At 58.7% G+C, this 115,343-nt stretch carries 91 protein-coding genes (1 of these 91 running past the window's edge); 46 read left to right on the plus strand and 45 right to left on the minus strand.

All coding sequences use genetic code 11. The features are described from left to right. The 3 genes from EPD60_RS15615 to EPD60_RS15625 all read left to right on the plus strand — a co-directional run. The coding region (locus tag EPD60_RS15615) for a HAMP domain-containing protein (RefSeq protein ID WP_131450461.1) at positions 1 to 5,820 on the plus strand (5,820 nt) is incomplete at its 5' end. A gap of 5 nt (positions 5,821 to 5,825) precedes the next feature. Then, on the plus strand, positions 5,826 to 7,157 hold the full coding sequence (locus EPD60_RS15620; protein ID WP_243647854.1) for a sensor histidine kinase: 1,332 nt from the start codon (positions 5,826 to 5,828) through the stop codon (positions 7,155 to 7,157). Positions 7,158 to 7,332: 175 nt separating this feature from the next. Then, positions 7,333 to 8,406: a hypothetical protein gene (locus EPD60_RS15625; protein ID WP_131450463.1), complete on the plus strand. Its 1,074-nt coding sequence runs from the start codon at positions 7,333 to 7,335 to the stop codon at positions 8,404 to 8,406. A gap of 137 nt (positions 8,407 to 8,543) precedes the next feature. Here the strand turns inward: EPD60_RS15625 and EPD60_RS15630 are convergent, their stop codons facing one another. From EPD60_RS15630 to EPD60_RS15650, 5 genes are all read right to left on the minus strand, one after another. Further along, positions 8,544 to 9,188: a hypothetical protein gene (locus tag EPD60_RS15630; RefSeq protein WP_131450464.1), complete on the minus strand. Its 645-nt coding sequence runs from the start codon at positions 9,186 to 9,188 to the stop codon at positions 8,544 to 8,546. A 42-nt stretch (positions 9,189 to 9,230) separates the two neighbouring features. Then, a complete protein-coding gene (locus EPD60_RS15635) occupies positions 9,231 to 9,512 on the minus strand; it encodes a hypothetical protein (protein ID WP_131450465.1) in 282 nt (93 codons plus the stop codon). Then, positions 9,509 to 9,994, minus strand: coding sequence for a hypothetical protein (locus tag EPD60_RS15640; protein WP_131450466.1), 486 nt, complete (start codon positions 9,992 to 9,994; stop codon positions 9,509 to 9,511). Before EPD60_RS15640 ends, EPD60_RS15635 begins: the two co-directional genes overlap by 4 nt. Next, positions 9,972 to 10,832: an AAA family ATPase gene (locus EPD60_RS15645; protein WP_131450467.1), complete on the minus strand. Its 861-nt coding sequence runs from the start codon at positions 10,830 to 10,832 to the stop codon at positions 9,972 to 9,974. Before EPD60_RS15645 ends, EPD60_RS15640 begins: the two co-directional genes overlap by 23 nt. A gap of 92 nt (positions 10,833 to 10,924) precedes the next feature. Continuing rightward, positions 10,925 to 11,227: a hypothetical protein gene (locus EPD60_RS15650; protein WP_131450468.1), complete on the minus strand. Its 303-nt coding sequence runs from the start codon at positions 11,225 to 11,227 to the stop codon at positions 10,925 to 10,927. A gap of 115 nt (positions 11,228 to 11,342) precedes the next feature. Between EPD60_RS15650 and EPD60_RS15655 the strand changes: the two genes are divergently transcribed. Beyond that, the gene (locus EPD60_RS15655; RefSeq protein WP_131450663.1) at positions 11,343 to 12,068 is read left to right on the plus strand and encodes a S24 family peptidase; all 726 of its coding nucleotides are present in this window, start codon (positions 11,343 to 11,345) and stop codon (positions 12,066 to 12,068) included. A gap of 104 nt (positions 12,069 to 12,172) precedes the next feature. On the opposite strand, the gene EPD60_RS15660 is transcribed toward EPD60_RS15655, so the two are convergent. The 4 genes from EPD60_RS15660 to kdsA form a co-directional block, all read right to left on the minus strand. Continuing rightward, a complete protein-coding gene (locus EPD60_RS15660; protein WP_131450469.1) occupies positions 12,173 to 12,370 on the minus strand; it encodes a hypothetical protein in 198 nt (65 codons plus the stop codon). Positions 12,371 to 12,435: 65 nt separating this feature from the next. Further along, positions 12,436 to 13,722 (minus strand): flavin monoamine oxidase family protein, encoded by a 1,287-nt coding sequence (locus EPD60_RS15665; protein WP_165871576.1) that lies wholly within the window; start codon positions 13,720 to 13,722, stop codon positions 12,436 to 12,438. 217 nt (positions 13,723 to 13,939) lie between these two features. Continuing rightward, positions 13,940 to 14,995, minus strand: coding sequence for a class I fructose-bisphosphate aldolase (locus EPD60_RS15670; RefSeq protein ID WP_131450471.1), 1,056 nt, complete (start codon positions 14,993 to 14,995; stop codon positions 13,940 to 13,942). Positions 14,996 to 15,134: 139 nt separating this feature from the next. Continuing rightward, entirely contained in the window at positions 15,135 to 15,959 is an 825-nt protein-coding gene (gene kdsA, locus EPD60_RS15675) for a 3-deoxy-8-phosphooctulonate synthase (RefSeq protein ID WP_131450472.1), read from the minus strand. A gap of 317 nt (positions 15,960 to 16,276) precedes the next feature. Here kdsA and EPD60_RS15680 point away from each other — a divergent pair, with 317 nt between their 5' ends. The 4 genes from EPD60_RS15680 (at position 16,277) to EPD60_RS15695 (ending at position 20,858) form a co-directional block, all read left to right on the plus strand. After that, the gene (locus EPD60_RS15680) at positions 16,277 to 18,670 is read left to right on the plus strand and encodes an alpha-amylase domain-containing protein (protein WP_131450473.1); all 2,394 of its coding nucleotides are present in this window, start codon (positions 16,277 to 16,279) and stop codon (positions 18,668 to 18,670) included. A gap of 201 nt (positions 18,671 to 18,871) precedes the next feature. Beyond that, complete coding sequence (locus tag EPD60_RS15685; RefSeq protein ID WP_131450664.1) at positions 18,872 to 19,816, plus strand: L-threonine 3-dehydrogenase; 945 nt, start codon at positions 18,872 to 18,874, stop codon at positions 19,814 to 19,816. 32 nt (positions 19,817 to 19,848) lie between these two features. Beyond that, positions 19,849 to 20,364, plus strand: a complete 516-nt coding sequence (locus tag EPD60_RS15690) for a hypothetical protein (RefSeq protein ID WP_131450474.1) — start codon at positions 19,849 to 19,851, stop codon at positions 20,362 to 20,364. 41 nt (positions 20,365 to 20,405) lie between these two features. Beyond that, positions 20,406 to 20,858 carry a hypothetical protein gene (locus EPD60_RS15695; protein WP_131450475.1) on the plus strand — a complete coding sequence of 151 codons (453 nt, stop codon included), beginning with the start codon at positions 20,406 to 20,408 and terminating at the stop codon, positions 20,856 to 20,858. On the opposite strand, the gene EPD60_RS15700 is transcribed toward EPD60_RS15695, so the two are convergent. From EPD60_RS15700 to EPD60_RS15730, 7 genes are all read right to left on the minus strand, one after another. Then, the gene (locus EPD60_RS15700; RefSeq protein ID WP_131450476.1) at positions 20,848 to 21,486 is read right to left on the minus strand and encodes a response regulator; all 639 of its coding nucleotides are present in this window, start codon (positions 21,484 to 21,486) and stop codon (positions 20,848 to 20,850) included. The two genes, EPD60_RS15695 and EPD60_RS15700, sit on opposite strands and share 11 nt — an antisense overlap. 23 nt (positions 21,487 to 21,509) lie before the next feature. Beyond that, complete coding sequence (locus EPD60_RS15705; RefSeq protein ID WP_131450477.1) at positions 21,510 to 23,312, minus strand: tetratricopeptide repeat-containing sensor histidine kinase; 1,803 nt, start codon at positions 23,310 to 23,312, stop codon at positions 21,510 to 21,512. A 249-nt stretch (positions 23,313 to 23,561) separates the two neighbouring features. Next, positions 23,562 to 24,278, minus strand: coding sequence for a 4-hydroxy-tetrahydrodipicolinate reductase (dapB, locus tag EPD60_RS15710; protein WP_131450478.1), 717 nt, complete (start codon positions 24,276 to 24,278; stop codon positions 23,562 to 23,564). A gap of 26 nt (positions 24,279 to 24,304) precedes the next feature. Then, a complete protein-coding gene (locus EPD60_RS15715) occupies positions 24,305 to 24,934 on the minus strand; it encodes a DUF5683 domain-containing protein (protein WP_131450479.1) in 630 nt (209 codons plus the stop codon). Further along, complete coding sequence (locus EPD60_RS15720) at positions 24,927 to 25,847, minus strand: ParB/RepB/Spo0J family partition protein (RefSeq protein WP_131450480.1); 921 nt, start codon at positions 25,845 to 25,847, stop codon at positions 24,927 to 24,929. The genes EPD60_RS15715 and EPD60_RS15720 overlap by 8 nt, the downstream gene beginning before the upstream one ends. A gap of 186 nt (positions 25,848 to 26,033) precedes the next feature. Beyond that, entirely contained in the window at positions 26,034 to 26,840 is an 807-nt protein-coding gene (locus tag EPD60_RS15725) for a ParA family protein (protein ID WP_131450481.1), read from the minus strand. A gap of 86 nt (positions 26,841 to 26,926) precedes the next feature. Further along, positions 26,927 to 27,607 (minus strand): metal-dependent hydrolase, encoded by a 681-nt coding sequence (locus tag EPD60_RS15730; RefSeq protein WP_131450482.1) that lies wholly within the window; start codon positions 27,605 to 27,607, stop codon positions 26,927 to 26,929. Between the two features lie 290 nt (positions 27,608 to 27,897). On the opposite strand from EPD60_RS15730, the gene EPD60_RS15735 reads away from it, so the two are divergent. After that, complete coding sequence (locus EPD60_RS15735) at positions 27,898 to 29,436, plus strand: PAS domain-containing sensor histidine kinase (RefSeq protein ID WP_131450483.1); 1,539 nt, start codon at positions 27,898 to 27,900, stop codon at positions 29,434 to 29,436. A 58-nt stretch (positions 29,437 to 29,494) separates the two neighbouring features. Then, entirely contained in the window at positions 29,495 to 30,742 is a 1,248-nt protein-coding gene (locus tag EPD60_RS15740) for a metallophosphoesterase (protein WP_131450484.1), read from the plus strand. A 142-nt stretch (positions 30,743 to 30,884) separates the two neighbouring features. Here the strand turns inward: EPD60_RS15740 and EPD60_RS15745 are convergent, their stop codons facing one another. Then, positions 30,885 to 32,096: an IS256 family transposase gene (locus EPD60_RS15745; protein ID WP_131450485.1), complete on the minus strand. Its 1,212-nt coding sequence runs from the start codon at positions 32,094 to 32,096 to the stop codon at positions 30,885 to 30,887. A gap of 265 nt (positions 32,097 to 32,361) precedes the next feature. On the opposite strand from EPD60_RS15745, the gene EPD60_RS15750 reads away from it, so the two are divergent. The 5 genes from EPD60_RS15750 to porQ all read left to right on the plus strand — a co-directional run bounded on the left by EPD60_RS15750 (position 32,362) and on the right by porQ (position 38,323). Continuing rightward, a complete protein-coding gene (locus EPD60_RS15750) occupies positions 32,362 to 33,363 on the plus strand; it encodes a hypothetical protein (RefSeq protein WP_131450486.1) in 1,002 nt (333 codons plus the stop codon). A 212-nt stretch (positions 33,364 to 33,575) separates the two neighbouring features. Continuing rightward, positions 33,576 to 34,163 (plus strand): porin family protein, encoded by a 588-nt coding sequence (locus EPD60_RS15755; RefSeq protein ID WP_165871577.1) that lies wholly within the window; start codon positions 33,576 to 33,578, stop codon positions 34,161 to 34,163. A 144-nt stretch (positions 34,164 to 34,307) separates the two neighbouring features. Next, positions 34,308 to 34,667 carry a four helix bundle protein gene (locus tag EPD60_RS15760; protein WP_131450488.1) on the plus strand — a complete coding sequence of 120 codons (360 nt, stop codon included), beginning with the start codon at positions 34,308 to 34,310 and terminating at the stop codon, positions 34,665 to 34,667. 74 nt (positions 34,668 to 34,741) lie between these two features. After that, entirely contained in the window at positions 34,742 to 37,156 is a 2,415-nt protein-coding gene (lon, locus tag EPD60_RS15765; RefSeq protein WP_131450489.1) for an endopeptidase La, read from the plus strand. 126 nt (positions 37,157 to 37,282) lie between these two features. Then, the gene (gene porQ / locus EPD60_RS15770) at positions 37,283 to 38,323 is read left to right on the plus strand and encodes a type IX secretion system protein PorQ (protein ID WP_131450490.1); all 1,041 of its coding nucleotides are present in this window, start codon (positions 37,283 to 37,285) and stop codon (positions 38,321 to 38,323) included. Between the two features lie 9 nt (positions 38,324 to 38,332). On the opposite strand, the gene EPD60_RS15775 is transcribed toward porQ, so the two are convergent. Then, the gene (locus tag EPD60_RS15775; RefSeq protein WP_131450491.1) at positions 38,333 to 39,841 is read right to left on the minus strand and encodes an alkaline phosphatase family protein; all 1,509 of its coding nucleotides are present in this window, start codon (positions 39,839 to 39,841) and stop codon (positions 38,333 to 38,335) included. Continuing rightward, positions 39,838 to 41,436, minus strand: a complete 1,599-nt coding sequence (locus tag EPD60_RS15780) for a hypothetical protein (protein ID WP_131450492.1) — start codon at positions 41,434 to 41,436, stop codon at positions 39,838 to 39,840. The genes EPD60_RS15775 and EPD60_RS15780 overlap by 4 nt, the downstream gene beginning before the upstream one ends. Positions 41,437 to 41,570: 134 nt before the next feature. On the opposite strand from EPD60_RS15780, the gene aepX reads away from it, so the two are divergent. Genes aepX through EPD60_RS15800 form a run of 4 tightly spaced genes read left to right on the plus strand, consistent with a single transcriptional unit; the run spans position 41,571 to position 46,112 of the window. Next, positions 41,571 to 42,872 (plus strand): phosphoenolpyruvate mutase, encoded by a 1,302-nt coding sequence (gene aepX, locus EPD60_RS15785; protein ID WP_131450493.1) that lies wholly within the window; start codon positions 41,571 to 41,573, stop codon positions 42,870 to 42,872. Continuing rightward, on the plus strand, positions 42,869 to 43,975 hold the full coding sequence (gene aepY / locus EPD60_RS15790) for a phosphonopyruvate decarboxylase (RefSeq protein WP_131450494.1): 1,107 nt from the start codon (positions 42,869 to 42,871) through the stop codon (positions 43,973 to 43,975). The genes aepX and aepY overlap by 4 nt, the downstream gene beginning before the upstream one ends. Next, the gene (locus tag EPD60_RS15795; RefSeq protein WP_131450495.1) at positions 43,972 to 45,012 is read left to right on the plus strand and encodes an iron-containing alcohol dehydrogenase; all 1,041 of its coding nucleotides are present in this window, start codon (positions 43,972 to 43,974) and stop codon (positions 45,010 to 45,012) included. Before aepY ends, EPD60_RS15795 begins: the two co-directional genes overlap by 4 nt. Before the next feature lie 5 nt (positions 45,013 to 45,017). After that, entirely contained in the window at positions 45,018 to 46,112 is a 1,095-nt protein-coding gene (locus EPD60_RS15800) for a hypothetical protein (RefSeq protein WP_131450496.1), read from the plus strand. Here EPD60_RS15800 and EPD60_RS17055 read toward each other — a convergent pair. From EPD60_RS17055 to EPD60_RS15815, 4 genes are read right to left on the minus strand one after another with little or no spacing between them, the layout of a single operon-like run. Next, entirely contained in the window at positions 46,088 to 46,258 is a 171-nt protein-coding gene (locus tag EPD60_RS17055) for a hypothetical protein (RefSeq protein WP_165871579.1), read from the minus strand. The two genes, EPD60_RS15800 and EPD60_RS17055, sit on opposite strands and share 25 nt — an antisense overlap. Next, the gene (locus EPD60_RS15805; protein WP_131450497.1) at positions 46,255 to 47,376 is read right to left on the minus strand and encodes a M42 family metallopeptidase; all 1,122 of its coding nucleotides are present in this window, start codon (positions 47,374 to 47,376) and stop codon (positions 46,255 to 46,257) included. The genes EPD60_RS17055 and EPD60_RS15805 overlap by 4 nt, the downstream gene beginning before the upstream one ends. 21 nt (positions 47,377 to 47,397) lie before the next feature. Then, entirely contained in the window at positions 47,398 to 48,243 is an 846-nt protein-coding gene (locus EPD60_RS15810) for a UbiA family prenyltransferase (RefSeq protein WP_131450498.1), read from the minus strand. A 3-nt stretch (positions 48,244 to 48,246) separates the two neighbouring features. Next, positions 48,247 to 48,735, minus strand: coding sequence for a hypothetical protein (locus EPD60_RS15815; protein ID WP_131450499.1), 489 nt, complete (start codon positions 48,733 to 48,735; stop codon positions 48,247 to 48,249). A gap of 46 nt (positions 48,736 to 48,781) precedes the next feature. Here EPD60_RS15815 and EPD60_RS15820 point away from each other — a divergent pair, with 46 nt between their 5' ends. After that, positions 48,782 to 49,768, plus strand: coding sequence for a class I adenylate-forming enzyme family protein (locus tag EPD60_RS15820; protein WP_243647855.1), 987 nt, complete (start codon positions 48,782 to 48,784; stop codon positions 49,766 to 49,768). 232 nt (positions 49,769 to 50,000) lie between these two features. On the opposite strand, the gene EPD60_RS15825 is transcribed toward EPD60_RS15820, so the two are convergent. The 7 genes from EPD60_RS15825 to EPD60_RS15855 all read right to left on the minus strand — a co-directional run bounded on the left by EPD60_RS15825 (position 50,001) and on the right by EPD60_RS15855 (position 53,728). After that, the gene (locus EPD60_RS15825) at positions 50,001 to 50,267 is read right to left on the minus strand and encodes a KGG domain-containing protein (RefSeq protein WP_131450500.1); all 267 of its coding nucleotides are present in this window, start codon (positions 50,265 to 50,267) and stop codon (positions 50,001 to 50,003) included. A gap of 267 nt (positions 50,268 to 50,534) precedes the next feature. After that, positions 50,535 to 50,786 carry a hypothetical protein gene (locus tag EPD60_RS15830; protein ID WP_131450501.1) on the minus strand — a complete coding sequence of 84 codons (252 nt, stop codon included), beginning with the start codon at positions 50,784 to 50,786 and terminating at the stop codon, positions 50,535 to 50,537. A gap of 10 nt (positions 50,787 to 50,796) precedes the next feature. Next, on the minus strand, positions 50,797 to 51,255 hold the full coding sequence (locus EPD60_RS15835) for a response regulator (RefSeq protein WP_131450502.1): 459 nt from the start codon (positions 51,253 to 51,255) through the stop codon (positions 50,797 to 50,799). A 118-nt stretch (positions 51,256 to 51,373) separates the two neighbouring features. Further along, positions 51,374 to 51,874, minus strand: coding sequence for a hypothetical protein (locus tag EPD60_RS15840; RefSeq protein ID WP_131450503.1), 501 nt, complete (start codon positions 51,872 to 51,874; stop codon positions 51,374 to 51,376). A gap of 159 nt (positions 51,875 to 52,033) precedes the next feature. After that, a complete protein-coding gene (locus EPD60_RS15845; protein ID WP_131450504.1) occupies positions 52,034 to 52,405 on the minus strand; it encodes a hypothetical protein in 372 nt (123 codons plus the stop codon). Positions 52,406 to 52,465: 60 nt separating this feature from the next. Continuing rightward, positions 52,466 to 52,852: an HPF/RaiA family ribosome-associated protein gene (locus EPD60_RS15850; protein WP_131450505.1), complete on the minus strand. Its 387-nt coding sequence runs from the start codon at positions 52,850 to 52,852 to the stop codon at positions 52,466 to 52,468. Positions 52,853 to 52,978: 126 nt separating this feature from the next. Next, entirely contained in the window at positions 52,979 to 53,728 is a 750-nt protein-coding gene (locus EPD60_RS15855; RefSeq protein WP_131450506.1) for a class I SAM-dependent methyltransferase, read from the minus strand. 154 nt (positions 53,729 to 53,882) lie between these two features. Between EPD60_RS15855 and glmM the strand changes: the two genes are divergently transcribed. Together glmM and EPD60_RS15865 are read left to right on the plus strand one after the other, a co-directional pair. Further along, complete coding sequence (gene glmM / locus EPD60_RS15860) at positions 53,883 to 55,280, plus strand: phosphoglucosamine mutase (protein WP_131450507.1); 1,398 nt, start codon at positions 53,883 to 53,885, stop codon at positions 55,278 to 55,280. A gap of 173 nt (positions 55,281 to 55,453) precedes the next feature. Then, positions 55,454 to 56,632 (plus strand): cysteine desulfurase family protein, encoded by a 1,179-nt coding sequence (locus EPD60_RS15865; protein WP_243647856.1) that lies wholly within the window; start codon positions 55,454 to 55,456, stop codon positions 56,630 to 56,632. A gap of 125 nt (positions 56,633 to 56,757) precedes the next feature. Here EPD60_RS15865 and EPD60_RS15870 read toward each other — a convergent pair whose 3' ends face one another. After that, entirely contained in the window at positions 56,758 to 56,979 is a 222-nt protein-coding gene (locus EPD60_RS15870) for a PspC domain-containing protein (RefSeq protein ID WP_131450508.1), read from the minus strand. Between the two features lie 150 nt (positions 56,980 to 57,129). On the opposite strand from EPD60_RS15870, the gene EPD60_RS15875 reads away from it, so the two are divergent. Together EPD60_RS15875 and EPD60_RS15880 are read left to right on the plus strand one after the other, a co-directional pair. Next, entirely contained in the window at positions 57,130 to 59,397 is a 2,268-nt protein-coding gene (locus tag EPD60_RS15875) for an aconitate hydratase (protein ID WP_131450509.1), read from the plus strand. A 253-nt stretch (positions 59,398 to 59,650) separates the two neighbouring features. Beyond that, complete coding sequence (locus EPD60_RS15880) at positions 59,651 to 61,021, plus strand: SprB repeat-containing protein (protein ID WP_131450510.1); 1,371 nt, start codon at positions 59,651 to 59,653, stop codon at positions 61,019 to 61,021. A 113-nt stretch (positions 61,022 to 61,134) separates the two neighbouring features. On the opposite strand, the gene EPD60_RS15885 is transcribed toward EPD60_RS15880, so the two are convergent. The 3 genes from EPD60_RS15885 to EPD60_RS15895 all read right to left on the minus strand — a co-directional run bounded on the left by EPD60_RS15885 (position 61,135) and on the right by EPD60_RS15895 (position 66,986). Further along, positions 61,135 to 61,692: a UbiX family flavin prenyltransferase gene (locus EPD60_RS15885; protein ID WP_131450511.1), complete on the minus strand. Its 558-nt coding sequence runs from the start codon at positions 61,690 to 61,692 to the stop codon at positions 61,135 to 61,137. Then, positions 61,689 to 62,123, minus strand: a complete 435-nt coding sequence (locus EPD60_RS15890; RefSeq protein WP_131450512.1) for a response regulator — start codon at positions 62,121 to 62,123, stop codon at positions 61,689 to 61,691. Before EPD60_RS15890 ends, EPD60_RS15885 begins: the two co-directional genes overlap by 4 nt. Before the next feature lie 90 nt (positions 62,124 to 62,213). After that, the gene (locus tag EPD60_RS15895; protein WP_131450513.1) at positions 62,214 to 66,986 is read right to left on the minus strand and encodes a translocation/assembly module TamB domain-containing protein; all 4,773 of its coding nucleotides are present in this window, start codon (positions 66,984 to 66,986) and stop codon (positions 62,214 to 62,216) included. Positions 66,987 to 67,495: 509 nt separating this feature from the next. Between EPD60_RS15895 and EPD60_RS15900 the strand changes: the two genes are divergently transcribed. Next, entirely contained in the window at positions 67,496 to 68,539 is a 1,044-nt protein-coding gene (locus EPD60_RS15900; RefSeq protein ID WP_131450514.1) for an isoaspartyl peptidase/L-asparaginase family protein, read from the plus strand. Positions 68,540 to 68,775: 236 nt separating this feature from the next. Here EPD60_RS15900 and EPD60_RS15905 read toward each other — a convergent pair whose 3' ends face one another. Both EPD60_RS15905 and ggt read right to left on the minus strand, forming a co-directional pair. Continuing rightward, complete coding sequence (locus EPD60_RS15905; protein ID WP_131450515.1) at positions 68,776 to 69,426, minus strand: porin family protein; 651 nt, start codon at positions 69,424 to 69,426, stop codon at positions 68,776 to 68,778. A 101-nt stretch (positions 69,427 to 69,527) separates the two neighbouring features. Continuing rightward, complete coding sequence (gene ggt, locus EPD60_RS15910) at positions 69,528 to 71,228, minus strand: gamma-glutamyltransferase (protein WP_131450516.1); 1,701 nt, start codon at positions 71,226 to 71,228, stop codon at positions 69,528 to 69,530. A 61-nt stretch (positions 71,229 to 71,289) separates the two neighbouring features. On the opposite strand from ggt, the gene EPD60_RS15915 reads away from it, so the two are divergent. Continuing rightward, positions 71,290 to 73,983, plus strand: a complete 2,694-nt coding sequence (locus EPD60_RS15915; protein WP_131450517.1) for a M14 family metallopeptidase — start codon at positions 71,290 to 71,292, stop codon at positions 73,981 to 73,983. On the opposite strand, the gene EPD60_RS15920 is transcribed toward EPD60_RS15915, so the two are convergent. Then, positions 73,968 to 74,258 carry a hypothetical protein gene (locus EPD60_RS15920; RefSeq protein WP_131450518.1) on the minus strand — a complete coding sequence of 97 codons (291 nt, stop codon included), beginning with the start codon at positions 74,256 to 74,258 and terminating at the stop codon, positions 73,968 to 73,970. The two genes, EPD60_RS15915 and EPD60_RS15920, sit on opposite strands and share 16 nt — an antisense overlap. Positions 74,259 to 74,410: 152 nt before the next feature. On the opposite strand from EPD60_RS15920, the gene EPD60_RS15925 reads away from it, so the two are divergent. The 4 genes from EPD60_RS15925 (at position 74,411) to EPD60_RS15935 (ending at position 81,748) form a co-directional block, all read left to right on the plus strand. Further along, positions 74,411 to 76,912, plus strand: coding sequence for a M14 metallopeptidase family protein (locus tag EPD60_RS15925; protein ID WP_131450519.1), 2,502 nt, complete (start codon positions 74,411 to 74,413; stop codon positions 76,910 to 76,912). Positions 76,913 to 77,109: 197 nt separating this feature from the next. Further along, positions 77,110 to 79,632, plus strand: coding sequence for a PIG-L family deacetylase (locus EPD60_RS15930; RefSeq protein WP_131450520.1), 2,523 nt, complete (start codon positions 77,110 to 77,112; stop codon positions 79,630 to 79,632). Beyond that, positions 79,632 to 79,787 carry a hypothetical protein gene (locus tag EPD60_RS17060; RefSeq protein WP_165871580.1) on the plus strand — a complete coding sequence of 52 codons (156 nt, stop codon included), beginning with the start codon at positions 79,632 to 79,634 and terminating at the stop codon, positions 79,785 to 79,787. Before EPD60_RS15930 ends, EPD60_RS17060 begins: the two co-directional genes overlap by 1 nt. A gap of 221 nt (positions 79,788 to 80,008) precedes the next feature. Continuing rightward, the gene (locus EPD60_RS15935; protein ID WP_131450521.1) at positions 80,009 to 81,748 is read left to right on the plus strand and encodes a sodium:solute symporter family protein; all 1,740 of its coding nucleotides are present in this window, start codon (positions 80,009 to 80,011) and stop codon (positions 81,746 to 81,748) included. A gap of 74 nt (positions 81,749 to 81,822) precedes the next feature. Here EPD60_RS15935 and EPD60_RS15940 read toward each other — a convergent pair whose 3' ends face one another. Next, positions 81,823 to 82,656 carry a DUF2911 domain-containing protein gene (locus tag EPD60_RS15940; protein WP_131450522.1) on the minus strand — a complete coding sequence of 278 codons (834 nt, stop codon included), beginning with the start codon at positions 82,654 to 82,656 and terminating at the stop codon, positions 81,823 to 81,825. 128 nt (positions 82,657 to 82,784) lie between these two features. Further along, entirely contained in the window at positions 82,785 to 83,720 is a 936-nt protein-coding gene (gene xerD / locus EPD60_RS15945; RefSeq protein WP_243647857.1) for a site-specific tyrosine recombinase XerD, read from the minus strand. 98 nt (positions 83,721 to 83,818) lie between these two features. Here xerD and EPD60_RS15950 point away from each other — a divergent pair, with 98 nt between their 5' ends. After that, positions 83,819 to 84,319 carry a YkgJ family cysteine cluster protein gene (locus tag EPD60_RS15950; protein WP_131450523.1) on the plus strand — a complete coding sequence of 167 codons (501 nt, stop codon included), beginning with the start codon at positions 83,819 to 83,821 and terminating at the stop codon, positions 84,317 to 84,319. Positions 84,320 to 84,456: 137 nt separating this feature from the next. On the opposite strand, the gene EPD60_RS15955 is transcribed toward EPD60_RS15950, so the two are convergent. Then, on the minus strand, positions 84,457 to 84,813 hold the full coding sequence (locus EPD60_RS15955; protein ID WP_165871581.1) for a YraN family protein: 357 nt from the start codon (positions 84,811 to 84,813) through the stop codon (positions 84,457 to 84,459). Positions 84,814 to 84,834: 21 nt separating this feature from the next. On the opposite strand from EPD60_RS15955, the gene manA reads away from it, so the two are divergent. Together manA and EPD60_RS15965 are read left to right on the plus strand one after the other, a co-directional pair. Continuing rightward, a complete protein-coding gene (manA, locus tag EPD60_RS15960; RefSeq protein WP_165871582.1) occupies positions 84,835 to 86,058 on the plus strand; it encodes a mannose-6-phosphate isomerase, class I in 1,224 nt (407 codons plus the stop codon). Positions 86,059 to 86,114: 56 nt separating this feature from the next. After that, positions 86,115 to 86,672 carry a DUF6580 family putative transport protein gene (locus EPD60_RS15965; RefSeq protein WP_131450526.1) on the plus strand — a complete coding sequence of 186 codons (558 nt, stop codon included), beginning with the start codon at positions 86,115 to 86,117 and terminating at the stop codon, positions 86,670 to 86,672. 191 nt (positions 86,673 to 86,863) lie between these two features. Here the strand turns inward: EPD60_RS15965 and rnhA are convergent, their stop codons facing one another. Together rnhA and EPD60_RS15975 are read right to left on the minus strand one after the other, a co-directional pair. Next, a complete protein-coding gene (gene rnhA / locus EPD60_RS15970) occupies positions 86,864 to 87,328 on the minus strand; it encodes a ribonuclease HI (RefSeq protein WP_131450527.1) in 465 nt (154 codons plus the stop codon). Between the two features lie 134 nt (positions 87,329 to 87,462). Next, positions 87,463 to 89,082 carry an acyl-CoA carboxylase subunit beta gene (locus EPD60_RS15975; RefSeq protein WP_131450528.1) on the minus strand — a complete coding sequence of 540 codons (1,620 nt, stop codon included), beginning with the start codon at positions 89,080 to 89,082 and terminating at the stop codon, positions 87,463 to 87,465. A gap of 99 nt (positions 89,083 to 89,181) precedes the next feature. On the opposite strand from EPD60_RS15975, the gene EPD60_RS17065 reads away from it, so the two are divergent. From EPD60_RS17065 to EPD60_RS16005, 7 genes are all read left to right on the plus strand, one after another. Further along, complete coding sequence (locus EPD60_RS17065) at positions 89,182 to 89,757, plus strand: biliverdin-producing heme oxygenase (protein WP_165871583.1); 576 nt, start codon at positions 89,182 to 89,184, stop codon at positions 89,755 to 89,757. After that, on the plus strand, positions 89,736 to 91,271 hold the full coding sequence (locus EPD60_RS15980; RefSeq protein ID WP_165871584.1) for a GAF domain-containing protein: 1,536 nt from the start codon (positions 89,736 to 89,738) through the stop codon (positions 91,269 to 91,271). Before EPD60_RS17065 ends, EPD60_RS15980 begins: the two co-directional genes overlap by 22 nt. Positions 91,272 to 91,301: 30 nt before the next feature. Next, positions 91,302 to 95,849 (plus strand): chemotaxis protein CheB, encoded by a 4,548-nt coding sequence (locus EPD60_RS15985; RefSeq protein WP_131450530.1) that lies wholly within the window; start codon positions 91,302 to 91,304, stop codon positions 95,847 to 95,849. 420 nt (positions 95,850 to 96,269) lie between these two features. Continuing rightward, positions 96,270 to 99,716: a pyruvate carboxylase gene (locus EPD60_RS15990; RefSeq protein WP_131450531.1), complete on the plus strand. Its 3,447-nt coding sequence runs from the start codon at positions 96,270 to 96,272 to the stop codon at positions 99,714 to 99,716. A gap of 170 nt (positions 99,717 to 99,886) precedes the next feature. Next, a complete protein-coding gene (locus EPD60_RS15995; RefSeq protein ID WP_131450532.1) occupies positions 99,887 to 101,011 on the plus strand; it encodes an alkaline phosphatase family protein in 1,125 nt (374 codons plus the stop codon). A gap of 350 nt (positions 101,012 to 101,361) precedes the next feature. Continuing rightward, positions 101,362 to 101,595 (plus strand): hypothetical protein, encoded by a 234-nt coding sequence (locus EPD60_RS16000; protein ID WP_131450533.1) that lies wholly within the window; start codon positions 101,362 to 101,364, stop codon positions 101,593 to 101,595. 39 nt (positions 101,596 to 101,634) lie between these two features. After that, a complete protein-coding gene (locus EPD60_RS16005; protein ID WP_131450534.1) occupies positions 101,635 to 102,564 on the plus strand; it encodes an isoaspartyl peptidase/L-asparaginase family protein in 930 nt (309 codons plus the stop codon). Positions 102,565 to 102,691: 127 nt separating this feature from the next. On the opposite strand, the gene cphA is transcribed toward EPD60_RS16005, so the two are convergent. Next, positions 102,692 to 105,316: a cyanophycin synthetase gene (gene cphA / locus EPD60_RS16010; protein WP_131450535.1), complete on the minus strand. Its 2,625-nt coding sequence runs from the start codon at positions 105,314 to 105,316 to the stop codon at positions 102,692 to 102,694. 154 nt (positions 105,317 to 105,470) lie between these two features. On the opposite strand from cphA, the gene EPD60_RS16015 reads away from it, so the two are divergent. After that, positions 105,471 to 106,334 (plus strand): cyanophycinase, encoded by an 864-nt coding sequence (locus EPD60_RS16015; protein WP_165871585.1) that lies wholly within the window; start codon positions 105,471 to 105,473, stop codon positions 106,332 to 106,334. 88 nt (positions 106,335 to 106,422) lie between these two features. Then, the gene (locus EPD60_RS16020; protein ID WP_131450537.1) at positions 106,423 to 106,614 is read left to right on the plus strand and encodes a DUF3606 domain-containing protein; all 192 of its coding nucleotides are present in this window, start codon (positions 106,423 to 106,425) and stop codon (positions 106,612 to 106,614) included. 169 nt (positions 106,615 to 106,783) lie between these two features. On the opposite strand, the gene EPD60_RS16025 is transcribed toward EPD60_RS16020, so the two are convergent. After that, positions 106,784 to 108,472 carry a GAF domain-containing hybrid sensor histidine kinase/response regulator gene (locus tag EPD60_RS16025; protein WP_131450538.1) on the minus strand — a complete coding sequence of 563 codons (1,689 nt, stop codon included), beginning with the start codon at positions 108,470 to 108,472 and terminating at the stop codon, positions 106,784 to 106,786. Positions 108,473 to 108,585: 113 nt separating this feature from the next. Further along, a complete protein-coding gene (locus tag EPD60_RS16030) occupies positions 108,586 to 109,959 on the minus strand; it encodes an ammonium transporter (protein ID WP_131450539.1) in 1,374 nt (457 codons plus the stop codon). Positions 109,960 to 110,107: 148 nt separating this feature from the next. Between EPD60_RS16030 and EPD60_RS16035 the strand changes: the two genes are divergently transcribed. From EPD60_RS16035 to EPD60_RS16050, 4 genes are all read left to right on the plus strand, one after another. Continuing rightward, positions 110,108 to 111,781 carry a hypothetical protein gene (locus EPD60_RS16035; RefSeq protein ID WP_131450540.1) on the plus strand — a complete coding sequence of 558 codons (1,674 nt, stop codon included), beginning with the start codon at positions 110,108 to 110,110 and terminating at the stop codon, positions 111,779 to 111,781. A 474-nt stretch (positions 111,782 to 112,255) separates the two neighbouring features. Further along, positions 112,256 to 113,536: an MFS transporter gene (locus EPD60_RS16040; RefSeq protein ID WP_131450541.1), complete on the plus strand. Its 1,281-nt coding sequence runs from the start codon at positions 112,256 to 112,258 to the stop codon at positions 113,534 to 113,536. Between the two features lie 228 nt (positions 113,537 to 113,764). Continuing rightward, positions 113,765 to 113,944, plus strand: a complete 180-nt coding sequence (locus EPD60_RS16045) for a hypothetical protein (protein ID WP_131450542.1) — start codon at positions 113,765 to 113,767, stop codon at positions 113,942 to 113,944. 230 nt (positions 113,945 to 114,174) lie between these two features. Beyond that, a protein-coding gene (locus EPD60_RS16050; protein WP_165871586.1) for a hypothetical protein crosses the window boundary here: on the plus strand, positions 114,175 to 115,343 show its 5' portion. 613 nt of this gene lie beyond the right edge of the window; only the first 1,169 of its 1,782 coding nucleotides appear in the window; it begins with the start codon at positions 114,175 to 114,177; the stop codon falls past the right edge of the window.

Below are 115,343 nucleotides of genomic sequence, written 5' to 3' on the forward strand. Positions count from 1 at the left end.
ACCCGTGTGGCCCTTGAAGTGGGTACCGAAGGTAAGCTCGGTGGCCAGGCCAAGGTACAGGGAGTAGGAGGTACCTGGAAGGACCTCACCGACTCGGTAAATCAGATGGCCTCCAACCTGACCGCCCAGGTACGAAATATCGCCGAAGTAACAACGGCCGTGGCAAACGGTGACCTTTCCAAGAAGATCACCGTAAACGTGGCCGGCGAGATCCTCGAGCTGAAAAAAACCATCAACACGATGGTGGACCAGCTCAACTCCTTTGCATCGGAAGTAACGCGTGTGGCGCTTGAAGTAGGTACCGAGGGTAAACTCGGTGGCCAGGCGAAAGTGCAGGGCGTTGGTGGTACCTGGAAAGACTTGACGGATTCGGTGAACCAGATGGCATCGAACCTGACGGCCCAGGTGCGTAACATCGCCGAGGTAACGACGGCGGTAGCGAAAGGTGACCTGTCCCGTAAGATTACGGTGGACGTAAAAGGGGAGATCCTGGAGCTGAAGAATACGATCAACACGATGGTGGACCAGCTGAACTCGTTCGGTTCCGAAGTATTCCGCGTTGCGCGGGAAGTAGGTTCCGAAGGTAAGCTGGGCGGCCAGGCAGACGTACCGGGTGTGGAGGGCCTGTGGAAGGACCTTACCGACTCGGTAAATAAAATGGCCTCGAACCTGACGGCGCAGGTACGTAACATCGCGGAAGTAACAACCGCGGTGGCAAACGGTGACCTGTCGCGCAAGATCGAGGTGGACGTAAAAGGCGAGATCCTCGAGCTGAAGAACACCATTAATACGATGGTGGACCAGCTGAACTCCTTCTCGGCGGAAGTAAGCCGGGTGGCCCGTGAGGTGGGTTCCGAAGGTAAGCTCGGTGGCCAGGCAACGGTGAAAGGCGTTGGTGGTGTGTGGAAAGACCTTACCGACAACGTAAACCTCCTTGCCGGTAACCTGACCGTACAGCTCCGCGACGTATCCAAGGTGGCAACCGCCATCGCCAACGGTGACCTTACCCAGAAGATCACCGTGGACGTAAAAGGAGAGATCCTCCAGATCAAGGATGTAATTAACCGAATGGTGGACCAGCTGAACTCCTTCGCCTCCGAGGTGACCCGTGTGGCCCTTGAAGTGGGTACCGAAGGTAAGCTCGGTGGCCAGGCCAAGGTACAGGGAGTAGGAGGTACCTGGAAGGACCTCACCGACTCGGTAAATCAGATGGCCTCCAACCTGACCGCCCAGGTACGAAATATCGCCGAAGTAACAACGGCCGTGGCAAACGGTGACCTTTCCAAGAAGATCACCGTAAACGTGGCCGGCGAGATCCTCGAGCTGAAAAAAACCATCAACACGATGGTGGACCAGCTCAACTCCTTTGCATCGGAAGTAACGCGTGTGGCGCTTGAAGTAGGTACCGAGGGTAAACTCGGTGGCCAGGCGAAAGTGCAGGGCGTTGGTGGTACCTGGAAAGACTTGACGGATTCGGTGAACCAGATGGCATCGAACCTGACGGCCCAGGTGCGTAACATCGCCGAGGTAACGACGGCGGTAGCGAAAGGTGACCTGTCCCGTAAGATTACGGTGGACGTAAAAGGGGAGATCCTGGAGCTGAAGAATACGATCAACACGATGGTGGACCAGCTGAACTCGTTCGGTTCCGAAGTATTCCGCGTTGCGCGGGAAGTAGGTTCCGAAGGTAAGCTGGGCGGCCAGGCAGACGTACCGGGTGTGGAGGGCCTGTGGAAGGACCTTACCGACTCGGTAAATAAAATGGCCTCGAACCTGACGGCGCAGGTACGTAACATCGCGGAAGTAACAACCGCGGTGGCAAACGGTGACCTGTCGCGCAAGATCGAGGTGGACGTAAAAGGCGAGATCCTCGAGCTGAAGAACACCATTAATACGATGGTGGAACAGCTCCGCGCCTTCGCATCGGAAGTAACCCGTGTGGCCCGTGAGGTAGGTACGGAAGGTAAGCTCGGTGGCCAGGCGCACGTGCCCGGGGTCGCCGGTACCTGGAAGGACCTGACCGACTCCGTAAACCAGATGGCCTCCAACCTGACCGCCCAGGTGCGGAACATCGCCGAGGTGGCCATCGCGGTGGCAAACGGGGACATGTCCAAAAAGATTACGGTAGACGTGCGCGGCGAGATCCTCCAGCTGAAGGAAACGCTGAACACGATGGTGGACCAGCTCCGCGCCTTCGCCTCCGAGGTGACGCGTGTGGCTCGTGAGGTAGGTACCGACGGTAAGCTCGGTGGTCAGGCCTTCGTGCCCGGGGTCGCCGGTACGTGGAAGGACCTTACCGACTCCGTAAACCAGATGACGGGTAACCTGACCCTGCAGGTACGTAACATCGCCGAGGTAACGAAAGCGGTGGCCTCGGGTGACCTTTCCAAGAAAGTAACCATCGACGTAAAAGGTGAGATCCTTGACCTGAAGAACACCATCAACACGATGGTGGACCAGCTGAACTCCTTCGCCTTCGAGGTGACCCGTGTGGCGCGTGAAGTAGGTACGGAAGGTAAGCTGGGTGGACAGGCCGAGGTACAGGGCGTGGCCGGTACCTGGAAGGACCTGACCGACTCGGTGAACATGATGGCCTCCAACCTGACCAACCAGGTGCGCGGTATCGCCAAGGTGGTAACCGCGGTGGCCACCGGTAACCTGAAACAAAAACTCTCGATCGTATCGCGTGGTGAGGTGGCCCAGCTGACCGACACCATCAACGAGATGATTGATACGCTCGCCCTCTTCGCCGACCAGGTAACCACGGTTGCCCGTGAGGTGGGTGTTGAAGGACGACTTGGCGGCCAGGCCGTAGTGCCCGGCGCCTCCGGTATCTGGAAGAACCTGACCGAGAACGTAAACCAGCTCGCGGAAAACCTCACCATCCAGGTGCGCGCCATCTCCGAGGTGGCCCTCTCGGTAACGAAAGGTGACCTGACCCGACTTATCCGCGTGGAAGCGAAGGGTGAGCTCGAGGAACTGAAGGATACCATCAACCAGATGATCGCCAACCTGCGGGAAACCACGCTCCGTAACCAGGAGCAGGACTGGCTGAAATCCAACCTCGCCAAGTTCACGCAGATGCTGCAGGGTCAGAAAGACCTCGCCACGGTAACCCGCCGGATCCTTTCCGAGCTTGCCCAGGTAGTAAACGCCCAGCAGGGTATGTTCTACATCCTGGAGCAGGACGACGAGGAGCGCGCGAAGAAGCTGAAGCTGTTCTCGGCCTATGCCTATAATGAAGAAGTGGCAATACAGAAGGAATTCGCCCTCGGCCAGGGCCTCGTAGGCCAGTGCGCCGTGGAAAAAGAGCGGATCCTCCTGACCAACGTACCGAAATCGTACTTCAAGATCGGCACCGGCCTCGGCCAGGCCGTTCCGAAAAACGTAATCGTTCTTCCCGTACTGTTCGAAACCGAAGTAAAAGCCGTTATCGAGCTCGGTTCCTTTGAGCCCTTCTCCGTAACCCACCTCGACTTCCTTGGCCAGCTCACCGAGTCGATCGGTATCGTACTGAACACGATCGAGGCCAACTCCCGTACGGAGTCGCTGCTCGAGCAGTCGCAAAGCCTCGCCGACGAGCTGCGCCGTACCAACGAAGAGCTCCAGGACAAGGCACACCTGCTGGTAAAGCAGAAGGAAGAAGTGGAAGCGAAAAACAAGGAAGTGGAAGACGCCCGCAAGTCGCTCGAAGAAAAAGCCGAGCAGCTCCAGCTCACTTCCAAGTACAAGTCCGAGTTCCTTGCCAACATGTCGCACGAGCTGCGTACGCCGCTTAACTCGCTGCTCATCCTCGCCCAGCAGCTGTATGAGAACCACGAAGGCAACCTGTCGGAAAAGCAGGTGCGCTACGCGAAGACCATCCACAGCTGCGGTGATGACCTGATCCAGCTCATCAACGACATCCTTGACCTTTCGAAGATCGAATCGGGTTATATCTCCACAGACTTCGTCAACGTGCGCTTCAACGAGATCACTTCCTTCGTGGAAACGACCTTCAAGCACGTATCGGAGAACAAGAACCTCAAGTTCCTCATCGAAATGGACAAGCGTCTGCCCGACGTACTCGAAACGGACGTGCAGCGCCTCAACCAGATCCTCAAGAACCTGCTTTCGAACGCCTTCAAGTTTACCGAGAAAGGCGGCGTAACGCTGAAGATCTTCGAGCCGGCCCGCAAGTCCTGGCGCTCGCAGGTGCCCAGCCTCGACAATGCCCGCCGCGTGGTGGCCTTCGAGATCCGCGATACGGGTATCGGTATTTCGAAAGACAAGCAGAACATCATCTTCGAAGCCTTCCAGCAGGCCGAAGGTTCCACTTCGCGTAAGTATGGCGGTACCGGTCTCGGTCTCTCCATCTCCCGCGGCCTGGCCGACCTGCTCGGCGGCGTGATCGAACTCGAATCCGAACCCGGTATCGGCTCCACCTTCACGCTGTTCCTGCCGATCGACTACAACCCCGATCACGTGAAGAAGGAGAAGCCTTCCTCGCTGACGATCTCGGAATACGAAGTGTCGCATGACGACGAAGACGGAACGACGATCCAGTCCGTGCCGACGGTGAAGTTGCCGGAGACGCGTGACCTGGAAGTGTTCAACGAGATTATCAACGAAACAGGCGACGACCGCAACATGATCGCCACCGACGACAAGGTGGTGATGGTGGTGGAAGACGACCTCCGCTTTGCCAAGATCATGGTGGATAAAGCCCATGAGATGGGACTGAAAGCCGTGGTGGCCACTTCCTTCGGCGACGTGTTCGACCTGGCCAACAAGTTCAAGCCGATCGCCGTTACCCTCGACGTGAAGCTCCCCGACGCAAGCGGCTGGCGAATCCTCGACCTGTTCAAGAACGATATTAATTTCCGTCATATCCCCGTGCACCTCATTTCGGGCGAGGAAAACCGGCTGCTGGCCATGCAGCGCGGCGCCCGCTCCTTCAGCCTGAAGCCGCTGAAGAACGAGTCGCTGCATGTGCTCTTTGAAGACATCGTGCGCTATAAGGACTACCGTCCGAAGCACGTGCTGGTGGTGGAAGACAACGAGATCGACTACTCCGGTATCGTGAAGATGCTGCAGCATGAAGATCATGTAGCGATCCACCTGGCCGACTCCGGTCGCAGCGCCCTGGAAATGATCAAGGAGAATGAATACGATTGCATTATCGTGGATTATATGCTCCCCGATATCGGCGGCCTCGAATTTGTACAGGAAATCAACAACGTGAAGAAGCTTGCGCTGACACCGGTGATCGTGTACTCGGCCAAAGACTTCTCGCCCAAGGAGAAGACCCAGCTGAAGCAGTTCGCCAACCGCATCCTGCTCAAGGACGTACAGTCGCTGGAGCTGCTGCTGGAAGAAGTGGTGCTGCACCTGCACATCGATCATAAGGACCTGCTGCCCGAAAAGCGCCGGATCATCGAGAACCTGCGTAGCCGCGAGGATGTGCTGGCGAACAAGACCGTGCTTGTTGTGGACGACGACGTGCGAAACCTCTTCGCCCTGACCACGGCCTTCGAGCGCTACAATATCAACGTCATCACGGCGGAAAGCGGCCAGGAAGCGATCAACATCCTGGGCGACAACAACGCCATCGACATGGTACTCATGGATATCATGATGCCCGAGATGGATGGCTACGAAACGACACAAAAGATCCGCCGCGAGCACAAGAACAGCAACCTCCCGATCATCGCAGTAACGGCGAAGGCCATGAAGGGTGACCGTGAGAAGTGTATCGAGGCCGGCGCATCCGATTATATTACCAAGCCGGTGAAAATCGACCAGTTGCTGTCGCTGATGCGCGTGTGGCTGTACAAATGAGCCAAATGGAAGTATTGAAAGAAAACGTTCCGACGAAATCCGTCGTCAAGATCCTGGTGGTGGACGATCGGGAGGATAACCTCCTCTCGATCGAAACCATCCTGGAGCGTGATGGCTATCAGATCCGCAAGGCGCAGTCCGGACGACAGGCGCTGAAGATCCTGCTTACCGAGCAGGACTTCACCCTTATCCTCATGGACGTGCAGATGCCGGATATGAACGGCTTCGAGACGGCCTCGCTCATTTACGAGCGGGAAAAGCTCAAGAATATCCCGATTATCTTCATCACCGCCCACAACAAGGATGAGGAGTACATGTTCAAGGGGTATAAGATGGGGGCCGTGGACTTTATCTACAAGCCCATCAACCCCGAGCTGATGCGTTTCAAGGTGAGCGTTTTTGCCGATCTCTACCGCAAAACCCAGGAGCTGATGCGCCAGGAGCAAAGCCTGCTGGCGGCAAAGGCCAACCTGGAACGTGAGGTGGAGGAGCGCAAGATGAACGAGGAGAAGATCCGCCTGCTCAATTTCCAGCTCACCCAGAACAACGACGAGCTCAAAATCATCAACGAGGAGCTTGACCGCTTCGCATATGTGGCGTCGCACGACCTGCAGGAGCCTTTGCGGAAGATCATGGTTTTCTCGGATGTGGTATCCACCAAGCTCGCCGGCAAGGTGGAGCCGGATGTCCAGAATTCGCTTGACAAGATCGTGCGCGCGTCCGACCGGATGCAGAAGCTCATCAACGACCTGCTGAAGTTCTCCAGGCATGCGAGCAGCCACGAAGACTTTACCATGCTCAGCCTTAAGGATGTGGTGCAGGAAGTGATGGGCGACCTGGAATCGGATATCCAGCAGAAAGGAGCGGTTGTGGAGATCAGCGACATGCCCCTGCTCGAATGTATCCCCAGCCAGGTGCGCCAGCTCTTCCAGAATCTCCTGGGCAATGCGCTCAAGTTTTCGCGTAGCGATGTGGCGCCGCATATCCGCGTTTACAGCGAACCGGTATTTATGGAGGAAAGCAACAACGGGGCGATCCGACAGCATCGTATCTACGTGCAGGACAACGGCATCGGCTTCGATTCGAAATATGCCGAAGACATTTTCGTGGTCTTCAAGCGGCTCCATAGCTACCACGAGTTTGAGGGATCGGGCATCGGTCTTTCGATCTGCAAGAAGATCATCGAGCGCCATAAGGGGAATATCCGCGCCGTTGGCGAGCTCAATCAGGGAGCTACTTTCATCATCACGCTCCCCGAATCGCAGGATCACCGCAATTTCATATTGCCCGATCTGCGGCTGGAGCAGGTGACGCAGGCCAGTGGCACCCATGGATAACCGCTTTTTTGTGGAATTTTTAACCAGCAGCCCTCCCCGGAGGGCTGCTGGTATTTTTATTGTATCTGGTAAGCCTGAAAAACACCCTTAACCGTTCTGTAGCCCTGTGCGGATGCAGATGCACCACTCTTGCTAACCTGTGTACCTCCCAGGCTATGGTTCAAAACCAGATGCCATGACCAAATTTTACGCGCTTGCGCTGACGCTCCTGCTAACCGGCGTTGCGAAGGCTCAACAGTCTTTCGACCTTAATGACCTGCTCGATTTCACGGGCTACAGTATCTCCAAATTCGACGGACATATTGCCAAGAAGTCCTGGCTCCGCGATTACGAGTCGCCGCGGGAAACAAGGACCAATTACAACTATATCCAGGTTAAAAAGAAGCGGAAGAGCGAGGATACGGAGGTCATCCACCGGCTTTCCTTTATCGAGCGCCCCGGTGCACCGGTGATCGAGTACCAGACGAGCTCGCTGGAAGAGTTTGACAACCTCCGCCACGACCTGAAGAAGCAGGGATTCATCACCTACACTCCTTCAAACGACCTGTCAGTCCCCGTGCTCTACCAGCACGAAAACACCGTCGTGGGCACCAGCCTGGAGATCCAGGACTCCACCACGTTTTATACGGTACGTGTGGAAAAACAGGTTCTGCCGCGCCTGCGGGAGATCCAGTATGCCGAAGACCTGCTGGCGCTGAAGTCGCACGAATACCTGCTGGCTACCTTCGGACCCCAAAACGTATCGCGCGATGTCTTCCATTATACAGAATCGGATACGAATCACTGCTCGGTGCTCTTCCCCAATACGCCGCGGGAAGTGATCTTTATCTGGGAGGATGAAGCCAACTACCGCGACATATCCTTCCTCATCATTGGCGGCAACATGCTCACCAACGGAACGGCACGCAATGCCAACATGATCACCTCGAACGAATGGCAGTCGAAGCAGGGAGTGTATGCCGGCATGAAGCTCGAGGAGTTGCAGGCGCTCAACCAGGGAAAGGTCAGCTTCCACGGCTTTGGCAGCGAGAAGCCCGGCATGCTCACCAAGACCAGCGGCGGCAAGCTTGATTTCGACCATCTGGGTATCGTGCTGAGCTGTCTCAACTGCGCTAACAGCAACACCGCGGCCGAACGGCAGAGTGTGGTGGATTCGGAATCGGCGATGCAGGAAGATAGAAAGGTATATGTGTCGTCCATCATCATCATACCCGAGAAAGAGAAGAAGCAGGTGACGGCGTCGCGCTAGGGAGAACGGGAGAACAAGAGAACGGGACGAGGAAAAATAAAAATGGGGAGACCTGCAGGCAGGCTCCCCCTTTTTGTTCACACAGGGTCACTCGTCACATTCACTCTTCCTCTTTTTCACTGGTTCTCTCGTTTTCATCAGCCGCTCATTTTCTTATTCATATCCACCACCAGCGCCTGGTTGAACAGGTCGCCGAGCAGCGTGGGCTGCGGGGCGGTACGCTCGATGGGACCGAGCTGCTTGTATTCGGCCTCGCGTTTTTCTTTCAGCTTCATATAGGCTTCATGGCGCTCCTGGCGGTAGCGATCGAGCTGTATCAGCAGCAGGTTCATATTCACCAGTGTTTTGATGGGCCCATAGTAGCCCGCGCGGGCGCGCTGCAGAAAAAGGATGATGTCTTCGATGCCCAGGAAGTCTTCGTGGGCAGTGAGCATCAGCTCACAGGCGGCTACGCTCACCCGTGTTTCGGTGGGACGCTTGTACGCTGCCAGGTTCATCTGTCCCACGAATTCCTTCAGGATCATGAGCAGCAACTTGTGCATCGTTTTCTTGCCATAGCGCTCCATCAGGCCCGGGATGCGGTCTTCGAACGGAAGCGAGAGCACCTTGTCCCACAACACATCATGGCCCTGCTGGTATTGCTGCACAACCAGATTGGCGATGAGCGTATATTCCACCGTGCTGGTAAAAAGCCGCGAGGGCTGGCGCTTCGGCTTGTCCGCCTTCGCCCCGGCTTCGGCAGCGGGCGGCGGCGTATTCTTATAATTGATCTTGCGTATCATGTCTTGTTCTCCTTTGTTTACTGCGGCCGGACCCGGAAGGGATCAGCCTGCTTTTTTGTAATCGCGGCGCATCATGCGCAGGCGCTGGTACAGGCTACCCGCCAGCAGGTGCGCATTGGCATCGCTCAGGCTGAACGGGTACCACTGCTCGCCGGCGTCCATCACGTACAGAACGCCCTCGGGGCTCACACACACCGCCCATGCCGCGAACGGAAAGGAGTGGGGCGTGAGCTTCACCTGGACCGCGGTGTCGAAGTACAGGTACTCATGGCCGGCCAGGTCTTTCACGATGTCGATGCATTCCTGTAAGATTGTTGGTGTCATCTTGCTGCCAGGGTTATTCGATAGGTTGATTTAGAGCTTTTAAAAGCGCCTTCGATCACCTCACCGGTCTCATGGTCTACGCCGATGCGGCCGGGCGCGATGGCGCGGAGGCGTTCTTCGAGGGCTTTCTTATGATCGTTCAGGAGCTTTACCTGCGCGTCCAGCAGGCGCCAGTCGGCGTTGGTGCTGTAGTCGTAGGTCACGCCGGCCTCACAGGCTTCGATCTTCGCGCCCGAGGCCATCACGAGGCGCCCGTGGTGCTTCGCCAGCTCGTCGCGGAGAAACTGGATATAGCGCTCGTCCTTGCGGATCGTTTTCACAAATTCCTCCATGGCGGCCAGCGCCTCCGCGACCTGGAACACGTGCCCTTCTTCGAGCACGCGTTCCACGGACTGGTCGGCGAGGTCGCGTACCTGCCGCTTGGTGAGGCCTTCTCGTATGGCGGGTAAAGCCCAGTTGTTATGCGGCACTGAGTTTTCCATTGATGGTATTTCTACGGTTAGCGATCAGCTGCTGGAGCAGCGGGTTGCCGTCCACTTCAGCCTTGTTTTTGGAGTACAGCTCCACGAGTTCTTTCTGGCTGCCGCAGGCTTCCACCTTGCCGTACCAGTCGGAACCCGGCTTTACGGTGTTGAAGGCTTCTTCGCCCTGCTCGCACCACTGTGCGATCAGCTCGCCGGTCTTTTCATCCGGCATAAAGGAAGGCTTGCCCATGAACAGGCCCGTACGGTCTTTGGAGGCCGTCGCCATGTGGCGGGTGTCGAGTTCGAGGTTGATGGTCAGCTCATACTCGAAGCCTTCGCGGGTTACCTCACGGAGCCCGGCTTTTTCCACCTTCACCTTGCCGTTGTTATCCTTGATCATCTCGTAGTCCTGCTTGCGGCGTACCGTGGTGATGACGTGGCAGGGGCTGTGCAGGATGGCTTCCAGGAAGGCCTGGTGACGCGGGGTTACCTTCGCCCAGTCCTGGTATTTGCCGCCGAGGCTTTCCACGATCTCGAGACAGCCGCCTTTGCCTTCCCATTCCTGGGAGATGGAGTCGATGATGATCACTTCCATGCCGGCCTTCTCACAGGCACGGATGGCGTCGATATACCGCTCCGGTGAAAAGGGCGCGGTGAGGGGCAGCACGTTGAAGTCGCCCATATGCGCATAGAGGTCGGCCGAGCCGTTCTCGGTGTCGATGATGGCTACTTTGGAGAGGTCGCCCACGAGGCCCTTGGCTACCAGGATGGCGCTATAGGTTTTACCGCCGCCGGAAACGGCGGAGAGGCCGAGGCGGATCTTTGCTTGCTTTCTTGTTGCTTTTCTTAGTTGCATTTTATGTCGTGTTTATCGTACTCGGGAGGGAATGTGTCGATCTCTGATGTCCGATGTCCGATATAAATCGGAGATCGGACATCGTAAATTTTTTACGCTGCTTTGGCCTGTCTGTTTTCCAGGAGGTTGGCGAAGTAGCGGATGGCGGCTTCTTCGAGGTCTTCGATCTGGCCGGTTACTTCCAGCACGGGCCGGATGTCGGTGCCGTTCCACTTCACAAAGTCGATGTCGACGCTGTAGCGGTCGAACACATCGATGGGAGAGGCCTCGGGGTTGAAGTAGCCGGTACCCTCGATCACCAGGTCGCCCACGTGCTCGGTCACGATCTTGAGGTCGCGAACCACCTTATGCTTCAGGGGATAGTGAAAAACGAACTCTTTCTCAATGCGCTTCATCGTCTCTTGCTTTTGTGAATAAATGTTCTAAATTTGTGAAGCATAAAGTTACGAGTTTTCACATTATGCACAAGTTTTTCACATTTATCTTCACATTTGCTTAACGCGCGTTTTTATGACACCCAACATCAAGGAAATCAGGCAGTTATACAATCTTACCCAGGAAGAATTCGCCCAGGCACTTGGCATTACGCGGGAGCTGGTGAACAAGATGGAGAAAGGAAAGTGCGCTGTTTCCAAAGCCACCCGGATTCTGATCCAGAACTTCCAGGAGGCCCAAAAACGTGAAGAATATTCACAGGCAACTGTTAGCGATGTGCAAATTTTCGGCAGCGCCCGCCCGCGCGCCCAGCAGCCTTACTTCCTGGAGCGGCAGTCGCGCCAGGGCAGCCACCGCCCCACGGAGGTGCCCCTTGTAGGTATCAAGGCCCAGGCAGGCTACGTGCGCGGCTTCGAGCAGACCGACTACCTCGACGGGCTGGAGAAATATTCCCTGCCCCCGGGGGTGAATCCCACCGGCGCCGTGTGGAGCTATTTCGAGGTGGATGGCGACTCCATGGAGCCCGTATTCTTTGCCGGCGACCTGATCCTGGCTTCAATGCTCCCCCAGGAAGACTGGGACGATGTGAAGAATTTCGGCGTATACGTGCTTCTTACCTCCGAGCGCCTCATGGTGAAGCGCGTCTACCGCAAGAGTGCAACCGAATGGGTACTTATCTCGGATAACGAAGAAGCCTACCCGCAGGTGCCGCTGGCCGTGTCTGAACTGAAGCAGGTGTGGACCTTCCGCCGCCATATCCGGGCACGCCTGCCGCAAAAGGAATTCAAGATTACCGCGTGAACCGTGAGCCGTGAACCCGCAATGCGCAAAAAGACGAAAGGATGCCCAAGGCATCCTTTCGTCGTAATCAGGCGTCAGCCGCTCACGGCTCACGGCTCACGAACTCACTTACGCGAATCATTCCGGTGATGATTCTTAGGCCGGTTGTTGCGCACATCTTTCGCGTTGTGCGTCACGTCGTCGCCCTTCGTATCCTGCTCTTCCTTGGAGCGGCTGTCGATATCGTCGCGGATGTCGGGACGCGGGCGGTGACCGGCGAACTGCTTGCTTTGCATATTATTTTGCTGCCTTGATCCTTTCATAATATTCTGTTTAATAGATATATGTTCCGCAAAACCGTACCAAAAGCGGCAGGTCAGTTCCGGATCTACTCTTGTGGCGGCAAGCGGTCGAGGATGCGGTCAGCGGCGCGTTTGCCGGTATGGAGGGCCGCCTCTACGGTACCGATGAGCGGGCCGTCGTAAAGCCCTTCGCCGGCGAAATAAAGCGTACCGGCCACGGGAGCTTCCGCGGCTTCCTGCAAGCGGCTTCCCGAAACCACTTCAAACGAATAGCCACCCTGCGCGAAGGGGTCCTTCAGCCAGTTGTGGAAATAGTGTCCCCGCAGCAGCCCGCGAAGTGCGTCCTCCGCAATGCCGAAAAGGGTACTGAGTGAGCGCAGCGCCACGGATAATAATTCGGCTTCGTCCCGGCCCGCCATGGCTTCGGCCGGCGGTCCACCTTTCCAGCCCACCAGCACGTTGCCCTGTTCAGGGGCGCCTGTCCACCAGGTAGGTATGTTCTCCTCACTGAAAAGAAAGCCAAGCCCGGAAGCCGGGTTACGGCAAAGGGCCACGTCTTCCCAGAAACGCTCGCTAAAGGCCAGCACGATCTTGACCACGGAACCGTAACCCAGTTGCTGCACTGCGTTATGCTTTTCCCGCAATGCAGGATTAAAGGATACCGCCCCGGAACGCCACACCCCAACGGGAAGGGTGAACACCAGCCTGCTACCGGTGAAGGAGCCGTTATTGGTCAACACGGTCACTTTACCGGGTGCCCATTCAATCGTTGCGGCCCTTTCGTTCAAGCAGATTTGTACGCCGGCGTCGCGGCATTCGCGGGCGAGGTGTTCCAGCAAGGGGCCATAGCCGGTGAAGGGACGTTCATCGTCTTCATGGTCGGACGCCATTAGCTCCCTGCGGAAGGCCAGGGTACTTGCCCGGGCGAGATCGGCGGCATAGTAGCCCTCGGCATAGCGCCGCACCTGCGTTCGCGTTTTTTCCCATTCGGGGCCGTCGATGTAGCGTTCAAAGAATTGCTCCAGCGGGAGGTCCTCTGCCGCATCGGAAAGACGCTCCTGCAACTCCTCCTCGCGGTCGATAAAAGACCAGGCGGCTTCGAGACGGCCGTTGCGGTGCTGGTAGAACTTTCCGGCCGATGGCGCGCTGCCGTTGCCGGAGCGCCGCAGCAACTCTTTGGTAAGCTTTCCTTCGCCGTGGATGAATTCGGCCCCGAGCTCGCGCGCGCCGCCATCCTGCAGGGTCAGCACCCGGCCGCCCACGCGGTCGCGCGCTTCGATGATCGCTACCCGCCTGCCGGCAAGCGCCAGCTCGCGCGCCGCCATCAGGCCCGCCGCGCCGGCGCCGAGCACAAGGACATCATAATTTTCCATGGGGGAATGGGGCTGCATTTTTTGTTCCAAGGGAAATAGGGAGGGTTGATTACATGATCACAGAATACATGAATACATGAGTACATGAGGTGGGGTGGAGGTGGTCGTTCACACCCCCTCTTAAATCATGTATTCATGTACTCTGTAATCATTTGCTCTTCCCTCAAAAAAAAAAGACCCTTCAACAGAAGGGTCTTTGTTAAAACTATTAAGAAGCTTACGCGATGGTGATGCTTTCGTCGAGGTATACGTCCTGGATCGCCTGGAGCATTTTCACGCCGTCTTCGAAGGGGCGCTGGAAGGCTTTGCGGCCGAGGATAAGACCCATGCCACCCGCGCGCTTGTTGATAACGGCGGTGGTGATCGCTTCCACGAGGTCGCTTTCACCCTTGCTTTCGCCACCCGAGTTGATGAGACCCACGCGACCATTGTAGCAGTTGAGCACCTGGTAGCGGGTCAGGTCGATCGGGTGATCGGTGGTGAGCTTTTCGTAAACCAGCTTGTGCGTCTTGCCGTGCTTGGTAGCGAGGTAGCCGCCGTTGTTGGTGGGAAGCTTTTGCTTGATGATGTCGGCCTGCAGCGTCACACCGAGGTGGTTGGCCTGGCCGGTGAGGTCGGCGGAAGTGTGGTAATCCACGCCGTCAACCTTGAAGGCGTTGTTGCGGGTATAGCACCACAGGATGGTGGCCATGCCCAGCTCGTGTGCGTATTCGAAGGCTTCTGCAACCTCTTTCAGCTGGCGGGCGCTTTCGGCAGAACCCCAGTAGATGGTAGCACCAACGGCAACGGCACCCATGTTCCAGGCGCTCTTGATGCTGCCGAACATGGTCTGGTCGTAGCGGTTGGGATGGCTCAGGAACTCGTTGTGGTTGATCTTGACCACGAAGGGGATCTTGTGCGCGTATTTGCGGGCCATGATGCCCAGCACGCCGAAGGTGGAGGCCACGGCATTGCAGCCGCCCTCGATGGCGAGGCGGATGATATTTTCGGGGTCGAAGTAGATCGGGTTGGGCGCGAAGGCGGAGCCGGCGCTGTGCTCGATGCCCTGGTCTACCGGGAAGATGGAGCAAAAGCCCGTATCGGAAAGGCGGCCGGTGCCGAGGAGTTGCTGCAGGGAGCGCAGCACCTGCGGGGTGCGGTTGGAGTTCACCCAGATGTCGTCCACATGCGTGGGCGAGGGGAGGTGCAGGGTGGATTTATCGATGGTAGTGCAGGTGTGGTTGAGCAGGTATTCGGCCTGGTCGCCCAGCAGTTCAACGATTTTTGACGCCATAGTGGGGAGTTTGAAGTGCGGCAAATATAGGCGAGAAAGGTAAACGGGTTAATTGGTCGATTCGTTAATTGGGAATCAGGACTCCGCCGGTCATCGAAGCGCTCTAAATCATTTGATGAACGGCCGATCTGCTTGAAACCTAAGCCACCGCTTTCCGGATCCGCACCAATTGCTCCAGGAGGCTTTCCAGGCGCTCCAGCTGCAGCATGTTAGCGCCATCCGAAAGCGCCTTCCCGGGGTTGGGATGCGTTTCGATAAAAAGCCCGTCGGCGCCCGCGGCGATGGCGGCCTTGGCGATGGTTCCGATCAGTTGCGGGTTGCCGCCCGTAACGCCGCCGGTCTGGTTGGGCTGCTGCAGGGCATGGGTGCAGTCCATCACCACCGGTGCGCCGGCTTCCTGCATCCAGGGAATATTGCGGTAATCCACTACCAGGTCCTGGTAGCCAAAGGTGGTGCCGCGCTCGGTCAGGATCACCTGCTCATTTCCGGTGCTGCGGATCTTGTCGGCGGCGAATTTCATCGAAGGACCGTTCAGAAACTGTCCCTTCTTTACGTTCACGATGCGGCCCGTGCGGCCAGCGGCAAGCAGGAGCTCCGTCTGCCGGCACAGGAAAGCCGGGATCTGGAGCACGTCCACGAATTTGGCGGCTTCCTCGGCCTCGCGCTCCGAGTGAATATCGGTGGTGGTGGGCAGCCCGAAGCGCATGCCGGCCTTTTGGAGGATCTCCAGCCCGAACATGTCGCCGTGACCGGTGAACGAAGCAGCGCTCGTGCGGTTGGCTTTGCGGTAAGAAGCTTTCAGGATAAGGGGAATGCCAAGGCGCCTGCACACCGCCTTCAGGTGGGCGCTGATCTCGAACACGTTTTCTTCCGTCTCCACCACGCAGGGGCCGGCAATGAGGAAAAACGTCCTGGGATCGTATTGCTGGCCTGTGAAGAGGCGCTCTAAGTAGGAAGGGATCATGCGGCAAAGGTAATGGGGTGACGAGTTAATGGGGAATGCGGTAGTACGGTAATGCGGTAACGGGGTAATAGGAGAATCGAAATTCGGACCACGGGTGCAATTCCCAAGTTTCTGTGCATCCGCGACGCTCACGAGCCCGCCCCGGTGTGATTAGCTTTTGATAGCGGACGCTCTAAGGAAAAGTCCTGATCATCGTAAAAATTAGTTGGACGTGACCGTTAGCGATGTGTACCTTTTACATGATAATCATTGTGTACTCTGTACATTTTTGTAGGAGCTACGCAATGGTACCCATTTAACCGAAAACCGCTTGCTACATGACAAATTTCCTCCGGGCGAGGCTCCTCGCCCTGTGCCTTTCCGGCATCCTGCTTTCTGTTTCCGCCCATGCGCAAAATCCCTGGAACGGGAAGGTCGTCTTCCAGGGTTACTGGTGGGATTACTGGAACAACAATTACCCCAACGGCTGGTCGAACTACCTTACCGACCTGGCGCCCCGCCTGCGCGACCTCGGGATCGATGCCGTCTGGATCCCGCCTTCCGTCAAGAATGCCAGCACCTCGTCGAACGGCTACTCGCCCTTCGATCATTACGACCTGGGTGACAAGTACCAGAAGGGCTCGCTGAAGACGCGGCTCGGGTCGAAAGACGAGTTGCTGCGCCTTGTGGGCGTGATGCACGCCAATGGCATCGACGTCATCCAGGACGTGGTGTTCAACCACATGGACAATGCCGGCTCGGCCAACGGCTCGGGCGGCTCCGACCCGGCGGCTAATAACGGTGACGGCAATACGTACAAGAACTTCCGCTATGTTAGCTACACCAGGCCCGCCACCGACGAAACGGCTACCAACTACCTGGCCCGCAACGGCCGCTGGCCGAAGAACTGGCCCAACTTCCACGCCACCACAAGTCACAATTGCCTTTCGGGCGATATCTGCTCGCCGTTCTTCGGCCCCGACATCTGCTATGTCGCCGGCGCCTATGGACAAAGCTCCAACGCCACGTTCAACCCCACGCAGGGTTCCGACTGGATGCGCAGCGGCGCCCGCAACTGGTTTGTGTGGATGAAAAAACAAACGGGCGTGGATGGCTTCCGGCTGGATGCGGTGAAGCACTTCGAAACCTGGGCCACGCAGGACTTTCTCTACAACGTGAAGTACAATGCGGGCTGGGCCAACGGCGGCGCCAATATGTTTGCCGTGGGCGAATATGTGGGCAGCGCCTCCGAGCAGGATGCCTGGATAAGCGGCGTGAAAACATCCAACGGCGGCAGTGAAGACCTCGTGGGCACCTTCGACTTCAGCCTGCGGCAGGCGGTGAAAAATATGGTAAGCGCCGGCGGCTCCTATGACCTGGGATCCCTGCCCGCGGCACAGCAGTCGAACCGCTACCGCACCGTACCCTTTGTCAACAACCACGACACCTTCCGGCCCACGAAAGACGCCAACGGTAATTATACGGGATGGGATGGCGCCAACGAGCTCGGCGGCGGTCATATCGATCCCTTCGATCCGCGCCTGGCCGTGGCTTACGCCGTGACCTTCGCGGTGGACGGCTCGCCGCAGGTTTTTTTCGAAGACCTGTTCAACCTAGGCAACACCGCGAAGCGCTACACCCACCTGCCCTCATCGGCAACTGATCTGCCGGAGCGCAGCGATATCGCCAATATCATCTGGTGCCACCAGAAGCTCAATTTCAAGAAAGGCGCTTACAAGGTGCGCTGGCAGGCAGCCGACCTGCTGCTTATAGAGCGCGGCTACAATGCCGGCCCGGAGGCTTCCTACGCCATCATCGGCGTCAACGACAACTGGAACACCTGGCAGAGTGCCAATATCCAGACCGATTTCGGACCGAACCGCCAGCTGCACGATTACAGCGGCGCCAACGCCAACGATATCTGGACCGACGCCAGCGGCCGCGTCACCATCTGGGTGCCGCCCTGCGACGGCTCCAATACACGCCGCGGCTATTGCATCTGGGGTCCGGCAGGCATTACCGGCGGCTTTGCGCCGGCGCAGCGTTCCACTACCCAGGAGTGGGAGATGGACAATGACCTTGGCGATAGCCATGCTTCCTCGCTCGGGCAGGGCGGCGCGCTGCCGGCTTCTTCCACCGCGCTGCGCTATGCCGGCAAGGTCTTCGACGAGGCCGGGAAATCCATCACCGTGAACGTGTTTCCGAACAACAGCACCTACAGCCTTACCGTTGGTATTTATAACAACAGCGACGCGCTGCTGACGTCCACCAGCGGCACCGGAACGCTTACACTGAGCTATACGCCGACCGCTACCGGTTTCTATAAGATCAAGGTGCGCAACACCAGCACCACCAACCCCGCGCAGAAGTTCTGGGTTAAGGCTGCCTACACAGCGCCCCGCACCATCAGTACCGCCTCCTACCCGGCTCGGATGAACACGTCAGAAGTGCCCGCTGAAATAAAGAAGGCGAACGGTGCGTCCGGACTCACCGTCAGCAATGCGCCGGGGGCCGACAGGGCCCGGGTGCGCTTCCGCGTGCCGGCGGGTCGCTACGTGGTTGCCCTGTACACGGTGGATGGCCGCCTGCTCCGCCAGCTGCCCGAACGCGCTTACACCGCCGGCTGGCAGTCCGCGGACCTTCCTACCGAAGGCCTTAGCAGCGGCACCTACCTCGTCAGCCTCACCGGCGACGGCGAACGGCAGATCATCAAGCTCGCATTAACCAAGTAAACAAAACCCGGCGAAAGCCGGGTTTTGTTCATCTCAGATCTCAGATCTCAGATCTCGGATCTCAGATCTGCTGAAATGCTCCCCTGGGTAAAAAGCAAAATTCTATTCGCCACCATCTTTACCGCATCACCCCATCACCGCATTACCGCATTACCACATTACCGCATTACCGCATTACCCCATTATCTTCGCGGCTGCCATATGAAACAAGAAAAAATCCTCGTGATCGGGGCCTCGGGCCAGATCGGTGTTGAACTCACACTCGCCCTCCGCCAGCGCTACGGCGCGCAAAACGTGATTGCTTCCGACCTGCGCGAGCAGAACCCGCTGCTCGAAGGCACCGGCCCCTACGTGGCCCTCGACGTGATGAACAAGGAGATGCTGCACGTGCAGGTGATCCGGCAGAACGTGACGCAGATCTACCTGCTGGCCGCGATCCTGTCGGCGACGGGGGAGAAGAATCCCGGCCTGGCCTGGCACCTCAACATGCAGGGCCTGCTCAACGTGCTCGACATCGCCCGCGAGGAGAAGCTCACCAAGGTCTACTGGCCGTCTTCCATCGCCGTATTCGGTCCCACATCGCCCAGGAAGAATTGCCCGCAGCAAACCATCATCGAGCCCACTACGGTGTACGGCATTTCGAAGTACGCCGGTGAGTTCTGGTGTAACTACTACCACATGAAATACGGCGTGGATGTGCGCTCGCTGCGCTACCCGGGCCTCATCTCGTATAAGTCGGCGCCCGGGGGCGGCACCACCGACTATGCCGTGGAGATCTACCACGAAGCCCTGAGCGACGCCCGGTATGAATGCTTCCTGCAGGAAGATACCTACCTGCCCATGATGTATATGCCCGATGCCATCCGGGCCACCATCGAGCTGATGGAAGCACCGGTGGAGCAGATCAAAACACGCACCTCGTACAACCTTTCCGGCATGAGCTTCTCACCGAAAGAGATCGCCGCCGAGATCAAAAAGCATATCCCGGAATTCCGCATCACCTACGAGCCCGACTACCGGCAGGCCATCGCCGACTCCTGGCCGCAAAGCATCGATGACTCGGTGGCCCGTCGCGACTGGGGCTGGAAGGAAGAATACGACCTGGCGCGGATGACCACCGACATGCTTGCCAACCTGAAGAAGTAAGCGATCTGGGCCGGCTGTCGTATTTTTAGTTTATGGCCAACTTTCTCAGCCGTCCGTCTTTTGTGCTTTCCGATGATACCCGCCTGCACCGGGGTGCCGGATACGCCTTCGGCGCCGTTGGCATCCTCATGGCCTTCTGGAAGTTTGAGGTCTGGATTCTCTGGGGCGGACTGATGGCGGCCGGCGCCACGGCCCTGTGGCGCGCAAAGCGGGCCCGCGTGCTGGTGGAGATCGGGCCCAACGGCATCTGGGCCGGCAAGGAATACATTACCGATTGGGCGGGCTTTGTGCGCGCACGTATTACAACGGAGACGGTGCGCCAGCGCAAAGGGAACACCATGGTCTACCTGATACTGGAGGTCGACCATTTTCACGAAGGCGGAGGTGTTTTCCGGCGGCGCCTCAACATCAGCGATGCCCCGCGCTTCAACGAGCCGCAGCTGATGGAAGCGATCGCTCATTTCCAGGGTTCCGCTGTCATTAAGGTGGTTCCTGGTCGCGGCCGCGAAATCTGGCTCGACGACGGCGATACGCATTACGATGTGTAAGTTCCTTTTTCAGAAAGAAAACATTCAGCGATATTTAGCAGATGCCGAGCACGACAACAAACGAATTTTCTTCCGGGGCCCTGGTGGTTCGCGAGTCGAAGCGATTTAACTACGTCATCGGCGCGGCGATAATTGTTTTCGGGGTGGTGATGGCCCTGATCGGGGCGGCTGGTCCCATCGTTGCGGGCATCATCCTGCTGGCCGGCATCGGCACTATCATCAAAGGGTGGCGCAGCCCGGTGATCCTGGCCATCGGGCCGGGCGGCATTCAGCATGGTGGTAATCTGGTTACGGGCTGGGACCGCTTTGTTCGCGCGCAGGTGCGGACCGAAGAATTCCGGTCCACGCGCGGAATCGACCAGGTACGCCAGGTGCTGCTGGTGCAGCATTACGACGAACAGGGAAATCTTTACCAACGCAAGATCGAGCTGCCGGAGATGCGCGACCACGACGATTCCGCGATCATTGCCGCCATCCGGGCCTTTAGCGGATAACCCCGTGCTCATACGCATACTTGATCAGCCCCAGCACACTGCTGGTGCCGGTCTTGCGCAGGATATTCTTGCGGTGCGTTTCTACAGTGCGTTCAGAAATGAACAGGGTTTCTGCGATCAGCTTGTTGCCATATTCTTTTTCAATGAGCCGGATTATTTCCACCTCGCGGTCGGTCAGGTGCGCCTGCCTGTTTTCGCGGTGGCGTCCGGATGCGCGCTCCAGTTCCGTCAGCACCTCCTCCGAAAACCAGATCCCGCCACGGGCGATCTTTTCGAGTGCGCGCACCAGTTCTTCCTTGCTGGTGTTTTTCAGCATGTAACCAGAGATGCCCGCTTCTTCGATCATTTCTTGCACCAGTGCGCCATCACCGTTCATCGATAAGGCGAGAATCCTGATCGCGGGAAAGTGTCGCCGCACTTCGCGGGCCAGCACATTGCCCGGGATGCGGGGCATCATAACGTCGGTAAGCAGGATGTCGACCGGCTCGGATTGCAGGCGCTGCAGCACCTCTGCCGGGTTGTTGGTGGCGAAGGCAAAATGAAACTGCGGCTCATCCCCCAACAGCGACAGGAGGCCGTCGATCACGATCTGGTGGTCGTCGACAATAGCAAGAGAAATCTTTCTCATAAGCAATGCAAAAAAATGAAACACTAAATCCTTTCCTGTAGCGGAACCGTAAAGGCCACCAGCGTGCCGCGCCCGGGACGCGAATCGAAATCCACGCTTCCTTTCAGGTAGCCGATGCGGGTGCGGATATTGCGCAGTCCGAGCCCCTGGGCCGCCTCCTGCGGGTCGAAGCCGCTGCCGTTGTCTTCAATAGTTGCCGTCAGCTCGTTGCCCTCGCGGATGAGGGATATGTCGAGGCGGCTGGCACCGGAATGCCGGATCACGTTGTTGACACATTCCTGCACCACGCGGTAGAGCACTGTTTGTACGTTGTCTTCGAGCCGGTCGTCGAGCCCCTCGGTGTACAAATGCACCTGCAGGGCTTTTATGTCGATCTTGTCAATGAACGCGCGCAGCGCCGCGGCAAGGCTGCTCCTGAGCAGGGCATTCGGCATCATGTTATGACTTACGGCCCGCACTTCGCGACAGCTTTCGTCAACAAGCGTGATGACGTTGTCGAAGGTTTTCCGGTTGTCGGCATCACCGAGCGGCAGGCGGCTGCCGAGGGACGAGAGGTTCATCCGCGCGGCGCTCATCATCTGGCCTACGCCGTCGTGCAGCTCTTTTGCGATCCGCTGCCGCTCCGATTCTTCGGCCTCGATGATGGCGCGGGTGGCGGCTTCCTGTTGCTGGATCAGCAGTTGCTGCAGTGCGTGGCGGTGCACAAGCCGGCGCCGCCGGTAACCCGAATACGCCAGCGCCGTGCCGAGCACAAGAAGCGCCGCCGACGCGATCAGCAGGAGGTTTTTCCGGTCAAGGGCAAACTGCTGCTCCCGGATCGTTTGTTCTTTCTTCAGTGTTTCGAAGCGCGTGTTGAGCTCTTCGATGCTACGGGCTTTTTCCAGCGAGAAAAGGCTGTCCTGTAGTGCCGATTTCTGGCGATACAGCGCCAGCGCCGCGGCATTGTTGCCGCCGGCTTCGGCAATGCGCGCCAGGAGGTCGAGGTTATTGCGCTGGAGCTCGCGGTAACCCATCGCAGCTGCCAGGCGATTAGACGTATCCGTATAACTACGGGCGCTGCCCAGGTCCTGCGCCGAAAGGTACAGGGAGCCGAGGTCGGAATAGGTGAGGGCGAGGGCGAAGCTGTCTTTCAGCTCCTGGCGCACGCGCAGGGCGCGAAGCAGGAATTGTTCGGCTGCAGCGAATTTTTTCTGCAGGATAAATACGCCTGCGAGATTACTGAGTGCGTAGGAGATGCCGAGCGGGTCGCGCCGTTCCTCGTCGATGCGGAGCGAGGCACTGTAGCGCGCTGCGGCTGCGTCGTAATTGCCCGCATATTCGAATACTACGCCCGACTCGTTTAGGATCATCGAAACGCCGGCCGAATCGCCGGCCTCGCGGAATATCCCGAGGGCCCGCTCGTAGTGCTGCAGTGCCCGCGGCAGGTCGCGGGTTTTGCGGTAAAGCTTTGCAAGCGCATTCAGCGAGTGGCCCAGGTACACGGGCTGGCCCGAATTCTCCAGCAGCTGCACCGACCGGTACAGGTGGCCGGCGGCCACATCGTATTGTCCCTTGAAATAGCTCGCTTCGCCAAGTACCCGCTCTATGCGGCCGGCGGCTGCCGTGTTGCCGAGGCTGCGGGCAAGACGTAGCGCCGGGGCACCGCCTGCCATGGCCGCGTTGAAGTCGCGCGCAGCCAGCGGCTCCAGGTAAGTGATGTATTGTTCCAGCCGTTGTGCCGGGTCGCTGATTGCCGATACCCGGCGGGTAAAGCTGTCGGGGAACTGGGCCCGGCTATGAGTACAGAGAAATACCAGGGCGACCGGTAGGATCGTTCTCAGGTGCATAGACGATGGATTGCCGTCAGGAAATGATCGGGATTCGGAAGACTGCAATCATAGGTTAGACAGGGGAGACGGGCTCAGCCGCCGGACATTACGCGCGTCGGGTCGTTCAATGCTGCGGCCGGTGGCGAGGCAAAGAGATTGGCGGGTAAAAGCAGTAGTTCCATATCAATGCCGTTTAGGATTTTAAGGTACGGATTTTTAAACTCATCAGTACCTAAAACCGGCTGAAGGGCTTTGCAGGTAAAGTATTTAGAAACCGAGAACGTCTTTCATCGTAAAGACGCCTTTGCGGTTGTGCACGAATTCGGCAGCGGTGAGCGCGCCGGCGGCAAAACCCTCGCGGCTGTGGGCGGTATGAATGATCTCGATGTCGTCGATGGGGGAGAAATAGCGCACGTGGTGGGTGCCGGGTGCCGGGTCGGTGCGCTCGCTGCGGATAACGAGGTCCTGCGCGCCGGCAGCCGTTTCCTTTACCCATTGCTGCTTGCGGCCGAGCGCTTCCAGCACCTGCTCGGCAAGCGTAACGGCGGTGCCGCTCGGCGCGTCTTTTTTCGCCGTATGGTGGATCTCTTTGAGCTCCACATCATACTGGGGCTGGGCGGCCATCAGGCGGGCGAGGTGCTTGTTTACTTCGAAGAAAAGGTTCACGCCGATGCTGAAGTTGGAGGCATGCAGAAAGGTGCCTCCCCTTTCCGTACAAATACGGCGGGCTTCTTCAAGCCGCTCGTTCCAGCCGGTGGAGCCGCTCACTACCGGCACGCCCCATTCGAGGCAGTGGCGTACGTTGTCAAAAGCACTTTCCGGACCGGTAAACTCAATGGCGACGTCGGCACGACGCAGGTTGGCTTCGTTGAATTCCTCGCGGTTGTCGCTATGAATGCGGTACAGCACCTCGTGCCCGCGCTCCTGCGCGATCCGGTCGATCAGCTGGCCCATTTTACCGTACCCAATCAGTGCGATTTTCATGAAACGAAGGTAAGGGCGCGTGGGCCTTAATGAAAACTCAGCACCAGGCTCAACCCGTTGGTCTGCGCCAGCTCGCTGTAGCCCGCCTTCATCCGCAGACTCAGGTCGGGACTCACGTCGAAGCTCTTGAGGTGTGCGTCTACCGTGGCGTCCACAACGTTGAGACCCCAGGCCAGCACGATATAGAGAAAAGAAAAGTCGACATCACGGCGAAACTGGTTGCGCAGCGCTTGCACGCCAGCGGCGTTGTTGTACCGCACGTATCCTTGCAGCTTCTCGTGGATTTCCGGGTAGCGCGCCACGTCGTGCGTGGCCAGGATGGTATAGGCTTCGCGCGTACGTTTGTACCAGGTGAGGTTGTAAATGAACATCGCCGTCGGTATTCCGATAGCGGTGTACACGAGCGGCAGCTTCCAGTACTTGCCGTTGTATATCTGACCGAGACCGGGAAGTATGGCCGATCGGATCGCCGCCTTCTTCGGCGTATGATACCGCAGCAGGGAGTCGATCTGCCGGTCGTGGCTCAGGGGCGCGGCGGCCACGGCACTGTCCACGTTTACCGGCTTGTTGTGGGCATCGGAAACGGTTTGCGCGCCGGCGCCTCCCGCAAGCAGCAGGAGGCCGGCCAGCAACACGCTATGGATCTTCTTAGTCAATGGTCACGTTCATGAGGTCCAGCAACTTGTTGAGCTCCTCGAGCGAGTAGTAATCGAAGGTGATCTGCCCCGACCCGTTCTTGGCGTGGCGCATCTTGATGCGCGTGGCGAAGTGGGAGGCGAGCTTGTCCTCGATCTTCTTGAAGGTCGGCGGCAGGCTGGGTGCGTCCGCCTTCTTCGGCTCGTTGCCGTCTTTGTAAAAATTGCGTACCAGGTTTTCCGTCTGGCGCACCGACAGGCCCTTGGCCTTGATCTCCTCGAAAATATAGAGCTGCTTATCGATCGTGTCTACGTTGATCAGCGCGCGGGCATGACCCATGCTGAGCTCGCCGTTGCGCACCGCCACCTGGATATCGGGCGGCAGCTTCAGCAGGCGGATGTAGTTGGTGACGGTGGAGCGGTCCTTGCCCATGCGTTCGGCCACCTGCTCTTGGGTGTAGGTGAGTTCTTCCATCATCCGCTTGTAGGAGAGGGCTACTTCCATGGCGTTGAGGTCTTCGCGCTGCAGGTTTTCCAGCAGGGCGAGCTCGAGCAGCTCCTGGTCGTTGGCCTGGCGGATATAGGCCGGAATGTCTTTGAGCCCGGCCATCTTGGAAGCGCGCCAGCGGCGCTCACCCGAGATGAGGCGGTACTTGCCGCCCGGCAGCTTCGACACGGTGATGGGCTGGATGATGTCGTGCATCCCGATGGAGGTGCTCAGCTCCTGCAGGGCCGTCTCGTCGAAGTCGCGGCGCGGCTGCTTGGGGTTGGGCTCCACCTGGTCTACGGGGATGCGCAGGATGCCGGTCACTTCCTGCACCACGCCCGGCTTTACAGCGCCTGCCGGCGTTTTCAGGTCGGAATCGATGCTCTGGAGAAGGGAACGGATGCCTTTACCGAGCGCATCTTTGTTGCTTTGCTTCGAAGTACTCATACACGGTCACAATAGGGCGACGAAGGTACGGAAAGCAGCGGACGTGGAACGATTGTGAAACTCTTAAAGATCTGTTTATCTCGGAGCTCGGATCTCAGATCGGGCCGGCGCAAGCAAAAAGAAAGGATCGCGTAGCGATCCTTTCTTTAATCTGGAATCTTTTAATCTGGAATCTGAGATCTGAGATCAGACATCCTCCATCGTGCGCTCCTCCTGCGAGATGCGCGTCATATTGTTCTTCTGCAGGATCTCCTTGGCGAGGTTGAGGTAGTTCATCGAGCCCTTGGAGTGGGCATCGTAGAGGATGACGGGTTTGCCGACGGAGGGCGCCTCGGAAAGGCGCGAGTTGCGGTGGATGATGGTGTTGAACACAAGCTCCTCGAAGTGGCGGCGTACTTCACCCACCACCTGGTTGCAGAGGCGGAGGCGGCCGTCGTACATGGTCATGAGGATGCCCTCGATGGCGAGCTCGGGGTTGAGGCGGCTCTGCACGATCTTGATGGTGTTGAGCAGTTTGCCCAGGCCTTCCAGGGCGAAGAACTCGCACTGCACCGGCACGATCACCGAGTCGGCGCCCGTAAGCGCGTTGACAGTGATGAGGCCGAGCGAAGGCGAGCAGTCGATGACGATAAAATCGTAGTCGTCCTTCACCTCGTGCACCAGCTGGCGGAGCACGTTTTCGCGGTTGGGATAATTGATCATTTCGATCTCGGCGCCCACCAGGTCGATGTGCGAGGGGATGAGATCGAGGTTGGGAATTTCGGTTTTGAGGATCACGTCGCGTGCGCCGGCCTGGTTCACCATACAGTCATAAAGGCTGTGGGTGATGTTCTGCAGGTCGAAGCCGACGCCCGTGGTGCTGTTTGCCTGCGGGTCGGCATCGATGAGCAGGGTGCGGTATTCGAGCACGCCGAAGGAGGCCGCCAGGTTGATGGCCGTCGTGGTCTTTCCAACGCCGCCTTTCTGATTCGCTACGCCGATGATTCTAGCCATAAAGTAAATCTTAAGATCTCCGATCTCGGATCTCGGATCTGTTTTTGGGTCAATTATTTTTTGTCTTTCAAATCAGACATCGGAGATCAGAGATCGATAGATTCTCCTACGGCTGGCAGGAGCAGCTCGATGCCGGCTTCGGCAAAGGCCTTGCGGGCGGCTGCCACGTCGATGGCGATGGGCGGGAAGGTGTTGTAGTGAACGCCCACCACGCGGGTGGCGCCGCACATGCGGGCCGCTTCCACGGCGTCTTCGTAGCCCATCGTGAAATGGTCGCCGATGCAGAGCACCGCGAAATCGAGCTTCGCCCAGCGCGGAATGAGCTGCATGTCCATCGTCAGTGCCGTATCGCCGCTGTAGTAGAAGCTGCGCTCCGGCGTCGTAACCACGAAGCCGAGCGGGTTGCCGCCATAGCTGCCGTCGGGCAGGCCCGAAGAGTGGATGGCGTTGACGCATTTCACGGCGCCGAAGTCGAAGCTTTTCCTGCCGCCCTGGTTCATCCCGATGCAGTTTCCGGCACCCTGCTTTTCCATCCAGCCGGCTACTTCCGCCGAGGCAATGACGGTGGCGCCGGTACGCTGCGCGATGGCAGGCGCGTCGGCCACGTGGTCGCCGTGCCCGTGGGAGAGGAGCAGGTAATCGCAGGGCAGGGTTTCGATGTCGATCGCCTTCGCCGCCGGGTTCGGCGTGATAAAGGGGTCGAAAAGGAGGGCCTTGCCGCCGGTTTCCACCGCAAAAGAAGCATGTCCGTAATACGTCAGTCTCATAACCAATCGAATAGGTGCAAAAATACATTTTTGCCGTTAAAGCGTGGGGGGCAGTTGTCCCCATTGCCCGGCCTCAGGGCGGGCGCCGGCCGACCCCCATTTTCCGGGGTTTATGCACCCGGGGCATCCTGCACCCGCCCGGGCCTTCCGGCAAGCCATCCTGGTGCTTCGCCCGGTCATCCCGAAGCATCGGCCGGTCATTTCGGAGCACCGGCTGGTGATCCGGAAGCCCGCGGCCCTCGTTCCTGCTGCCCGCCGCTTCGTATCTTGCCCCCTTTCTCCCTTACCATATGCCCCCTGAAACGACCCCGGGAGCCCTCGCTTCCGATCCCAATATGACCGGCCTGTTCATGCAGGCACCCGCCATGATCATGATCCTGGAAGGACCCGAACTGCGCTGCACCTTCACCAACCCGCTTTTTTCCAGGCTTTACGAAGGCAAGACCCTCCTGGGGCGCACGCCCCGTGAGGTGGCCCCCGAGCTGGAGGGACAGGGCTATTTCGAGATGCTCGACACGGTATACGCCACCGGTGAGCCGGTGTACGGCTACGAATTTCCCGGCGTTGCCGACTGGAACAGCGAGGGCCGCCCGACCACCAAGTACTTCAACATGGTGTATGCGCCCTACCTGGCGGAGGGAAAGACCGCCGGGGTGATGATCTTCGGCTTCGAGGTGACCACCCAGGTGCTGGCGCGGCAGCGCGCCGCCCAGGAAGAGGAGCGCCTTCGCCGCATGCTCAACGCCCTGCCCCAGATGGCCTGGACCGCTTCGCCCGAAGGCCTGATGCAGTATTTCAACCAGCGCTGGTTCTCCTACTCCGGACAGGAGCCGGCCGAAGCGCTCAGCGGCGGCTGGATCAACGTGATCCCCGAGGCAGAGCGGCCGGAGCTCGCCGTCAAATGGGAGCGCTGCCTGCGCGAAGGGACGGTGTTCGAGGCCGAGATGCACTACCGCCGGCACGACGGCGCGCTCCGCTGGCACGCCGCGCGCGCCGAGCCCATCCGGGACCATACCGGCGCCATCCTCTACTGGCTTGGAAGCTCCAGCGACATCCATGACCAGAAGCTCAACGCCGAATTCCTCGAGCGTACCGTGGCCGAGCGCACCCTGGCGCTGCGGCGGTCGAACGAAGAGCTCGAGCAGTTTGCCTATATCGCCTCGCACGACCTGAAGGAGCCCCTCCGGAAGATCCTGGTTTTCACGGAGCGCCTCCTCGAGCCCGAAGACGCAGGCAACCCGACCTACCTGCAGCGGATCCGCCAGGCCGCCACCCGGATGAAGCAGCTGGTGGACGACCTGCTGGAGTTTTCAAGCGTACGGCACGAAGCGCCCGACCTGGAGCCCGTACCGCTCGGCGAAGTGCTGGCGGAAGTTCTTCTGGACGAGGAACTGCGCATCCAGGAGAAAGGCGCCGAAGTTCACGTGGGCAGCCTGCCGCTTGTGCGCGGCATCCGCCACCAGCTGCACCAGCTCTTTGGCAACCTCGTGGCCAATGCGCTCAAATACACCCGCCCGGAGGGAACGCCGCGGGTGACAGTGAGCGTAGAGCCCGCCGGGGAAGCCATCTTCGAGCGCTTTCCCGAGCTGGACCGGGCGCGCAGCTACCACAGCATCCGGGTGGCCGACAACGGTATCGGTTTCGACCCGGAGCAGGCCGAGCGCATCTTTACCCTCTTCCAGCGTCTTCACAGCCGCGACGCCTACACGGGCACCGGCGTCGGGCTCGCACTTTGCCGCAAGGTGGCCCGCGGGCACGGCGGCGAGATCTGGGCGGAGGGAACACCCGGCGAAGGCGCTGTTTTTCATGTGCTGCTGCCCGTAGCCTGATACCCGCCCCGGTTTTCGTGCCTGTTTCTTGCCGTACTTGCAGGGCTAAATGCTTTGAATGCGTAACCCGACCTTCTCGCTCATTCTCATTGGGCTGATGCTGTTGCTCGACTGGTACGTTTTTTCGGTACTCAAGGTGGTGTCGGCCGGGGCCACGCACCGCACCCGCGCCGTGCTCTTTGTAGCCTACTGGGTGTTGGCGGGCCTCGCCCTGGTGGTGCTGCTCTTTCTGCCCGCCATCAACGCATCGGGACTGCCCAAAGGGCTGCGCAATTTTCTTTTCGTCAGCGTGGTGGGACTGTTCTTCGGGCAGCTCATTGCTGCCATCTTTTTTCTCATTGATGATATCCGGCGGCTGCTCCAGTGGGGCGCCGGGCGCCTGTTCTTTTCCAACACCGAAGGCCAGCAGATCCAGGGTGGCGGCATTGCCCGCTCGGTGTTCCTGAGCTGGCTGGGGCTGGCAGCCGGGGGCACGCTGTTCGGGACGCTGATCTGGGGGATGGGCAATAAATACAGCTACCGGGTAAAACGCGTCCGGATCCAGTCGCCCAACCTGCCGGCCGCCTTTCGCGGGCTCAGGGTGGTGCAGCTGTCCGACATTCACAGCGGCTCTTTTACCGACCCCGCTGCCGTGGCGCGCGGCGTGGAGAAAGTGCTCGCCCTGCAGCCCGATCTCATTCTGTTTACCGGCGACCTGGTCAACAATACGTCCGACGAGATGAATCCCTACTGGGCGATCTTTTCGCGGCTCAAAGCACCGATGGGTGTTTACTCGGTGCTGGGCAACCACGATTACGGCGATTATGTCAGCTGGCCTTCTCCGGAGGCCAAGCGGGCCAACCTACAGGCTTTGAAAGACGGGCAGGCCCGCATGGGCTGGCGCCTGCTGATGAACGAGCACGTGCTGCTGGAGCGCGGCGGCGCGCAGATCGCACTCATCGGCATTGAAAACTGGGGCGCCAAGGCCCGCTTTCCGAAATACGGCAGGATGGACAAGGCTTACCCGGGCACCGAGGCCGTTCCTTTCAAGATACTCATGAGCCACGACCCCTCGCACTGGGATGCCGAGGTGCGCCCGAAATTCGGCGACATCGACCTGACGCTTTCGGGGCATACCCACGGGATGCAGTTCGGCGTGGAGCTTCCCGGCTTTCGCTGGAGCCCGGTGCAGTATGTGTACCGGCAGTGGGCGGGGCTTTACGAAGCCGGCCGGCAGCGGCTCTATGTCAACCGCGGCTTCGGATTTCTTGGCTACCCGGGCCGCGTGGGCATCATGCCGGAGATAACACTGCTGGAGCTGGTGTAAGGTTTTGAAAGAGAAGAAGAGTCTTTCACCGCGAAGAAAAGAAGTTGAATAAGCGTTTCGCATAAGGAATACGATTGATAAGGTCCCGCCTGCAGCGGGACTTTTTATTTTGATTGTGGTAGTGCTCAGTTAAGTGTGTCATTTATTTATTCAGCCTGTCTGCGTACTTCAAAGTTAGCTCTGTACGGACGGTTGTCCATCCGAACATGGTGCCTTGCCACCTGGTGTTAGCATTTATGGTGGCCAGGTAGATTTGCTTGACGATAGCATCTTCGGAAGAGAACGCGCCTTTTGTCTTGGTGACTTTGCGCACCATGCGGTGGTAGCTCTCAATGGGATTGGTGGTATAGATGATTTTTCTGATAGCAGGCGAGTAGTTGAAGAACGTGCGGAGCCGCTCCCAATTGGTTCGCCAGCTCTTGAAGATGACGCTGTATTTGCTACCCCACTTCTTCTCGGCTTCCTCCAGGTAGTGCAGGCCCATGGCTGCATTGACGGCCTTATAGATCTGCTTCAGATCGCGCACAAAAGGCTTCAGGTCCTTCCAGTTCATATACTTCATCGAGTTGCGCATCTGGTGCACCAGGCACAGCTGCACTTCGGTCTGGGGGAATAAGTCTTCTATGGCTTCTGCAAACCCCTTCAGGTTATCGATGCAGGCAATCAGGATGTCCTGGACACCCCGGTGTCTCAGGTCGGCGAGCACCGAGCGCCAGAAGGCAGCGCCTTCATTTTCACCGAAGTAAATACCGATCACTTCCTTTTGCCCCTCTGTGGAAACGGCCAGTATGGAGTAGATGGCGCGGGTCTTGACAACGCCGTCCTGGCGGACCTTGAAGTGGATGGCGTCGAGCCACACCACGGGATAAACGCTCTCCAGTACCCGGTTTTGCCACTCTTTGATAGCCGGAATGATCCGGTCGGTAATCGCCGTCAGGGTTCCGTCCGAGATATCAAAGTCATAGATCTCTTTTAGATGCTGCTGGATGTCCGAATAAGATAACCCCATCCCATAGAGGCTTAAAATCTTCTGATCCATGTCCTCGGAGATCACCCGCTGGCGCTTGGCCACTGTCTGCGGCTCGAAGGAGGCGTCGCGGTCGCGGGGCGAAAAAACAGCAAAACCGCCCAAAGAGCTTTGTATGTTTTTTTGTGTGTGGCCATTGCGTCGGTTGCCACCACCCCTTTTACCCGCCTTCAGGTGCGCATCCAACTCGCCTTCCAGCGAAGCTTCAATAACGCGCTTTAAAAGTGGTGTAAAAACACCTTCCGCACCCACTAAAGGCTTGCCTGAACGAAGCTGCTCGCCAGCCTCCCTCACAAAAGCTTCAAAGTCAAATGGTTTCTTCTCCATCGTATATCAATTTAATCATTATTAAACTGACACACTTTATTGAGCATACTCTTGATTGTTGGTCTTTTTTTGAATGAGCTTAAACCAACCCCAGAACCTCAGAACCACAGAACCTTTCCTTAGCGTATCAACTCCTTTTCTTTTTCTCTTTGCGGTGAAAAACTTCTTTCCCTTAATTTTCCTTCCTATCTAACTCACTGTGATTAAACGATTTCCTTTTTCTCACGTCAACAGTTGGGGCGGCGTACCAGCCCCTGCCGCCGCCATGAGAATCGGAATCGTTTGTGTGCTCCTGCTTTTTGCCGGCGGCGCGGTCAACGCGCAACGGAAAGACTCGACCCGCGTCGTTGTGGACTCCACCGCCTATTACGACGAGCTGTTCGGAGATATGGAGTCCTATCTCGACTCCGTACTGGCGCCCCACACCTTCGTGCTTGCCGAACTCGGCATCAGCCAGGCTTATTTCAATTACCAGCAAAGTGGCAATTACGAGCTTGCGGCCCGCAGGCAAACCACCTACACACCGGCATTCGGTTATTTTCACAAAAGCGGCTTCGGCCTCAACCTGTCGGCCACGGTGGTGAACGACGGCGAAAAACTCAATCCCTTTCAGTACCTCGCCACCGGCTCTTACGATTACCTCGGGAGCGACAACTTCGTGACCGGTGCCAGCTTCACCCGCTATTTCACCCGGAAAAATCTTCCCTTTTATACCACGCCGCTGCTCAATGAGCTAGGGGCTTACTTCAGCTGGAAGCGCTGGTGGGTGCGCCCCTCCATGCTGCTAAGCTATGGCTGGGGCAGCCGGTCGGCAGTTGAAGAGCGGGAGGCCTACATCATCTCGCTCCGCCTGCGGCCCGATGGGTTTACCCGCATCCGCACCGACGAGAAGGTGAGCGATTTTTCCGCGGCGCTTTCCCTGCGGCATGATTTCTACTTTCTGAACGCCGGATTAAAAGGCGCGGCCCTGCGCATCACCCCGCAGCTGGTGTTTACCGCCGGCACCCAGAAGTTCGGTTTCAACCAGAACGCCAACACCTACGGCACTACGCGCGCCACCAACCTCAATGAGCTCGTAGCCACCGAAAACCAGTACCTCGACGACCAGCTGTATTTTCAGCCGCTCTCGGCCGCGGCCTCCCTCAAACTCGAATGGACCTGGAAGTGCTTCCTGCTGCAGCCGCAATACGTGACCAATTACTACTTTCCCGCCTCCAGCAACCGTTTTATGGGCATCTTCCGCTTCAACGCGGGGCTCATATTTTAGATTTCAGATTTTTGATTTCGGATTTTCGATTTGAGATTTCTTGTGTTAACGGAGAAGCCTAACCGAAATAACAATGAAATTCAGACTGTCCGAAACGGTTAGAGGGTTCGACTTTTAGTTCTCCTTACCAATTAACCAACCTACCCCTCAGCTTTAACGTGACCTCTGCATTTGATGGCATGAACCTTGATCGCGATGCAAAAACAACTTCCATGAAAGGAAAATGGCTACTCTTGTCCGCGGCGCTGTTTTCGGCGCAGGCGGTCTTCGCCCAGTTTCACTTCGGTGTTAAGGGTGGTGTCAACTTATCAAAGGTCGAAGGGCAATCCTTCAAAGAAGGCTTCAACACCGGCTACCACCTCGGCGGCTTTGCCGAGATCGGGCTCGGCAAGAAGTTCGGCATTCAGCCGGAAGTGCTCTTCAACCAGTACCAGTCGCGCTACGACACCTCCTTCCGCCAGGTCTATTCAAATGCGTTCAGCGACGCCACATCGGGCAATGTGAAACTCAACTACCTCTCCATCCCGATCCTGCTCAACTACAAGCTGGGCTCCGTATTCAGCCTGCAGGCCGGCCCGCAGTTCGGCGTGCTGATCAACAAGGATGAAAACCTGCTGCAGAACGGGAGCAATGCTTTCAAAAGGGGCGACTTCTCGCTCCTGGGCGGCGCGCAAATCGCGCTCAGCAAGCTGCGCTTCTCCGGCCGCTATGCCGTTGGCCTCAACAACATCAACGACATAGGGACCACCAGCAAGTGGAAAAACCAAGCGATACAGCTGTCGGTGGGGTTCACTCTTTAGATCTGGAATCTGGACTATCTGGAATCTGGTAGAAATTTCGAATTGAGAATGTTTGAATTCACCCAAACCGGGTGAATTTTCCTTTAAAATGGTGAGGGTTTTCCCATGGTTGCATCAGGAACAGCATTTCATTTTGCATAAAAAATGAATCGTAAAGAATTAGAGGGGCGCACCCGGCAATTTCATGTTGACGTCATCCGGCTTTGTAAGCGGCTTCCTGGTGATCCTGCCGGTTTTGAGACGGCAAAACAATTGATTCGTGCGGCCGGTTCGGTTGCCGCTAATTATCGGGCTTCGGCTAGGGCAAAGTCGAACACAGATTTTCATTATAAAATCAAGGTTGTTCTGGAAGAAGCGGATGAATCGGAATACTGGCTGGGGGTTATAGAAGAAACTATGGTCAACGATATAGAATCACGTCGCTTACGGGTGGAGGCGCGCGAGCTAACGGCCATTTTTACTGCTTCGGAGAAAACATTGTCAGAAAAGAAAACAAGGAAATAGGTAGCCCAAATTCCAGATTTTCAGATTCCAGATCCTAGGATCCCGCCATTATCTTTGCCGTTTGCTGTTTTCCAATGAAGCTTTCCGATCTGAATAAATTCCTGGCCAGTGAAGACGAGATGGACTTCCTGCCCATTATCCCGCTCAATGAGCAGGACGCCGAATCGTTTGATCCGGCGACGGTGCCTTCTGAGCTGACGCTGCTGCCGCTGCGGAACACCGTGCTGTTCCCGGGCGTGGTGCTGCCCATCACGGTGGGTCGCGACAAAAGCATCCGCGCCGTCAACGAAGCCTATGGCGGCGGCCGCTATATCGGCGTCGTAGCCCAGAAAGACCCGGCCGTGGAAAACCCCACCGGCGCCGACCTCGAAAGAATCGGAACCGTAGCCCGGATCGTAAAGCAGATTAAGATGCCCGATGGCGGCATTACCATCATCATCCAGGGGAAGACGCGCTTTTCCATCACCGAGGTGACGGCCGAGGAGCCCTGGTTCCGCGCCGAAGTGGCCCTGGTGCCCGACGCGCCCGTGCCCGCCGATCCGGATTTCGGCGCCTATGTCGCCAATATCAAAGACATGGCCGCCGAACTGATCCAGCTCTCACCCAACCTGCCTTCCGAAGCTTCGGTGATCCTGAAGAATATCGAAAGCCCCAACTTCCTGCTCAACTTCGTATCGAGCAACCTCAATACCGAGCTCCACGAAAAGCAGCAGCTGCTTGCCTCCAACGATATCAGCGAGCGGGCCGAGCTGCTGCTTGGCTTCCTGCAGAAAGAGTTGCAGTTTGCCGAGCTCAAAAACAAGGTGACCAACAAAACGCGCGCGGAGCTCGACAAGCAGCAGCGCGAATACTTCCTGCAGCAACAGCTCAAAAGCATCAAGGAAGAACTCGGTGGCGACGTCAACGAGCGCGAGCTGCAGGAGCTGCGCAAAAAGGCCGAGACCAAGCAGTGGACCGACGCGGCGCGCGACCTCTTTCGCAAGGGCGTGGAAAAGCTGGAGCGGATGCATCCCAGCACACCCGACTACTCGGTGGTGTACAACCACCTCGACTTCATGCTCGACCTGCCCTGGAACGAGCACACCGACGACAAGTACGACCTGAAGCATGCGCGCGCCATTCTCGATGCCGATCATTACGGGATGGACAAAATCAAAGAGCGCATTCTCGAATACATCGCCGTGCTGAAGCTGAAGGGCGATATGAAATCACCCATCCTGTGTTTCTACGGTCCGCCGGGTATCGGCAAAACCTCGCTCGGCCGGTCCATCGCCAGCGCCATCGGCCGCAAGTACGTGCGGCTGTCGCTCGGCGGCATCCACGACGAAAGCGAGGTGCGCGGCCACCGCAAAACCTATATCGGCGCCATGCCGGGGCGCATCCTGCAATCGCTGCGCAAGGTGCACTCCGCCAACCCCGTGATGATACTCGACGAGATCGACAAGGTCGGGGCCGACCACCGCGGCGACCCGAGCAGCGCGCTGCTGGAGGTGCTTGACCCGGAACAGAACAATACTTTTTACGACAACTACCTCGAGCTCGAATACGACCTGAGCAAGGTGCTGTTCATCGCCACGGCCAACAACCTGCAGACGATCCAGCCCGCGCTCCGCGACCGCCTCGAGATCATCGAGCTGAGCGGCTACGCGATGGAAGAAAAGATCGAGATCGCGAAACGCCACCTCGTGCCGAAGCAGAAAGAAGCGCACGGTCTCCGCGATGCCAGGTTCAAGGTCTCCGACAAAGTGCTGGAGCATATCATCGCCAGCTACACCCGCGAAAGCGGCGTGCGTGAGCTCGACCGGCAGCTGGCAGCCATCATGCGCCACCAGGCACGGACGCTGGCCATGGATGAAAAGCTGAAGCCTTCGGTGAGTGTCGAAGACGTGGAGCGCATCCTCGGCCGCCCGCGTCACAACAATGAATTATACCAGACGGTAAAAATGCCCGGCGTCGCCGTCGGCCTCGCTTACACATATGTTGGTGGCGATATTCTTTTTATTGAAACGACCCTGAGCGAAGGAAAGGGCGAGCTGCGGCTTACCGGCAACCTCGGCCAGGTGATGAAGGAGAGTGCGGCCACGGCGCTTTCCTGGCTCCAGTCGAATGCCGCACTGGCAGGTCTTGAGCCGTCCGTTTTTGAAAAGAAGACGGCGCATATCCACGTTCCGGAAGGTGCGGTGCCCAAGGATGGTCCCAGCGCCGGCGTTACCATGCTCACCGCGTTGGCGTCGGCCTATACCGGCCGCCGCGTGCGCTCGCACCTCGGTATGACCGGCGAAATCACCCTGCGTGGCCAGGTGCTGCCGGTAGGCGGCATCAAGGAGAAAGTGCTTGCGGCAAAACGCTCGGGTCTCCGCTCGCTGATCCTGTGCTGGCAAAACGAAAAAGACGTGCAGGAGATCAATCCGGCTTTTATCAAGGGCCTGAAGTTTCACTACGTGCGTACCATGAATGAGGTGCTGGAACTGGCGCTGGAAAAAAAATAATGTTCAATAATCAATATTCAAAACTCAAGGGCTCAGGTGGCGGCAATCCCCGACTTGAACATTGAAAATTGCGTATTGAATATTGAACATTTCCTTTCCCACAGGCCGGTGTATCTTCATGGCTCAATGCTGCCACCCGTGCGACTCCGGAAACTGACACCATTCGCTTTACTTTTTTTGATTGCCTCCCCGCGGCTTTCGGCGCAGACTGTCGGGGGCAGCACGGTCTATAATTTTCTCAACCTCCCGGCAACGCCGGCGCTATCGGCCGCGGGCGGTGTCAACGTGTCGTACAACGGCGGCGACGTGGGGCTTGCACTCAATAACCCGGCCCTGCTCGACCCATCCCTGCACAGCCAGGTGAGCGCCAACTTCAATGCATTCTTTGCCGCCACGAAAGCCTACCAGCTGGGCGGTGTTTACTATGCGAAAAAGTGGAACACCACCTTTGGCGGCGGCTTGTTTTTCGTTGACTACGGCAGCCTGCCGCAGGGCGATATCTACGGCAATGAACTCGGGAACTTTCATCCCACCGATTTTTCCTTCCAGGTGTCGGCTGCCCGCAGCTATGGCGAACGCTGGCGCTATGGGCTTACCGCGAAAGTAATCCGCTCCAGCTTTGGCAGCTACCGCTCCACCGGTCTCGCCTTTGATCTCGGCCTGCACTATGCCGACACGGCCCGCCGCTTCAGCGCCGGTCTCACAGCACGCAATATGGGCGGGCAGCTTTCGGGCTACGGCGGCAGCCGCGAGGACCTGCCTTTTGACTTACAGGCAGGCGTCACCAAGCGGCTTGCCCGGGCACCCTTCGGCTTTTCGCTGACGGCCCAGCATATCAACGGCTTCAACACGACCTATAACGACGGGAACTTTAATGCAGAAAATGGATTCACAGGAAAGGATGGTTTCGCCGCAAAGCTGTTCAATCACTTTGTGCTGGCATCGCACCTGTACCTCGGACGCAATTTCGAGGTCACTTTCGGCTACAACTTCCTGCGCCGCTACGAGCTGAACGTCGGCAGCTCGGGCAATGGGCTGAATGGCTTCTCTACGGGTTTCCGTGCCCGTTTCAACCGCCTGCAGGTGCAATATGCGCGCGCTTATTTCCAGCGCGGCAATGCCTACAACCAGTTAGGGCTGCAACTGCCGCTGCAGCGCAGGGTCTGAACAGCCTTCTTATTCATAGCGAACGAATACCGAGCTGTCTGGCAGCAGTGGGTAGTGCTGCCCGAAGCGCTGGTTGAACAGGTACCGGAACAGGTTCACCGGGCTTTGTTCCGGCGAAAGCCCGCCGTAGGCGCTGTCGGGATAATAAATCGCGCAAAGGTTTTTAAAGGCATCGGCCTTGTGCGCTTTTTCGAGGCGGCTGCCATGATCGCTAAGCAGCAGGATAATCGAATTCTTTTTCCCGTTTTCCCGGATACAGGAAATAAGGTCCAGCATTTCCCGGTTGGCCACGCGCACCTGGTCGAGGTAATCGCTGACGCCTTCTTCGTGGAGCACCCGGTCGGCGGGCTTGCGCCGACCGGCGCTGTCAAATAGAAAAGGCTTGTGGGTAAGCAGCAGGTGACAATATACCAGCCGCGGCGCGCGGCGGGCGCTGTCGGCACTGCGGCAGGTTTCGTCCAGGTAATACCGGATGTCACGCTCGCGCTGATCCAGGTCGAAATAGTGGTAAGGCTTCGAGGTGATGAGCGCGGTAAGGGGCTCGCCACGCCAGCCAAGATCGCGCACAAGGCGGGAGGTGAAGAGCCCGCCGAATACCTGCACATAAGTGAAGTTGCCGAATTCGTTGAGGCTTTTGCGCTTCTGGTACGGGTTGTCGAGCGAGGCGTAGAAGCGCAGCTCGTAACCCATCTTCCGGAAGATGCGGAAGGTTTCATTGTCGCTCACCGAATGCACGGCGCGCAGCATCAGCACCGGGTCCGTGCCATTGGTGCCGGATGCCGGATCCACGTAGCGCATGTTGAGGCAGCTGCCCATGGCATAGGGCGTGAAGTTGTAGTTGGCGCGGCTGCTGTCGGCCACAAAGAATCGGAGTGCGCGCAGACTGTCGACAAAAGGCTGGTTGTTGAAGCCCATACGCTGCAAGGCATCGGCGCGGCTGTACTCATCCAGCACCAGCACATACACGTCGGGCTTCTCCGGTTGCGGCATCGCCGGCTGAAAGCGCTCCGAGAGCGGCATATCGGCGATGATCAGATTGTGATGGCGGCGGTAATCGCTGTAGCGGAATACGGAGGTCACCGCTTCGGTGGCGCACAACACCAGCAGCAGCAGGTTGAGATAATAATAGACCGGTTTGCCGGCGCGCCGGGCGCGGATGCACCCACGGGCCGCCAGCAGCAGAACGGCCAGCAGGACAAAAGGGAAAAGCTTGTAAGAGACAAGGCGTACGGGCAGCAGTTTCGCCGCGGCGTCATAAACGGCTCCGAAAAAAACGAAGAAGACGGCGAGGAAAAAAGCAAGCAGTACCGCCGCAGCAGTGGAGCGGAGCAGCAGGCGCGCGCACCCGAAGAACACCGCAATCCAGGTGCCGCAATACAGCAGGTACTGGAGGGCTTCGCCGGCGCGCACGAAGCCGAACAGCTCGTTGCCGGCATGCCACAAAGAAAGCATGGGCAGCAGGGCCAGGAAGAGTGGCCAGCGGTGTAGTGAACGCGGTATGAAACTACGGTTGCTCATGGACCTTGGATAACACGCACCTGGTAGGGACGGAGCCTGCCCTGGTGCCAGGGCAGCGCTCGCAGCCCGAGCGGCTCGCGGTAAAAAAGTTGAAAATAGTGCAGCATATCCTGCTCGTTCCAGCCGATGAGGCAGGCGTTTGCATGTCGGGGAAAGTCGCGCACCGACTCCAACCCAAAGCGGTGCAAAACCGGAGCGGAAATACGGTGCAGGAAATGTTCGCTCCCGATGATATTATGCATCGGGTAGCGCGCCGGTGGCTCCCATACCGGGTAGCCGTAAAGCGGGTAATATTCCATGCTTGTAAAAAAGAGCAGGTGCGGGTGCTTCGCCAACAGGGCGTGCGCCTGGCGGAAGGCCGTACGTTGCTGCAGGTTCGCCCGGTCGTATTGCAGCAGCAGGCGCGCACCCCAGGCCGCTAAAAACAGCGGAAGGGCGAGCAGCCAGCGGCGACGGCCGGCTTCCGGTGCCGGCTCGTTCGATGCCAGTGCCAGGAGCACCGGGAACCCGAGCAACGTGAACAGGAGGTAGTCGGGCACTTTGGCAAAAAGATAAACGAGCACTGCCCAGAGTGCAACCGCAATCAGTACACTGCCTGCGAAGGCAAGGAGCACCGCGCGCCTGCGGATGAAAAGCGGTGCTGCCAGCAGGCTTAGGAAAAACAGGCGGTTATTGATCATGAACCAACGAAAGGTTTCCGAACCGGGATCGACGGCGAAGCCGGGCCGGGTGCCGCGCTGGTAAAGCGCTTCCAGCTTTTGGGTGGAAAGCACCGCGGTATCGAGCAGCGGGCCGTAGTTAATGAGACGGCTTTCGAGGTAGCCGCTGTCGCCGGGCGCGGGCTTCGCGAGGTTGCGGTGATTATAAAAACGGTAGGCTACCTGGCGGTAAGCTTCTTCTTCTTTCCAGCCCGGTATGCGTGCCTCGTAATACTGCCGGTGCACAACGTGCAGCAACAGGATGGTGAGCAGGGCGCCACCAGTCCAGGCGGCCACGCGCAGGCGCGGCTGCCAGCCCCGCCGCAGCAGCCAGAAGGGCGCCGCCAGGGGGAGCAGCGGGAGGATCACGTGGATGCGGACCAGCGAGGCGGCCACGTAGGTGACCGCGCCGGCCCGGATACTTCTCCCGGTGGGCGGTGCGCCTGTAAACAGCAGCAGCACGCCCGCCATGCCGAGCACGAGCGCAGTGTTGGTGAAATTGGGGCTGAGCAGGAAGCGGGCTTCGTATACCCAGAAGAAGAACGTGAAGAAAAGAACGCCGCGAAGGGGGGCGTTGGCGCGCACGAGACAGAAACTTAAGATGGTGCCTGCCGCCAGGTGGCCCGCAACAAGAAACAGGGAATACCAGTTGATGTTCGCCGTCAGCACAAACAAAAACTTCAGGGGGAGCGAAAAGATCGGGTGAAGGATATGGTTGTAGTGAACGAGCTCGGTTGGCGGGCTGCCAAAGCCGCCGGAAAGCTGGTAGAGGATGAAGGCATCTTCCACGGTGCCATATACCGGGTGAAAAGCAACCTGGAACAGCAGCACGTACGCCAGCGTCACGCAAAAGCAAAAAAGGAGTTGCCGGAACTTGTCGGATCGTTTGGAAAGCATGGTAGAATGTGCGCGGCTGCGGCCAAATAAACGCAATTTTAGCGACAAGGATGTTACAATGGAGCCATTGCCCGCAGCGCTCCGCCACCGAATGGCTATTTTTGGGCGCGGCGCGTTGAAGCCGCATTCCGAATATGGATAATCTTGTTTACATCGGCATGAGTGCCGACCTCATACATCCCGGGCATCTCAATATTATCAGCAGGGGGCGTGAGCTCGGGCCGGTGGTGGTGGGCCTGCTTACCGACGAAGCCATCGCCAGCTACAAGCGCGTGCCCTTGCTTAGCTTCGAACAGCGCCGTGCCATTGTGGCCGGCCTCCGCGACGTGAGCGAGGTGGTGGCCCAGGAAACCCTTGACTACAGCGCCAACCTGCGCCGGCTGCGGCCGCGCTACGTGGTCCACGGCGACGACTGGAAAACAGGCGTGCAGCAAGCCACGCGGCAGCGCGTGATCGAGGTGCTCGCCGAATGGGGCGGCGAGCTCATTGAGGTTCCCTACACCCGCGGCATTTCCTCCACGGCAATCCAACGCTCGCTCCGCGAGATCGGCATCACACCGGAAGCCCGCCGCAAGCGCTTCGGGCGACTGCTTTCGGTAAAGCCTATCCTCCGCGCGCTTGAGGCGCACAACGGCCTCAGCGCGATGATCGTGGAAGGCGCTACCGCTTTCGACGACGAAGGGCGGGCGCTCGAGTTCGATGCCATCTGGCTTTCCTCGCTCACCGACTCCACCGCCAAGGGCAAGCCCGACATCGAAGCCGTTGACTTTACCTCGCGCCTGCAAACCGTAAACGAAATTCTCGAGGTGACCACCCGCCCGATCATCTTCGACGGCGACACCGGCGGGCGCATCGACCAGTTCCCCTTTATGGTACGCACCCTGGAGCGCCTCGGCGTTTCGGCCATTATCGTGGAAGACAAGATCGGCGCCAAGCGCAACTCCTTGCTCGAGGAGAGCTCGGTGCACGAGCAGGACAGCATCATCGACTTTTGCGAAAAGATCCGCGCCGGCAATGCAAGCCGCATTACCGCGGACTTCCGGATCATTGCCCGCATCGAAAGCCTCATCCTCGGGAAGGGCATGGAGGACGCCTATGCGCGTGCCGAAGCCTACGTTGCCGCCGGTGCCGGCGGCATCATGATCCACAGCAAGAATACCTCCGGAGAAGATGTCATCGAATTCGCACGGCGCTTCCGGATGGCGCACCCCGACGTGCCGCTGGTGGCGGTACCGAGCACCTACCCCGCGGTTTCGATTGATGCCTTGCAGGAGGCCGGTTTTAACCTGGTCATCTATGCCAACCACCTGCTGCGCAGTGCCTACCCGGCGATGGCCCGTACCGCGCAGCGCCTGCTTCGCGAAGGGCGTGCCGAAGGCGTGGAGCAGGATATCATTTCCATCAAGGATTTTTTTAAACTGATACCCGGGCAATGATCGCGGCATCCGTATTTATACAGTCCCTGCGTGCATCGGGTGTCGGCTTTTTCGCTGGCGTACCCGATTCCCTGCTTTCCAGTTTCAGCGCGGCGCTGGCGGCTGCGCCCCCGGAGCAGCACCTCGTGGCCGTCAACGAAGGCGCGGCCCTCGGGCTTGCCGCCGGCTACCATTTTGCCACCGGCGGGCTGCCACTGGTGTATTTGCAGAACTCAGGGCTGGGCAACCTCGTTAACCCGCTTACCTCCCTGGCCGACCCGACCGTATACAGCATCCCGATGCTGCTGCTGGTAGGATGGCGCGGAGAGCCCGGCCGGCCTGATGAGCCGCAGCATACCCGCATGGGTGCCGCCACCGGCCCGCTCCTTGAAGCACTGGAGGTGCCCTTGCACTACCTGCATCCGACTGATGGAAACTGGCAGGAAACAATACGCCAGGCAGCTGCACAGGCCCTTGGCGAAAGCCGCCCGGTAGCTATCGTAGTGGCCAGGGGTGTTTTTGAGGAATTGGCGCTCCCGCAGCAGGAAGACTACCCGCTTTCGGCGGCGTCTGCCATCGATATCCTGTGCACGGGCCTTTCGAAAGGAACCCGCGTTGTGTGCAGCACCGGCAAGATCGGCCGCATTTTCAACGAATGGAACAACGGGCAGGAACAACCGCTTGATGCTTTGCTGAACGTTGGTGCCATGGGGCACGCCGGCAGCATCGCCACCGCCATCGCCCTGCACAGCAACGGGCCGGTTCTGGTACTGGATGGCGACGGCGCCCTACTGATGCACCTCGGCGCATTGGCACTTTCCGGCAGCCTGGGGCTGGACAACCTGTTTTATGTCGTGCTCAACAACGGGGCGCACGAATCGGTTGGTCGCCAGCCCACACTTGGCTTCCGCACCGACTTTGTGTGCATTGCCAAAGCCTGCGGCTTCCGCTTCGCGTCGCGGCTCACAACGGCAGCCGACCTGCATGGCTGGAACCGTCATGGCGATGCCCGCGGCGCCTTTGTAGAAATACGGATCAACACCCATACACCCGCGAAGCTGTCGCGCCCTTCGGAAGAACCCCGGTTAGCGGGCGCGCGTTTCCGAAAATCCTTTGAGCAATGATGACGCCTGCCTACCGCATTGGTGCTGTGGCACCGCAGCTGGAACAGTTGCTACGCGGTGCCGCGGCGGAAAAAGTGTTGCTGGTGGGAGGCGGGCATTTCATCCGGTCGGCTGCAGCGGCCGACCTGCGGACCCGTCTCGGGGACCGGCTTGTATCCGGGTTTGAAGTACCGGCGGGACTCCTCCAGCAAAGCGTCCTGGAGCCGGTTGCCGCCGCCATGACAGCGGGGATTGATTCGGTGATCGTCATCGGTGGCGGCCGAAGCATCGACTGCGCCAAAGCACTTTTGTATTATGCCCGCAAGGAGACACGCCTCTTTGTGGCGGTGCCCACCACTGCGGGCAGTGGTTCCGATGCTACCTCCTTTGCCGTGGTGTACCGCGGTACGGAAAAAATTTCACTGGAGCACCCGGCCCTGCTGCCCCATGCGGTAGTTTGGGACGTCGAATTGCTCCGGGGCCTGCCTGCCCGGCAGCGGGCCCTGTCGGGCCTCGATGCGCTTGCACAATGCGTTGAGGCACTCTGGAGCCGGCGGGCCACACCGGCATCGTCGGTGCGCGCCTGGGAAGCCGGAAGCTGGCTGCGGGCCAACCTGCCTGCGTTCGTTCGGGAGCCCGGCAACGATGACCTGGCGCTCGGTGCATTATATGCGGCGCACGGCTCGGGCGCGGCCATCCAGCAAAGCCGCACCACGGGCGCGCATGCACTCTCGTATTACCTCACGGCCGTCCATGGCATCGACCACGGCCATGCCGTAGCGCTGCTCTTGCCTGTATTTCTACGGTACAACACGGCGTCGGGAGCGGGTTACGACTCGGCGCTTCAGCTCCTGGGTGCCGCCAATGGTGAGGAGGCGGCCTCGGGATGGCAGGCTTTTGTGGCCGGGCTGGGCCTTGCCGCCCGCCTGTCTGACCTGGGCCTTTCTCCCCGTTGTATCCCGGAATGGTTTACCCATATCAACGCAGAACGATTTGCCAATAACCCGGTACCTTTCCGGGCCGCGGAACTCGAAGCAGTGCTCCGCGCAACCTGGTAGATGCCATGCTTTCCTTTTTCAAAGAATACAGCGACAGCCAGAAACTCGTGGCGCAGCAATACGACATCGTGTTTTACACGGAAGGCGCCTACTATTTTCAATACCTGCGGCACCTGTTCGAAGCATTTGCCGGTCGTCCGGGACTGCGGATCGCTTATATCAGCTCCGAGAAGAGCGACCCGGTACTGAACACAAAAATCCAGGGCCTCGACACCTGGTATATCCGCAAAACCCTGCTGTTTGTGTGGCCGCGCCTGCAGGCCAAAGTGCTGATCAGCACGATGCCGGGCATCGGCCAGCACGGCTATAAGCGCTCCCCGGGAATCGGTCGTTACGTCTATGTATTTCATGCGCTGGTAAGCACCCACCAGCAATACCGCCCCGGTGCGTTCCGCTACTATGACGCTTTATTTTGCTGCGGTCCCGACCATGAGGCGGAGGCAGGTAAGGAGGATGCGCTCGAGGGTATCCCCCCGCGCGACCTCATTGCTTACGGTTATCCACTCCTCGAAGACTTGCGGTTGAAGGATTCCGGCCAGGAGCCCTGCATCCTGCTGGCGCCGAGCTGGCACCCGGAGGGTATCCTGAACACCTGCCTGAAACCGCTGCTGGAGCAGTTGCTACAGCTTGGGTTGCCGGTGCAGGTACGGCCACATCCCGAGTTTGTAAAACGCAACCCCAAAGCAATGAAAGAACTTGAGGCCCAGGTCCGCCGCAACCCGCGCCTGTCCATCGACCGGTCGGCTGAAGTATTTACACAACTGGCTGCCGCCCGGCTGCTGGTAACCGACCGCTCGGGCATTGCCCTTGAATACGCATTTGCGCGGCGCCGGCCGGTGCTGTTTGTCGATACACCACCGAAGGTTTATAACCCTGATTTCGGCGCGCTCGGGCTTACCCCGACGGAAGACCGGCTGCGGCCGCTGCTGGGGCGATCGGTGGCACCGGGTGAAATAGAAAAAGCGGCCTCCGTTGCTGCAACATTGCTTGCGGAGGCCGCCTCGTTTGCGCCCGTATTGGAAAAGCTGGAAGCCGAAACGGTTTATGGTCCGGCTTACTGGTCCAACGGGATCGCTTATATCGAGTCCTGTTTATCCTGAGAAGCGTTCTTCTTTTTTCCGAAAAACATCCGGATCCGCCACCAATAAGTTTTCACCACCACGCCGGCGCCCATGATGCCGGCTACGATCACCTGCAGCAGGTAGCTGCCGGATCCGGGTTCGATATAAAGCAGGAAGGATCTCATTGGAAATAACTCAGGTTTGTTTTCGGGGTCAGCGTCAGGAGGGTTTCATACATGAGGCGGATCGTTGCCTCGATATCGTTCTTGTGCAGCATCTCCACCGTGGTGTGCATATAGCGCAGCGGGATGGAAATGAGTACCGACGGACAACCGTCATTGGCATAGGCGAAGGAGTCGGTGTCGGTTCCGGTGCTGCGCGACACGGCCCGTAGTTGTACGGGAATGCCGGCGCCCTCGGCTACATCCTGCACCAGCTGCAGCAGCTTGTTGTGCACCGCCGGGCCATAGGAGAGGGAAGGTCCTTTGCCGCACACCGTATCGCCTTCAATCATCTTGTTGATCATCGGGGTGCTGGTGTCGTGCGTAACGTCGGTGATGATGGCCACGTCGGGCTTGATGCGGCGGGCGATCATTTCTGCGCCGCGCAGGCCGATCTCTTCCTGCACCGCGTTGACGATATAGAGGCTATAGGGAAGTTTCTTTTTATTTTCCTGCAGCAAACGGCCCACTTCGGCGATCATAAAGCCGCCGATGCGGTTGTCGAACGCCCGGCCGATGAGGTAGTCGTTGGCGAGCTCGTCGAAGCCGTCCTGGTAGGTAACCACCGCGCCCACGTGAATGCCGAGGTCGGCCACTTCCTGCTTGCTGCGCGCGCCGCAATCCAGCCAGAGGTTTTCGGTCTTGGGCTGCTGCTCCTTTTCACCGCCGCCGAGGCGGGTGTGGATGGCGGGCCAGCCGAAAACGGCTTTTACCAGGCCTTTCTTGCCATGGATGAATACCCGCATACTCGGCGCGATCTGGTGATCAACGCCACCGTTGCGCTTCAGGTAAATAAGCCCCGAGTCGGTAATGTAGTTGACAAACCAGGAGATCTCGTCGGCATGTGCTTCGATCACTACTTTAAAAGGTTGGCCGGGATTGATGACGCCCACCGCCGTTCCATAAGGATCGGTAAAGGTTTCATCCACGAACCGGGAAACATAGTCGAGCCAGAGGCGCTGTCCACTCCACTCAAAACCAACGGGGGAGGGGTTGTTGATATAATCCGCCAGGAAGGCCATCGATTCGTCTGCAAGGGTGCTTTTGCCTTTCGGTTTTGCTGCTTTAGCTGCTTTCGCCATATCCTCTGTTTAAATTCAAAATTAGGTAAACGCGGTTATCAGGGAGCCGATGGCGCTCAGTGCCATAAGCCCGTCAAGCGCGAAATAGTAAAAATAATCAGACCGCCCCCGCAGGCTCCGCCGGTAGGCAAAGGCAAGCAGGATGCCCGGGAGCAGGAGCCAGGCCGTTTCCGTCATCGGGACGCCCAGGAAGGGAAGCAGGCCGCCGCTGGCAAAGAAAACGGCCAGGGCGCCCGTAAAAAGGCGCCGGATGCCCGCTTCCGGCAGCGCCGTAACGAGGCTGCGGATGCCTTCGGCGCGGTCCGATTCGCGGTCGCGGTAGTCGAACAGGATGCAGATGGCGTAGATGAGGTAAAAGCGGTTGAACACCAGCAGGTAGTCCATCATCCGCCATTCTCGCCCCGAAAGCAGCAGGGGCAGGATGTAGGGGATATGGGTCCAGGCAAGGGCCAGGAAGGCCGTCTTGCCCACGGCTACGCGCTTCAGGTGGCGAAAGAGCGGACCGGGTATCTTGGGTGCCGAATACAGGAAAGTGATAAAGGCCGTCAGCAGGAGCCAGCGCCAGTGCGCGATCAGCTGCAGGCCCCACCAGGCGGCGCCGGCAGCGCTCACGCCGAATAGCGCGGCGTGCAGCTTGCGGTGCCCGTAAGACCAGGCAGCCTTGCGGCTCTCGCCATAAAGGGCCGGTGTCAGCATCCAGTGAAAGTTATAGCTGCTCAAGGTGCCGCAGAGCACGAACAGTAACAGGCGGCTGTCGGCAGGGATACCGTAAAACTGTGCCGCATGCAGGGTCATGGCCACGGCGCAGCAGGCTATGAACAAACTGGTAAACAGGAAAAAATCGGCGAGGGAACGGGCAAAACCCATCGATCAACGCTCTACCACTACATTCTCGAGCACCAACGTATCGCTTTTGTTACCGGCACGGTCGCGTACCACGAACCGGTACACAAGCGTGTCGGGCTCCTTGCGGCCGCCCGCGCCCACCGGCGGTGCGAAAGACGAAACAAGGTCGGCGTGGCGGAAGTTGATCTCGAATTCACCCTTCGAATTCTGGGGGAAGTCGGGGATCTTCATTTTGATGGTGTCGCGAAGCGTGCAGATACCGCTGCCCTGGGGGTCGCAGCCCTGGCGGCGGTTGGTGCGTACGCGGCGGATGATCAGCGAGTCGCCGGCATCTCCTTCCTTGTCGAGAAACCCGAGCACCACCCGAAGACCCGAAGGGTTTTCCTGGGTCGGCAGCGGAACGAACAGGTCGGATGTGGATACGAGTTCCAGTTTCGGCTTCGTCTCCAGTTTACCTTTGCTGCATCCGGCAACCAGCGCGATGGTCAGAAAACTCAGAAGTGTATATTTCATCAGGAAGGGTTGATCCAAACAAATTTAAAACTTTGCCGCTAACATTTTGAACGCATTACAAACCGCAGGGCAAATAATTCACATTACCGAAACGGGCTTCCCCGACGCGGCCCTGGCGCTTTACCGCCACCAGCGGGACCACAACCCGATCTACGGCCGCTTCTGCTCTCTTGTGGGCGCCCCTGCCGACCTGCAGGACTGGACGCGGATCCCTTTTCTGCCGATCACGTTCTTCCGCGACCACGACCTGCGCACCGGCATATTTACCCCGCAGGCCGTGTTTGAAAGCAGCGGTACCACCGGCACCATCCCGAGCCGTCACCGCGTTGCCGACACCGGATTATACAATACCGTTGCACGTGCCGGCTTCGAACGGATCTACGGACCGCTGGAAGATTGGTGCATCCTGGCGCTGCTGCCTTCCTACCTGGAGCGCGGGCAAAGCTCGCTGGTGCACATGGTGCAGCATTTTGTGGAAAGGGGCGGGCATCCCGAGAGTGGTTTTTTCCTGTACGATCATGCGGTGCTGGCCGGCAGGTTGCGGCATCTCGAAGCGGTGGGGCAGAAGACGCTCCTGATTGGGGTGACCTATGCCCTTCTTGATTTTGCCGCTGCTTTTCCACAGCCGTTGCAACATACTGTGGTGATGGAGACCGGTGGCATGAAGGGCCGCCGCCGCGAGTTGCTCCGCGCCGAGGTGCACCGGGAATTGCAGGCCGCTTTCGGCCTTGCGGCGATCCACTCGGAGTACGGCATGACGGAGCTTCTTTCACAGGCCTATGCGCCTGCCGCCGGCCTGTTTTCCTGCCCGCCCTGGACGCGTGTGCTGGCGGTGGAAGAAGACGACCCCGGCGCCGCCCACACCACCGCCGGCAACAGCGGCCGGCTGTGCGTGATCGACCTTGCCAACGTACACTCCTGCGCCTTTATCGCCACCGGCGACAGCGTGCGTCTCCACGAAGGCGGGCGCTTCGAGGTGCTGGGAAGGCTGGATCATACGGATATCCGGGGCTGCAGCCTGCTGGCACTGTGACCTCAACCCCGGCCCCAGTGCAGCTTTACCTTGCCTATCGCCGGCCTTCTGGAGAGTCGCAGGAATATTCAATCGTAAATGCTCAATTCGCAATGTTCAAGTTGTAGCTCCCGCACCTTGGGTCTTGAGGATTGAAAATTGAATTATTGAAAATTTTCCGGTGCCTGTTCAGGGCAGCAAAAAGCCCCGGTGCACACCGGGGCTTTTCCAGACTCGTTGAAGCCAAGGACGCTTAAAGGACAGGTCCTTCCTGTCCGCGGCTTTGCTGGCGACGACCGCCGCGCGAGTTCATACCGCCTTTGCGACCTGCCTCGCGGGCTTCCTCGCTCGTCCACTGGTGGGCAACTCCCTGCTCGTGGGCGGCGCGGCCACCTTTGGATGCGATTTCGCGCTGGCGTTCCGGACTCATTGCAGCAAAACCGCGGTTGGAACGCTTGCGTTCGCTGTTGTTTTGCTCGCGTTGACCTTGGTTTTCTCCGTTGATTCTGTTTTCGTTCATAAAATAAACGTTTATGCGTTTTGAATGGTTAAGAAGGTGTGCAACCTGTTATCATATAACAAAAAAACTGTGCCTCGTTCCGAACTGATTCCCGCCCCAGGTGTAGAACGTTCCGTTTTTGAGAAATCCCGACCTGTTTTCCGTTTAAAACACCTGATAATTATTTGTATATGAGGCGCCGGGCCTGACCTGTGGGGCAGCTTTGCTGTCGGTTAATTTCTACGAACATGAGCTTGGTGTGGTAGGCGCTGCCCATCCGGTCGCGCATCAGCAGGCGAGCAAGCCTTCAATGGAGATGCGCTCCAGGTAAGGCTCCAGGCAGGCAGTACCGCTGAAAGCTTCCACGGAGTGGATGTCAAGGCTGTTCATGGAGAAGGTGACTTCGACGTAGAAGTCACGGACCTGGTAAAGGAGTACCGACCAGGGGTTGTCTTTTCGGTGTCCCAGGTAAGCGCCCTGCTCAAGCAGGTAGCGCCGCTGCGCGGCGGAGTCGAGTGCGTTAAATGTGTCGGATGTCATCGGTTTGAGGTTAGCTTTCTGAAAGCGACTCAAATCGGATGCCATGTGTGGCCTTTGTGTGATTGGTTTTTGAAATCAGGTCCACCAGCGTGCGCGCCAGGTCGAGCACCTCGCTGTATTCCATGCCTTTTTCGTAGCAGCGCTGGACGCCGGCCTGCAGCAGCTCGCGCTGCAGCTTGGGACTCATGCCGGTGGAATAGAGAACCACGGGGATGTCGCTGTAGCACGCTTGCTGGCGCAGGAAGAGCGCCAGTTCGGCACCATTGATGGCGGGCATATTGTAATCGAGCACGAAAAGTTCGGGGAAGGATTGGGCCGGAAGGTGTTCCAGGTATTCCAACAGTTCCTGGCCGGAACTGAACATCTTTACCTCATTATTAAAACGCAGCTCGCTGAATGCCTGATGCATGATATAGCGGTCATCGGCATCGTCTTCAACAAGCAAAATCCGGTAGGCCAGCTTTTGCATACGGTGGTGATTAAGGGTGTGAAAAACAAATGTAGCAAAAACGAACCATCGGATAAATACGAAAAGCCCCAATATTCGGGGCGCTAAGTAGAATTACGGGAGTAAGCCGCGGGGTTTGTCAGGCGTTGAAAAGACTTCCCAGGGGCAGCACGTCGCTGAGCTCCGTTTTACATACCTCGATCATGATGGCACCAATGGAAGAGTTGTTGTAGCGCAGCTGTACATGATGCACCTCCTGCGCGGCCGCTTCCAGTGCCTTGATGTGGTAGCGCCGGATGGGCGCCTTTCCGCTCAGCACCGCCGCAAAAGAGCGGAGGTAGGGGTCGTTGCTCGCTTCCAGCTCAGCGTCTGGGATGATCTCCAGCTCACGGCGCGCTGCTTCCTGCACCTGCGGGCGCTCATGGCCGAGCTGCTCTTCGGCAAGGCCATGAAACTGGTCACCGATACGCAGGGCCAGGAGGGTCAGCACGAGGCTGTCGAGAAATTCCATGTTGATCTCGTTCAGCGGTACTTCGCGGAACGTATAGAGACCTTCCAGCCCCGAAAGCAATAAAAACGGGTTGATCCCGAGTGATTGGGCCTTGTCGTTAAGAAGCTGAAGGAAGGCTTTTTCGTCCATAGGGCGCTCTTTGCATGTTTAGGTGGGCAAGATACGCGATCCCCGGTCGGCCTTCCGGAATGGCGTAAGGTCGCAAATTGTCAATCGTCAATCGTGAAAAGGTTCCAGCAGGCTCGCGACTGATGTTTTCTTTCACGATTGACGATTTACGATTGACGTTTAAACTTCATCGATATCATCGCGGCGTACCGTCTTTTCTACGGTCACGCGGTCGCCGGCGCCGGCACGCGTAGTGGTGGTATCCACTGTTGTGGTCCGGCTGCGGCCGCCGCCGAGCAGGGCCACCAGGAGCAGGATAAATACGGCCGCGCCGATTACCCACACCCAGGGCGAGTTGTACCAGTTACCCGAAACGCCTTCGGAGATGCTGGTAGTGCTGGAACTCGAGCTCGTGGTTGACGAGGAAGAGCCGCCACCGCTGCCACCGGAAGAGGAGCCGCCGTCCTGTGCCCAGACAGCCGCCTGGAAACCGCACAGCAACAGCACCAGTGCCGCACGATGTGCGCGGGCATAGATCAGATTGTGTTTCATACGTTTTTCTTTAATGATAATTCCGTTCCATGGCACTGGTTCAATTATCGCGCCAGCACATCATTGGGCATTGAGGCTCCCGCCTTCCTCGTTATCGTCTTCCGAGCTGAGCAGCTGGTCTGTCAGTATGTCGTTGGGATTGTTGCGCTGGGTATGGTCTACCTGCTTTTCATGGGCCTTCTTCAGCTGGCGGGCCAGCACATCCACACAGGAGTCCACCGACTGCTCAAAGGAAAGTCCGTGTTCCTTTACAAACAGGTCCGGGCCGGGTACCTCGAGCCGGATCTCGCAATAGTCTTCCGGCGTATTACGGTCGGGACCTTGAAACAGCACCACGTTTGCCCGGATGATCCGGTCCGAGGGCTTGAGCTTTTCCAGTTTCTTTTGAATATAGCCTTCCAGTTCAGAGCTGTGCTTGAAGCCCAGCGATTGAATGATCACATCCATAGCATGTTTTTACGAATGTGCGCTGCCAACATCATACCGGGATGGATATTTCGATCTCCGATTTCTGATGTCCGATCTCTGGTCGGAAGCACCGGTTCGCTTATGCGGAGGCTGTGCCGTTGCGCGCTACACCGGGCGCGCGAGTACAATGAGGCGCGGGCACCGGCGCACATCGTAGTGCCCGAGCGAATAGTCGCCGAATACCTCCTGGATCTGCATTCCCTGGAAGGCCAGCATCTCGGTAAAATCGCCGAGCGAGAATTTGGCCACCTTTTCGGTGTGCACGAGGGGGCGGTCCATCGCGGGGTCCGTGACGATGATCTTTTTGTAGAAATAATGCTCATCGTGCCAGCGGTGGATCTCGTACTGTGTGTCGCCCACTGTTTTTTTCTCGTTGTGCACGAGGCGTTCTTCCACCCAGTGCACATTGAGGTAGTCGATGAGGAGGGTGCCGCGCGGGCGGATGCTGTGGGCCATGGTACGCAGGGCGGCGTCGTGCTCGCGGCGCGTGGCGAAATACCCGAAGGAGGTAAAGAAGTTGAACGCGTAGTCGAAATAGCGCACGCGGTAGGGGAGGCGCATGTCGTGCACCGCGAAGTTGAGGTGCTCGTTCTCGAACTGGCGGGCGTAGGCGATGCTTTCGGCCGAAATGTCGATACCGGTAACGTCGAAGCCGCGGGCAGCCAGGAAGCGGCTGTGGCGCCCCTTGCCACAGGCCACGTCGAGGGCGGTGGCGCCCGGCGCCGGCTGCAGGTGCCCGATGAGGCGCTCCAGGAAGGCCTCGGCCTCCCGCTCATCGCGCTCAAAATAGAGCTTGTGGTAGTAGTCCGAATTGAACCAGTCGCGGTACCATTCCCGTTCTGCTGTGCCTGCCATGCCGCAAAGGTAAGGTTCTGGGGTTCTGAGGTTTTAGGGTTCTGGGGTTGGTTTTTTAAAGCGTCAACCCTGACCTCAGAACCCCCGGAACCATAGAACCTTAGAACCTTCGGTGGCTTTACCGTATTTTTGGCCCCTTAAAAAAGGACCTTACGTGGCATTAATAAAGAGTATCTCGGGTATCCGGGGCACCATCGGCGGCAAGCCGGGGGAGAACCTGACGCCCATCGATGTAGTGAAGTTTACAGCAGCTTACGGATCGCTGATCCTGGAGGGCGCCGACAAAAGCGTCCCCGCTAAAATCGTGGTGGGCCGCGACGGCCGCATGAGTGGCGAGCTGGTCAGCGGGCTCGTGATCAACACCCTCATCGGTCTTGGCCTGCAGGTGATCGACCTGGGCCTGTCTACTACCCCCACCGTGGAGCTGGCCACCAAGGCGGAAGGCGCCGCGGGCGGTATCATCATCACCGCCTCCCACAACCCGAAGGAGTGGAATGCCCTCAAACTGCTCAACAGCGAAGGCGAATTCATCTCCGCCGAGCTCGGCGCCCGTGTGCTCGAGCTGGCCGCCACCGAGCAGATCCTTTTTCCCAACGTAGACAAGCTCGGCTCCGTCTCCCGCGACGACAGCTGGATGCAAAAACATATCGACCTGGTGCTCGACTACCCGCTGACCAATAAAAAGGCCATCGAGAAGAAGGAATTCAAGGTGGTGGTGGATTGCGTTAATTCCACCGGAGCCCTCATCGTGCCCCAGCTCCTCACGGCCCTCGGCGCCACCGAGGTGATCGTGCTCAACGGCGAGGTGAACGGCCGCTTTGCCCACAACCCCGAGCCCCTGCCCGAGCACCTTTCGCAGCTGAGCAACGAGGTGGTAAAGCAGAACGCCCATCTCGGCATCGCCGTAGACCCCGATGTAGACCGCCTCTGCTTTGTGTGCGAGGACGGCTCCATGTTTGGCGAAGAATACACCCTCGTGGCCGTCGCCGATTATGTGCTGGGCAAGCGCCCCGGCAACACCGTCAGCAATATGAGCTCCACCAAGGCCCTCAAGGAAGTGACCCTCAGGCAGGGTGGCCAGTATTTCCCGTCGGCCGTGGGCGAGGTGAACGTGGTGAAGAAAATGAAGGATCAGAACGCCGTCATCGGCGGTGAAGGCAATGGCGGGATCATCGTTCCCGACTTCCACTACGGCCGCGACGCCCTGATCGGCATCGCGCTTTTCCTGTCGCACTTTGCCTCTTCGAAGAAAACGAGCCTCAAGTCGTTCCGCGCCAACTACCCCGACTACTTCATCTCCAAGCAGAAGATGGAGCTGGAAAAAGGGCTCGACGTGCCGGCCATTTTCGAGCAGATCATGAAAAAATACAAGAACAACCCGATCAACACCGAGGACGGCCTCAAGATCGAGTTCGATACCGACTGGGTGCACCTCCGCACCTCCAATACGGAACCCATCATCCGCATCTACGCCGAAAGCAATTTCGAAACGACGGCGAACAACATCGCCCGGAAGCTGATGAACGATATCCGCGAATGCAGCAACGGGTAATGTGCTAATGGGGGTAATACCCAAAAGGAAATGCGTACAGTATTCTGTAAAGACGCACCATGTGCGTTTTTTTCAGCTTGTGGCTGTGCCCTGTGCAGTTCCGCTGCTACCGCGCCATGTGCGTGTCCCGATAATCCAATAGGTCGTAACTTTGCGGCCGTAACGCTTGCAATATGCCGGAAACACTCTTCCAACCCGTAACAACGGCCGCCGCTATGACTGACAACCGCATCTATTTCGACAACGCCGCCACGACGCCCCTCGATCCCGAGGTGCTGCAGACGATGTTGCCGTATATGCAGACGCATTTCGGCAATCCTTCGTCGATCTATTCGTACGGACGTGAAACGCGGCTGGCCATCGAAACGGCGCGTAAAACGGTCGCCCGCCTGCTGGGCACCCGCCCCGGCGCGATCTTCTTTACTTCCGGCGGTACGGAGAGCAATAACACCGCCATCGCCGCCGCCGTGCGCGATCTCGGCTGCCGCCATATCATCACCTCGCCCATCGAGCACCACGCCGTGCTCCATACCGTGGAATACTGGGCCCATGGCAACGAGGTGACCCACAGCTTCGTGGCACTGAAAGAAGACGGATCGGTGAACATCTCCGACCTCGACCGCCAGCTGGCCGAACAGCACGCCAAAGGCGTACGCTGCCTCGTGACACTGATGCATGCCAACAACGAGATCGGCGTGCTGCTGCCGATCAAGAAGGTGGGAGAGACCTGCAAGAAATACGACGCGATTTTCCACTCCGACTGCGTGCAGACCGTCGGGCATTACCCGCTGAAGCTCGACGAGCTGAATGTACATTTCATCTCGGGCGCCGGCCACAAGTTTCACGGGCCCAAGGGTACGGGAATCCTCTATGTGAGCGAGGATGTCAACATCAAGCCCTATATCCTAGGCGGCGGCCAGGAGCGCAATATGCGCGCCGGCACCGAAAACGTTTATGGCATCGTGGGCTTCGCCAAGGCGCTTGAGATCGCCATGGACAACTACGACGCCGACAGCCAGTATATCCAGGGGCTGCGCCGCCACATGCGTGGGCGCGTTGAGGCCGAGATCCCGGGTGTGAGCTTCAACTGCAGCGCCGATTCGCTTTATACGGTGCTTTCCGTGTGTTTTCCGAAAAACGAAAAGACCGAGTTCCTGCTGATGAACCTCGACATGCGCCACATCTGCGTGTCGGGCGGCTCGGCCTGCTCCTCGGGCGCCGATATCGGCTCGCACGTGATGAAGGCCCTCAACAAGGCCAACGACTGGGTGACGATCCGCTTCTCCTTCAGCCGCTTCAATACGATCGATGAAATTGACCGGGTGGTGGATGCGTTGAAAGAATTGGTTTAGTGTGCTAGTGAACTAATTTGCTAGTCAGCTAAAAAGGTGAAAGCCGCTCCTAAAGGGGCGGCTTTCACAATATTGAAGGTCGGTTAATGTTTAGCACATCAGCACACTAACCCACTAGCACACGTTCAGAGATTCCACCAGGGGTTTCTGCGTGCAGCGAAAATGTAGCGCTTCATATTCATCCAGAAGGCCAGCACCATGTATACGATCACGGGAGAGCCGAGGGAGAGGAGCGACACGTAAATGAACCACATGCGGATGCGGGAAGTGGCGATGCCCATACGGTCGCCGATGGCGGTGCACACACCAAAGGCCTGCCATTCGATGAAATCCTTGAACCGGTTCATTGCACGAATTTAGTTTTTTCGGAGATGCGTTTGGCAGCCCCGTACATCCAACGTACGAAAGCGGCTTTTTTGTAGATTTGCACCACTTTTACGAAAACGCTTCTACAAACACAATGCCTGAGTTCGCCCCAGGCCAAAAAACAAGAGCCAATGTTATTTGATTTAGACTTGATCCGGAAAGTTTACGAAGAACTCCCTTTCAAAGTCGCATCCGCGCGCAACCTGGTGAAGCGCCCGCTCACGCTCGCCGAGAAGATCCTGTACTCCCATACCTTCACTCCCGCCACCCGCGTGCTCGAGCGCGGCAAAGACTATGTTGACTTTGCCCCCGACCGCGTGGCCATGCAGGACGCCACCGCGCAGATGGCCCTGCTCCAGTTCGATACCTGCGGCCGCAGCCGCGTAGCGGTGCCCTCCACGGTGCACTGCGACCACCTGATCCAGGCCAAGGTTGGCGCCAAGCAAGACCTTGACCAGGCCATCGATACCAACCGCGAGGTATACGACTTCCTGTCGTCCATCTCCAACAAATACGGCATCGGCTTCTGGAAGCCCGGCGCCGGCATCATCCACCAGGTGGTGCTCGAAAACTACGCTTTCCCCGGCGGCATGATGATCGGTACCGACTCCCACACCCCTAACGCGGGCGGTCTCGGCATGCTCGCCATCGGCGTGGGCGGCGCAGATGCCGTTGACGTAATGGCCGGACTTGCCTGGGAGCTGAAAATGCCCAAGCAGATCGGTGTGAAGCTCACCGGGAAGCTGAGCGGCTGGGCTTCTGCCAAAGACATCATCCTGTGGGTTGCCGGGCAGCTTACCGTAAAAGGGGGGACCGGCGCGATCGTAGAATACTTCGGCGAAGGCGCCGACAGCCTTTCCTGCACCGGCAAGGCCACCATCTGTAACATGGGTGCCGAGATCGGCGCTACCTGCTCGGTATTTGCTTACGACGACAAGATGGCGGCCTACCTGAGCGCCACCGGCCGCGAAGAAGTAGCTGCTGCCGCCAACGCGGTACGCGAGCACCTCCGCCCCGACGAGGAAGTATATAAGAACCCCTCCAAGTTTTTCGACCAGGTGCTCGAGCTCGACCTGAGCACCCTGGAGCCTTATGTGAACGGTCCCTTTACCCCGGACCTCGCCACGCCCATCTCCAAGATGGCCGAAACCGTAGCCGCCAACGGCTGGCCCGACACGGTGGAAGTAGCCCTCATCGGTTCCTGCACCAACTCTTCGTACGAAGACATCTCGCGCTCGGCTTCGGTAGCTGCGCAGGCCAAGACGAAGGGACTCAAGGTTGCTTCCGAATTCACCATCACCCCGGGCTCCGAGGTGGTACGCTACACCATCGAGAAGGACGGCTACCTCGGCACCTTCGACGAGATCGGCGGCATCGTGCTGGCCAATGCCTGCGGTCCCTGCATCGGTCAGTGGGCCCGCCACATGGACGATCCGACCCGTAAGAATACGATTGTAACCTCCTTCAACCGCAACTTCGCCAAGCGTAACGACGGCTTTGCTTCCACGCACGCCTTCGTGGCCTCGCCCGAGCTCGTTACAGCCTTCGCCATCGCCGGCCGTCTTTCCTTCAACCCCATGACGGACAAGCTGACCAACGAAAAAGGCGAGCAGGTGATGCTCGACGAGCCGAAAGGCTTCGAGCTGCCGCCCACCGGCTTCAAGGTGGAAGACCCCGGCTACCAGGCGCCCGCCGCTGACGGCACCGGCGTACAGGTGAAAGTGGCCGGCGACAGCACCCGCCTCCAACTGCTGGAGCCGTTCCCGGCATGGGAAGGCACCGACCTGAAAGGCCTGAAGCTGCTGATCAAGGTGAAAGGCAAGTGCACCACCGACCATATCTCGATGGCCGGTCCCTGGCTGAAATACCGCGGTCACCTCGACAACATCTCCAACAACATGCTGATCGGCGCCATCAACTATTTCAACAACGAAACCGACAAGGTGAAGAACGCCATCACCGGCGAGTATGGCCCGGTGCCGGCAACGCAGCGCGATTACAAGGCGCGCAACTTCGGCTCCGTTGTGGTAGGTGATGAAAACTACGGTGAAGGCTCGAGCCGCGAGCACGCCGCCATGGAGCCCCGCCACCTCGGCGTGCGCGCCATCCTGGTGAAAAGCTTCGCGCGCATCCATGAAACCAACCTGAAGAAGCAGGGCATGCTGGCCCTCACCTTCGCCGACAAGGCCGACTACGACAAGATCCAGGAAGACGATACGATCGATATCCAGGGCCTGACGGATTTCGCGCCCGGCAAGCAGCTGACGCTTGTGCTGAACCACAAAGACGGCTCCTGCGACAAGATCAAGGTAAACCACACGTACAACCAGCAGCAGATCGAATGGTTCAAGGCCGGCTCGGCGCTGAACCTGATCCGCAAGCAGTTTGCAGCGGCATAAGGGGCACGCGGAAAATGCGGAAACCACGGAATAATTGTAAGAAGCGAGGCAAGTGCCTCGCTTCTTTTTTGCGGTAATAAAACACAGGGCAAGCAGACGCAGCAGCTACATCGATTTCGTGTTAACCAGAACATATGACGATAATACCCTGAATCCCGGAAAATCATAATCATCATAAAAAAATCTGCGTTCTTTCTCTTCAGCAGGCAACGCTTTTTGAGCACCGCCGTACATACTCACAAACCATCCCTTTATGCTTTCTTCGCTCGTGAAGCGGGCCGGTATTGCAATCCCGGTACTGCTCCTGCTTTTCTATGCCTGCTCGAAACCGTCCGGCAACGACAACACGGCCCCTGTTACGCCACCTGCTAATCCCTGCGTGGGTGTAACGGTGACCGTCACCGGCACGGTTACCAACGCCACCACCGGACAATCGAACGGTGCTATCAGCGTAACGGCTACGGGCGGCTCGGGCTTCACCTTTTCCAAAGACGGAACCAATTTCGGGGCGTCCGGCTCCTTCGCTAACCTGGCGGCCGGCACCTATACCATTACCGCGAAAAACAGCAGCGGCTGCACCGGCAGCGCGCAGTTTACCGTGGGCGCCACCAACCCCTGCACCGGCGTGACCATCAACGTTACGGCTACACCCATAGGCGCCACCACCGGCCAATCCAACGGCTCCATTGGTGTAACGGCCACCGGCGGTGCATCGCCGTACACCTTCAGCAAAGATGGCGGCACTACCTTCCAGGCATCCGGTTCCTTTACCGGCCTGGCCGCGGGCAGCTACACGATCATTGTGCGCGACGCCAACGGTTGCACCGGTTCGGCAACGGCTACCGTGGCCTCTGTCAACCCCTGCGCGGGCGTAACCATCACCGTTACAGCGCGCGCCGACAATGCGATGCCCGGCCAGTCAAACGGTGCGGTGAACGCAACGGCTACCGGTGGCAGCGGCCCGTACACCTTCAGCCTCAACAACGGCGCATTCCAGTCATCGGGCACCTTCGCCAACCTCGCGGCAGGTAACTATACTGTAGTTGCGAAAGATGCCAACGGCTGTACCGGAACCGCAACTGCCACCGTTGGCACGATCAATCCCTGCGCGGGCGTAACGGTCGGCTTTACACCGACGGTGCAGACGGCCACGCCCTGTACCTTGCCCTTTAACGGCTCTATCACCATCAACGCCACGGGCGGCTCGGCACCCTACACCTATAGCTTCAATGGCGGCAGCAGCTTCCAGGGAGGAAACGCCATGACAGGCCTCGACGCGGGTCCTTACCCGGTGATCGTTCGCGACGCCAACGGCTGTAGCTCGGCTAACACCAACGTCAACGTCGGCGTCACCCCGATGGGCACACTTTTCTCACAGGTCAAGTCCATTCTCCAGGCCAATTGCGCCGTGTCGGGCTGTCATAATATCAGCACCCAGCAAAACGGCCTCAACTTCTCCGACATCTGCACCATCGTGCAGCAGGCCGACCGTATCAAGGCCCGCGCGGTGGATCTTGCCAACACACCGAGCCAGATGCCGCAGCCCCCGCGGGCGGCACTGACGGCCTCCGAGCGCGCCACCATCACCAACTGGGTGAACGCCGGCGGCGGCTACAGCAACTAGTGGCTCGCTGAAAACGCTGAAATCGCGGAATATTATTGTGAAAAACCAACAACGAAAAAGCCTCGCGTTGCGAGGCTTTTTCGTTGCCGGCGAAGCCTCGCTATCGGCTTCACCTACTGTCCCCAGCGATACGATTTATTCTCCAGCCCGATAAGATCGATCACGCGATCGATCACGGTAGCGGCCGCTTCTTCAATTGTTTGGGGGCGGCTGTAAAAGGAGGGTGTTGCCGGGCAGATGATCCCGCCGGCGAGGGTAACCGTTTCCATATTGCGGATATGCACGAGGCTGTAAGGCGTTTCACGCACCACCAGCACCAGCTTTTTGCGTTCCTTCAGCATCACGTCGGCGCCGCGGGTGGTGAGGTCGTTGGACGTGCCCGACGCGATGCGGCCCAGCGTGCCCATCGAGCAGGGCGCCACCACCAGCGCGTCGTAGCGCGCCGAACCGGAAGCGAAGGGCGCCATGAAGTCATTTTTTTCAAAATAGCGGAACGGAAACCGGTTCCAGTCCTCGTCGCCAAGCTCGGTCTTCCAGTTGTAGCGCGCATTGTCGCTCATCACCACCGACACCTCGGCACACTGCTCCTTCAGGGCTTCAAGGCGCTGCAGCAGGAGGCGGGCATAGATGGCGCCGCTGGCGCCGGTGATGGCTACGGCGATCTTTTTCATCGGGCAAGGAGGTTAAATTCGGCGCGGTGCGCGGGCGTCTCCGCCACCTGCAGCCAATAGGCGAAAAAGCCGCCAATCACCCGCCGCGTCGCCTCCAGGCTCGTGGGCTTGATGATATAGCTGCTGGCCCCCTTCTGGTAGCAGCGCTTCACAAAGGACGGGTCCGGGCTGTCGCCCAGCACCACCACCGGGAGGTGTGTCCAGCGGGTGCCGGCCTTGATGCGGTCCAGGATGTCGAGGCCGGTCTCGGGCTTCACGTTGAAGTCGAGCAGCACCAGCATCGGCTCCTGTGCTTCCAGCGCGTCCACCAGGCAGTCGCCGTTGGGGACAAATCGCAGGGGCACGTCAATCCCGAGTTCTTCGAGAACAGACACCGTCAGCTGCTGGTCGTCGTGGTCATGTCCCAGCATAAGTATATAGGTAGCGGGCATAAAGGCGGGTTTTGTCAAAAATACGGAAGGCGCGAAGGGATGACGAATATTGAATATTGAATATCGAATAACGAATGTAGATCGGACGGCCTACCGTTGCTTTTGCGCGGAGTTGATATCGGCTTCGCGGTTGACGGAAGTTGAATCCACAGGCTGCTCTTTTTTCTTTTTGCGGAAAAGATCCTTCAGCGAGTCGAACTCCTTGCGGTAAGAGAGCTTGGCGCCGACGCGCTTGTTGGTGACGGGATTCGTGGATCCGGAAATGAGATCGGGCGACTGTGAATAGAAGAAGGTAGCCCGGATAGAGCCGGTCGGGTTGATCAGTACGTCGATGCTCACGTCGGGATAAATGTATACACGCTGGCTGATGTCGTTATTGCCGGGAATCGGAACGTCGAAAGACCCGCCAAAGGTGATCTGCACGCGCTCGCCGGCGATGGGGGCGGAGAGACTTACGTTGAGTGTGCTCTGGTTGATGCCGAAGCCCCGGTTGGTCTGGTTGAGCAGGTTGCGGTTGTACAGCGATCCCGAGAAGTTAAGCGTCACCTTGTTGTTGGCCAGCACCTTGCCCAGCACCTGGTTGAGCAGGCGGTTCACCTCGCCGAAGAAAAGCCCCGAGATGGTACTATAGGCAAATTCGTTGAGCGTGCCGGCCGAGGAGTTGTCGGTGCCCGTCTGCACCGGCGCAAAGGAGTTGAATACGATCAGGTAGGTCACCTGCTTGTTGATCTCGTTGGTGTTCTTTTCGATTTCCTGCAGGCCGTAGGCAAACGATGGGTTGGTGTACACCGGGCTGTTGTTCGGGAACTCGAGGTGGAAGGCGAAGTCGGGGCGGAAGAGATCGCCCGTGAGGATGGCCACCACGTTGACGTCGCCGCGCATCCGCTCCAGGCGGTCGTCGTTGAGTGACAGCGAGGTCACCAGCGGTGCGAAGCGCACGTTCTCGGCCTTGTAGATGGCCTCGAAGCGGATACGCGCATTGTACGGGTCGCCGGTCCACTCGATGAAGTTGTTGGCTCCCTTGCGCAGCTCGAAGGGCTTTTTGAAGAACGACTGGAACGTAAACAGGTAGCTTCCTTCCTCGATGTTGTAGCGGCCGCTGATGGCAAGCGGCTCGTTGGTGCCCGACTCGATAAAGAGGTCGCCGGTGCCGCGGCCCTTGATGGCATCGCCGGTGAGGTCGTCGAGGATCACCTCCACGTTCACCATCGGGTTGGCCGTCAGGTTGAGGCTGTAGTGGATATTGCTCTCCTCGTTGCGGAAGGTTTCGGGCGTCATTTCCGTACCGTATTTCCGCTCCACCAGGAAGTCGGCCGCGCCCGTTTCGCGGCTGCGCGAAGGCGGCAGGGTGATATAGGAGGAGTCGCGCTCGGAGGCCTTGATGTTGATCTCCATATTCATGGCGCTCTGCGGCCCGCTCAGCGTCATCGAGCCGGTGCCGCGCGCGCGCCCGTAAAAGGTCTGGTTGTCGGCATAGGTGGTGTTGAGCAGCTGGATGGGACCGTCGTCGGTACGCAGCGCCAGGTCGAAAACCATATTCTTGAAACCGGTGTGCTCGATGGCACCCGTAACCGTGGCGGTGCGCCCGGCCCGCTCGGCAACCGAGGCTACCGAGTCGTCGCGGAGACGCAGCCTTCCGAAATTGATCCGGTTCTCTTCGAGCTCGATATCGGCGTCGTACAGCCAGTATTTCACCTGGGTGAAGTTGACCTTCATCGACGCGTCTTTGAGGCGCGCGCGGCCCACGTAGCGCGGGTTGTTGCGCGGGTCGCGGATCTCGAGGTTGCCGGTGACGAAGCCCTGCATCTCCGAGAACAGCGAGCCGAGGAAGTTCTCGAGGTATTTCACCGAGTAGTTCACCGCTTCCAGCTGGATGCGGTCCGCGGCACCGGTGCTGGCGCTGTCGAGATCCATATTCACATCGAAAGCGATCCGGTGGTTCGGGTCAACGTTATTGCCTTTTGCCAGCAGCTTGCCGGTTTTCTTATTGTAGCTGCCGCTCGCCTGCAGCTGCCCGATGGAATCGTTGTCGACGCGCAGCTGGTCGAAGCGGAGGTCGCTGGTAACGAAAAAGCGGTTCGCCGGGTCCTCGATCACCGCGCGGCCGTTGGCCAGGCCCTCGATGCGGTTCTTCGGCGCCACAAAGGGCATCACGTCGCTGAGGTTGAGGTCCTTCAGATCGATCACGAGGTCGTTCAGGTTGGCACCTTCTTCCGAGGGCCGCGTGCTGAGGCGGATCTCCTGGTTGGATTCCCGCAGCACTACGTCGCCCTGCGTTACCGTATTTCTGCGGAAGTCGAGCGTGCCGCCTTCGGCGATGCTCCAGGTCTTCCCGTTCAGCACGAAGGTCGACTTGTTGAACAGCACGCTCAGTCCATCGCTGTACGTATTCACACGGGCCGACAGCGCCGCTTCATTGATGGCCTGGTTGGAGGTGGTTGTAATGGAGATATCCGACACGTCGTTGGCCACCTGGATGCTGAATTTGGTCTGTGGCAGTGTCACCGAATCCGACACGGTGGAGTTGCCCACCTCGCCCTCCAGCCGCAGCTGCGAGAGGTTGCCGTTGCCAAAGAGCCGGATGTCGGAGAAATTGAATTGCTTGTAGCCGAAGGCCGGCACCTGCGCATCGAGCGTCAGCGTGTTGGAGCCGAGGTCGAGCGCCCCGCGCACCTGGCTGTTGTTGCCACCCGACAGGCGCTTGTCAAAAATTTTCAGGTAGTCTTCAATGATGCCGGTACGGATTTCAAACGTAAAGGATTGCTTCGGCATGCCGGAGCGGTGCGGCGACTTGATATAAGCCGGGTAATACTGGTGCAGGAACAGTTGCACGGCCTCCGGCAGGCTCGGGATGTCGAACTGCCCATGCACGAGCGCGTCGAGCTCGTTGGAGCGGATGCGCAGGGTGCGCGCGCCGCCGGCGTAGGTGCTCGACACGTACAGTGAGTCGAAGGAAAGACGGCGGCCGCCCTGCAGCAGCACCGCGTCGGTGATGTTGGCGGTGCCGGTGAAGTCGGCCAGTGAGCGGCCCGTGAGGTTGAGCGCGAAGCGGCCGTTGAGCGAGAGGTCTTCGCTGGCGAGGCCGAGGGCGCGCAGGTTGCCCTTTACGATATTGGCCGTGGCATTAAAGGTGGGCTCGGGGCCGCCGAAGGTCACGAGACCTTTCACCGTACCCTCCACGTTTGGGTCCTTGATACCGAAATCGCCGTTGAAGGTGTTGGCATCGATGCGTCCCTTGGCGGTGATGTTGCGGTAGGTGTAGCCGCGAAACTGGAAGCGGTGAATGGTGCCGTTGATGTCGAGGTCGAGTTGGCTGCGGGTGAAGCCGCGGCCCTTCAGGTCGCCGTGGAAATCGACGATGCCCAGGTCGCTGTTGTTGAAAAACTGACCGAGGTTGAAGGCACCCGTAGAAACACTGCCGGAGTACACCGGCGCCGCTCGGTCGGGGAGTTTCATGTTAAGGTCGGTCTTCAGCGAGCCCAGCGCGGTGTGCAGGGTGCCGAAGGCAACAAAGTCTTTGAAGAAGCCGGTGTAGGTACCCGTAAAGCGGATGGTGCCCAGCTTGCGGAGATTGGGCATGGTCACCGAGCGCAGGTCGGGGATGAAGGTGACGGCGTCATGGTAATTGGTCACCAGGTCCCGCGCCTCGATGTTGAGGAAGGTCTTGGCCGGGTCGGTCAATCCCTGCACGGTAAAGTTGCCGTTGAGCGCCGTCTGCCCGGTGCGCAGCTTTACGTTCTCACCGTCAAAGGCATCCACCATCCCCCTGATCTTTCCGTCGATATAAAACTGCCGCTTCCAGCTTTTGAGGTCGGGGGCGAAGATGGCGATATCGTCGGAGGTGATGAGGCTGTTGTCGAAATGGCCTTCCATCCGCACCTTGTCGGCGAAGTCGCTCAGGTCGGCGAAAGAGCCGAAGCGCATCACGAAGTAGTCGCGCAGGGTGGAGTTGTTGGTGCGGATCAGCAGGTTGCGGAACTCCATCTGCCCCGGGTTGAAGTTCAGGTTGCCGCGGAGGGTGCGCACCAGCAGCCCGCCGCGCTCTTTGGCTACGAGGTCTACGCGGGCGCGCATCGTATCGTGCACGAGGCTCAGGTTCTGCAGGTTGCCGGTGATGCCGTTGAAGTCGATGTGGCGGCCGTCGAAATAAGGTGCCTTACTGCCCAGGATGCCGTCCTTGTCGGAGCGGAACTGTGCGTTCTTCAGCTGCAGCTGCGCCACGTGGATGTACATGCGGCCGGGGTTCCAGCGGAGGGTGGCGGTGTCTTTCGGCGCCGGGCGGAGCGAATCGGCCACCTTGGAGGCGCGGGGGCGGGCTCCCTTATAGCCGAACTCGTGGTACACGAAGCCGTCGAGCAGGAGGCGGTCGATGTCGAAGACCTTCCCGGTGAGGCTCAGTTGCTTCGCATCCATATCGAGGCGGCCCACCCGCGCATAGAGATCGTCGCCCTTCCAGGCGTCGTGCTGGGTGAAGCGGATATTTTCGAGCACGACTTTCTTCAGGCTGAAGTCGATGCCCGACTCTTTCTTCTTACCGGTGGAGGGGGAGGCGAAATAGTCAACGAGGTAGCGGTAGTTCCACACCGAGTCGGTGCGCTGGAGCTTGATGGTGGCGTTTTTGAGGCCGATGTATTCGAGGTCGGCCTTGTCTTTCAGGAAGAACCAATCGGTGATGCGTACCTGCACGAGGCCGGCGGCGAGGAGGGTATCTCGCTTGCGGTCTTCCACCAGCACCCCTTCGAGGTTGAGCTTGTTGAAGAAGCCGATCCGCACCCGGTCGATGCGGATCTTCGACTGCAGCTCGCGCGAAAGGCGGCCGGTAACCTGGTGAACAAGCCAGGTTTGCCCCCACTCCGTTTGCACGAAAGCCAGGGTTAAACAAAGAAGGATCAGCAGGGAGAGGATGACCGCACCGGATATTTTAGCCGCTCTTTTCAGTCTGTTTCGCCTTTAATGGTTGTAAAAATAGTCGTTTCGCATCCCCTGTGACTTCAGAAAAGGAACAGTGGTAAGCAAAAAGATGTGAAAGTTCCCCTTTGGGTTGCCTCTGCCGCCGCCGCAGAGTGGTTGTCGTTGCTACTGCTGGCGCCGCTTTGCGCGACGGGCGAATGCCCGTCATTGCGAGCGGAGCGAAGCAAACTCCGGCGTTACGCAGGGTGTTCGCAGCCGGAAAATTGCGCATTGAAGCTTTTTCGGCTGCAATCAGTCTTCAGGTCGGGGAGCTTGCTTCGATATGCTCGCAATGACGCTTCGCGTCGCTTCGCCTACAAGCAGACCTGCGCAGCGCCCGCTCGTCCCCACATGTTCACCCCATCCGCTTCCAAACCCACAAACCCCGTAACTTTCCGTCCCACTATTGCAATCCCTCTGCCATGAGACTACTCCTGACGATTTCTACAGTGCTGCTTTCGCTTTTGGCCACGGCCCAGCAGCAGCGTCCCGATTTTATGCTGGTGATTCACGGCGGCGCCGGCACCATCCTGAAAAAGAACATGACCCCCGAGCTGGAGCGGCAATACCAGCAGGGCCTCGAGCGCGCCCTTCAGGCCGGCTACGCCATCCTCAACCGCGGCGGCACCGCCCTCGATGCGGTGGAAGCCACCGTGCGGGTGCTGGAAGACGACTCCCTGTTCAACGCGGGCCGCGGCGCCGTGTTTACCAACGAGGGCCGCAACGAGCTCGATGCCGCCATCATGGACGGCCGTACGCTCAAGGCGGGCGCCGTAGCCTCTGTGACAACCGTCCGGAACCCGGTCACGGCCGCCCGCGCCGTTATGGACAAAACGGAGCACGTGATGCTGATCGGCCCCGGTGCCGAAAAGTTTGCCAGGGAGCAGGGCCTTGTCATCGTAGACCCGTCGTACTTCCGCACCGAGCGCGCCTGGCGCGCCCTGCAGCGGGCAAAAACGCTTGATTCGCTGAAAGCGGTACAGCAGGCCGGCGGCGCCACCCCGAAGCAGGAGGCCTTCCTGCGGCAGCCCGGCAACCATGACTATAAATACGGCACCGTGGGAGCCGTGGCCCTCGACAAGGCCGGCAACCTGGCAGCCGCCACCTCCACCGGCGGCATGACCAACAAGAAGTACGGCCGCGTGGGCGATGCACCCATCATCGGCGCCGGCACCTTTGCCTCCAATGCCACCTGCGCCGTGTCGTGCACCGGCTGGGGCGAATACTTTATCCGTCTCTCCGTGGCCCGCAGCGTATCCGACCTCATGGAATACAAAGGCATGAGCGTGCAGGCCGCCGCCGACGAAATGATCCAGAAAAAAGTGCCGGCCCTCGGCGGCGACGGCGGTCTCATCGCCCTCGACAGGAACGGCAACTTTACCTTCTCTTTCAACACCGAAGGGATGTACCGCGGGTATATCCGGCCCGATGGAAAGCCGGTGGTCAAAATTTACAAAGAGCAATAAATTTTTGAGGGCCTTGCGGCCCTCTTTTTTGCACGACGGCGCAACGGCACGACGAAGAAATGTTTATTGTTATTGGCAATATCGGGGCAGTCAGGAATTTAGAACAGCATAAGGTCGTTAGCTACACCAATCAATTCAAACGCCTTAAAAATGAATGCACGTAATAAATAAACACGTCGTGTCGTGGTGCCGTCGTGCCATTGTGAATAAGGCCGCTTGCGGCCGCACTGTATGGATTATTTCCGTGAAAAGATCTTTCCGATGCTCATTCCGGCCACCTGGTGCTTGATGCTTGGGCCAAAATCATTCTGGTTGAGGCTGCCGACGCCGTGGTTGTAGTGGGCGTTGAAGAAGAAGCCGCTGCGCGTTTCCACGCCGAGGCGAACGATGAGCGAGGCGGTGATGCGCCCGTAGGCGTCGTTGGAAAAATTCATCGTGCGGCCCGAAGTGCTGCCGTCGCGCAGGCGCAGGTCTTCGGTGCCCCACACGGCAAAGTCGGCCGCCGGCCCGAACTGTATAAAGGGCCGCGTGCCTGCCGACGCGAAGTAGAGGGTAAACAGCGGTGCGAGTTCGAAGGTGTGCACCCGCAGGCGGTTGCCCACGACGTTGATACCCGGGTTGCTCGAGGTGTCGGTGAGGTTCACGTCAAACCCTTTCAGGCTGTAGGCCAGCGAAGGGGAGAAGTAGAAATTTCCTTCAAAGGGGATGCGCAGGATGGCGCCCGCGTGCGCGCCGGGCAGCCAGGTAGTGGCCTGCCGGTGGCCGTGCAGGTAATAACCGGCACTGGTGGCCTGCCCGCCAACAAAAAAGCCATACTCGGTTTTTTGTGCAGCCGCTTCCTGCAGCGAAGAAAGCAGCAGGAGCGAAGTAAGGATTCGAAGAAGCATCGACGAAAATAAGTTATGGGGTTCTAAGGTTCTGAGGTTCTGGGGTTCTGGGGTTCTGAGGTTTCGGATTCTCGTTTTATTGTTCTCTCGTTCTCTTGTTCTCAGTACCCACGCGCATCATCATCGCCGCGCCGGTCTCCTACAGCAATGATAGTGCCGTTGTCGCGCACCTGGATGATTTCGGTACGACCGATCTGCCCGCGCTCTTCGATCTTATAGCCCATGGCTTCGAGGCGTGTCCGCACGTCGGCGGGAAATCCTTTTTCCACATACAGCACGTCGGGTAGCCACTGGTGGTGAAACTTGGGCGCGTTGATGGCCGTTTCGGCATCGAGCTGCAGGTCGATGATATTGACCAGGGCCTGGAACACCGAGGTGGGAATGGTGGTGCCGCCCGGTGTGCCCACCACGATCCAGGGCTTGCCGTCCTTCAGCACGATGGTGGGCGTCATCGAAGACAGCATGCGTTTGCCGGGTGCCACCGCGTTGGCCGCGCCGCCCACGGCACCGTAGATATTCGGTACGCCCGGCTTCGCGCTGAAGTCGTCCATCTCGTCGTTCAGCAAAAAGCCGGCACCGCCGATGACGGTCTTGCTGCCATAGGAGTTGTTGAGGGTCGTGGTGACGGATACGGCGTTGCCCTCGCCGTCGAGCACGCTGAGGTGGGTCGTCTGCTCGCTTTCCTTGCCGGGTGTGCCGGGCTTGATGAGGGTGCTGTTGCCCGCTTTGCCGGGCACATAATCTTTCATACGGTCGCGCAGGTAGGCCTCGCTCACGAGCGCCTTTTCGGGCACCGGGTAGAAGTCGGCATCGCCCATATGCTCGGCGCGGTCGGCATAGGCGCGGCGCTCGGCCTCGGCCATCAGGTTGACGGTCTCGGGTGTGTTGTGGCCGTAGGTGTAGATCGGCCATTCCTCCACCATCTTCATCATGGCGTGCAGCAGGGTGCCGCCGCTGCTGGGCATCGGCATCCCGATCACTTCGTGGCCTTTATAGGTGAACGTATGCGGCTCGCGCCACTTTGCTTTATACGCAGACAGGTCGGCGGGCGTGATGAGGCCGCTGCCCCGCTGCATTTCGTCAACGATCAGGCGCGCGGTTTCGCCGGAATAAAAACCCGCGGCACCGCCGTCGCGGATGCGGCGCAGGGTGGCGGCGAGCTCGGGCTGCAGGAGGGTGTCGCCGCCCTTCCACCGGCCCGACTTTTGAAACGCGTTGGGACGCGTGTTGTAGCGCGCCAGGTCTTGCTGGATGTTGTTGAGGCCGGCGGCTTCGCGCTCCGTCAGCACAAAGCCTTTTTCCGCCAGCTGGATGGCCGGCTCTATGAGCCGTCGGAAGGGGAGTCGCCCGTAGCGATGACTTTCGAAAAGACCGGCCACGGTGCCGGGCACGCCGCCCGCACGGTGCCCGTTGACCGAAGCGCCTTCGATCACGTTGCCCTGCGCGTCGAGGTAGATATCGCGGTGCGCGGCCGCGGGAGCGGTCTCGCGGTAGTCGAGGGCGAGGCTTTTGCCATCGGCGAGGCGGGCCACCATAAAGCCGCCTCCGCCGATATTGCCGGCACCGGGATATACCACGGCCAGCGCCAGCTGTGTGGCGATGGCCGCATCTACGGCATTGCCGCCGGCTTTTAAAATCGAGAGTCCTACCTGCGAGGCCAGCGGGTGCGCCGACACGACGGCGCCATGCGTCGCTTCGGCTTTTTTCTGAACGGTAACATGATAGGCGTCGATGGGGGCGGTGATGCGGGTACCGCGGCAGGCGGCGAGTGCGAGCAGGGCGACGAAAAGGTAATTACGCATGGAGGGAGGAATTGCGGGAAAGGTACGCAGGATGTATCTTCCTGCCTCCAAACCACCCTTCATGAGACGGACCTTCCTGCTTGGTACTTTGCTTGCCGCCATCACCGCCATCGCGCAGCCGCCTTCGCCGCGCAGTCATTTCGGATTCAACATCGGCGATAATTACCAGCTCGCTACCTATACGCAAACCGAGGCTTATTTCAAGAAGCTGGCGGCGGCTTCCGACCGGGTGCGGCTGGTGGATATCGGCAAGACCGAGGAAGGGCGATCGCAATGGATGCTCGTGGTGTCGGCGCCCGGCAACCTGGCGCAGCTCGAAAAGTATAAAGGCATCTCGCAGCAGCTTGCGCGCGCCGAGGGCATCGACGAAAGCACGGCGCGCCGCCTGGCCACGGAAGGCAAGGCCGTGGTATGGATCGACGGCGGACTGCACGCCACCGAGACTGTCGGTGCGCACCAACTGGTGGAGACGATCTGGAACTTCGTGAGCCGCAACGACGCCGAAACACAGCGCATCCTCAACGATGTGATCATACTTTTTGTACATGCCAATCCTGATGGACAGGAACTCGTGAGCAACTGGTACATGCGCAACGCCGATACACTAAAGCGCTCGTACCGCTACCTGCCGCGGCAATACCAGAAATACGTAGGCCACGACAACAACCGCGACTTCTACATGATGAATATGAAGGAGACGCAGAACATGAGCCGGCAGCAATACGTGGAGTGGATCCCGCAGATCATTTACAACCACCACCAGACCGGCCCCGCCGGCTCGGTGCTGGCCGGTCCGCCCTACCGCGATCCCTTCAACTATGTATACGACCCGCTGGTGATCACCTCGCTCGATGCGGTCGGTGCCGCCATGAACAACCGCCTCAACACGGAAGGAAAGCCGGGCTACACGCAGCGCGCGGGCTCCGTGTACTCCACCTGGTGGAACGGCGGGCTGCGCACCACACCGTATTACCACAATATCGTCGGTATCCTCACCGAGATCATCGGCGACCCTACGCCGTCGCAGGTGCCGGTGGTGCCCGCGCGCCTCGTGCCCAACGGCGCCACGCCCAACCCGGTAACGCCGCAGCGCTGGACCTTCCGGCGCTCTATCGATTACTCTGTGTCGCTCAACTATGCCGTGCTCGACTACGCCAGCCGCAACCGCGAACACCTGCTGTACAATATCTGGCGCATGGGCCGCAATGGCATCGATGCCGGCAGCCGCGACAACTGGACGCTGGGCCCGCGGCTTTCCGATTCGGTGGTCGCTGCCTGGCGCAAAGACCAGCGTGGCCGCGAAGGGGTGCCACGCACCCCCGACACGGTGGCGCAGCGTTACTACGACCTGGTGTTCCGCGACACTTCACTCCGCGATGCGCGGGCCTACGTGATCCCGCCGCAGGCCGACATGCCCACGGCCACCAAATTCATCAATGCGTTGCTCTACAGTGGCGTCAAGGTGCAGCGTTCAACCGCTTCCTTTAATGCGGGAGGGAAAACCTATCCGGCAGGGTCGTACGTGGTGCCGGCCGCGCAGGCCTTCCGCCCGCACGTACTCGATATGTTCGAGCCGCAGGATCACCCCAACGACCTGCAATACCCGGGCGGGCCGCCGGTGCCGCCCTACGACGCCGCCGGCTGGACGCCTGCCTTTACGATGGGCATTCGCTTCGAACGCCTGCTGCAGCCCGTTCAGGCCAATCTGGAAACAATCCCGTACGGTGAGTTGCAAACTGCCAATGTGGTGATCAGCGGGAAGGGGAAAGCCGGTTTTCTGTTGAACGGGCAGGTCAATAACAGCTATGCGCTGGTGAACGACCTGCTGCGCGAAGGTGTGCCGGTATCCCGTATTGTTACGGGGGAAGACGCCGGTGCTTTCTATGTGCCGGCATCCGCTAATGCGGCCGTGCACCGTCTTGCCGCTACCTGGGGCCTGCCCGTCCGCAGCCTCGACCGCAAGCCGCGGTCGCTTACCGCGGTGCGGCCGCGGCGTGTAGGGCTCTTTGAGCCCTATGGCGGCTCGGAGCCGTCGGGCTGGGCCCGCTGGATCCTGGAGCAGTACCACTTCCCGGCCGCGCAGGTGTATGTAAAAGACATCGACTCGGGGGATATACGCAAGCGCTTCGACGTGCTTCTTTTTGTTACCGGCACCATACCACCTCCCGGGCTGCGGGAAGGGAGGGGCGGCCCGCGGCCGGAAGAAATCCCGGAGGAATACCGCCGCATGCTGGGCCGTATTTCTACGGACACGACGATCCGGCACCTGCGCCGCTTCCTTGAAGAAGGCGGCTCGGTGCTGGCCATCGGCAGCAGCACGGCACTTGCCTATCACCTGAAGCTGCCCGTACGCAACGCGCTCACCGAAGTGGTGAACGGCGAAGAGCGCCCGCTCCCGGGTGAGAAGTTTTATATCCCCGGCTCTGTGCTGGAATTGCAGGTAAGCACCACCGACCGGGCCACGCTGGGCATGCCGCGGCGCGCCGACGCCGTGTTTGCCCGCAGCCCGGTGTTCCGCGTTGGGCCGGAGGCCGTGCTGAGCCGCCAGGTGCGGCCGCTTGCCTGGTTTGCAACGGAGCGCCCGCTGCGCAGCGGCTGGGCCTGGGGGCAGAACTACCTGAAGGATGGCGTCGCCGCCTTTGCCGCGCCGGTTGGCAAGGGCACCTTTTATGCGTTCGGCCCCGAGATCATTTTCCGCGGCCAGGCGCAGGGCACCTACAAATTCCTCTTCAACCAGCTTTACGCGCTCGACTGATCGCCGGGTGCCGGCGTGTCGAGGTCGCGCACCTTCACCTGTTCGAGGTAAGGCTGCAGCAAAGCCGTATCGTCGGAGGCGACGATCTGCTCCACATGCTTGCGGTAGGCCTCGTAGCGGACCTCTACATAAAATCCCTGTAGCTGGTATAATATAGCCGGTTGCCCCTCAGCGATACGTTTGCCGATGTATGCCCCGTCGCGTTGCAGCAGGTTCATCTGCGTGTCGGGGGGCATATCGCGGAAAAGCTCCGGCGTAATTGCCTTCTTAGTCATAACTCACTCTTTCAGTAGTTCACAAATCAATCGACGGAAGGCTGCGGGCGGGGAGTTATCCCCATTCCGCCCGTTGGTACGTGGGTTACGATTCCGCGCCAAAAGGGTGCCAATACTGCCTTTGGCTTAAATTGCCCCCAAATTTTTCCGGCATGCGCCTACGCTTTCTCCTGCTGTTTTTTCTCGGTTCCATAATCGCCGCCAGCGCGCAGCTTCAAAGTCCTGAGCGCTTTCTCGGCTATGCGGTGGGCAGCCGGTACACCCCGCATCACCGCCTTGTATCCTATTTTGAGCACCTGTCCGCCCAGGCCCGCGATCGCGTAAAGCTGCAGGTGTACGGCAGCACCAACGAAGGGCGCCCGCTGGTGGCGGCTTTTATCTCGTCGCCCGAAAACATTGCCCGCCTGGATGCCATCCGCAGCGCCAACCTGGGGCTGGCTGCCGGCCAGGACCAGCGCGCCGGAACGCCCGTGATCGTGTGGCTTTCCTACAATGTGCACGGCAATGAACCTTCTTCATCGGAGGCCGCCCTGCGCACCGCCTATGCGCTTGTCAGCGGCGAAGGCCACTCTTCCGAATGGCTGCGCAATACCGTGGTTGTGATCGACCCCTGCCTGAACCCGGACGGGCGCGACCGCTATGTGAACTGGTTCCAGTCTGTGTCGGGGAAAAAGCCCAACGCCTTGCCGGACGCGCGCGAGCACCGCGAGCCCTGGCCCGGCGGGCGCGTCAACCATTATTATTTCGATCTTAACCGCGACTGGGCCTGGCAAACACAGGTGGAGTCGCAGGCGCGGATGGCGCTCTACCAGTCGTGGCTGCCGCAGGTGCACGTCGACTTCCACGAGCAGGGCGTCAATAACCCCTACTACTTCGCACCGGCCGCGGAGCCCTACCACGAGGTGATCACCCCCTGGCAGCGGGAGTTCCAGAAAATGATCGGGCAAAACCACGCCCGCTATTTCGACAAGGCCGGCTGGCTTTATTTCACCCGCGAGGTGTTTGACCTTTTCTATCCTTCTTACGGCGATACGTACCCGCTCTACAGCGGTGCTATCGGCATGACCTACGAACAGGGCGGCGGTCCCGCCGGCGGCCTGGCGGCGCTGACCCATTCGGGCGATACGCTGACGCTTGCCGACCGGGTGGAGCATCATTTCACTACGGGCATGAGTACCATTGAAACCGCCTCCGCCAATGCCACGCAACTGCTGCAGGAATACCGCAACTATTTCCGTACGGCGCAAAGCAGCGGGCAGGGAGGCTACCGGAACTACGTGGTGAAGCACCGCCCCGAAGACGGCGGGCGTATCGCCGCACTGCGTCGCCTGCTCGACCGCAATGGGATCCATTATACCGACGGGCAGTCGGGCGCTGCCCGTGGCTTCAGCTACGAAAGCACCCGCGACGAGAGCTTCACGATCGGGGCCGAAGACCTCGTTATCCCGTCGGTGCAGCAGCGCAGCGCCCTGGTGCGCGTGCTCTTTGAGCCCAACCCCAGGCTCGCCGACTCGCTCACTTATGATATTACTGCCTGGGCTTTGCCCTACGTATATGGATTGAAAGCCTATGCCGCCCGCGATCTGGGCGGGCTGCGCAGCGCGGCGCGCCCTGTGGCGCCGGCCGCTCCTTTGGGCGATGCTTATGGCTATGTAGTTCGCTGGGATGGTGTTGGCGCGGCCCGCTTCGCGGGGGCGCTGCTGCAGGCAGGCGTGCGCCTGCGCTTCAGCGAGCGGCCCTTCACCCTTGGCGGCCGTCGCTTCGAACGCGGCACCGTCATCGTGCTGAGCAATGCCAACCGCGCCGTTGGCGACCTGAGTACGCTGCTGCGGGCTAAAGCCGCTGAAAGCGCCGTCGAGCTCGTGCCGGTGAGTACCGGCCTGGTGGAGTCAGGAAGTGATTTCGGTGCTTCATCCGTACGGCCGCTCGGGACACCAAAAGTTGCGGTGCTGGCGGGCGAAGGCACGAGCAACAACGCCGTGGGCGAGGTATGGCACTACTTCGAGCAGGTGATCGATTACCCCGTAACGCTTATCAATACAACGGATTTTGGCCGCACCGACTTGTCGCAGTTCAACGTGGTAGTGCTTCCCAACGGCAACTACCGCTTTCTTTCCGACAAGCTGATGGCCGAGAGCCTGCGCACCTGGGTTTCGCGCGGGGGCAAGCTCATTGCCCTGGAAGGCGCGGTGAGCCAGCTGGCGGGACTTGACTGGGGACTCAAAGCGCGCAAGGGCGAAGACAGTGCCGATGCGGCGCGCAACCCTTATGCGGCATTACGCACTTACGGCGACCGCGAGCGGGAAGAGATCGCCAACTTCACACCGGGCTCCATTTACCGGGTTACACTCGACAATACGCACCCGTTGGCTTATGGCTATTCGGGCACCTATTACACGCTGCGCCAGGACGACCGTGTGTATGAGTTCTTCAACGAAGGCGGTTGGAACGTTGGTGTAGTGAAAAAAGAAAAACCGCTCGCCGGCTTTGTAGGCAACAAGCTGCAGCCGCGGATGCAGGATGCGCTCGTATTTGGTGTGCAGGACCTGGGCAGCGGCTCGGTGGTTTATTTTGCCGACGATGTGCTGTTCCGCAGCTTCTGGGAAAATGGAAAGCTGCTGTTTGCCAACGCGGTGTTTCTTGTAGGGCAATGAGGAAGAATGCAGATCTTTTATGATTGATATGATTTACGCAGCCTTCGACTTCGCTCAGGCTGACAATGTCATGGTGAGCTTGCCGAACCATGCGTGCGTCAGCCCATCATAAAAAATCATAACCAATCTGCGCATGGCGCCAACGGCGCCATCAGCGTTCTTTCTCTTCTCGTGACAACCAAAAACGAATGCTATTTATGAAACGGTTACTATACTTTTTGCTTCTGGCTTCTTTCACTGCAAATGCCCAGGAGCCGGTCTTTCGTACTTCGGCGGACATCTACCTGGGCCTGCGCAAGCTGAATGTGCTTGGGTCGGTGCTGTACCTGGCAGCGCATCCCGATGACGAGAACACGCGCCTGCTGGCTTACCTGGCCAAAGACCGGATGTACCGCACCGGCTACCTGTCGCTCACCCGCGGCGACGGCGGGCAGAACCTGATCGGCGATGAGCAGGGCGTAGAGCTCGGCCTCATCCGCACCCAGGAGCTGCTGGCAGCGCGCCGCATCGATGGCGCCGAGCAGTTCTTTACCCGGGCCTTCGACTTCGGGTTTTCAAAAACACCGGTCGAAACCTTTACCAAATGGGACCGGGAAAAGATCCTCTCCGACGTGGTATGGGTCATCCGGAAGTTTCAGCCCGATGTAATCATTACGCGCTTTCCCACTACCGGTGAAGGCGGGCACGGCCACCATACGGCGTCCGCAATCCTGGCCAACGAGGCCTTTACCGCCGCCGCCGACCCGAAGCGTTTTCCCGAGCAGCTCCGGTGGGTACGCCCCTGGCAGGCCAAACGCATTTTGTGGAATACGTTCAACTTCGGCAGTACCAATACCATCCGCGAGGATCAGCATCATTTCGACGTAGGCGGTTATAACCCGGTGCTGGGCAAAAGCTATGGCGAGATCGCCGCCGATAGCCGCAGCCAGCACAAGAGCCAGGGCTTCGGCGTGCCGCGGCAGCGGGGTGAGGCGCTTGAATATTTCAAGCAAACCGGAGGCGCGGCTTTCAGTAAGGACCTCATGGATGATGTTGACCTCTCCTGGGACCGCATGCCCGGCGGCGCGGCGATCCGCCCGCTGGTAAACAACGTGCTGGCGAACTATGATTTCATGGCGCCGCAGAAGTCGGTGCCGGCGCTGATCGTGCTTTATAAGGCGCTCCAGGCGGCACCGCAAAGCTATTGGCGCGACCAGAAGCTTTCCGAAGTGAAAGACCTGATCGAGTCGGCGAGCGGACTTTGGATCGAAGCCTTCAGCATGGAACCTTACGCGGTGCAGGGCGATTCGGTGCGACTCAATTTCGTGCTCAACAGCCGCCTTGGCGTTCCGGTTATCCTTGAGCGCATCACTACCCGTGGTCTTGATACGGCTATGCGTGCAGACGCCGCGGCCAACAAGAATATTATATTGGTCCGCAGCCTCGCGGTCGACTCGAGCTTTCCGCTGACGCAGCCTTACTGGCTCCGGGAAAAAATGAGCGAAGGGTATTATACCGTGACCGATCAAAGCCTCATCGGCCGCCCCGATGTGGAGCCTGCATTCGAGGCGCAGTTCCGCATTTCCATCGATGGCGTTCCGTTCACGCTGACACGACCGGTGCGGTATAAGTTTACCGACCCGGTGAAGGGCGAGCAGTACCATCCGCTGTACATCATTCCGGCCGCCACCATCACTACGGGGCCCGATGTGCTGCTGCTGCCGCGCGGCGACAAGGAGCCCCGGCAGGCCGTGGCGCAGGTCAAAGCGCACAAAGACATCAAGGCGCCGGTTGAAGTGGAGCTGCGTGGCTATCCCAACAGCGGGCCGGTGCGCGACAATAGCTTTTCGCTGCAGCGGAATGCCAACAAGCAATATGCTTTCCAGGTGTCGGGCACCGATCGGTTTACGAAAACCGATACCGGACTTATCTATCAGAACCGCCTCGAATCGGCGCTTGCTTATGCGCATTTCAAAGGCACGGAGCAGCACGATGCCGACGTGGCGATGCGTGCCATCAACTATGCGCACATCCCGTCGATCCGTTATTTCCTTACCGACCCGCTGAGCCTGCTCAACATCGACCTGAAAACACGCGGTAAGAAGATCGGTTATATCGTAGGCGCCGGTGACAAGGTGCCGGCGGCACTCGAGCAAATGGGCTTCGACGTGACGGTGCTGGGAGAGAAGGAACTGCAACGGCTCAACCTGAAAAGCTTCGACGCCATCATCAGCGGGGTGCGGGCTTACAATACCAACGACTGGCTCAACCCGCTGCACGGCAAGCTGATGAAATACGTGGAAGACGGCGGCAACCTGATCGTGCAGTACAACACCAGTAACCAGATCGGGCCGGTGCGTGCCAAGATCGGACCGTATAACTTCAACATCACCCGCAACCGCATTACCGATGAAAATGCCGCAGTAACCATCCTGAAGCCGGAGCACCCGGTGCTGAATTTCCCGAATAAGATCAATGCCACCGACTTCAACGGCTGGATCCAGGAGCGCAGCATTTACCATGCGTCTACCAGCGACCTGCCGAAAGAATTCGAAATGGTGTTCCGGATGAACGATCCCGGTGAAGCGCCCGACGACGGCAGCCTGATCATTGCGAAATACGGCAAGGGCTATTTCACCTATACGGGACTCGTGTTTTTCCGCGAGCTGCCTGCGGGTGTTCCGGGTGCGTACCGGCTGCTGGCCAACCTGATTGCGCTTAACCAGAAAAAGGAACTCTGATGGCACCCGCTCCGGATCCTACACGCCGCCGCATCGGCATTGTGTTCGTAATTGTGCTCGGGCTTGTGCTCGGCATCGCGATCAAAAAGCTGACCCTCGGCCTTTTGCTGGGGCTCCTGCTGGGTGTACTGGCAGGAGGATTGAAAAGACATTGAGTGGAATTTTCAACAATCAATGTTCAATTTTCAATGTTCAAGGAGTGGAGAAACCACTTGTAATTTGAATATTGAGCATTGCATATTGAATATTTATCTTGCTCGCATATGGCCCATGACCGCGTTCCGTTCTTCCGCTCCTGGCGAGGCTGGTACTGGCTCGTATTCGGCGTGCTGATGGCGCTCATCTTCTTTTTCTGGTACCTAACCCGCCGCTACGCATGAACGGACTCGACTGGAGCGTGCTGGTGCTGACCCTGCTGGCGATTGTGTTGTACGGCCTTTATAAAAGCCGTGCAAGCCGCAACCTGGAAGGCTACTTCCTGAGCAACCGCAGCATGCCCTGGTGGCTGGTGTTGCTTTCCATCATGGGAACGCAGGCATCAGCAATCACGTTTCTGTCGGGCCCCGGGCAAGCCTTTGCCGACGGGATGCGCTTTGTGCAGTATTACTTCGGGCTGCCGCTGGCCATGATCGTCATCTGCATCACCTTCGTCCCGATCTTCAACCGGCTGAAGGTGTTCACCGCCTATGAGTACCTCGAGCAGCGCTTCGATGAAAAGACCCGGCTGCTTACTTCTTTTCTTTTCCTGCTGCAACGCGGGCTTTCCACGGGCATCTCCATCTACGCGCCCACCATCATCCTGTGCGCCCTTTTTGGCTGGGATGTTTTCTGGACCAATATCCTCATGGGTGGGCTGCTGATCATCTACACGGTGGCCGGCGGCGCCCGCGCCGTGGCTTACACCCAGAAGCTGCAGCTGTTCATCATCTTTGCCGGTATGGCACTCGTGGGCTGGTGGGTGGTGCACCTCATGCCGGAGGGCGTGAGCATCGGTGAAGCCCTGCACGTTGGCGGGAAGCTCGGACGACTCAATATCATCACCAGCGGAACGACACACGGCGGTTTCAACTGGAACGACCGCTACAATATCTGGAGCGGCGTGATCGGTGGTTTTTTCCTGGCGCTTTCTTATTTCGGAACCGATCAAAGCCAGGTGGGACGCTACCTCACGGCGCAGAACAATACCGAAAGCCGCCTCGGGCTGCTGATCAACGGGCTGGTGAAGATCCCGATGCAGTTCGGCATCCTGCTGATCGGCGTGCTGATCTTTACGTTTTACCAGTTCCGCGGTACGCCGCTTTCTTTCAACAGCGCATTGGTGGAAGACGTCGCCGGCTCTACTTATAAAGATTCTCTTGCCGGGCTGCAGGCGCGGGCCGAGGCGCTAAACGCGGGCCGGGCACACACCGCGGTGCGCTTTGCGCATTGGGCGGAACGGCCCGGCAGCGACTCGCTTGCATTTTATACCGCCCGACTCAAAACCCAGCAAAACCAGTCCGACTCGCTGCGTGCGCAATTCAAGGCCTGGACGCCGAAAGTGAGCAGCCGCGACGCCAACGATACCAACTACGTGTTTCTTTCTTTTGTAAAAGAGTACCTGCCCGCGGGGCTCCGTGGACTGCTCATCGCGGTCATCTTCCTGGCGGCCTGGGGCTCTATTGCCGCCGCCCTGAACGCGCTTGCCGCCAGCTCCGTGGTCGACTTTCACCAGCGGCTGCGCAAGGGAGCGGGCAGCGACGACTACCGGTTGTCGCAGGCTTACACCTTTGCCTGGGGCGTCTTTTCAATCGTGGTGGCGCAGTTTGCGCACCGCCTGGGGCAAAGCCTTATCGAAACGGTCAACATATTGGGATCGCTGTTTTACGGCGTCATTCTCGGCATCTTCCTCGTGGCTTTTTACCTGAAGCGGGTTGGCGGCAACGCGATCTTTATTGCTGCCCTACTTGTGGAAGTTTTCGTCGTGCTGCTTTTCTTTAATGAGCAGATCCCGCTGCTCCGTTTCCTGCCCGATATTTCCTTCCTCTGGCTCAATGCCATCGGTGCCATCGGCGTGGTCTTAGTAGCGCTCATCGCGCAAATGTTTGCAGCCAGGAAGCACATTGCCGTGGACGTGTAATTGCCCGCTTCCTGCAAAAAAAAAGCCCGCTTCAACGAAGCGGGCTTTGTCAATCTGAGATCTTACATCAAACATTACTTGAGCGATGCCTGGAGCTTTTCGTTCATCCGCACATAGTCGGGGTTATTCTGCTCTTTAGCAAGTGCCATCGACTTTTGCGAAGCTTCCATGGCTTCCTTTTTCTTGCCGAGTTTGGCCAGTGCATTGGCGCGCTGGTAGTGTACCCAGTAGGCGTTGGGCTGTGCTTCCACGGCTTTGTCGAGCCACTGCGCCGCCTGGTTGAGGTCTTTGCCATTGTCCATATAGTACATGGCGGCGGCATAGTAAGGACGGTTGTCCTTGTTCATCAGCTGGTCGATCTGGCCCATGATCTTCTTGTCGATGTCGACAGAGATGGGAACGTTTACGACTGTGTTGGCCCACATCAGCTGCAGGTCCATCGAGTTGTTCTTGATATTTCCGAACTGCATGGTGAAGGTCTCAACAAAATTGGAGCTGGTGGTGGAAGGCACTTTGAAGCGCAGCACGTCGAGGTCTTTGTTGTAGTCGGTACCCCAGTTGGCGGAACCCTTGTTGATGATCACTTCCCATTCGTTCTGGTTGGGGATGGTGAATACGGCGTATTCGCCGGCCTTCAGCGGCTGGCCACCAATGGTGACATCATCGGCGAATTTAAGACGGGTAGCAGCGTTGGCACCGGTGCGCCAAACCTGTCCGTAGGGCGCGAGGTCGGTAAACAGCTTGCGGCCCTTGATACCGGGACGCGAGTAGTTGAGTTCTACGTTGGAGATGCCGAAATCCTGGCGGACCATCTGCGAAGGACTCGGGGCGGGCGTGCGTAATTGCTGGGCCTGGGCAGTACCAAGCACGCAGCTGGCAGCAATCGTTACAAGTAAGCTTTTAAGCATGACTTTTTGGTTTTGAACAAATGTAAAGAATGTGGTGGTCGGGAAAAGGAGGAAAGTGGCCGTTGGATGAAAAGAGCGATTCCCGGAGCGTTCAAATGCTGCATTGAAAGGCTGTCACGATCGACGATTCACGATTTGCGCCCCCGGAATGCCGGATGAAATTCCTGCAACGTCCTTCGCAAGAATTCCCGGTCGAGGTGCGTATAGATCTCGGTGGTGGTGATGCTTTCGTGGCCGAGCATTTCCTGCACGGCGCGCAGGTCGGCGCCGGCTTCCACGAGGTGCGTGGCAAAGGAATGCCGGAAGGTGTGCGGAGAAACATTTTTCCTGATGCCCGCGGCCTGCACGAGTTCTTTGATGACCAGGAAGACCATCACGCGGCTAAGGCGGCGGCCGCGGCGGTTGAGAAAGAGAATGTCTTCCTCGCCTTTCTGTATCGGGAGGTGCACCCGCACGTGGCGCACATAATTCGTGATGGCCCTGATCGCTTCCGACCCGATGGGCACGATGCGTTCCTTGTTGCCTTTGCCGGTCACCCGTACAAACTCCACATCGAAATACAATTGCGACAGTTTGAGGTTGACCGCTTCGCTGACACGCAGCCCGCAGCTGTACAGCGTATGGAGGAGCGCGTAGTTGCGTTCGCCCTCGGGTTTGCTGCGGTCTACCTGCGCAAGGATGGCGTCGATCTCGCCGGTGCTGAGCACATCGGGGAGCGCGCGTTTGAGCCTGGGTGCCTCCAGCAGGGTAGTGGGGTCGGTGCGCGAAATGTCTTCGAGCAGGCAGTATTTGTAAAATGCGCGGATGCCGGATATCACCCGCGTCTGCGACGCCGGTGTGAGGCCCAGCTCCGCCGCCCACTTTACAAAGGCCTGCAGCTCTTTCAGCGACAGCTCCGAGGGCTGCCGTGCGCCCGTTTCCAGTTCCAGGAAGGTTGTGAGTTTTCCGAGGTCGCGGAGGTAGGCCTCGATGGAGTGCGCCGACAGCGACTTCTCGAGCTGGAGATAGGCCTTGAATCCTTTTTTATATGCGTCCCACACGATGTAAAGGTGAACAATATTCAATATTCAATGCTCAATGATCAATTTTCAAGGAGGGGCCCCACTACCGTGTGCCTTGCACATTGAACATTGAATATTCCTGAAGCCCTATCTTCGGGGCCATGTCTGCCTACCGCCGCAAATTCAATGAAAAGGTGCTGGTGCACCGCTCGCGCCTTCGTCGTTTTCTCACCAAGCTGGAAAACAACCTGCCCCGTGGCTACGACGCGATTGCCGTGGAGGTAGACCGCGAAGTGTGGGCCGAGGTGGACTGCCTGGCCTGCTCCAACTGCTGCCGCGCCATGACGCCCACCTACACACCCGCCGACCTGAAGCGCATCTCGGCGCATCTCGGCATGACGGTGGACGCCTTCAAGGAAAAGTGGCTGTTCAAAGACCGGAAAGGCGAGTGGATGAACCGCACGCAGCCCTGTCAGTTTCTCGACAAGCGCACCAATATGTGCTCCATTTACCCGATCCGCCCGGCCGACTGCGCCGGCTTTCCACACCTGGCCAAAAAGCCCGCGAAGACGTACATGCACATTCACAAAGCCAACGTGCAGTATTGTCCGGCCACCTTCACGTTCGTGGAGAAGATGATCGAGCGTGTAGGAAAGTTGTGACGCCGTTAGAGAAAGAACGCTGATTCCGCGAGCGGAATACGCAGATTGGTTATGATTACGCGGATGTTGGTACCGATATCTGCGTTCATCCTGACAGATCAAAAAAAATCTGCGTTCTTTCTCTCCTGTCATCTCTTTTAAAAGAATACGTTCCGGATAAAGCAATACTCCGGTGCCTTTCCCGGCAGCTCCGTGATGGCCATGATGTCGATGCGGAAATCGCGGTACTGCGGATGCTTGCGCAGCCAGCCGGAAGCGGCGTTGGTGAGGTTGCGGAATTTCTGCCTGTTTACCTTGAGTTCGGGCGGGCCGAAGCGCCCTGAAGTTTTATACTTCACTTCGATGAAATGCGGCAGGCTGTCTTTCACTGCCACCAGGTCTACTTCCAGATGCCCCCAGCGCCAGTTGGTGGCGACGATGCGGTAGCCTTCCCGCTCCAGCCAGGCGGCGGCAAGCGTCTCGCCGTTCTTTCCCCGTTCGTTGTGCACGGCCATACTTATTTTTACGGGCAAAGTATGACCGACCTCCAAGCCCACCAACGTGTTATTCCCATCACCGGCGTCGTGCAGCATTATGCCTGGGGCGGCCGTGTTTTTCTGCCCACGCTTTTGGGTGAAAAAAACACCGATGGAAAGCCTTTTGCCGAATACTGGCTCGGCGTTCACCCTGCATCACCGTCTGCATTGCAAATGGCGGGTGGCCGCCGCGAGCCGCTCGACCGCTTTATTGCCCGTGAGCCCCAGGATGCGCTGGGAACTAAAGTCCGGGAACGCTTCGGCGGACTTCCTTACCTGCTTAAGGTGCTCGATGTTGCGCAGATGCTTTCGATTCAGGTGCATCCCGATAAGAAGCAGGCGCGCGAAGGCTTTGCCCGCGAAGAAGCGGCCGGCATCCCGCGCGACGCGCCGCACCGCAATTACAAGGACGACAATCACAAGCCCGAGCTGATGATCGCGCTCAGCGAATTCTGGCTTCTCCATGGCTTCCGCCCCGAAGAGCTCGTGGAAGCTGTATTGCAGGAGACGGAGGAACTGTCGGGCCTGCTGCCGCTGTTCCGGTCGGGTGGTTACAAAGGTTTATACGGACACTTGCTGCGACTGCCGCAGGAAGAAGTAAACCGGATTCTGCAGCCGCTGGTCGACCGGATCCTGCCGCTGTACCGGGCCGGGCAGCTGTCGAAGCGCAGTCCGGACTTCTGGGCGGCGCGCGCCGTAGAAACTTTTTCTCCGGATGGCAACCTGGACCGCGGGCTTTTTTCGATCTACCTGTTCAATATTGTGATGCTGCGGCCAGGGGAAGGCATTTTCCAGGGCGCCGGTCTTCCGCACGCTTACCTGGAAGGACAATGCGTGGAGCTGATGGCGAATTCCGACAACGTGCTGCGCGCCGGCCTAACGCCCAAGCACTGCGATGTGCCCGAGCTGCTGCGCCTCGTGCGCTTCGAAGCCACGCACCCGCAGGTGTGGCGCCGAAAGGCCGGTACCTGCGCCACCTTCGAGGCGCCGGTGGACGAGTTCCAGCTGGAGCATTGCCGGGTACCAGAAGGCGATAAGCACTTCTTCTATGCCGAAGGACCTTCCATCCTGCTGGTGCTCGAAGGCAGCGGCATGGCACAGGAAGGTGCGCGCAGCTTCCCGGTAGGCGCGGGTCAGGCTTTTTTCGCCTTGCCCGATGCCGCCCTCATGATCAGTGCCGAAGCACCGCTTAGCCTTTACACCGCCTCCGTGCCCGGTGCATAAAATGTGAATAGCTAACGCCCGAAGTCCCTATTTTTGTCGCCTAATTTCTAGCATCGATGAAACGCAATACTTCCGTCATTCTCTCCTTCGGCCTGCTGGTGCTGGCCTGCTCGCTCTACCGCGTATGGGACGGCCGTCCCTGGGGCTTTGCGCCGCAGATCGCCATCGCCCTGTTCAGCGGTGCCATCATCCGCGAAAAGAAATACGCCTTTCTGATGCCGCTGGCTTCCATGCTGCTTTCGGATTCGCTGTACCAGCTCCTGTATGTGAACGGCCTGAGTAAGACCCCGGGCTTTTATGGCGGGCAGGCTACGAACTACGTGCTGTTCATGGCCATGACGGTGTTTGGCTTCTTCATCAAAAACTTCAATGTAGGCCGTATCCTCGGTGCCTCCCTGGCTGCTCCTACAGCTTACTTCCTCCTCAGCAACTTCCTGGTTTGGACCGGCGGCGGCGGCTACGGTCACCCCAAGAACTTTGGCGGACTGATGCAGACCCTGGCGGACGGCCTGCCTTTCTACGGTGGCAGCCTGGCGGCTACGGTGCTGTTCTCGGGCCTGTTCTTCAGCGCCTGGTATGCCATCAACCAGAAGCAGCGCGAGCTGGCCTTCTGAATAACGAATATCGAATACTGAATTTCGAATATTGAAATAGCAAAAACCCGCCACAGGCGGGTTTTTGCATGTTTAATGTTCAATGTGCAATGTTCAATTAATCAGTTTTCGAATGAGCAGCTCCCGGCATTTTGACTTGTGTATTGATCATTGAATATTCCAACCATTAGACATGCGATATTCGATATTCGTTATTCAATATTCTCATAACCGCTATCCACCTGCAGTCCTTTGCCGTCGGCGGCGGCTGTTGCGAGTTCATCGCAGCGGTTGTTGTAGGGATTGTCGGCATGACCTTTCACCCATACAAAGCGCACGGTGTGTTTTTGCGCCAGATCGTGGTAGCGCATCCAGAGGTCGGCGTTCTTTTTTCCTTTGAAGCCGATGCGGATCCAGTTGCGGAGCCAGCCTTCCTCGATCGCTTTCACCACGTACTGGCTGTCGGAGTAAACGGTTACCGACTGTCCCGGGCTCTTAAGAGCCGAAAGACCCATAATAACAGCGAGCAGTTCCATGCGGTTGTTGGTAGTGCGGCGAAAGCCACCGCAAAGCTCTTTCAGGTGCGGGCCGCTCATAAGAATAACACCGTAGCCGCCCGGGCCGGGATTGCCACGGGCCGCGCCGTCGGTGTACATGATAATAGGGGAGGATGCCATCGGGCGCGAAAATACGGTTTCGTCAGCCCTGAGCTGTCAACTGTGAGCCCGCGATGTGATGAAATAAGAAACGGATGCCTTTGGCATCCGTTTCTCGTAAACAGGCGTCAGCGCTCACGGTTGACGGTTCACGCTCACACCTGGAACACGCCGATCTTAAACTCCTTCTCGATCGGCGCCTGCTGCGCGGCATAGAGCGATTCGGAAATTATGCGACGGGTGTCGGCCGGGTCGATGATGGCGTCTACCCAGAGGCGCGCGGCGGCGTAGTAGGGCGAAGTCTGCTGCTCGTAGCGGCCCTTGATGCGTTGCAGCAGTTCGGCTTCCGCTTCGGGCGTGATCACCTCGCCGCGGGCTTTGAGCCCGGCCACCTGGATCTGCAGCAGCGTTTTGGCTGCCTGCTCTCCGCCCATTACGGCGATCCGGGCGCCCGGCCACGCGTAGATAAAGCGCGGGTCGTAGGCTTTGCCGCACATGGCATAGTTGCCGGCGCCATACGAGTTGCCCACCACGATGGTGATCTTGGGCACTACCGAATTGGCAACGGCATTCACCAGCTTCGCACCGTCTTTGATGATGCCGGCATGCTCGCTGCGGCTGCCCACCATGAAGCCCGTCACATCCTGTAGAAATACAAGGGGGATCCGCTTCTGGTTGCAGTTGAGGATAAAGCGCGCGGCCTTGTCGGCGCTGTCATTATAGATCACACCGCCCATCTGCATCTCGCCTTTTTTGTTCTTGACGATCTTTCGTTGGTTGGCTACGATGCCTACTGCCCACCCGTCGATGCGGGCCGTGCCGCAAACGATGGTTTTGCCATAGTCTTTTTTGAATTCGTCGAACTCGGAGCTGTCTACGATCCGCTTGATCAGCTCCACCATGTCGTAAGGACGGCTGTTGTCGGGCGATACAAGGCTATAGAGGTCTTTTGCCGGCAGGGCAGGGGCTTCCGCTTTCACGCGGTCAAAGCCCGCGGATTTGGGAGCACCGATCTTGCCGATGATCTTCTTCACCTGGTCGAGGCATTCTTCCTCGGTTTTGAATTTATAATCGGCGATACCCGATATCTCGGTATGCGTCACCGCGCCGCCGAGGGTTTCGGTGTCGATGTCTTCGCCCACCGCCGCCTTTACGAGGTAGGGGCCGGCAAGAAAGATGGAACCCGCGCCTTCCACCATCAGGGTTTCGTCGCTCATGATTGGCAGGTAAGCACCGCCGGCAACACAGGCGCCCATCACGGCGGCGATCTGCACGATGCCAGCCGCGCTCATCTGCGCATTGTTATAAAAGATCCGTCCGAAGTGCTCCTTGTCGGGAAAGATCTCGTCCTGCATCGGGAGGTACACGCCGGCGCTGTCCACGAGGTAAACGACCGGCAGGTGATTCTGCAATGCGATCTCCTGCAGGCGCAGGTTTTTCTTCCCGGTGATGGGGAACCAGGCACCTGCCTTCACCGTCTGGTCGTTGGCTACGATCACGCACTGGCGGCCGCTCACATAACCGAGACCGGCCACGGTGCCACCCGCCGGGCAGCCACCGTGCTCCTCGTACATGCCATAACCGGCAAAGGCTCCGATTTCCACGAAGGGCGTTCCTTTATCCAGGAGGTAGGCGATCCGCTCGCGCGCAGTCAGCTTTCCTTTTTCCTTTTGTTTGGCAATGGCTTTCTTGCCGCCGCCTTCATGAATTTTTTCAAGAAGGGCGTTTGTTTTGTCGACAAGTTCGTGGAGGGGCGCAATCGTTTTTTGTTCCATAATTTGTAAAGGATGAGCCGGGCAAAGATAGGGCTTGACGTTATCGGGCTCCGGGGGCTTTTAACAGTCGTGTTAACGGCATTTCCCTACTTTTAATCAATGATTGGCCCTGACCTGCGTACGCCTCTTCCTACCCTTGTCAAAAACGCCACGGAAAAAAATCACCTCGATCTCGAGGCTGCCATCGCTCCTGTGTGGGAGCGCCTGCAGGAGCCCGGTGTTTATGCACGCCTCCTGCAATCCTTTCATGGCTTTTTTGCTCCGGTGGAAAAGAGCATCGATCGTAATTTCCCGGTGACGGCACTGCCCGACATCCCGCAACGCCGCAAGGCGAGTTGGATTCTGTCGGATCTCGCAGCACTCGGCGTGCCCGAAACACCGCCGGCCAGCACCTTTCTTCCCGATATCAACAACGCCGACGCCGCCTGGGGCGCGCTTTATGTGCTCGAAGGTTCCACCCTCGGCGGCCGCCATATCTGCGGCATTATCCGCAAAGCCTTGCCCGATGCTCCGCTGCGGTTCTTCGAAGGCTATGGCGCCGAAACCGGCCCGCGCTGGGTTGCCTTCCGTGCGGCCCTCGAAGCCTGGGGCGAAAAAAACGACCCGGCTTCCGTTACCGAAGCCGCCAACCTCACCTTTCAAAATTTCCGCCTGTGGATCAAGCAAACCCTGTGAGCGCCAACGGGCGTGTGAACTACGACTCTGAATTTTGCGGGCGCGTGCCGCTCAACCAGACCAACCTCGTGCAGCCGCACGGCGTGTTGCTCGTACTGGACCGCGACAGCCTGAACGTGCTGCAATGCAGCGAGAATGCGGAGGACATCTTCGGCATCGCGGCTGCCGATTTGGCCGGGAAGCCGCTGGCCGACTTTTTTACCAAAGAACAGTTTGCGCGGCTGCGGGAGCGGCTTGTGGCCGGCGTGGAAGGGAAGTTCCCGCTACAGGCATCGGTCAACGGGCGCGACTTTCTTTTCGTGGTGGAAAGCAACGACGGGTTCCTGCTGCTCGAGGCCGAGCCGGTATCGGCCGAGCCCATCAGTTTTGTCGACGTATACGAGCAGCTGAAGTACGTGATGGCCGCCATCGAAGGCACCTCCACCGTAGAAGAAGCCGCCGGGCTCGTAGCCCGCGAGCTGAAGAACTTTTCCGGCTTCGACAAGGTGATGATTTACCGCTTCGACCGCGACTGGAACGGCGAGGTCATTGCCGAAGAACGGGAGGAGGGCATGGAAAGCTATATGAACCAGTTTTTCCCGGCCTCCGACATTCCGAAGCAGGCCCGCGAGCTTTACCGGAAGAACCCCTACCGCCTTATTCCCAATATCGATTATACGCCGGTAAAGCTTTACCCGGTACTTAACCCGGTGACGCACTCGTTCACCAACCTCTCTAACAGCAACCTCCGCAGCGTGGCCGGCGTTCACCTGGAGTACCTCCGTAATATGAACGTACAGGCTTCGATGTCGACCCGCATTCTCAAGGACGGACGGCTCTGGGGGCTGATCGCCTGCCACCACCGCACGCCGCGTTACCTCAGCTACCAGCACTGCTCCGTGTTTGAGCTGCTGTCGACCTTCATTACCTCCCGGATCGGGGCCATAGAAAATGCCGAGGTTGAAGCCGCCCGTGCCGAAGGGCTCCTGCAGCTCAGCCGCGTAGTGGATTCCGTTCTCGACGCCAACAGCTTGGCGGAAGGACTGGGCCGCCAGTCGGAACTGGTGCTGCAACTGCTGAGCGCCGACGGCTTTTCGCTGGTACACAATCGCAAGGTATACTCCTGGGGGCTGGCGCCGGATAGCACCGAGGTCCAGGATCTGGCCTACTGGCTGCAGACGCATTCTGTAGACAAGCTCCGCCAGGAGGCGTCGCTGGCACAGGTATTCGAGCCGGCGGCTGCATATGCGGCGACCGCGAGCGGGCTGCTGGCGCTGCCCCTGCAGCCTGAGCGAGGCAACTACCTGCTGGGCTTCCGGCGTGAAGCCATCCGGCGCATCAACTGGAGCGGAAATCCGAACGAAGCAGTTCAATTCGAGGCCGATGGCCGGCGCTATCATCCCCGGAATTCGTTCAAGGTCTGGCAGCAAAAGGTGGAGCACACGGCGCCGGAATGGAGTGAAACCGAAGAATGGCTTGTCGACAACTTCCGCCAGTTTTTGGTGGAATTTCTGCTGCGGCAATTGCCCGGTTAAACAAAAAAGGTATTTTAGTGCACCCTTACCATGGAGCGTGAAAGAACCATACCCTTAACGGAAGCGGAAGAGCAATTTGTAGTGGCGATCGGCGCATCCGCGGGTGGCCTCGAAGCAATTCATGAATTCTTCGACCACATGCCGCCCGACAGCAACTGTTCTTTCGTCATTATCCAGCATCTTTCGCCCGATTATAAAAGCCTGCTCGTTGAGCTCGTTTCCAAGCACACCAAGATGCGGGTGCTTGAAGCCCAGCACAACGGCGTGCTGGAGCCGAACTGCGTTTACGTCATCCCGAACAACAAAATCCTGCAACTGCGGGGCATGCGCCTGCAGCTGACCGAAAAGCATTTCGATAATTCGATCAATACCGCCATCGATATCTTCCTGAAGTCGCTGGCCGAAGACCGCGGCGCCCGTGCAATTGCGGTCATTCTTTCCGGCACCGGCACCGACGGCACGCGCGGCATCGAGGCAATCCAGCAGGCCGGCGGTATGATCATCGTGCAGGAGCCCGGCAGCGCCAAGTTCGACGGCATGCCCAACAGTGCCATCGCCGCCGGCTATGCCGATTTCGTGCTGAGCCCGGCACAGATGCCCGACGAGATCGTGTCGTATTCGAAGGAAAAGACGGACCGCCGCCAATACGCCGACCGGCCCGACGAGAACAGCCTTCCCGAAGTGCTGCGCCTCATTGAGAAAAGCTGCGGCTACGATTTTCACAATTACAAGTCGCCCACCATCATCCGCCGCATCATCCGCCGGATGAATCACCTGGGTAAAAAGAAATTCGCCGACTACCTGGAACAGCTTCGCGGCGATTCCGAAGAATGTAAATCACTCGGTAAGGAATTCCTGATCGGTGTTACCAAGTTCTTCCGCGACCGCGCTGCCTTCGAGATCTTTGCCAACGAGGTACTGCCGGAAATGATCCGGTCGAAGATCGACGGCGACGTGCTGAAGGTGTGGGTGACGGCCTGCAGCACCGGCCAGGAAGCCTACTCGCTCGCGATCCTCATCAGCGAGCACCTGCGCCGCATCGAAAAGAGCATCGAGGTGAAGATCTTTGCCACCGACATCGATATCGATGCAATCGAGTTCGCGTCGCGCGGCTCTTACCCGGCCTCACTGCTGGCCGACGTGGAAGACGAAATCGTTGCCCGTTACTTTCAAAAGCAGGGAAGCCATTACATCGTTTCATCGGCGCTGCGCAAGCAGATCGTTTTCGCCCGCCACAACATATTGAAGGATCCGCCCTTCATCAAGAATGACCTGGTCACCTGCCGCAATATGCTGATCTATATGAACAGCATCCTGCAGCGCCGGGTGTTCTCCACCCTCCAGTATGCCCTCAACAACGGCGGTGTTCTTTTCCTCGGCCCGAGCGAGATCCCGTCTTCCATCAGCAGCACGCTGCAGGAGATCAACGGGAAGTGGCGCATCTACCGGAAGATCGGCAACGAAAAACACCAGCAGCACGTGTATGAGCCCGCGCAGTCCATCCGCGCCAGCCGCACCGGGCAGGTGGTGAAGGAAAATACGACGGCCCGCGAGCTGGCCGAGGATTTCCGAAACGTGCTCACCGACGAGTACCGGTATGCGGCGATTTATGTTGACCGCAATTACGAGATCAAGGAAGCGCTGGGCGATTTTCGCCACTACCTGTCGCTCCCGCAAAAGATCGTCAACCTCAACCTGCTGAAAATGGTGGGTCAGGACCTTGCCGTTGCACTCAATTCGGGTCTTCGGAAGGCGCTTAAGGAGAACGTGAAGGTAGCCCTCCAGGTGCGTCCGCGCGCCGGTAGCGAGGAGCGGCCGGTACAACTGATCATCAAGCCGCCGAAGCAGCCGGACGGCCTCATCCTGGTGGTGCTGGGCGAAGGGCATGAGCAGGTGCAGTTCCGCGGACAGACCGAACTGACAGCGCAGCCCGATTCCGACACGGCGGCTTATATCGCCGAGATCGAAGAGGAGCTGAAAGAAACCCGTGTCAACCTCCAGATGGCGGTGGAAAGCCTTGAAACGACCAACGAGGAGCTGCAGTCTTCCAATGAGGAACTGCTTTCCGCGAACGAAGAGCTCCAGTCTTCCAATGAAGAACTGCAGTCGCTCAACGAAGAGCTCCATACATTGAATACAGAGCACCAGCTGCGCATCAAGGAACTGCTCGAACTCAACGATGACCTCAATAACTATTTCCGCAGCACCGATATCGGCCAGGTGTTCGTTGACCGCAATGGCCGCATCCGCAAGTTCAACCCGGCGGCGGTGCAGCTGATCAACCTGATCGAATCGGATATCGGCCGTCCCATTGACCACATTTCCACCAACGTGCGCGATGAGAACCTGATGGAAGACGTCCGCCGCGTGCTTACCCAGCAGGTGCAGATCGAAAAAGAAGTGTCCACATTTGCCGGGCGTTCGGTGCTGATGCGGATCCTGCCGTATATCCGCCTGGACCATGTTGTAGATGGTGTGGTGATCACGTTCTTTGACATAACGACCACGCGCGAGCTCAATCATATCATCAAAGGCGTGTTTAATGCCTCGCTGAGCGCCGTCTTTGCACTGCGTTCGGTGCGCGACCTCGAAGACCGCATCGTCGACTTTACCGTCAACGCGGCCAACCACGCCGCCGACGAGTTGCTCGGTCTTCGCAACTTCGAATACGTAAATGAGTCGCTGCGCGCGCACTTCCCTAAAGTAATGAACGTCGGCCTTTTCGACCAGATGATCGTTGTGGTGGAAGAGGAAAAGCAGCTGCACAAGGAGCTGATGCTGACCGACAACAACGTGGAAACCTGGTACGAGGTGGTCGGCATCAAGATGCTCGACGGCCTTGTGCTGACGCTGACCGATATAACCGAGAAGAAGCTGGCCGAGGAAAAGCTGCGCCGCAGCTACCAGGAGCTGATGCGGACAAAGGAAAACCTCAAGACGCTCAATGCCAGCCTGGAAGAAAAAGTGCTCCAGCGTACGGCTGAATTGTCGGCTTCCGAAGAGCGCTTCCGCCTCATTGCGGCCAACACCAACGATATGGTGTGGGACTGGAACCTTGCCCTCAACGAAATGTGGTGGAGCGAGTCTTTCCTGCGCCTCGTAGGCCTGCCGGAAGATGCGCCGGTGCTTACCCCCAAAGAGTGGCTGGCCCACGTGCATCCCGACGACCGGGCCCGCGTGGAATCGAGCATTCACCAGGCGGTTAATGGGGGGGAATCCTGGACCGCACGTTTCCGGCTTTGCAAGGCTGATGGCAGCGAAGCCATCATCTCCGGAAAGGGTGTGCTGGTGGTGGATGAATACGGCGTGCCGTACCGGATGGTAGGCGCACTGGTAGATATATCGTATGCCGAGCGGACGGAAGGCCTGTTGCAGGAGCAGAACCAGGAGCTGCAGCGTCTTTACGATGAGTTCCGCTTTGTGACCGACTTCATGCCGCAGATGGTATGGTCGTCGCGCGCGGATGGCTTCCATGATTTCTTCAACAAGCAGATGTACGATTATACCGGCCTTGGCTACGACCAGCTCAAGGGCGAGGACGGCTGGGGCTCCGTGGTGCACCCCGAAGACCAGGCGCGTGCGCGCCAGGCCTGGCTGCAATCGCTGGCTACCGGCAGCGTGTACGAGGTGGAATACCGCTTCCGCCGCCACGATGGTGTTTACCGTTGGTTCCTTGGCCGCGCGCTGCCCCTGCGCAACGAGCGCGACGAAGTGGTGAAGTGGTTCGGTACCTGCACCGACATTCACGATGCCAAACTGCAGGCCGACGTGCTGGAGCAGAAAGTGCGCGAGCGTACCGCGGAGCTAACCCGCTCCAACAGCGAGCTCGAAGCCTCCAACTCCGAGCTGCTCCAGTTTGCTTCGGTGGCTTCCCACGACCTTAAGGAGCCCCTGCGCAAGATCCACATCTTCTCGAATATCATCCGCGACCGCTACCTCGACATGGCGCAGGATGGCGCGCGCGACTATATCGACCGCATCATCAACTCCTCGGCCCGGATGACCAAGCTGATCAACGACCTGCTGGCTTATTCGCGGCTTTCGGTAAATCACTTCTTCGAGCACGTGGACCTCAACGCGGTGCTGCAGGAGGTGCTGAGCGACCTGGAGCTCTTCATCGAGGAGCGCCATGCGCGGGTGGAGGCCGACCAGCTGCCCGAACTCGAAGCTGTGCCCGGGCAGTTGCGCCAGGTGCTGCAGAATATCATCTCCAACGCACTCAAGTTTACGCGCCCCGGCGTGGCCCCGCTTATACAGATTCGCTGCACCTACCAGGACCGACTGGCACTGGATGCGCCGGCAGTGTCCGAAGGGCCGTATTGCCGTATCTCCATCACCGACAATGGTATCGGTTTTGACGACCAGTACGCCGCCAAGATCTTCACCATCTTCCAGCGCCTGCATTCGCGCGAGAAATACGACGGCACCGGCATCGGCCTGGCCATCACCAAGAAGATCCTCGACCGCCACAACGGTCTCGTGACGGCCCACAGCAAGGAAAACGAAGGGAGCACCTTCATCCTCATCCTGCCGCTGAAGCAGGAGCGCCGCGAGCAAACCGGCGGGGGAGATGGGTGATCGGGAATCGTGAATCGTCAATCGGGAATCCGCAGTAAAAGCCAAAGGCGTCGCGATAGCGACGCCTTTGGCGTCATTGCGAGCGAAGCGAAGCAAACTCCTCATTTACGCAGGGTGTTCGAAACCAATGCATTTGCGAAGTGAAGCTCTTACTGCCCACGGCCATTCTCAAGGTCTGGGAGGTTGCTTCGCTTCGCTCGCAATGACAGCTTCGCTGTCTGCTTCGCCTGACAACACAGGCGCGCCAGCCATTCCCGATTCCCGATTGCCGATTCCCGCCCCCGACCCGTGGCCCAGATTTTATAGCTATTCCGTTACGATTGCTTGCCCACGGAGAAACCTTTATGTACCTCGTACAAGAAGGCCGGAAGGCATTGACGGATTCGGCACTTTTGTGCAACACCCGACACCACACACTTCATGGAAAAGAAAATTGCCAAACTCCTGGTCGCCAACCGCGGCGAGATTGCCATCCGTGTGCTCCGCGCCTGCTCCGAGCTGGAGATCCGCACCGTGGCCATCTACACCTTTGAAGACCGCTATTCGCTGCACCGCTATAAGGCAGACGAAGCCTACCAGGTGGGCCGCGACGACGACCCGCTGAAGCCCTACCTCGATATCGAAGCGATACTGGCCATTGCCCGCGATTGCGGCGCCGAAGCCATCCACCCGGGCTACGGCTTCCTGTCGGAGAACTACCACTTTGCGCAGCGCTGCCGCGAGGAAGGCATCGTCTTCATCGGCCCCGACCCCGAGGTGATGCAGCAGCTCGGCGATAAGGTTCTTGCTAAAAATATCGCCCGCAAATGCGGCGTGCCCATGATCGAGAGCAGCCAGGTGCCGCTGGATTCACTGGAGGCGGCGCAGGCCGAGGCGGCCCGCATCGGCTTCCCGCTGATGCTCAAAGCGGCTGCCGGCGGCGGCGGACGCGGCATGCGCGTCATCCGCAGCGGGGAGGAGCTGGAAAAGAGCTTCCCCGAAGCCCGCCGCGAGGCAAAGAATGCCTTCGGCGACGATACCGTATTTTTTGAAAAATTCATCGAGCAGCCCAAACACATCGAGGTGCAGGTGGTGGCCGACCGGCACGGCAACGTGATGCACCTCTACGAGCGCGACTGCAGCCTGCAGCGCCGTTTCCAGAAGATCGTGGAGGTGGCGCCGGCATTCGACCTGCCGCAGCAGTCGCGGCAAAAGCTGTATGACTACGCCGTGCAGCTATGCCGTGAAGTAGGCTACAATAACGTCGGCACCGTAGAGTTCCTGGTGGACACGGATGGCGAAGTTTATTTCATTGAAGTGAACCCGCGCATCCAGGTGGAGCACACCGTAACCGAGATGGTGACCGGCTTCGACATTGTAAAGACGCAGATTCGCATTGCCGAAGGGTACCCGCTTCATGGCGAGGTGATCGGCTTCCCGGCGCAGGACGCAGTGCCGCTCAACGGTTACGCTATCCAGTGCCGCATCACCACGGAAGACCCCGAGAACGACTTTATGCCCGACTACGGCACCGTGCTGGCCTACCGCTCGGCCGAAGGCTTCGGCATCCGCCTCGACGAAGGATCGGTATACAACGGCGTCAAGATCTCGCCCTTCTTCGACTCGCTGCTGGTAAAGGTCACCGCGCACTCCTCCACCGTGCGCGACGCCGTACAGAAGCTGCGGCGCGCACTCAACGAGTTCCGCATCCGCGGGGTAAAAACCAATATCCGGTTCCTCCTCAACATCATCACGCACCCCGAATTCATCGCGGGCCGGTCTACGGTCAACTTCCTGCAGCAGCACCCCGAGGTGTTTACCTACCGCACCGCCCAGGACCGCGGCACCCGAATCCTGCGTTACCTCGCCGACATCTCGGTAAACGGTCATCCCGACGTAAAGCATCCCGACAAGCGCAAGGTTTTTGAAAAACCCATTGACCTGCCCTTCGACAAGGAGCGCGGCTTTGCCGACGGTACGAAACAATTGCTGCAGCGCCTCGGTCCGGAGGGACTTGCCCAGTGGCTGCTCCAGGAAAAGCCGATCCATTATACCGACACCACCTACCGCGACGCGCACCAAAGCCTGCTGGCCACACGGGTGCGTACCACGGATATGCTCAAGGCCGCATCGTCGTTTGCGCAGCACTTCCCGCAAACCTTCTCCATGGAAGTGTGGGGCGGCGCCACCTTCGACGTGTGCATGCGCTTCCTCTATGAAGATCCCTGGGAGCGCCTGCGGCTGCTGCGCGCGGCCATTCCCAACATCCTGTTGCAGATGCTGCTGCGCGGCGCCAACGCGGTCGGGTATAAAGCCTACCCCGACAACCTCGTGGAGGAGTTTGTGGTGAAAAGCTGGGAGACCGGTATCGACGTGTTCCGCATCTTCGACTCGCTCAACTGGATGCCGAATATGGAGAAAAGCATCGGGGCGGTGCGGATGAAAACCGGGGCCGTGGCCGAAGTGGCGATGTGCTATACGGGCGATATCCAGGACCCGTCGCGAACCAAGTATACACTCCAGTACTACAAGCAGTTTGCCCGCGACATCGAGAACGCCGGCGCTCATATTCTTGCCGTCAAAGACATGAGCGGCCTGCTGAAACCGATGGCCGCCTACGAGCTTGTGAGTGAACTGAAGCAGACCGTGAAGATCCCGATCCACCTGCACACCCACGATACTTCGTCGCTGCAGGCTGCTACCTATCTCAAGGCCATCGAGGCCGGGGTAGATGTGGTGGACGGCGCCATCGGCGCGCTGTCGGGACTCACCTCGCAGCCCAACCTCAATGCGCTGGTGGAAATGATGCGCTTCCAGGAGCGGGAGCTTCCCTACGACATCGAAACACTGAACAAGCATTCCACCTATTGGGAGGCGGTGCGCGAATATTATTATCCTTTCGAAAGCGGGCTCAAGGCTTCCAGTGCCGAGGTTTTCTACCACGAGATTCCCGGCGGCCAGTATTCCAACCTGAAACCGCAGGCGCAATCACTTGGCCTCGGCGATCATATGGAAGACATTAAAAAGGCCTACCGGGAGGTGAACGAATTGTTCGGCGATATCGTCAAGGTAACGCCTTCCTCGAAGGTAGTGGGCGATATGGCGCTCTTCATGGTGTCGAACAACCTGCGGAAGGAAGACATTCTCGAGCGCGGCCACACCCTTTCTTTTCCCGAGTCGGTGGTGTCGCTCTTCCGCGGCGACATCGGGCAGCCCGTGGGCGGCTTCGACCCGACGCTCCAGAAGATCATACTTCGCGACATCGTTCCGTATACCGAGCGTCCGAACGAGCACCTCGAGCCGGTGGACTTTGAGGCGACCTTCGCGGACTTCAAAAAGCTTTTCGGCGAAGCGGTGACAGAAAAAGACCTGCTGTCGTGGTTGCTGTACCCGAAGGTGTTTGAGGAATACTGGCAGAAGCGCCAGGCCTACGGCGAGCTGTGGCCCCTGCCTACCCCGAACTTCTTCTACGGGCTGCGCAACGACGAGGAGGTGCTCATCAACATCGACCGCGGCAAGAGCATCCTGGTGCGCCTGCTTACCTGCAGCGAGCCGGATGCCGAGGGCAAGCGCAAGGTGTTCCTGCGCCTCAACGGGCAAACCCGCATCATGGAAGTGCAGGACGCCTCGATCAAAACGGTGGTGGTAGAAAACGAAAAAGCGCAAAAGAACAACCCCGGCCATATTGCCGCTCCGCTACAGGGCAAGCTCTCGCAATTCCTCATCAAGGAAGGGCAGGAGGTAAAGCTGAACCAGCCCCTCTTCGTGATCGAAGCAATGAAAATGGAAACCACCATTACGGCCACCCGCACCGGGAAGGTGGGCCGCCTTGTGCTTCCTGCGGGAAAGATGGTGAAGGCGGATGACCTCGTACTTACCCTGGAGTAGTGTGCTGGTTTGCTAGTGTGCTAAAGATGAAACCCTGCCCCTGGCAGGGTTTCATCTTTTCCGGTATCTCGAATGATTCAGCACATGAGCACACTATCCCATGAGCACACTGTTTTTGTGGCACAGATTTGTGTTGTATAAGGAGGACGACCGACTGAAAACACACACCCATGAAATGGCTTTTTGCCCTGGCCTTACTGTTATCCGGCAGCGCTACCCTTGGTGGTGGTGAGCTGCCCTCCTCCGACGAAACGAACGAGCAGCGGCTCTTTATCATCACCCTTGACGGATACCGGTGGCAGGAACTCTTTGGCGGCGCCGACGAGACGATCATCCGGGATCCGAAATACACTGCCGATACCGCTTTTACCCGCGCCCTCTATTGGGATGCCGACCCGCAACGCCGGCGCGAACGCCTGATGCCCTTTTTCTGGAACGTGATCGCAAAGCAGGGACAGCTGCACGGCAACCGCCGCCTCGGCAACTTCGTCAACACCAGCAACCTGTATGGCATTTCCTATCCAGGGTATAACGAGATCTTCACCGGTTCCCCCGACCTGTTCATTTCCACCAACGAGAAAGTGCGCAACCAGAACCGCAACGTGCTGGAGCAGCTCGCCGCAGATCCCGCGCTCAACGGCCGGGTGGCGGCTTTTGCTTCCTGGGATGTGATGCCTTATATCCTCAATCGCGACCGCAGCGGCTTTTACCTCAACGCCGGCGCCGAGAGCGTTCAGGATGAAGGTATCGGCGAGGGACAGAAGCAGCTCAACCGCCTGCTGGAGCATCCTGAAAACGCTGAGCGTGCCACGCGTGACGACCGGATTACTTTTTTGTCGGCGCTCGACTATGTACGCCGTCATAAACCGCGCGTGTTTTACCTCGGGTTCAGCGGCACCGACGATGCGGGTCATGAAAAAAGCTACGACCGCTACCTACGCAGCGCCAACGAGGCCGACCGCATGATCGGGGAGCTGTGGGCTTACCTGCAGTCGGACCCCGAATACCGCGGGCGCACTACGCTGCTTATCACCACCGACCATGGCCGCGGCGACAACCCGCGTAACTGGTCGGGGCATGGCTTCTTCGTGGGAGGCTCCTCGCAGACCTGGATGGCCTTGCTGGGCAACGCGGTGCAACCGATGGGCGAATGCGCCGACCAGCGGCAGCTCTACCAGAAACAGGTGGCGGCAACAATAGCCGTGCTCATGGGCAAGCGCAGCACCAAGGGTGCGGGCCTTCCGCTGACCTTCTTCCGCGGCACCGAGCCCTCCGCTTGGATCACGGCCCGGTAGTAGCGCGGCTGTCGTTGATTAACGTTTCAAAGAGGGCGGGCCTGCGGCTCTCTTTTCCACAACGGCACGACGACACGAAGGCACAATGTTTTTCCTTTATTTCACCGTCGACAGGTTGCGGCTAATATATCCTACAAACGACGAATAAGTACGTTTTCCCCGTCGTGTCTTTGCGCCGTCATGCCTTGGTGAACAAGGCCGCTTGCGGCCGGGCTTAACAGGTCGGTTTCTCATCTTCTAACACTTCCGGGGGCGCTAAGTGTATCACCTTGTCGGCCCGTTAAAAGCGGCGCCGGGCGTGGATTGTGGCATGTTTTTTCTTCCTCCGTATTCAAACAAAAACCTTCGTCATGGGGATGCAGATCGTGGTGGATTACAATCAGCAGGCGGTGACCTACGACGTGACCGCGCAGGAGAAAGATGTATACCGCCTTTGCCTCAACGGGTACACGCAGCAGGGGCCTGAATATATCCCGAGCAAGATCCATATCCGTCGTAAAGGAAAAGTGTGGATAAGTGACCTGGAGAATTACCGGGAGCTGGTAGGTGCTTTGCTGGTAGAGTTAGTGCGGTTCTCCACCTGACGGCAACACAGTCGCGTATCAACCTCTAAAAGATCGGACATGAAAAAGTTTGCACTAGCGGTACACGGCGGTGCGGGCCCGGATTCGGACCACATCCGCAAGAATATGGACGGCTATAAGAAAGGCATCGATGACGCGCTGAACGCCGGTTACAAGGTTTTGGAAAAGGGCGGCTCGGCCCTCGACGCAGTGGAGGCAGCGGTGAATTCGCTTGAAGACAACCCGCTCTTTAACGCAGGCCGTGGGGCTGCTATCAATGACGCCGGCGAAGTACAAATGTGTTCTTCTATCTGCGATGGCAAAAAACTCAAAATGGGATCGGTGGCTCTGGTCAGGAATGTGCGCAACCCTGTATCGCTGGCGCGCGAGGTGATGGAAAAGACAAAGCATATTTCGCTCGGCGCTTTCGGTGCACTGGAGTTTGCCAAAGAGATCAAGGCGCCCATGGAGCCCGACGCCTATTTCATTACGGAACACCAGTTTGATGTGTACCTCGAGGAGCGTGAGAAAAAACGCCACAAGGGCATCGATGCGGCGATGCCGCAGGTGGAGCGACGGGCGCACGGCACCGTAGGGGCAGTAGCGCTCGACACGCATGGCAATCTCGCCGTCGCTACCTCCACCGGCGGCACCGAGTTTGAAAAAGCCGGCCGCATCGGCGACTCTTCCATGGCGGGTATCGGCTCTTACGCCGACAACCGCTTTTTCGCTGTGTCCACGACCGGTGAAGGCGAAAGCCTCATCCGTCACGTTACTTCCTTTCACGTGGCCGCCCTCATGGAATACAAAGAATTCTCCCTTCAGGAGGCTTGTGATTACCTGATCGACGAGCGCTGTAAAGACGAAAAAGGAGATATGGGCATCCTTTCCATCGACACCAACGGCGAGGTGGTGTTCAAGTTCAACTCCGATCGCATGCACCGGGGCTGTAAAGGCAGTGATGGATCGATAATGGTGGGAATTTATTAGTAGCGGTGTAGTTCGGCTGCCCGCAACCTTGCTCAGGTTTTTGCTTCCTGTCACATAAAAAAACAAATGCCCGGAACCAAGCGGTTCCGGGCATTTGCATTCTGAGATATGAGATCCCAGATCTCTTTTATCCCGCCATCGCGGTTACCTGCTTATGCGCCAGCTCCTTGAGCCGCGCGATCACCTGCTGCACGTTCTCTACCAGTATTACCACAAGGTCGCCGGGCTGCGCCTTACCCAGTGCGTAGCCAACCGCCTCGAGCTCGTCGGGGCAGTACGCCACTTTCATGTACGGGTTGGCATTCATAATGCCGCTGCGCAGCAGTGAGGCGATCTCAAACTCGGTGCGGCCGCGGAGATCAACATCACAGCGGATCACGATCTCGTCGAAGATGCGGGCCGACTCTGCACCCATGGCGATGATGTCTTCGTTGCGGCGGTCACCGACGCCGGTGATGACACCGAGCCTGCGCTCCGCGCGCGCCGCACGCACGTATTCGCCGAGTGCCCTGAGGCCATGAGCATTGTGCGCATAGTCTACCAGCACCGTCACCTCGCCTACATTGAAGTGGTTCATGCGGCCCGGCGTGTCTTCGGTGGAATTCCGGAAGCGGCGCAGCACGCAACGGATGGCCGGCATGCTGATGCCCGATACATAGGCCGCCAGCGTTGCTCCGAGCACGTTGGCAATATTGAAGCGTGCCGCGCCGCCGAAGGCGATCGGTACGTTCTCCACCGCTTCGATGGGAATGAGCTGGTTGCCCTTTCGGATCATGATATAGCCTTCATCGTAGGTGGCTGCAAGCCCGCCGGCTTCGCAGTGCCGCTGCACGCGGATATTATCGGCGTGCAGCGAGAAGAGTACCACCTCACCCTGCACAAAGTTGCGCATCGCGTATACGCGGTCGTCGTCGGCATTGAGGATCACATGGCCGCCAGGACGCACCGACGCGGCTACCACGCCCTTCACGCGGGCCAGGGCTTCGAGGTCGTAGATGCCGCCGAGCCCGAGGTGGTCTTCGGCAATATTGGTAATGACCGCCACATCGCTGCTGTCGAAGCCGAGACCGGAGCGAAGGATGCCGCCGCGTGCGCATTCGAGCACCGCGAATTCAACCGAGGTGTCTTTCAGCACAGCCTGCGCGGAGGCAGGCCCGGAGCAGTCGCCTTTATAAATAAGATCGCCATTGAGGTAGATACCATCGGTGGTGGTGAGGCCGGTGTTGAACCCACCCTGCCGCGCCATCTGTGCAATGAGACGCGTGGTGGTGGTTTTGCCGTTGGTGCCCGTTACAGCCACCACCGGGATGCGACCGGTGCCGCCTTCCGGGAAGAGCATGTCGAGCACCGGCGCTGCCACGTTGCGCGGCTCGCCAAAGGTCGGGTCCAGGTGCATCCGGAAGCCGGGCGCGGCGTTTACCTCGATAATCGCGCCGCCGTTGGTCATGATGGGCGTGGAAAGATCGGGCGCCATGATGTCGATGCCGCAGATGTCAAGACTGATGATGCGGGCAACGCGTTCGAACAACCGGATATTCTGCGGGTGCACGCGGCCCGTTATGTCTTCGGCGGTACCGCCGGTGCTCAGGTTGGCGGTCGACTTGAGATGTACTTCCTCGCCTTCCTTAGGCACGGTGTCGAGTGTGTAGCCTTTGCGCGCAAGGAGCTCGAGGGAGGCGCCGTCGATGCAGATTTTTGTAAGCACGTTGGCGTGGCCATTGCCGCGGCGCGGGTCGCGGTTCACTTCTTCCACCAGCTGCGCGATGGTATGCAGGCCGTCGCCGAAGACTGCAGCCGGAGTGCGGCGCGCGGCCGCCACGAAGCGGTTGTTGATGACGAGTGCGCGGAAATCTGAGCCGTAGATATACCGCTCAATCAATACCCGGTTGGAATAGAGCAAAGCTTTAGCAAAAGCTTCACGGGCGGCGGCTTCCGTGCGGATATTCACGGTAGCGCCCTTGCCCTGGTGACCGTCGAGCGGTTTCACCACAATGGGGAAACCCAGCTCGGCGATGGCCTCGGGGAGGTTTTCCACATGCCTCAATACGGTCCCATTCGGAACGGGTATGAAAGCATCGCTGAGTAACTGCTTGGTGGCCTGCTTGTCGCCGGCCTTATCGATGGCAATGCCGCTGGTTCGCCCCGTAATGGTGGCTTCAATGCGCTGCTGGCGCGCGCCGTACCCAAGCTGTACATAGGCGCCGTCGTCGAGGCGGATTATGGGAATGCGGCGTCGGCGGGCCTCCAGCACCAGGGAGGCTGTGCTGGGTCCGAAGGCGACATCCTCGCGAAGCACGCGCAGCTCGTCGATGACGGGGCCGAGGTCATAGGGCTGGCCGGTGAGCAGGGCTTCCAGCAAGGCTACAGCCGTGGTTCCCGCCAGCCGGCCGCAGGGCTCCTCGCAGTACATAAAGGCGGCCTGGTACTCACCCGGCTTACCGCCGGTAGCCAGCACGTCGCTAAAGAAAGCGGTCATCCCCGCCTGCTGCTGAAGCTCAAGGGCGGCGCTCACGATGAGCTCGCAGAGCACCTGTCCGGGCGGGAGTGAAAGAAGCCCATCGCCACGGCCGGGGGTAAAGGTGCGGCGGCTGATGCCGGGAAGCACCTCTTTAAGCGCGGCGGCCAGTTGGGGAATATGGGCTGATTGGGTTTCGAGCAGGGGCTGCAGGTCCAGGTGCAGCACGATCAGTTGGTGGTGCTGCATCGACCAGAAATTCGGTCCGCGCAGCACATTCATACTTTTAAGTAGCATGCAATCCTCCGTGGTTTTGTACCAACAGATGAGAAATTTTTATGCCATATGCGGTGGCACCGGTTGAGTTAAAAGCATGATCCAGAAAGGAATGTCGTCCTGCCTGTTAATAAGGATCGTGTTTTGCGGCACAGGTTTTATAACCCCTGTGTGCATGAAGTACCCCAAAGGATTTCTGGTATCGATCGGGGGCGCCGAAGACAAAGGCGACCGTTCGGAATTGGACGAACGCTATGAACTGGATTTTTTTAAATACGGTATCCTGGAGAATGTCCGTGCGCTGATGCGCAAAGAAAAGCCGCACGTTGAAGTGATCACCACTGCCTCCGGCATTCCCGACGATTATTTCCGCGAATATGAGAAAGCCTTCCGGAGCCTCGGTTTCGGTGAGGTGGGCCACCTGCGCATCCGCGACCGCAATGATGCCTGCGATCCCGCATTTCTTGAACGCCTCCGGCGCTGCGATGGCGTGATGATCTCCGGCGGCGACCAGTCGCGCCTCTGTGCCGTGCTGGGCGGCACACCCGTGTTCGACATCATCCGTGAGCGTTACCTCAACGAAGATTTCGTGGTTGCCGGTACTTCGGCCGGCGCCGCCTCGATGAGCAATACCATGATCAGCGGCGGCGACCCCGCGCGGGCCTATTTCAAGGGCGAGGTGCAACTGAGTATGGGCTTCGGCTTTATGAACGACGTCATTATCGATACGCACTTCGACAAGCGTGGTCGCTTCGGCCGTCTTGTGCAGGCCATCGCCACGCAGCCCGGAGCCATCGGCATCGGCCTTGGCGAAGACACCGGTATCATCGTGCAAGGCGGCACCCGCTGCCGCGCCATCGGGTCCTCGTCGGTGGTGGTGGTGGACGGGCACGACGTCTATTACAACAACATCACCGAAGTACGGAAAAGCGCGCCCGTGTCGGTTGGCGGCCTCCGCGTGCACATCATGACCCACGCCGATGAGTTCGATATCGAAACGCGGAGGTTCAGCGGGAATAAGTTCGAAGAACACATTTAGGGATCTCAGACGTCAGATCTCAGATCTGACGTCTGAGATCCTGTCTAAGTGGCACGCTTTTTTGGGCTTTTATATTAAACAATCACCTATGTCAGATAATAAAAATATGCGCGATGGGCGCGACCGAAGCCGTGTATCGGCGAGCGAGAAATACGAGGTGCAGCACATAGCCGAGAAGTTCAATGTGTCGGCAGAGGAAGTGCGCCGCATCATCAAAGAGGTGGGCAACAGCCGCGAGAAGATCGAAGAACGTCTTCGCGGCGGTGGCAACAGACGATAGGCTACTTTTGAATTGAGGAATAGGGCCGCCCTTTTGGGTGGCCTTTTGTTTTGTGGCCGGGATGGAGAGAAAGAACGCAGATTCTTTATGATCTGTTATGATGTGCGCTGATATCGGTACCAACATCCGCGTAAATCATAAACAATCTGCGTATTCCACTTCAGTGGAATCAGCGTGCTTTCTCTCGTGCGCTTTGCGCATGGACCGCATTAATCTTCGCACATAGCTCATTCCGGTCGAAGGGCTTCACCACCGAATCGGTAAACCCGATGGCGGTGAGATCCTGCTCCTTGCTTACGAAGGCATCGGCGGTGATGGCGAAGATGGTTCCATTGTAGGCGAGCTCTTCACGCAGGCGGCGGGTGGCTTCGTAACCATCCATTACCGGCATCTGCAGATCCATAAAAATGATATCGTAGTTGCAGGCCCGGGCTTTTTCTAGCGCAAGGGCGCCATCCGCGGCATGGTCGGCCTCCACGCCCCACAGCTGCAGGTATTTGCGCAGCACCACCCAATTGAGCTGGTTGTCCTCCACCACCAGCACCCTGAGGTCGGAGAAGCGGGCACTGTCTTCCGGAGCGCACACCCGCTTTGCTTCGGTGGCGCGTAGCGGCTTTTTGAAAATGAGGGTGAACGAAAAGCAGGAGCCCTCGCCCGGTGCCGATTGCAGGAAGATCTCCGATCCCTGCAGCTCGAGAAGTTTCTTGCTGATGGCGAGACCGAGGCCAGTGCCGCCAAACTGCCGGTTGATGCCCGCATGTGCCTGGCCGAATTCTTCAAACACCTTTTCCAGTTTGTCTTCGGCGATGCCGATGCCGGTATCCTTCACCGCAAAGTCAATCCCGTACCCGTCTTTGCTGCCGTTCTTAAAAGCTACACGAAGTTGCACGCTGCCTTCGTTGGTAAACTTGACGGCATTGCCCACCAGATTGTGCAGCACCTGTGTCAGCCGCGCCGGGTCGCCGTTGACCCATTCAGGCACCGAGGCTTCCACATTTACTTCCAGCAGCAGCCCCTTGTTGCGCGCGTTGACGGCATGGCCACGGCCGATCTCCTGCACCAGTTGCGGCAGGTTGAAGTCGATGCTTTCAAAGGTGAGGTTGGCGCCGGTGATCTTGTTGTAATCAAGAATATCGTTGACCACGTTGAGCAGGTGGTCGCCGGCAAAGCGGAGCGAGTTGAGGTATTCGAGCTGGTCGGGGCGCGGGTTTTCGGTCAGAAGCAGGTTGGTCATCCCGATGATGCCGTTGAGCGGCGTCCGGATCTCGTGGCTCATGGTAGAGAGAAACTGCTTCTGCGTTTTCGATGCGATCTCGGCAAGCTGCTTTTGCTGGAGCTGCTCGCGGGCGATGCGTTTGAGCTGCGCGTTCTTCTTGCGGAACTCGAGCAGGAGGGAGGCCTGCCGGGCAAGCTTCAGCAGCGCCTCCTGCTGCACTTCGGAGAGCTGCCGTGGCCGGTCGTCGATGACGCACACGGTACCGAGCTTATAGCCATTCTGTGATACGATGGGCGCGCCGGCATAAAAGCGGATATGCGGGTCGGTAAGTACAGAAGGAAGATCAAAGAAGCGCTCGTCTTCAAGTGTATTCTCCACCACGAAGATGCCGTCCTGCAAAATGGCGTGGGCGCAGATGGCCTCGTCGCGCGGCGTTTCGGGAGCGGTAAGCCCCACACGCGCCTTGAACCATTGCCGACCGCGATCCACAAGCGTCACCGTCGACATGGGAGTGCCGCAGATCATGCTGGCCAGTTCCACCAGCTCGTCGAAGTCGCGCTCGGCGGTGGTGTCGAGGATGTTGAAGGAATAAAGATCTTCAAGACGTTGCTGCTCGTTTTCAGGGAGGGCGGCGGGGATCATGCGGCGGAGTTTCGGATGTAAATATATTTTAATCCGAGGACAACCGTCTTAAGGGTTCTGAGGTTCTGGGGTTCTGAGTTTAGGGTGGTACCTTTTGAAAATAGGAGCTGTGCTTACAACCGCTCGCCGTGCTGGCTCTGGTCGAGACCAATACGTTCTTCATCATCCGATACGCGGAGCGGCTTGATGGCATCGGTGATCTTCAGCAGCAGCAGCGTTCCTCCGAACGCAAACACCGATACACCCACGAGCGCGCCGAGCTGCACCAGGAAGAGGCGCGTTTCGCCAAAGAAAAGCCCGTTGCTGCTTACCATGCTGTTTACGCTCTTGTGCGCGAACACACCGGTGAGCAGCATGCCCGTGATGCCGCCCATGCCGTGGCAGGGAAATACGTCGAGCGTATCGTCGATATTGGTGCGGCTGCGCAGGATGACCATGATGTTGGAAACAACAGCGCTGCCCAGCCCGATGAGGATGGAATGCGGTATGGTGACAAAGCCCGCCGCCGGCGTGATGGCAACGAGGCCCACCACCGCGCCGATGCAGGTGCCCATGGCCGACATCTTCTTGCCCCGCGCCGCGTCGAACACGATCCACCCGAAGGCGGCGGCTGCCGAGGCCGTGGTGGTGGTGGCCAGGGCAATGGCGGCCGTGCCGTTGGCAGCAAAGGCCGAGCCCGCATTGAAGCCAAACCACCCGAACCAGAGCAGGCCGGTGCCGAGCAGCACGTAGGTGATGCGCGCGGGGTTGTGTACCGGTTCGGCGCGTTTCTTCATATAAAGCGCGCTGGCAAGCGCGGCCCAGCCGGCGCTCATATGCACCACGGTGCCGCCGGCGAAGTCGAGCACACCGAGCTGGGCAAGCAGGCCCCCGGGATGCCAGGTGGCGTGGGCGAGCGGGCAGTATATGAACAGGGAGAAAAGCACGATGAAAAGGAGGTAGGAGCTGAAGCGGATGCGCTCCGCAAAAGCACCGGTGATAAGCGCCGGCGTAACGATGGCGAATTTGAGCTGGAAAATGACGAAAAGCACCAGCGGGATGGTCGGTGCCAGCCGGAAGGGAGCGCCGTCGAATACGTGGCGCAACATAAAGAAAGTGCGCGGGTCGCCGACTACGCCGCCGACCGAGTCGCCGAAGGAAAGCGAGAAGCCTACCATCACCCAGAGCATCGTGATCACAACCATGCAGATAAAGCTTTGGAGCATGGTGGAGAGCACGTTTTTCTTGTTTACCATCCCACCATAAAAGAAGGCGAGGCCGGGCGTCATGATCAGCACGAGGGCGGTTGCGGTGAGCATCCAGGCCGTGTCGGCCGCGTTGATGCCGGTGCTGGCGCTGCCCGCGGGAAGGGCGGGCACCAGCAGGCAGAGCGCCGGCACTGCTGCCAATACCAATACGGGCAGGAGGGACAGCCGGCGACGCGAAGGGCGGCCGTTGGCGGCGGGAGCTGCCGCGGGCGGGGCGATAACGATCGTTTCGTTTTGCATCGCTGTTAAAGTTATTTAAATTAGTACCCGGGTGACGCCCCGCGTAGCCCGCTTCACCGAACGATTGCAGGCTTTTTTATCATCCTGAATGACGGCACCGTACGGCCCCGGCCTTTCCCGTGCTGCAATTCGGCGTAATTTTGCTACGATGCCCAACCGATCGAGTGACGACCTGTTCAACCTGATTCATTCGCTGCAAAAGGCGGAGAAAAGGAACTTCAAGCTGTATATCACGCGGAACTCCTCCAACGAGGACCTCAAGATCGTGCACCTTTTCGACGCGCTCGATAAGATGAAGGATTACGACGAAGCGCAGCTCCTGAAGCGTGTGCCTTCGATCAAAAAGCAGCAGCTGTCCAACAGCAAGGCGCACCTGTACCGCCAGCTCCTGGCATCCCTGCGCCTGCTGAGCAACGATGAGAACATCGACATCCAGCTGCACGAGCAGCTCGATTATGCCCGCATCCTGTACAATAAAGGTCTTTACCTGCAAAGCCTCCGCATCCTGGAGCGTCTTAAGGAAACGGCAAAGTCCTATAACCAGGATTCTTTCCTGATCCAGATCATTTCACTCGAAAAGAAGATCGAGGTGCTGCACATCACCCGCTCCATGGAAGGCCGCGCGGAGCAACTGACGCAGGAAGCGCAGGAGATCAATGAAAAGCGGCGCATCATCACGCACCTGTCCAACCTGTCGCTGCAGCTTTACAGCTGGTATATCCAGAACGGTCATGCCCGCAACGAGCAGGATGAAGCGGATGTGAAGGAGTTCTTCCGCAACCGCATCAACCGCGCCCTGCGGGTAGCCGCCAAGCACCTTGTGCCGGGTCTGGAAACGACGCTTCCCGAAGGCACTACGGCCGCCGAGCTCGCCAAGATGGGCGTGAATACGGGCGAGCTGGCGAAGATGGGCTTTTACGAAGCGCTCTACCTCTACCAGAGCTATATGTGGTTTGCCTTTATCCGGCAGGACTTTATCCAGTACTACCGCTACGTGCAGAAATGGGTGGATCTCTTTCACCAGAACCCGCAGATGATCCAGGTGGAGACGGGGCATTATATCAAGGGGCTGCACAACCTGTGCAATGCCCACTTCGACCTGCGCAACTTCAGCGGGTTCCAGGAGACCCTCGACCGCTTCGAGGCCTTTGCCGCTTCCGACATCGTGCAGAAGAACCACAACAACCGGGTGCAGGTCTTTATCTACCTTACCACGGCGCGCATCAACCAGCATTTCATGGAAGGCACCTTCCGCGAGGGGCTGGCGCTGGTGCCCTATGTGGAGCAGATGCTGGAAGAATACAACGGCTTTATCGACCGCCACCGCGTGCTGGTATTTTACTATAAGATCGCGTCCCTGTACTTCGGTTCGGGCGATTATGAGAAGGCCATCGACTACGTGCACAAGATCATTCACTGGAAGGTAGACCTGCGCAACGACCTGCAGTGCTATGCCCGCCTGCTGCACCTGCTGGCACACTACGAGCTGGGCAACTACGACCTGATGGAATACTTGGTGCGCTCGGTGTACCGCTATATGGCCAAGATGCAGAACCTGACCGTGATCGAGGAGCAGATGTTCGCCTTCCTGCGCCAGCATTTTCATCATTCGCCGCGCAAGGTGCACGAGGCCTTCCGCACCCTGCTGGAGCAGATGAAGCGCTATGAGAAAAGCCGCTTCGAAACACGCGCCTTTGCTTACCTCGACATCATCTCCTGGCTCGAAGCCAAGGTGCACCAGAAATCGATGGCGCAGGTGATCCACGAGAAGTTTCTTAAAAACAAGCGAACGACGGCGACGGGCCGTAAGGTGGTGGTGTAACCTCACCCCAGACCTCACCCCCGGCCCCTCTCCGGGATAGTTATTTCTATTTCGAACAGTCTTTTGTTTGGCCTGGATAATAAACTGGATAATATCCGCTCTTTGCTTTGGAGCTCAATCAGCGTAAAGGTTCAAATAGTAATGAATGTTGAACTGAGGCACCCCTCTCCGTCCCGGAGAGGGGCCGGGGGTGAGGTAAAAAAAGCCCCGACGGCAGCGTCGGGGATCGATAAATTAATTATGTAGGGAATTAGCTTTTCCGCTGATTGTTTTTTACCGGGACGGGAACGAGCACAGGCTTTTTGTTCAAACCAAGCAGCACAGCGATTACTTCTCTCAGGCTCATGTAGGTAGGGTTTTTATTTGTTTGAATCTGGAACCAAGTTACGACCGATACATTTATGTGTCGTGTTAAAACGCAAAAAGGAGAAAGATATTTCGGGCGCTACTTTATTTGTCCTAGTTTTTCGCCCGATGCAGTCAACTGATAACTCCCGGGCGGGCCACCGTCGCCGCCTCCGGGCCATTGCCGGCGGTTCGGCGGGCAACCTGGTGGAATGGTACGATTGGTATGCCTACGCGGCTTTTTCCCTGTATTTCTCCCCCCGTTTTTTCCCGGGCGCCGACCCGACCGCGCAGCTGCTCAATTCCGCCGGCATTTTCGCAGTCGGCTTCTTCATGCGCCCGATCGGCGCCTGGCTCTTCGGGCGTCTTGCCGACCGGAAAGGCCGCAAACTGTCGATGACCCTTTCGATCCTGCTCATGAGTTTCGGGTCACTGCTCATTGCCTGTACCCCGGCCTATGACCGCATCGGTTTCTGGGCGCCGGTCATTCTTTTTTCGGCCCGCCTGCTGCAGGGCCTGAGCGTCGGCGGTGAATACGGCACCTCCGCCACCTACCTCTCCGAAATGGCGCACAGCAGGCACCGCGGCTTCTACTCGAGCTTTCAGTATGTGACGCTGATCGGCGGACAGCTGGTGGCTCTTGCCGTACAATTGCTGCTCCAGCGCCTTCTGCCCGAATCCGGGCTGCGGGACTGGGGTTGGCGGATCCCGTTTTTCATCGGCGCCGCCCTCGCGGTGTTCGTCTTTTACCTGCGCCGCCACCTTGAAGAAACCGAGGCCTTTGCCGAGGCGCAGGAGTATGCAGGCACAGGCTCCCTGCGCGAATTGATGCGGCATCCCAGGGCAGTGGGCATTGTGGTGGGTATGACGATGGGAGGTACGCTCGCCTTTTACACCTGGTCGGTTTATATGCAAAAGTTCCTGGTCAATACGGTGCACCTGCCGCTGGCCACGGCAACCCGCCTTTCGTTCTGGAGCCTGCTGATCTTCGCGGCCTTGCAGCCCGCTTTCGGCGCCCTGTCCGACCGCATCGGGCGTAGGCCTTTGCTGCTCGCATTTGGCTTCGGCGGCACGCTGGCTACCTACCCGCTGCTGCTGGCGCTGAGCCACGTGACCACACCCGGGGCTGCCTTTGCGCTGATGCTGCTGGGGTTGCTGCTGGTGAGCGGCTATACTTCCATTAACGCGGTTGTTAAAGCAGAGCTCTTTCCCGCCGGGGTGCGTGCCCTGGGTGTCGGCTTCCCCTACGCGATCGCCGCAGCCGTTTTTGGAGGCACGGCCGAGTATGTTGCGCTTTGGGCCAAAAAAGCCGGTCATGAAACCTGGTTTTACCTTTATGTATCTGCCTGCGTTTGCTGTTCGCTCATCGTTTACCTGCGGATGCGCGAAACGGGCCGGACCACACTCTGAATCCACTTCTTTTAACAAAGCTGAAAATACTTGGCCGTTCCATCCGGATCAGGCGCAAATGCCGGACCAGCAAGGGTTTACGCGGCTCAGCGGCTTTTTCCCGGTGCCAGAAACAATGGTAGTAGAGCTTGTTTTACCCTAATGGTAATTGTAGTTTTACAATGTCACCAGAAACACTTAAGGTGGCATACGGCCAATCAATTATTCACCACAAAAAACCAAGGCGAGATGGAGAAGAAAGTGAAAGAGCGCAGCATCCCGGTACGGGAATCGCAAGCTCAACCTCAAATGGAGCAAACGACCGCACCGGCACGGATGCCGTGGGTATCGCCTGAAGTTCTGGAGCTCCAGGAAAAGGCGCGGCGCTACCAGCGGCGCTATCCCTCCGGCGGCTACCAGGGACTGTAAATCCGGTAATTGTAATTTTTCGTCACCCCCGCTTCCGGGGGTGTTTTTATTTCCAGGAGTGACGGTTCGTTCAAGCTCATCCATTCATGGATGTTTTTCCTAATACGGCTCACCTGTCGGTTTTTACTGTTCAGCTTTCGCTCGCTGCAATTCCCGGATGTTGCTTTCTCATTTGGCGCCGGTATGTCCACATTAGCGCTGCCTCAACGCACCATCTAAAATCCGATCCTATGAGACAGCTTTGGCTTCTGTGCCTGGCGATGCTTTGCGCTGCCACATGCCCCGCACAATCCTTTGTGCGCGACAATCTCTTCAACCTTAACCTGCCCACCAGCACCATCAATGTGCGCGATATGGTGATCTATTCCGACAAGCGCATCCTGATCGGGGGCGAGTTTCATGCCTACCAGGGGTCTTTCGCCTACAACCGCATCCTGCGCCTGTCGCCCAATGGCACGCCCGATCCAACCTTTACCGTGCCTGTTGTCAGTGGCGGCCGGATCAACTGCATCGCGGTGCAACCCTGGGACAGTGCCATTATCATCGCCGGATCGTTTACGAACGTTAATGGCAGCAGCCGCAGCGGCATTGCCCGGCTGCTGCCTTCGGGTGCGCTCGACGCCGGCTTTAATCCCGGCACAGGCATCTCGGGCAGCTATGCGGGCGAGCTCATCGTGTGGGCGGTAGGCGTGCGCAACGACGCCGACCCGCTGAAGCGACGGATCATCGCCGGCGGCCAATTCAATTACTTCAACGGCACGCTCGTGTCGGCCGGAAACGGCGGCGGCCTGGTGCAGCTCAAGACCGACGGCTCGCTTGATAATGCCGCGCTGCCCATCATCGACGGCGGACCCGTTTATGCGCTCACGGTGGATGAAAACGGCAGGATCCTGGCCGGCGGGGAGTTCTACCGCGTCAACGGCGCCGACTGCTGGCGCTTTGTGCGCATCAATACGAACGGCACTACCGACAATACGTTGTGGACCGGGCGCTGGGATGGCTTCAACAGCTCGGTGGGCAATGTACAGGTATACGGCGGCAAGATCTACGTCGGCGGTTTCTTCACACAATACCGGGGCAACAATGCTGGCCACCTTGTCCGTATAAATACGGATGGCGCTTACGACGCCACCTTCAATACCGCGCCCGGTTTTGGCGGCTCCACTTCCTCCAGCTGCACGCAGGGCATCGAGAGCAAATCGCTGGCGTTCATGAGTAACGGCAAGGTGGTGGTAGGCGGCAATTTCACCGATTATAAAGGCAATACGGCCTACCGCGTGGCCCGCCTCAACACAGACGGGTCTTACGACGCCACCTGCGTTACCGGCACCGGTTTCGATCATTGCGTGATGCGCGTGGCCTTCCAGGGCACCGACGACAGCCTCGTGCTGGGCGGCTT

The sequence above is a fragment of the Flaviaestuariibacter flavus genome (assembly GCF_004337505.1).
In the GTDB taxonomy this organism is placed as follows: domain Bacteria; phylum Bacteroidota; class Bacteroidia; order Chitinophagales; family Chitinophagaceae; genus Flavisolibacter; species Flavisolibacter flavus.

Excerpts from the sequence above, each read along its gene's own strand:
- dapB (WP_131450478.1), bottom strand. The coding sequence starts at position 24,278 with ATGAAAATCGCACTGATTGGGTACGGTAAAATGGGCCAGCTGATCGAC.
- EPD60_RS15840 (WP_131450503.1), bottom strand. The coding sequence starts at position 51,874 with ATGGACGAAAAAGCCTTCCTTCAGCTTCTTAACGACAAGGCCCAATCA.
- EPD60_RS16025 (WP_131450538.1), bottom strand. The coding sequence starts at position 108,472 with ATGATCCCCGCCGCCCTCCCTGAAAACGAGCAGCAACGTCTTGAAGAT.
- EPD60_RS16035 (WP_131450540.1), top strand. The coding sequence starts at position 110,108 with ATGCCCAACCGATCGAGTGACGACCTGTTCAACCTGATTCATTCGCTG.
- EPD60_RS17065 (WP_165871583.1), top strand. The coding sequence starts at position 89,182 with ATGATTGGCCCTGACCTGCGTACGCCTCTTCCTACCCTTGTCAAAAAC.
- EPD60_RS15660 (WP_131450469.1), bottom strand. The coding sequence starts at position 12,370 with ATGAAAGGATCAAGGCAGCAAAATAATATGCAAAGCAAGCAGTTCGCC.
- EPD60_RS15735 (WP_131450483.1), top strand. The coding sequence starts at position 27,898 with ATGCCCCCTGAAACGACCCCGGGAGCCCTCGCTTCCGATCCCAATATG.
- EPD60_RS15690 (WP_131450474.1), top strand. The coding sequence starts at position 19,849 with ATGGCCAACTTTCTCAGCCGTCCGTCTTTTGTGCTTTCCGATGATACC.
- EPD60_RS15795 (WP_131450495.1), top strand. The coding sequence starts at position 43,972 with ATGATGACGCCTGCCTACCGCATTGGTGCTGTGGCACCGCAGCTGGAA.
- EPD60_RS15975 (WP_131450528.1), bottom strand. The coding sequence starts at position 89,082 with ATGGAACAAAAAACGATTGCGCCCCTCCACGAACTTGTCGACAAAACA.
- EPD60_RS15855 (WP_131450506.1), bottom strand. The coding sequence starts at position 53,728 with ATGGCAGGCACAGCAGAACGGGAATGGTACCGCGACTGGTTCAATTCG.
- EPD60_RS15755 (WP_165871577.1), top strand. The coding sequence starts at position 33,576 with ATGAAAGGAAAATGGCTACTCTTGTCCGCGGCGCTGTTTTCGGCGCAG.
- EPD60_RS16040 (WP_131450541.1), top strand. The coding sequence starts at position 112,256 with ATGCAGTCAACTGATAACTCCCGGGCGGGCCACCGTCGCCGCCTCCGG.
- EPD60_RS16000 (WP_131450533.1), top strand. The coding sequence starts at position 101,362 with ATGGGGATGCAGATCGTGGTGGATTACAATCAGCAGGCGGTGACCTAC.
- EPD60_RS15635 (WP_131450465.1), bottom strand. The coding sequence starts at position 9,512 with ATGACACCAACAATCTTACAGGAATGCATCGACATCGTGAAAGACCTG.
- EPD60_RS15995 (WP_131450532.1), top strand. The coding sequence starts at position 99,887 with ATGAAATGGCTTTTTGCCCTGGCCTTACTGTTATCCGGCAGCGCTACC.
- EPD60_RS15905 (WP_131450515.1), bottom strand. The coding sequence starts at position 69,426 with ATGCTTCTTCGAATCCTTACTTCGCTCCTGCTGCTTTCTTCGCTGCAG.
- EPD60_RS15680 (WP_131450473.1), top strand. The coding sequence starts at position 16,277 with ATGACAAATTTCCTCCGGGCGAGGCTCCTCGCCCTGTGCCTTTCCGGC.
- EPD60_RS15935 (WP_131450521.1), top strand. The coding sequence starts at position 80,009 with ATGAACGGACTCGACTGGAGCGTGCTGGTGCTGACCCTGCTGGCGATT.
- EPD60_RS15825 (WP_131450500.1), bottom strand. The coding sequence starts at position 50,267 with ATGAACGAAAACAGAATCAACGGAGAAAACCAAGGTCAACGCGAGCAA.
- EPD60_RS15620 (WP_243647854.1), top strand. The coding sequence starts at position 5,826 with ATGGAAGTATTGAAAGAAAACGTTCCGACGAAATCCGTCGTCAAGATC.
- EPD60_RS15750 (WP_131450486.1), top strand. The coding sequence starts at position 32,362 with ATGAGAATCGGAATCGTTTGTGTGCTCCTGCTTTTTGCCGGCGGCGCG.
- cphA (WP_131450535.1), bottom strand. The coding sequence starts at position 105,316 with ATGCTACTTAAAAGTATGAATGTGCTGCGCGGACCGAATTTCTGGTCG.
- EPD60_RS15955 (WP_165871581.1), bottom strand. The coding sequence starts at position 84,813 with ATGGCCGTGCACAACGAACGGGGAAAGAACGGCGAGACGCTTGCCGCC.
- porQ (WP_131450490.1), top strand. The coding sequence starts at position 37,283 with ATGCTGCCACCCGTGCGACTCCGGAAACTGACACCATTCGCTTTACTT.
- kdsA (WP_131450472.1), bottom strand. The coding sequence starts at position 15,959 with ATGATCCCTTCCTACTTAGAGCGCCTCTTCACAGGCCAGCAATACGAT.
- EPD60_RS15900 (WP_131450514.1), top strand. The coding sequence starts at position 67,496 with ATGAGACTACTCCTGACGATTTCTACAGTGCTGCTTTCGCTTTTGGCC.
- EPD60_RS15695 (WP_131450475.1), top strand. The coding sequence starts at position 20,406 with ATGCCGAGCACGACAACAAACGAATTTTCTTCCGGGGCCCTGGTGGTT.
- EPD60_RS15730 (WP_131450482.1), bottom strand. The coding sequence starts at position 27,607 with ATGAGACTGACGTATTACGGACATGCTTCTTTTGCGGTGGAAACCGGC.
- EPD60_RS15925 (WP_131450519.1), top strand. The coding sequence starts at position 74,411 with ATGCGCCTACGCTTTCTCCTGCTGTTTTTTCTCGGTTCCATAATCGCC.
- EPD60_RS15920 (WP_131450518.1), bottom strand. The coding sequence starts at position 74,258 with ATGACTAAGAAGGCAATTACGCCGGAGCTTTTCCGCGATATGCCCCCC.
- EPD60_RS15740 (WP_131450484.1), top strand. The coding sequence starts at position 29,495 with ATGCGTAACCCGACCTTCTCGCTCATTCTCATTGGGCTGATGCTGTTG.
- EPD60_RS15880 (WP_131450510.1), top strand. The coding sequence starts at position 59,651 with ATGCTTTCTTCGCTCGTGAAGCGGGCCGGTATTGCAATCCCGGTACTG.
- ggt (WP_131450516.1), bottom strand. The coding sequence starts at position 71,228 with ATGCGTAATTACCTTTTCGTCGCCCTGCTCGCACTCGCCGCCTGCCGC.
- EPD60_RS15835 (WP_131450502.1), bottom strand. The coding sequence starts at position 51,255 with ATGCAAAAGCTGGCCTACCGGATTTTGCTTGTTGAAGACGATGCCGAT.
- EPD60_RS15630 (WP_131450464.1), bottom strand. The coding sequence starts at position 9,188 with ATGATACGCAAGATCAATTATAAGAATACGCCGCCGCCCGCTGCCGAA.
- EPD60_RS15805 (WP_131450497.1), bottom strand. The coding sequence starts at position 47,376 with ATGGCGAAAGCAGCTAAAGCAGCAAAACCGAAAGGCAAAAGCACCCTT.
- EPD60_RS15915 (WP_131450517.1), top strand. The coding sequence starts at position 71,290 with ATGAGACGGACCTTCCTGCTTGGTACTTTGCTTGCCGCCATCACCGCC.
- EPD60_RS15665 (WP_165871576.1), bottom strand. The coding sequence starts at position 13,722 with ATGGAAAATTATGATGTCCTTGTGCTCGGCGCCGGCGCGGCGGGCCTG.
- EPD60_RS15760 (WP_131450488.1), top strand. The coding sequence starts at position 34,308 with ATGAATCGTAAAGAATTAGAGGGGCGCACCCGGCAATTTCATGTTGAC.
- EPD60_RS15725 (WP_131450481.1), bottom strand. The coding sequence starts at position 26,840 with ATGGCTAGAATCATCGGCGTAGCGAATCAGAAAGGCGGCGTTGGAAAG.
- EPD60_RS15940 (WP_131450522.1), bottom strand. The coding sequence starts at position 82,656 with ATGCTTAAAAGCTTACTTGTAACGATTGCTGCCAGCTGCGTGCTTGGT.
- EPD60_RS15885 (WP_131450511.1), bottom strand. The coding sequence starts at position 61,692 with ATGAAAAAGATCGCCGTAGCCATCACCGGCGCCAGCGGCGCCATCTAT.
- EPD60_RS15780 (WP_131450492.1), bottom strand. The coding sequence starts at position 41,436 with ATGCTTTCCAAACGATCCGACAAGTTCCGGCAACTCCTTTTTTGCTTT.
- EPD60_RS15775 (WP_131450491.1), bottom strand. The coding sequence starts at position 39,841 with ATGAGCAACCGTAGTTTCATACCGCGTTCACTACACCGCTGGCCACTC.
- EPD60_RS15705 (WP_131450477.1), bottom strand. The coding sequence starts at position 23,312 with ATGCACCTGAGAACGATCCTACCGGTCGCCCTGGTATTTCTCTGTACT.
- EPD60_RS15865 (WP_243647856.1), top strand. The coding sequence starts at position 55,454 with ATGCCGGAAACACTCTTCCAACCCGTAACAACGGCCGCCGCTATGACT.
- EPD60_RS16015 (WP_165871585.1), top strand. The coding sequence starts at position 105,471 with ATGAAGTACCCCAAAGGATTTCTGGTATCGATCGGGGGCGCCGAAGAC.
- EPD60_RS15990 (WP_131450531.1), top strand. The coding sequence starts at position 96,270 with ATGGAAAAGAAAATTGCCAAACTCCTGGTCGCCAACCGCGGCGAGATT.
- EPD60_RS15810 (WP_131450498.1), bottom strand. The coding sequence starts at position 48,243 with ATGGGTTTTGCCCGTTCCCTCGCCGATTTTTTCCTGTTTACCAGTTTG.
- EPD60_RS15890 (WP_131450512.1), bottom strand. The coding sequence starts at position 62,123 with ATGCCCGCTACCTATATACTTATGCTGGGACATGACCACGACGACCAG.
- EPD60_RS15870 (WP_131450508.1), bottom strand. The coding sequence starts at position 56,979 with ATGAACCGGTTCAAGGATTTCATCGAATGGCAGGCCTTTGGTGTGTGC.
- EPD60_RS15985 (WP_131450530.1), top strand. The coding sequence starts at position 91,302 with ATGGAGCGTGAAAGAACCATACCCTTAACGGAAGCGGAAGAGCAATTT.
- EPD60_RS15845 (WP_131450504.1), bottom strand. The coding sequence starts at position 52,405 with ATGAAACACAATCTGATCTATGCCCGCGCACATCGTGCGGCACTGGTG.
- EPD60_RS15830 (WP_131450501.1), bottom strand. The coding sequence starts at position 50,786 with ATGACATCCGACACATTTAACGCACTCGACTCCGCCGCGCAGCGGCGC.
- EPD60_RS15700 (WP_131450476.1), bottom strand. The coding sequence starts at position 21,486 with ATGAGAAAGATTTCTCTTGCTATTGTCGACGACCACCAGATCGTGATC.
- EPD60_RS15625 (WP_131450463.1), top strand. The coding sequence starts at position 7,333 with ATGACCAAATTTTACGCGCTTGCGCTGACGCTCCTGCTAACCGGCGTT.
- EPD60_RS15815 (WP_131450499.1), bottom strand. The coding sequence starts at position 48,735 with ATGAAATATACACTTCTGAGTTTTCTGACCATCGCGCTGGTTGCCGGA.
- aepY (WP_131450494.1), top strand. The coding sequence starts at position 42,869 with ATGATCGCGGCATCCGTATTTATACAGTCCCTGCGTGCATCGGGTGTC.
- manA (WP_165871582.1), top strand. The coding sequence starts at position 84,835 with ATGACCGACCTCCAAGCCCACCAACGTGTTATTCCCATCACCGGCGTC.
- EPD60_RS15670 (WP_131450471.1), bottom strand. The coding sequence starts at position 14,995 with ATGGCGTCAAAAATCGTTGAACTGCTGGGCGACCAGGCCGAATACCTG.
- EPD60_RS16005 (WP_131450534.1), top strand. The coding sequence starts at position 101,635 with ATGAAAAAGTTTGCACTAGCGGTACACGGCGGTGCGGGCCCGGATTCG.
- EPD60_RS15640 (WP_131450466.1), bottom strand. The coding sequence starts at position 9,994 with ATGGAAAACTCAGTGCCGCATAACAACTGGGCTTTACCCGCCATACGA.
- EPD60_RS15650 (WP_131450468.1), bottom strand. The coding sequence starts at position 11,227 with ATGAAGCGCATTGAGAAAGAGTTCGTTTTTCACTATCCCCTGAAGCAT.
- EPD60_RS15645 (WP_131450467.1), bottom strand. The coding sequence starts at position 10,832 with ATGCAACTAAGAAAAGCAACAAGAAAGCAAGCAAAGATCCGCCTCGGC.
- EPD60_RS16030 (WP_131450539.1), bottom strand. The coding sequence starts at position 109,959 with ATGCAAAACGAAACGATCGTTATCGCCCCGCCCGCGGCAGCTCCCGCC.
- rnhA (WP_131450527.1), bottom strand. The coding sequence starts at position 87,328 with ATGGCATCCTCCCCTATTATCATGTACACCGACGGCGCGGCCCGTGGC.
- EPD60_RS15965 (WP_131450526.1), top strand. The coding sequence starts at position 86,115 with ATGAAACGCAATACTTCCGTCATTCTCTCCTTCGGCCTGCTGGTGCTG.
- EPD60_RS15685 (WP_131450664.1), top strand. The coding sequence starts at position 18,872 with ATGAAACAAGAAAAAATCCTCGTGATCGGGGCCTCGGGCCAGATCGGT.
- EPD60_RS15720 (WP_131450480.1), bottom strand. The coding sequence starts at position 25,847 with ATGAGTACTTCGAAGCAAAGCAACAAAGATGCGCTCGGTAAAGGCATC.
- EPD60_RS15930 (WP_131450520.1), top strand. The coding sequence starts at position 77,110 with ATGAAACGGTTACTATACTTTTTGCTTCTGGCTTCTTTCACTGCAAAT.
- EPD60_RS15950 (WP_131450523.1), top strand. The coding sequence starts at position 83,819 with ATGTCTGCCTACCGCCGCAAATTCAATGAAAAGGTGCTGGTGCACCGC.
- EPD60_RS16020 (WP_131450537.1), top strand. The coding sequence starts at position 106,423 with ATGTCAGATAATAAAAATATGCGCGATGGGCGCGACCGAAGCCGTGTA.
- EPD60_RS15875 (WP_131450509.1), top strand. The coding sequence starts at position 57,130 with ATGTTATTTGATTTAGACTTGATCCGGAAAGTTTACGAAGAACTCCCT.
- aepX (WP_131450493.1), top strand. The coding sequence starts at position 41,571 with ATGGATAATCTTGTTTACATCGGCATGAGTGCCGACCTCATACATCCC.
- EPD60_RS17055 (WP_165871579.1), bottom strand. The coding sequence starts at position 46,258 with ATGAGATCCTTCCTGCTTTATATCGAACCCGGATCCGGCAGCTACCTG.
- EPD60_RS17060 (WP_165871580.1), top strand. The coding sequence starts at position 79,632 with ATGGCACCCGCTCCGGATCCTACACGCCGCCGCATCGGCATTGTGTTC.
- EPD60_RS15745 (WP_131450485.1), bottom strand. The coding sequence starts at position 32,096 with ATGGAGAAGAAACCATTTGACTTTGAAGCTTTTGTGAGGGAGGCTGGC.
- EPD60_RS15655 (WP_131450663.1), top strand. The coding sequence starts at position 11,343 with ATGACACCCAACATCAAGGAAATCAGGCAGTTATACAATCTTACCCAG.
- lon (WP_131450489.1), top strand. The coding sequence starts at position 34,742 with ATGAAGCTTTCCGATCTGAATAAATTCCTGGCCAGTGAAGACGAGATG.
- EPD60_RS15800 (WP_131450496.1), top strand. The coding sequence starts at position 45,018 with ATGCTTTCCTTTTTCAAAGAATACAGCGACAGCCAGAAACTCGTGGCG.
- EPD60_RS16045 (WP_131450542.1), top strand. The coding sequence starts at position 113,765 with ATGGAGAAGAAAGTGAAAGAGCGCAGCATCCCGGTACGGGAATCGCAA.
- EPD60_RS15850 (WP_131450505.1), bottom strand. The coding sequence starts at position 52,852 with ATGGATGTGATCATTCAATCGCTGGGCTTCAAGCACAGCTCTGAACTG.